Origin of the sequence: Nocardioides sp. SYSU D00065 (genome assembly GCF_017916425.1) — a bacterium.
Lineage (GTDB): Bacteria > Actinomycetota > Actinomycetes > Propionibacteriales > Nocardioidaceae > Nocardioides.
Genome location: NZ_JAFMSX010000004.1, coordinates 106,739 through 222,081 on the forward strand (window position 1 = coordinate 106,739; position 115,343 = coordinate 222,081).

Genomic DNA, 115,343 nt, shown 5'->3' on the forward strand with positions numbered 1-115,343 from the left:
CGTCGACCGTGTCGAGCACGTCGTGCCCGTCGAGGTCGTCGCCCTCGGCGTCCTCGGCGTCGCCCAGAGCCTCGCGGACCACCGAGAACGCGAGACCGGCGGAGTAGCCCTTGCGGGCCAGCAGCCCGGCGAGCCGCCGGGTGGCGACCTGGCGGTCGAGACCGCTCATCGAGCGCAGCTTCTTGTCGACCAGCGCGCGGGCGGCCACCCGCTCGTCGGCGTCGTCGATCTGCTCCAGCGCGGCGGCCGTCGCCTCGTCGTCCACGCCCTTGCGGCGCAGCTCCTGCGCCAACGCGCGCGGCGCCAGCCCGCGGCTGCGGTGCCGACTCTCGACCCACTGCTGGGCATAGGCCGCGTCATCGATCAGACCGACCTCGGTGAACCGGTCGAGCAGCTCGGTCGCGACGTCCTGGGGCACGTCGCGCTTGGCCAGCTTGTCCGCGAGCTCCTTGCGGGTGCGCGCCTGACCGGTGAGCGAGTCGAGCAGGATCGTGCGTCCCACGCCCTCGGGATCCGCCTCGACCGCGGCCGCAGCGGCTGCCGCGGCGGCGGCCTTCGCCTCCGCGCGCTCGGCCGGGGTGCGCGTACGCCCCCGCCCTCGCCCCCGTCGACGGCTCCCGTCCCTGCCGCGGACCGGAGCCGGGTCGGCGGCCGGGTCGGCGGCCGGCGCGGGCGGGCTCTGACCCACCCACGCCTGCACGCCGAGGGAGACGTCGCCGACCCAGTCCGGTGCCGGGCGGGACTCAGAAGTCATTGACCCCGATGGGCTCGTCGCTCAGGTCGTCGGCCGGCTTGTCGACGGCCGGGATGACGCCCAGCTTCTCCAGGATCAGCTTCTCGATCTCGTTGGCCAGGTCGGGGTTGTCCCGCAGGAAGTTGCGCGAGTTCTCCTTGCCCTGGCCGAGCTGGTCGCCCTCGTAGGTGTACCAGGCGCCGGCCTTGCGGATGATGCCCGCCTCGACGCCGACGTCGATCAGCCCGCCCTCGCGGCTGATGCCCTTGCCGTACATGATGTCGAACTCGGCCTGCTTGAACGGCGGCGCGACCTTGTTCTTCACGACCTTGACGCGGGTGCGGTTGCCGACCATGTCGGTGCCGTCCTTGAGCGTCTCGATGCGCCGCACGTCGAGGCGCACCGAGGAGTAGAACTTCAGCGCGCGACCACCGGTCGTGGTCTCGGGCGAGCCGAACATCACCCCGATCTTCTCGCGCAGCTGGTTGATGAAGATGGCGGTCGTGCCGGAGTTGTTGAGGGCACCGGTCATCTTGCGCAGCGCCTGGCTCATCAGGCGGGCCTGCAGACCGACGTGGCTGTCGCCCATCTCGCCCTCGATCTCCGCGCGAGGCACCAGGGCCGCCACGGAGTCGATGACGATGAGGGACAGCGCGCCCGAGCGGATCAGCATGTCGGCGATCTCGAGCGCCTGCTCCCCGGAGTCGGGCTGGGACACGAGGAGTGCGTCGGTGTCGACGCCGAGGGCCTTGGCGTAGTCGGGGTCGAGCGCGTGCTCGGCGTCGATGAAGGCGACGATGCCACCGGCCGCCTGGGCGTTGGCGACCGCGTGGAGCGCGACCGTCGTCTTTCCGGAGGACTCCGGACCGTAGACCTCCACGACCCGCCCGCGCGGCAGACCGCCCAGGCCGAGAGCGACGTCGAGGGCGATCGACCCCGTGGGGATCACCTCGAGCGGGGCACGCGTCTCGTCGCCCAGTCGCATGACCGAGCCCTTGCCGAACTGCTTCTCCACCTGTGCGAGCGCGGCGTCGAGGGCCTTCTCGCGGTCTGCACCAGCCATGGCTGTGTCCCGTTCTCTCGTCGTGTCGTGTGCGGTACGTCTGCGACGCTAGAGCGAGCCACCGACAGTCCCTGATCAGGACGGTCGAACGCTGTGGACAACCTCGCCCCTCGTCGTACCTGTGGAGGAACAGTAGCCCGAACACGTGTTCGACAGGCAGGTCCGGTGCGGCGTGTCGCGCGGCGCGTTCACGACGGGTCGCGCGTGAGCCGGCCGGCCACCACCACGGCGGCCGCCAGCAGCGCCGCGAACATGGCGAGCGCCGGATAGCCCAGGACGTCGACGATGAACCCCGCCAGGGCTCCTCCGCCCGCGGCGGTGAGCGCCATCGCCATGTCGGAGGTGCCCTGCACGTCGGTGCGCGCCGCGATGGGGGTCCGGTCGGCGATGACCGTCGACGCGGCGACCGTCGCGCACGACCAGCCCACCCCGAGCAGGAACAGGCCGGCGAAGATCTGCCACGACGACCCCTCCGGAGACACCCCGCACAGGGCGAGCGACCCCAGCAGCACCGCTCCCCCGGCGACCAGCACGCTCGCGCGGCCGTAGCGGTCGGCCGCCCAGCCGACCAGCGGCGAGAACGCGAACATGCCGAGCACGTGGATGGAGATCACGAACCCGATGACCTCCAGGTGCGCCCCGCCGTGCTCCATGTGCAGCGGAGTCATGATCATCACGGTCACCATCGCCGCGTGCGCGCAGGCCATCGCCACCACTGCCGCGCCGACGGCCGGCACGTCTCGTACGACCGCGACGAAGCGGCCCCACGACCGGCGGCCAGACTCCGCTCCTGCCGCGGCGGTGAGACCGGCGGTCCGCTGCGCGAGCAGCAGCGGGTCCGGTCGCAGCCGGAGCCACACCCAGCCGGCTGCGAGGACGAGCACGACCGCCCCGATGGCGAAGCCGCCGGTGAGCTCGGGGATGTCGAGCGATCGGGCCACCACGCCGCCGACACCGGTGAGGTTGGGCCCGGCGACCGCGCCGATGGTGGTGGCCCACACGACGACCGACAGCGCCCGCGCACGGTGCTGCTCGGTGGCCAGGTCGGTCGCGGCGTAGCGCGAGCCGCTGTTGACCGCGGAGGTCGCTCCCAGGAGCACCGCACCGGCCAGCAGGGCGAGCATCGAGTCGACGACCCCGGCGAGGACCGCGAGGAGGGCCCCGGCCGCGCCGAGCAGGTAGCCGGCGGCAAGCCCGACCCGGCGACCGCGCCGGCGCATCAACCGCGCCAGCCCGTACGCGGCAGCCGCGGTGCCGAGGACTTGGAAGGTCTGCGCCAGCCCGGCCATCGTCTCGCTGCCGGAGATGTCGCGGGCGAGCAGCGAGGCGGTCGCAATGCCGATGGTCACGCCGACGGCGCCGACCGCCTGGCTCACCACGAGCGTCCGTACGGTGCGGCGCTGCACCGCCTCGACGTCGAGCGACTCCTCGGTGCCGGTCCTCACCGCTCGCTGTCCGGCAGCTCGAGGTGGCGGCGTACGGCCGCCCACACCTGCTTGGGCGGCACCCCCGCGTCGAGCGCCTCCAGCGTCGTGCGTCCGTCGAGGTCGCGCACCACGGTGAGCTCGGCCCAGGTCCGTGAGTAGGCGCGGCCCAGCGCCGCGTCGAGCCGTGCCCAGAACTCGGTGTGCCTCATGACCCCAGCGAACCACGGACCGCCGACAGCTCGAGCCACGTCTCGTCGGCCTTGCCCACGATCCCGGAGCGCATCGCGACGTCGGTCCAGCCCGTGTCCGACATCGCTGCGCGAAGCGCAGCCTCGCGCCAGTACGTGAAGTGGCGTGGGGAGGTGACCGAGCCGTGCGTCGACCAGCCCTCGCCGTCGCCCTCCTTGAACGACGCCCGCAGCACGCCGCCTGCCCGAGTGACCGCGGCGAGCCGGGCCAGCACAGTCGGCAGGTCAGGACGCGAGACGTGCAGCAGCGAGGCGTTCGCCCACACGGCGTCGTAGAGGCCGTCGGGTGCGGCGAGGTCGTCGACGAGCGGGTCGAGCAGGTCGCAGTCGTGGCCCTGCTCACGGAGCAGGTCGACGAACCCGGGGGTGACGTCGGTGCGCCGCACGCGCAGGCCGCGCTCCTCCATCGCCAGCGCGTCGCGGCCGCCTGCCGAGCCGATCTCGAGCACCGTCGCGCCGCGACCCACCACGGCCGCCAGCTCGTCGAGGCGCGCCCCTACGGCGGGAGGCACGCGTGCCGTCGCCGCGGCGTACGCCGCGGCGTCGCGGTCGTAGGCCCGGACGGTGTGGTTCACGACCGGACCCAGTCCGACCCCACGTCATGGAGGTGGTGCACGACGTCGTGGAGGTGGTAGCTGCCGAGCGTCTCGACGGTGAACCCGTCACCGTTGGACCGCACCCCGCGGCGCCCCTTCGTCTCCTCGGTGACACCGGCGTAGACGCCCGCGACCGTCTCGGCCGCGGCGACGAGCTCGGTCGCGACGACCGCCGGGTCCTGGCTGCCGTAGTCGTGCTCCACCGCGGTGGCGTCCTGGTCCCAGTTGGGGAACGTCGGCTCGTCCTCCTCCAGCATCAGTCGTGCCCGCTCGGCGAAGATCGTGTGTACGTCGCGGACGTGGCAGGCGTACTCCAGCGCCGACCACACCGCCGGCTCGGGTCGCTCGGCCGCGTCCCCGCGAGTCAGCACCATGGACCATGCCGCCGCGGTGTCCCGCATCAGCTCAGGCAGGTCGGCCAGCTGCTGCGCCGACGGGTCGAAGCCGCACTCCAGGCAGGGGCGCTCGATGACCCAGGTCCAGTCCTTGGTGTCGGTCTCGATGCTCATGCCCGTCATCCAACCAGTCCTGCCACCGGGGACAATGTGCGGAATGGACATCCGTCGCGCACTTCCCGCCGACCTCGACGCGGTCGCGCGGATCTACGCGCGCGAGGCACGCGAGGGGCACGCGACCTTCGACGTGGAGGCCCGGCCCATGACTCTGTGGCGCGAGCGCCTCGACGCGTCGGGCGCCGGCGACCACTTCCTCGTGGCCGAGCACGAGGGTGCCGTGATCGGCTACGCCACCTCGTCTCCGTTTCGGCCCAAGCCCGCCTACCGACACACCCGGGAGAGCACCGTCTACGTCGCCCCGGGCCACCAGGGGCTCGGCGCCGGTCGCGCCCTGTACGACGCGCTCCTGACGGCGCTCGCCGCCGACGGCATCCATCTGGTCGTGGCCGCCGTCGCGCTCCCCAATCCCGCGAGCCTCGCGCTGCACCGCGCGTGCGGGTTCGAGGAGGTCGGCGTCATGCGCGAGGTCGGCCGCAAGCTCGACCGGTGGATCGACATCGCCTGGCTTCAACGGGTGCTGGACTGACGCGACGCTGGGCGGTGCCGACGTGACATCATTCAGCAGCACGACGCGGCGAGCACGTTCGGTCGTGAAGGACCGATTCGGCGTTCATCGAGTCACGACACTTCAGAGCCCGGAGCCGCCACAGCGAGCAACCGGCGCAACGATCCACGACCGCGAAACGTCGTACAGGTGTGCGCCCTGTCTCCGCCGCTGTGATCGGGGCGCTCCTGTGCGCCGTCAGCGCCGGTTGCAGCACGGGGACGTCCGACGCGCTGTCGCATCATGTCGGCACCTACGAGGCGACTGGCGAGGGTGGTGACGGAGCGTTGCTCGAGGGGACCGTCCGGCTGGCCGACGGCTGCTTCTTGGTCGAATCAACCACCAGCGAGCGCTTCCTCGTCTACTTCCCGGGGAACGAGGTCGGGTGGAGCGACAAGGGGCTTCGGTATGCCGGCACCACGTACGGCGCAGGCGACAGCATCGTCCTCGGCGGCGGCGCCTCCAGCGGCTCGTGGCCGGTTCCTTCGGCCTGCCGGGAGCGCTTCGAGGCTCTGCCTCAGTGGATTGTCGCTCAATCCGGGTAGCCGGCTGAGCCAAGGGCCCCGACCACGAACGCGTGCCCGAGCGGGGCCACCTAGCCCATGGGCGTCTGGTCCGCGGATGCGCTGGACCTCCGGTTCTTTCCGACACGAGTCAAGGGCATCAGCGAATGGAGCGACTGCCTGCTCAGGTGAAGGCTGCCCGGGGCCGCCGTAGGAGGGACAGCGATTGGCGGGGATTCCTGCACGCGAGGCGCCTGGGGCAGGTTGCGCATCATCGGCTCGGCGAAGCCTGCACGCGCGGGTCAAGATCTGCGCGATACGCGCGGGTGTCGCGATGAGCAGGTGAAGGCTTCCCATCGGGCGGGACAGACGGTCGACGCCCGAGGCATCCGGCCGCCGTCAGCGCTCCCCTAGAACGCGCTGGCAGGCGTCGTCGACGTACCGGTCGCGACCGGGAGATCGGCACGTCGGCTCCACTGGGACCACGACCCGCGGTACAAGCGACCCTGCCCCAGGCCAGCGTGCTCGAGGGCCAAGAGGTTGTGGCAGGCCGTGACGCCGGACCCGCAGCTCGAGATGACATCCGTTGCGTCGACGATCCCGGCGCTCAGGAAGGAAGCCTTGATGCGGTCGACCGGGAGCAAGCGCCCGTCGCCGTCCAGGTGGCTCCGGCAGGGGACGTTGACGGCGCCCGGGATGTGGCCGGGTCTGGGGTCGACCGGGTCGGCTTGACCGTCGAACCGTGCCGGATCACGTGCGTCGACGACCGCGACGGAGGGTTCCCGGCTCGCGACGTCCTGGAGATCCGCGACGCGCTCAGCGGGCCAGCGAGCGGCGGTGAAGGCCGCTCGTGGTCGCCGAACGGGTCCAACTTCGAGGCCGACATCGGCCGCGGCCAGTCCTCCGTCGAGTACGGCCGCGCGGTGCCCGGTCACGCGGAGCATCCAGACGAGCCGGGCGGCAATGACGCCACCGGCGTCGTCGTAGGCAACGACGACGTCGTCGTCCCCGATGCCCAGTTGGGCCATCCCCTCCGCGAACACCGAGTGGTCGGGCAACGGGTTGCGGCCGGCCTCGTCGCTCGAGGGGCCGGCGACCCACGAGTCGAGGTCGACGAATACCGCACCGGGTAAGTGGCCGGCGAGATACGCCGCGTGACCCGAACGGCCGTCGAGGTACCAGCGCGTGTCGGCCAGCACCACCTGAGGGTGCGCGCGGACCCACGACCACGGGACGAATGGAGCTATCACGCGTGTGAGCCTAGTTTCGGGAGTGCACACGGACGCTCGCGCCCACCGGTTGAACGTCGTCAGGGATGGGTCGTTGACTGCGAGTCACTCGGATTGGGATCTCCCGCACAGCCTCATCGTTCCGCCGTGGTCCGGACACCTGCATCTGCCGCGATCAGCCCATCCGCTCATGCCGATGTCCGGATGGTTCCGTCGGAGCGCCACTCGACGTAGCGTGCCCCCATGGATGGTCGGATGCGTGCCCTTGCTGTGACATCCGCGGCCGAGGCGGCATGCCTGGTCTACGGCGCGCTGGTGGCTTTCACGACGGCGTCTCCCCGGAGCGGTCATGACCTGCTCCTTGGCGCCGTCCTACTCGGTGTCGCGACGCCCCTGGCGTGGTACTCGGCGACTGCCTTCGCCAGCAAGAAGCCTCAATCCAACGCTCCCGCCGGGCGAATCTTGGTGCCCAACGCGGTGTTGCTGGTCCTCTGTTTCACCGGGCTGCTGCCCGACTCCGACGGAAGTGGCCTGTGGCCAGCGTTGACCGCTGTGCTCGCTGCGACCATTGCGGCGGTCGCTCTCTGGTGGGGCAGAGACCGAGCGAGCAACGGCGTCGCGGCCTGATCAAGGTTGCGCCCATCTGAACGACCGCATCTGCCGCGATCAGCGATGCTCCAGTGACGTCCCGAGCCTCGAAGCGGCGCTTTCAATCCTCGCGATACGACCGTCGGGCCGTTCGGATGAAGCCGAGGACGCCGACCGTCACAACGAAGAAGCCCAATCCAGCGACTCCGACGGCTCACACCGAGGTGGTGTCGGTCAGCACCACCGACATCGCAACCCCGAGAAGCGCAATGATCGCGGGTATCCAGAAGAGCCAGTCGCGGGACCGATCGTCATCGATCCAAAGAACTGTTCATGAATACAAATTGGCCGAACGTTGACGGCATCGCCACGTGCTTTGATAGCGGTCGTTGACGTTCGCTGCGCGGTCGAGCAACCGAATCTGCCGTGATCAGCGCGCATATCCGCCGAGTTCGAGAACTCACCGACGAGGGCTGCCTCACTCGGCCCGCGACTGAGACGGCGTTGCGAAATGTGCTGGTTCGACAGCGCCGGGCGGTCGTGGGGCTCCTCCTTTGCTAGCGGCGTGCGTCTGCCCGGTTCACCGTGGTCATGGCTCGGACGTCACGATCGAGGACGTTAGTTGCATGTCGGCGCCGGAGGTAGTCGGATGCACGCTGAAGGACGGCTGGGACGTCTCGGTCCCGCTCGACGTCGCCAGGACTGACGCCGGTGGTGCGTTTCATGACGGCGGGGGCCCGGAATGTCTGCCGCCCACGGGGCGCGGCTCGGTGGGTCCCATCCGAATCGCTCGGACCACGGTGGAGGTCGAGGACACCAGCTGGCGGCCGGTCGTGTGGGTCGGGTGCTGAGGCGATGGCGACCAACGCTGGCGCCCGGCTCTCGGGGTCGCGCGCGGCCCGTCGTCACCCCACGCCGGATGGGCGCCTCACGTGAGGAGCAGCGCGTCGAGGCGACGACGTACGACGAGCAAGCCGGCGACACCCATCGCCACGAGGTAGACCACCGAGACGGCCGACTCCCACGTGACGACACCCGTGGTGAGCTCACGGCAGAGCACCACGCCGCGGTAGAGCGGTGTCGCCTCGACGACCCAGCGCAGCACCCCGTCACCGAAGACCTCGACGGGGAAGAACGTTGCCGAGAACAGGAACAACGGCATCTGGGCCAGCGTGATCTTGTCGAAGTCCTGCCAGCTCTTCATCCACGTGGTGACCGCCATGCACACCGCCGAGAACGCGAAGGCGATGAGGACGGTCGCCGGCAACGCCAGCAGCGCCCACCAGGAGTCGGTGAGCCCCATCACCGCCATCACGACGAGGAAGGCGGCGGAGTAGACCGACCCGCGCATCAGCCCCCACGTGATCTCCCCACGGGCGATGTCGCCGGTCGACAGCGGCGTGGCGAGCATCTGGTCGTAGAGCTTCTCGTACTTGAGCTTGAAGAACACGTTGTACGTCGAGTCGAGCAGCGCTCCGTTGAAGGCGGAGGTGGCGAGCATGGCGGGCGCGACGAACTCGGCGTAGGGGATGGCCTCGCCGTGGAACTCGAAGGTGTCGATGAGCTGGCCGACGCCGATGCCGATCGAGAAGAGGTAGAAGACCGGCTCCAGGAAGCCGGTGATGAAGAGCTTCCAGGCGCCGCGGTAGACGACGTAGTTGCGCAGCACCAGCACCTTGGTCGCCGCGGCCGGCGTGAGCGGCGCCGGGATGGTCTGGATCAGCGCCACGTCACATCTCCAGCCGCTTGTCGAGGTTGTGGACCGCGAGCAGCCAGCCGACGACCGTGAGGACCGCCAGCACGACGACGTGCAGCGCGGCCAGCGCCCAGTCGACCTGGCCGACGCACAGCATCCGCGACAGGGACACGCCGTGCCAGAGCGGGGTCAGGCGCGCCAACCATTCCAGCACCGGGCCGAGGTTGCCGATCGGGAAGAACGCGCCGGAGAACAGCGTCAGCGGGATCACGCCGAGCCGGAACAGCAGCCCGAACCCCTCCTCCGACCTCAGCCGGGCGCTGTAGGCGAAGACCAGTGTTGCGAAGGCGAAGCCGACGAGCAGCTGCGCGAGCCAGGCCAGGACCGGCCCCCACCAGGTGGCGAAGACCCCGAACGGGGCGAGCACGAGCATGAACACCGCGCAGGACGCCGCGACGCGGAACATCACGAAGGCGATGAACGCGTTGACCAGGTCGCGCACCGCCAGCGGCGTGGCGAGCTGGGCGTAGAACGTCTTGTGCCACTTGATGGCGCCCATGACCGGGTACGTCGACTCGCTGACCGCGATCGTCATCGCGTGGGAGGCGACCAGGCCGGGCACCACGAAGGCGAGGTAGGAGGTGGCGCCCTCGAGCCGGTCGGGGTCGCCCTCGATGAAGCCGCCGAGCAGCACGCCCATGGCGACGACGTAGAGCAGCGGGGTGAGGAAGCTGCTCACCAATCCCCCGCGCCAGGTGCGCTTGAGGACGGTCAGCCAGTAGTCGTACTGGCGTGCCATGCCCTCCCAGGCCGAGAGCGTGCCGGCGGGCCGCGGCGTTCGGGCAGCGCGCGTCGAGGTCGCCATCAGTCCGCCAGGCTCCGGCCGGTGAGGCGCAGGAACACGTCCTCGAGCGTGGAGCGGCGCACGAGGGTCGCGACCGGCTGCAGGCCGCGCTCGATCACCGCGGTGACGACGTCCTCGCCGTGGTCGCTGTAGACGAGCAGACGGTCGGGCAGCACCTCGACCCGCTCGCCGAGGTCCTCGACCTTCGCGGCCAGCGCCTCGTGCTCACCGACGCCGAAGCGCAGCTCGGCGACCTCGCGGGTGGAGTGGGCGTCGATCAGCTCGCGCGGCGACCCCTCGGCGGCGATCACGCCCTTGTCCATCACCACGAGCCGGTCGCACAGCTGCTCGGCCTCGTCCATGTAGTGGGTGGTGATGACCAGGGTGACGCCCGCCTGCTTGAGCCGGAAGAGCTGGTCCCACAGCACGTGGCGCGCCTGCGGGTCGAGGCCGGTCGTGGGCTCGTCGAGGAGCAGCAGGTCGGGCCGGTTGATGAGGCTGCGCGCGATCGTCAGCCGCCGCTTCATGCCGCCGGAGAGGTCCTCGACCTTGGCTTTGGCCTTGTCGGTGATCTGCGCGAACTCGAGCAGCTCCTCGGCCCGCTGGCGGCACGTGGCCCGGTCGATGCCGAAGTAGCGGCCGTAGATGTAGAGGTTGTCGAAGACGTTGAGCTCGTTGTCGAGGGTGTCCTCCTGCGGGCAGACGCCGAGGCGCCCGCGGATGGCGGGCCCGTCGGTGGCCGGGTCCATGCCCAGGATGCGCAGCTCTCCGCCGCTCACCGGGCTCACCGCCGCGATCATGCGCATCGTGCTCGACTTGCCGGCGCCGTTGGGACCGAGGAAGCCGAACGCCTCGCCCTTGCGCACGTCGACGTCGATGCCCTTGACGGCCTCGAAGTCGCCGAACGACTTGCGAAGTCCCCGCGCCGAGATCATGGATTCCCTCACGTTCGTCGACCCTAGATGAGGACGGGGACGGCAGGAAGCGACGACAGCCCGGGTGTCGAGCCGGTTACGGACGCGACGTCAGGCGTGCCCGGTGGTGGTGTCCGCGTCGCGCCCAGCACCCCCGAGCAGCGCCCTGGTCAGCTCCGCTCCGTCGTCCTGCAGCTGGGCGGTGGCTGCAGCGAGGTCGTCGTCGCCGGGCTCGCGATCCTGCATCGCGGCGATCAGCACGGCTCGCCGCACCAGCTCCTTGGCGTACGACGCTGTGGTGCCCGGGCTGGCGCTCGCCGCCCGCGCCACGGCGGCGGCGCCGAACCCGATCCCGGTCGCGTAGAGGGCGATGAGCTCCCGGCGCGCCGCCTCGTCCGGCAGGGGGATCTCGACGGCGAGGTCGACGCGCCCGGGTCGCTGGGCCAGCGCCTTCTCGAGCGCCTGCGCACGGTTGGTCGTCAGCAGGAAGACGACGTCAGCGTCGGCGTCGAGCCCGTCCATGACGTCCAGGAGCGTGAAGAGCAGGGGTGACGCACCGCCCCCGAAGGGTCCGTGGTCGCGGTCCTCGGCGATGAGGTCACAGTCCTCCAGCACGACGATGGCGGGCTGGTGGGCGCGGGCGACCTGGGCTGCCTGCGCGACGAACGCCATCTGCGTCCCGCTCAGCAGGACCACGGTGGTGTCCGGCACCGCGCCGATCAGGTGTCGCACCGTGTGTGTCTTGCCGGTGCCGGGCGGACCGTAGAGGAGCACGCCCCGCTTGAGGTGCTGGCCGCGACGCCGCAGCTCCTCGCGGTGCTCTGCCATCCCGACGACGTGTGCGCGCACGCGGTCGAGGGTGCCGGGCGGCAAGATGACGCGCTCGGCCGGCAGGTCGGGGCGGCGTACGAAGGTGATGCCGCTCAGCGAGTGCTCGTAGGCGTTGCCGCTGAACGAGATCACCTGTCCGCGCACCACGCTGGAGGACAGCGACAGCTCACGCACCTCCGACAGGAGTGCGGCCGCGGACTCGGGCGTCGTGGCGAGGACCTCGAGCCGCGCCGCCGAGTGGTACTGCGCGTTGGCGGCACGCTGCAGCACAGCGACCGGCGATCCCCGGTGGGTGAACACGTGCAGGCCGAACGCGACGGTCGCCCGCTCGGTGTCCGGTCCGGTGGCCAGGTTGAGCCGGTCCACCTGTCCCAGGCGGAAGCGCCCCCACCCGGCCTGGGCCATGAGGTCGCTCAACGAGGCATGGTGGCGCTGGTCGCCACCGCCGATGCCGAGCAGGCGGTGCGCGGGGTCGCGGGAGGCGACCTTCTCCAGTGCGATGTCGACGTCGACGCTGCGGTGGGACTCGACCTCCTCCTGCACCACGGGAAGCTCGTCGGCTGGCTGGCCGAAGTGCTCGTCCAGCACCGGGAGCATCGGCGTACCGCGCTGATCCGCCGGCTCCTCCCTCGCCAGCTGTTGCAGCAGCTTGACCAGCGCAGCGCGCAGCTCGGCCTGACTTTCCCCCGTGTCGGTCATGCCCGGAGCCTAGGGCGACGCACCGACGGCCGTCTCGCCCGGCGGTAACGATTCGAGACAACGGTGCGTCATGTGAGACTCTGATGTCTCACAACTCGCGAGGAGTGCCGATGAACAGCCGAGACGATGTGCTGGCCGCAGCCCTGCGGGTGCTCAACCGCGACCCAGCCGCTTCGATGGCGGTGATCGCGTCGGCCGCGGGGATCAGCCGGGCGACCGTCCACCGCTACTTCGACTCTCGTGAGGCACTGCTGGTCGAGCTCGGCACCCGGTCCCTCGACCGGTGGGAACAGCGGCTGGACACGCTCGACGTCGAGTCGGTCGCGGCGTCGGCCGACCCCGCCCTCATCCTCGAGACGCTGGAGGTCCTCATCCTGGGCTACGTCGACGACGGCGACGACTTCGGGTTCGCGCTGACCGACCAGGTCATCCTCGCCAACGCCGCACTCGAGCGCAGGACGCAGCGTCTCGCTGACCGGGAGACCGCCCTCCTCCGCGCAGCGCAGGAGGCGGGCGTGCTGCGGGCCGACCTTCCACCGAGCTGGTTCGGGCACGCGATCTACGGTTTGCTGGTCGCTGCCCGCGAGGCGCTCCGGGTGGGCGACGTGGCCCGGCGCGACGCCGGCCGCCTCGTGCTGTCCACGCTGCAGCAGGGGGTGACGGCATGACCGACCTCCAGGCACGAGACCGGGCGACGGCCGCGGACCCGCGCCGCTGGTGGGCGCTCGTCGTCCTGGCTGCCAGCCTCCTGGTGGTCGTCATGGACATGACGATCCTCAACGTCGCCCTTCCGGAGATGGTGGTGGACCTCGAGCTGGGCTCGGTCTCCCAGCTGTGGGTGGTGGACGCGTACGCCCTCGCGCTCGCCGGCTTACTGGTGCCCGTGACCGCGCTGGGTGACCGATGGGGTCGCAAGCGGATGCTCATCGCGGGATACGCCGCCTTCGCAGCCGGATCCCTCGCCATCCTGTGGGCCGACAGCGCGACGGCCGTCGTCGCGATCCGCGCGCTGCTCGGCGTCGGCGGCGCGATGGTGATGCCCTCGACGCTGTCCCTCATCCGATCGGTGTTCGCCGACCCGCGCGAGCGCACGCTGGCGCTGAGCATCTGGGGAGCCACCGCCGCGCTCGGCTCCGCCGTCGGCCCGGTCGTCGGAGGCGCCCTGCTCGAGCGGTTCAGCTGGCACGCCGCGTTCCTGGTCAACGTCCCGCTGATGGTGGTCGCGATCGGCGCCGCGGCGTGGCTGCTGAGGGAGAACCGGTCCCCGCGTCCCGGTCGCATCGACGCCATGGGCGTCGTGCTATCGGCCGGCGGCCTCACGGCGTTCGTGTACGCCGCCAAGCAGCTCGGCAAGCACGGCCCCACCCTGCCGACCGTCGTCCTGCTGCTCGTGGGCGTCGCCGCCCTGGTCGCCTTCACCCGCACCGCCCTCGCGTCCGAGCGCCCGATGCTCGACGTCCGCGTTTTCGCCAAGCCCGTGCTGCGTGCCGGCGTCGTCGCCGCGCTGGCGAGCTCCGCAGCGATGGCCGCGGTCCTCTTCGTCGGCAGCCAGTGGCTGCAGCTCGTCCAGGGCTGGGCTCCGCTGGAGGCAGGGCTGGCGCTGCTCCCGCTGGCGCTCGGCGCACTGGTGGCCTCGCCCTTCGCGCCGGCCCTCGCGTCCCGCACGAGCCCGCGCACAGTCCTCTCGGGGGGCCTGCTGGTGCTGGCAGCGGGTCTGGCGCTGCTCGCCGTGGTGCCGGCGACGTACCCCTGGATGGCCCTCGCCTTCACCGTCGTCGGGCTGGGCACGTCGGCGCTCGGCCTCGGCTCCGCCCTGATCATGGGCGCCGCCACCGACGACCAGGCGGGCTCGGCGGCTGCCGTCGAGGAGATCACCTACGAGCTCGGCGCGGTCGTGGGCATCACCTTCCTCGGAAGCCTCGTGGGCGCGGTCTACCGCGCGGGCCTGCCTAACGGCCCCGCGCCGGCGGTCCGCGAGTCGGTCGCCGGGGCGGTCGGCACGGCGTGGTTCGCGGAGGCGGCCGATGCCTTCGTCACCGCGTTCGCCGTGCTCGGCGCGGTGGGTGCCCTGCTCACGGCGGTGGCGGCGTACGTCGTGTGGCGCCTGGTCCCCGCCGACCTCACGATCGACGACGCTCAGCACTGAGCGGGGGGCGCTGTCGGACCCTCCTGACAGACTGCAGGCATGACCGCCCTCGACCGCTTCAGCGCACCCACGCGCGCGTGGTTCGAGGCGTCGTTCGCCCGCCCGACCCCGGCCCAGGAGGGCGCGTGGGAGGCCATCGCCGCCCGCAAGCACGCCCTCGTCGTGGCCCCCACCGGCAGCGGCAAGACGCTCAGCGCGTTCCTCCACGCCATCGACCGCCTGCTGAGCAGCGAGCGGCCAGACGACAAGTCACGGCGCACCCGCGTCCTTTACATCTCTCCGCTGAAGGCGCTCGGCGTGGACGTCGAGCGCAACCTCCGCGCCCCGCTGACCGGCATCCGAAACACCGCCGAGCGGCTCGAGGCGACGGTCCCCGAGGTCACCGTCGGGCTGCGGTCGGGCGACACCAGCCCCGCGGACCGTCGCAAGCTCGGCACCACGCCGCCCGACATCCTGATCACCACCCCCGAGTCGCTGTTCCTGATGCTCACCAGCCAGGCGCGAGAGACGCTGCGCGGCGTCGACACGGTGATCATCGACGAGGTGCACGCGGTGGCCGGCACCAAGCGCGGCGCTCACCTCGGTCTCAGCCTCGAGCGCCTCGACGCCCTCCTCGACGAGCCGGCGCAGCGCATCGGCCTGAGCGCGACCGTCCGTCCGCTCGAGGAGGTGGCGCGCTTCCTCGGGGGCACCCAGCCCGTCGAGATCGTCTCGCCGCCCAGCACCAAGGAGTGGGACCTGCGGGTGGTGGTGCCGGTCGAGGACATGACGATGCCCGAGGAGTACGACGAGGAGTCGGGCGACCCGGGCCGGTCGACGAGCATCTGGCCCCACGTCGAGGAGCACGTCGTCGACCTCGTCGAGCAGCACCGCTCCACCATCGTCTTCGCCAACTCCCGCCGACTGGCCGAGCGGCTCACCGCCCGGCTCAACGAGATCGCCGCGGAGCGGGCCGAGCGAGCGGCCGTCGCGGCGGACGGTGCCGAGGGTCCCGCTCCACGACCGGCCGACGGCGGGAGCAGGACGCCGGCGCAGGTCATGGCCCAGTCCGGGCAGAGCTCCGGTGCCGACACCATCATCGCCAAGGCCCACCACGGCTCGGTCTCGAAGGAGCAGCGGGCGATCATCGAGGACGACCTCAAGCGCGGCCGCCTTCCCTGCGTCGTGGCCACCAGCAGCCTCGAGCTCGGCATCGACATGGGCTCGGTCGACCTCGTCATCCAGATCGAGTCCCCGCCCAGCGTGGCGAGCGCTCTCCAGCGGGTGGGCCGCGCCGGTCACCAGGTCGGTGAGACCAGCCGCGGCGTGCTGTTCCCCAAGCACCGCGGCGACCTCGCCCAGACCGCCGTCGCGGTCGCCCGGATGCGCAGCGGCGCCATCGAGAAGATGTCGGTGCCGGCCAACCCGCTCGACGTCCTGGCCCAGCAGGTCGTCGCCGCGCTCGCGATGGACGAGTGGCAGGTCGACGAGCTGTTCGCGCTCGTCGTGCGCGCCGCGTCGTACTCCCAGCTGCCCCGGTCGGCCTTCGACGCCACCCTCGACCTGCTGAGTGGCCGCTATCCCAGCGACGAGTTCGCCGAGCTCCGTCCCCGCATCGTGTGGGACCGCGTCACCGGCACGCTGAGCGGGCGCCCCGGCGCCCAGCGCCTCGCCGTGACCAGCGGCGGCACCATCCCCGACCGCGGCCTCTTCGGCGTCTTCCTGGTGGGGGAGAAGGCGAGCCGCGTCGGCGAGCTCGACGAGGAGATGGTCTACGAGTCGCGCGTCGGCGACATCTTCGCCCTCGGCGCCACCAGCTGGCGCATCGAGGACATCACCCACGACCGCGTGCTCGTCACGCCGGCTCCGGGCATCCCCGGGCGACTGCCGTTCTGGAAGGGCGACGCCCTCGGCCGGCCCGCCGAGCTGGGCGCGGCCGTCGGCGCGTTCACCCGCGAGGTGGCCGCCATGGGCGAGGCCAAGGCGATCGCCGGCGTCCGTGAGCGCGGCCTCGACGCCAACGCGGCGACCAATCTCGTCACCTACCTCGCCGAGCAGCGCGAGGCGACCCAGGTCGTCCCCAGCGACGTCCAGATCGTGGTGGAGCGGTTCCGTGACGAGCTCGGCGACTGGCGCCTGGTCGTCCACTCCCCCTACGGCACGCCCGTCCACGCTCCGTGGGCCCTCGCGATCAACGCGCGGCTGCGCGAGCGCTTCGACGTCGACGGCCAGGCCGTGGCCTCCGACGACGGCATCGTGATCCGCATCCCCGACACCGACGCGGAGCCGCCGACCGGCGAGATCATCGTCTTCGAGCCCGAGGAGATCGACCAGCTCGTCACGCAGGAGGTGGGCGGGTCGGCCCTGTTCGCGAGCCGCTTCCGCGAGTGCGCCGCCCGTGCCCTGCTGCTGCCGCGCCGCGACCCCGGCCGACGCAGCCCGCTGTGGCAGCAGCGCCAGCGCAGCGCCCAGCTGCTCGAGGTCGCCTCGAAGTATCCCTCCTTCCCGATCGTGCTCGAGGCGGTGCGCGAGTGCCTCCAGGACGTCTACGACCTCCCGGCGCTGGTCGCGCTGCTCGGCCGCGTCCAGCGTCGCGAGATCACGGTCGTCGACGTGGCGACCACCTCGCCCAGCCCGTTCGCGCGCAGCCTGCTGTTCGGCTACGTCGCTCAGTTCGTCTACGAGGGCGACTCACCCATCGCCGAGCGGCGCGCGGCCGCGCTGTCCCTTGACCAGGGCCTGCTCGCCGAGCTGCTCGGTCGCGCCGAGCTGCGCGAGCTGCTCGACCCGGAGGTGCTCGCCGAGGTCGAGGCGGAGCTCCAGTGGCTCGCGCCCGACCGCCGCGCCCGCGACGCCGAGGCGGTCGCCGACCTGCTGCGCCTGGTCGGCCCCCTCTCTCCCGCCGAGATCCGGGACCGCGCGGTCGAGGGAGCCGACGTCGACGGCTGGCTGGCGTCGCTGGCCGACGTACGCCGCGTGGTCGAGGTCCGGATGGCCGGCGAGGACCGTTGGACGGCCATCGAGGACATCGGCCGGCTCCGCGACGGCCTCGGCGTGCCGGTGCCGGTCGGGACCCCCGACGCGTTCCTCGAGCTCCCCGAGGACCCTCTCGGCGACCTCGTCTCCCGCTACGCCCGCAGCCACGGCCCGTTCACCACCGCGGAGGTCGCCGCCCGGCTCGGGCTCGGCGAGGCGGTGGCACGCCAGACCCTCCAGCGGCTGGCCCACCGGGGCCGGGTGCTCGAGGGCGAGTTCCGCCCCTCCGGCGCCGGCTCGGAGTGGTGCGACGCCGAGGTGCTGCGCAAACTGCGCCGCCGCTCGCTGGCGCGGCTGCGGCAGGAGATCGAGCCGGTCGGCCAGGACGCCGTCGCCCGCTTCCTTCCCGCCTGGCAGCGCGTCGGCGGTGCCCTGCGCGGACTCGACGGCGTGATCGCCGCAATCGACCAGCTCGCCGGCTGCCCGGTCCCCGCGAGCGCGCTCGAGCCACTGGTGCTCGCAGGCCGGGTCCGTGACTACGAGCCCGCCATGCTCGACGAGCTGACGGCCTCCGGGGAGGTGATCTGGGCGGGACACTCGCCACTGCCCGGCAGCGACGGCTGGGTCAGCCTCCACCTCGCCGACCAGGCTCACCTCACGCTGCCCGAGCTCGAGGGCGACGAGCCGACCGGCGTCCAGCGCGCCGTGCTCGACGCCCTCGACCCGGGTGGAGCGTGGTTCTTCCGCCAGCTCGCCGACCGCGTCGGCTCCACGAGCGACGCCGAGCTCAGCGCCGCACTCTGGGAGCTGGTGTGGCGCGGGCTCGTCACCAACGACACGCTCGCCCCCCTCCGCGCGCTGGTGCGCAGCGGCACGCCGTCGCACCGCGCCCGCCGTACGCCGCCGCGGCTGGGCCGCGCGGGCGGTGGCCGGATGCCGGTGCGCACCGGACCCCCGGAGACCGCCGGCCGCTGGGCGCTGCTCCCGGCTCGCGACGAGGACCCCACCCGGCGCGCGCATGCGCGAGCCGAGCACCTGCTCGAGCGCCACGGGGTGGTGACCCGCGGCGCCGTGATGAGCGAGCGGGTCGCCGGCGGGTTCGCCGGGGTCTACAAGGTGCTCAGCGCCTTCGAGGACACCGGCCGCTGCCGACGCGGCTACTTCATCGAGGGACTGGGCGCCGCGCAGTTCGGCAGTGCCGGCGCGATCGACCGGCTGCGCACGTTCGCCGAGCCCGCCGGCTCCCAGGCGGGCGGCAAGCCGGCCGTGGTCGCCCTGGCCGCGACCGACCCGGCCAACGTCTTCGGCGCCGCCCTCCCCTGGCCCGAAGCCGACGAGGAGCGCTCGGGACACCGGCCCGGGCGCAAGGCCGGCGCGCTGGTGGTCACCGTCGACGGCGCCCTGACCGTCTACGTCGAGCGCGGTGGACGCACGCTGCTGACGTGGAGCGACGACGAGGACGTGCTGACCCCGGCGATGGCGGCGCTGGCCGACGCAGCCCGGCGCGGCGCCCTGGGGCGCCTCACCGTCGAGAAGGCCGACGGCCAGGCGTTGATCGGCGGCGGTGGCGACACCCCCATCCGGCAGGCGCTGTCCGCGGCCGGGTTCGTGGCGACGCCCAAGGGGCTGAGGCTGCGTGCCTGAGGGCGACACCGTCTACCGAGCCGCGGCCAGGCTCGACGGTGCGTTGAGCGGACAGCGGCTCACGCTCACCGACTTCCGGGTGCCCGCCTTCGCCACGGTCGACCTCAGCGGCGGCACCGTCGTACGGTCCTTCTCGCGCGGCAAGCACATCCTGACCCGCATCGAGCACGAGCAGGCCTGGACCCTGCACACGCACCTCAAGATGGAGGGCTCCTGGCACGTCTACCGCGAGCGCGAGCGGTGGCGCCGCCCCGACGTCCAGGTGCGCATCGTCCTGGGCGTCGCCGGTCGCCGGGCGGTGGGGTTCCAGCTCGGCGTCGTCGAGCTCGTGCCGCGCCAGGCGGAGGCCGAGCTGGTGGCGCACCTGGGTCCCGACCTGCTCGGCCCGGACTGGGACGAGGAGCGGGCTCTGGCCAACCTCCGCGCTCAGCCGCAGCGCCCGATCGGGCAGGCCCTGCTCGACCAGCGCAACCTCGCCGGGATCGGCAACATGTACATGGCCGAGCTGTGCTTTATCATGGGGGTCCACCCCGCGACCGCGGTCGCCGACGTCGCCCAGCTGGCCCGCCTCGTGCGGCGCGGCAAGCAGATGCTCGAGGTCAACAAGGAGCGGGCGGTGCAGTCGACCACCGGCAACCTGCGCGAGCGCGAGCGGATGTGGGTCTACCGCCGAGACCGGTCGCCCTGCCGGCGCTGCGGCACGCCGATCGCGGTGACGATGCTGGGCGAGGCCGGCCGCGAGCGGGCGGCGTACTGGTGTCCGAGCTGCCAGCCGGTGTAGGGGCGGGGTTCAGGCGGCGGAGGCGACCACGTCGCCGGCCGGACGGGCTGCCGTGATCGGCGTGCTCGCGAGCTGCGCCATCTCCTCGATGGCCACGGCGTCGGCGACGTCCCGCAGCACGTCGGACAGCGGCAGGTCCATCGCCTGGCACAGCGACGCCAGGAGCTCCGAGGACGCCTCCTTCTGCCCGCGCTCGATCTCGGAGATGTAACCCAGGCTCACCCGCGCCTCGGCCGACAGCTCCCGCAGGGTCATCCCCCGCTGCATCCGCGCACCGCGCAGCACGTCACCGAGCAGTCGTCGGAAGAGCACCATGCGCGAGTCCTTGCTCTGGTCGAGTGGAGGTCGTCTGCTGCAACGCTACCCGAGGCGGGGTTCTTCCCAAGCCAGGATCCCGTCCAGCAGCGTCAGCACGGCGTCGCACGCGGCTTCCCGGACGGCCTGACGGTCCCCAGCGAGGGCGAGCAGCCGGGTCTCGACGTGGCCCGGGCCGGCCACCGCGACCCAGACCGTGCCGACCGGCCGGCCCTCCTGCTCGCCCGGCCCGGCCACCCCCGTCGTGGCCAGCGCCCAGTCCGCAGAGATCCGGGCACGAGCGCCCTGGGCCATCGCGACCGCACACTCCTCGGAGATCACGCCGTGTCGCTGGACCAGCTCCGCCGAGACGTCCAGCACCGAGACCTTCACCCGCGTCGCGTAGGACACCACGCCTCCCGCGAAGCTGCGCGAGGCCCCGGGCACGTCGGTCAGGCCGGCGGCCAGCAGTCCGCCGGTCAGCGACTCGGCGGTCGCGAGCGTCTGGCCGCGGCGCGCGAGAACGTCGAGCACCCGCGCCGCCACCACCCGGCCGGCCTCTGTGGTCACGTCGGCGAGACTAGCCCCATGGCTCTCCCCATCGAGGACTACGCCCTCATCGGTGACCGCGGCAGCGCCGCCCTCGTCGGGAAGGACGGGTCGATCGACTGGCTGTGCCTGCCCCGCTTCGACTCCCCCGCCTGCTTCGCGGCACTGCTCGGCACCGAGGAGCACGGCCGGTGGCTGCTCGCGCCCGCCGGCGACGTGGTGTCGACGACCCGGCGGTACGTCGACGGCACCGCGCTGCTCGAGACGACGTTCACCACCGCCGAGGGCGAGGTGGTGCTGCTCGACGTGATGCCGACCGGCGACGGCCGCGCCGACGTCGTACGCCGCCTGCGGTGCACGAGCGGCCGGGTGCGGATCCGGCACGACTGGGTCGTGCGCACGGACTACGGGAAGGTGCGGCCGTGGGTGAGCCGCGAGCGGGCGCACGGCAACGAGGTGGTCGTCGCGGTCGCCGGCCCCGACAAGTTCGTGCTGCGCGGCCCGCGCCTGCCGCACGGCCACGAGGGCCACCACACCGACGAGTTCGAGCTGGCCGCCGGCGACGAGGTCACCTTCTCGACCACCTGGGTCCACTCGTGGCGGGAGGTCCCCGAGCCGCTGGGTTTCGGCCAGCGGATCGAGGAGACGACGGCACAGCAGCGCGAGTGGTCGGGACGCGCGCCCGATGCGGTGCCCCACGCGGACCTGGTGCGGCGCAGCCTGCTGACGCTGATGCTGATGACGCACGCCGAGACCGGCGGCATCGTCGCAGCCCCGACGACGTCGCTGCCCGAGCACTTCGGCGGGGAGCGCAACTGGGACTACCGCTTCTGCTGGCTGCGCGACGCAGCTCTCACCCTCGAGTCCCTGCTGGGCGCCGGCTACGACGCCGAGGCCCTGCAGTGGCGCGGCTGGCTGCTGCGCGCCGTCGCCGGGGACCCAGCGGACCTGCAGATCATGTACACCGTCGACGGCGGTCGCCAGCTCCCCGAGCGGGAGCTGCCCCACCTGCCCGGCTACGCCGAGAGCCGCCCGGTCCGCATCGGCAACGGCGCGGTCTCGCAGCGGCAGAACGACGTCCTGGGCGAGGTGATGATCGCCCTGGAGCTGGCGCGCCAAGCCGGCCTCCACGAGACGACGAACTCCTGGGCGCTGCAGCGCGCCCTCGTGGAGGAGCTCGGCGAGCACTGGGACGAGCCGGACAACGGCCTGTGGGAGATCCGCGGACCTCAGCGTCACTTCACCCACTCGCGGGTCATGGTGTGGGTGGCCTTCGACCGAGGGGTGCGCGCGATCGAGGACCACGGGCTCGACGGACCGCTCGAGCGCTGGCGCGAGCTGCGCGACCGGGTGCGCGCGGAGATCCTCGACAAGGGCTTCGACGCAGCGCGCGGCACGTTCACCCAGCACTACGACACCCGCGAGGTGGACGCATCGCTGCTGACGATCCCACTGGTGGGGTTCCTGCCCGGCGACGACCCGCGCGTGCTCGGCACGATCGACGCGGTCGTGGAGGACCTGATGCGCGACGGCCTGCTGCTGCGCTACCGCACGCAGACCGGTGTGGACGGCCTCGCCGGCGACGAGCACCCGTTCCTGGCCTGCTCGTTCTGGCTGGTGTCCGCCCTCGCCGCCGCCGGCCGCCGAGCGGAGGCGGAGGCGCTGATGGACCGCCTGTGCGCGCTCGCCAACGACGTCGGACTGCTGGCGGAGGAGTACGACGCCGCGCACGGCCGGATGGCCGGCAACTTCCCCCAGGCGTTCAGCCACCTCGCCCTCGTGCAAGCGGCCCTCGCCCTGCGGTGAGCAGGACGAGGGCCGCGAGCGGGAGGCAGGTCAGCGCTTGATCTTGAGCTTGACCACCATCGTGTCCCGCGCAACCGCGTCGTCGCCGAGGTAGCGCACGGTCACCTTCTTGGTTCCCGGACGGTTGAAGGCGGGCAGCACGACCTTCGCGCGGCCCTTCTTCACCTTGAACCGGTGCACCTCGTCCGAGCCCTTGACCCGGACCTTGATCCAGCCCGTGGCCTGGTGGCCGGCAGCCTTCACCTTGACCGTGAACCGGACCTTCTCACCGGCCTTCTGCTGGATGCCGACCGCCTTCAGCGTCGGCTCCGCCTTCTCCGGCTCGGGAGCAGGCGTGGGCGTCGGGTTCGGCGTCGGGTTCGGGGTCGGGTTCGGCGTCGGGTTCGGGTTCGGGTTGGGGTCAGGGTCCGGCGTGGTCGTCCCGGCCCGCACGGGCAGCGTGACCCGCGTACCCGACGGAGCAGCCACGAGCTCCACCGTGGCGCCGGTGGGTGCCCCGGCCGGGACCGTCAGGTCGACCTGCGCCACCCCCGCGGTCACAGGGAAGGTCCCGATCGCCGTACGGGTGCCGCCGGTGACCAGCGTCGCCGTGACGGTGGTGTTGGCGGGGCTGCCGAGCGAGGTGAGGTCGAGCGTCGTGCCCGTGATGGGCGCCGGGCCGCCGTTGGGGACGCCCAGCTGGAACGACGCAGCCTGGCCGGCGACCAGCTCGGTCGGGAGGTCCTCGGTGAACACCTGCTGGCGGGCGAAGTCCGGCTTCAGGCCGGGGTTGGCCGCCAGGTAGTCGCGGAACGCCTGGATGTCCAGCAGCCCGGTGTCGACGTAGGTGCCCTTGGTGAAGGCGCGGAAGTTGTCGCTGCCCTGGGCGAGGAACGACAGGGTAGAGACGGTGTACGTCCGGGCCGGGTCGAGCACCTCGCCGTTGATGCGGACCGAGGTGATGCGCTGCCCGGCCGGCCGGGAGTCGTCCGCGGTCACCTCGACGTTGTCCGACAGCCCGAGCTGCAGGTACGGGCGGCTGGGGACCGTGCCGTCGGCGTTGGTCTGCCACTGCTGCTCGAGGACCTCCTTGAGGTCGGCGCCCTTGAGCTGGACCAGCGCAAGCGTGTTGTTGAAGGTGAGGACGGCGTTGGCCTCGGCGAAGGTCACGACCCCGTCGGTGTTCTTCGGGTTGCTGGTCGTGTCGCCCTTGTAGAGCAGCTCGGCGCGGAGCCCGCCGGGGTTGGTGAGGCCGAGGTCGGGCTGCGCGAACTTCGTGGCGGCGTCGCGCAGCGCGTTGGCCACCGCGTCGCCGAGCGTCGACTCGGCGGCCCGGTCGTCGCGGGCACCGTTGTTGTGGGCGGTGGTGATGTCGGCGGCGATGGTGCCGACCGGCTCGTTGCCCACGCGGGCCGCCTCGGCCAGCGCGGCGTCGGTGATCCGCTTGACCTCCGCCACCCGTGGGAAGGACAGGTCCTCGGTCGCGGCACGCTTGACGTTGGCCTGCTGGTACGACTGCACGTCGCCAGTGACCGGGTCGACGGTCAGCTCGACCTGCCCCACGAACTCGCCGTAGCTGCCGGTCTGCAGGATCGGGCGGGTCCGATTTGCGTCACCGGGGACCGGGGCGTCCCACGCGTACTGCTTGTGCGTGTGGCCGGTGAAGATCACGTCGACGTCGACCGAGGTGTCGGTGACGATGTCGGCGAACACCTTGCCCTCGGCGACCTCCTCCTCGAGGGTGGAGCCGTCGGGCACACCGGCGCCCGCGCCCTCGTGGTACTCGGCCACGATCACGTCGGCCTCGCCGTTGGCGGCGTTGCCGTCGCTCAGCTGCTCGGCCACTCGGTTGACCGCCTCGACGGGATCACCGAACTCGATGGTGGCGACTCCCCCGGCGGAGACCAGGGCGGGCGTCTCCTCGGTGACGGCTCCGATCACGGCGACGTCGACGCCGCCGACGGTGAACAGGGCGTACTCGTCGAGCGCGGGCGTGGTGGTGCCCTTCTCGTAGACGTTGGCGCCGAGGTAGTCCCAGTCGGCGGCCGGCTCGACGCGGTCGGTGAGGTCAGCGAGGCCCTGGTCGAACTCGTGGTTGCCCACGGCCGAGGCCTGCAGGCCGAGCGCGTTCAGCACATCGATCGTCGGCTGGTCCTTCGCGAGGGACGAGGCGAACAGCGAGGCACCGATGTTGTCGCCGGCGGAGAGGAACAGCGTGTTCGGGTTCTGCGCGCGCAGCTGCTCCACCGTGGTGGCGAACGTGGTGGTGTTCGCGTCGATGCGACCGTGGAAGTCGTTGATGTTCAGCAGCTGGATGTCGACGGGCGCGGTGACCTCGCCGGTGTCGAGACCGACGACGGCCGGGTTGTGGTCGGAGGCCGCGAACGGGCCGTCGGAGTAGAGGTCCGTGCCGACGTAGTTGTGGCGCGAGTACTGGTAGAAGACCGACTCGTTGGCGTTGGCCTCCCAGATGTCGACGCCCGTCACCATCTCGGCGGCGGCGGGGCTGGCGAGCACGTGGTCGAGCGAGCCCGACTTGCCCTGGAAGCTGTACGACCTGGCGTCGGGGTCGACGGTCGAGGCGAGCACCTCGTAGTCGGCGTCGTTGAGGATCTGGATCGGGTCCTCCATCGTGTAGGCGTTGAAGTCACCGGTGAGGAAGATCCGATCGGTGCCTCGGGCCTGGCCGAAGGACTCGGCGAACTGGGCGAGGGCCGCTGCCTGCAGCTCACGCCGGTCGTTGGCGTTGCCCTGTCCGTCGGGGTCCGGCGTGCCGGAGCCCTTGGACTTGAAGTGGTTCACGATCACCGCGAACGCGTCGGCGTCGGGTGCGCCCTTGGCCTTGAACGCCTGCGCGAAGGGCTCGCGGGCGTCGCTGAACGCGGCTGAACCGATCAGGATCTGCGCGGCGCCCACGGTCTCGACCGTGGCGGGGTTGTAGATGATCCCGTTGCGGATGACGTCCTCCTCGCTGGCCGGCGGCAGCGCGGCCGGGGACGGGACGTACGTCCAGCGGGCGGTGGGACCGCCGGCCTTCGCGTTCAGCGCCGCGACGAGCGCACCGACGGCCTCGTCGCGGTCACCTCCGTCGACCACGCGGGAGTTCTCGATCTCCTCCAGGGAGACGATGTCGGCGTCCATCGTGTCGATCGCGTTGACGATCTTGGCCTGCTGCCGCTCGAAGTCGGCCCGGTCCCAGGCGCCGCGCGGGTCGCAGCCGCCGCTGACGGCGACCGGGTCGCCGGTGCGGTCCTTGTAGGACTGGCAGCCGCTCGTCTGGGAGCCGAGGGTGGTGAAGTAGTTGAGCACGTTGAAGGTCGCCAGCTTGACGTCGCCGCCGACCTCGGCGGGCGCCGCGGGCCGGTTCTGCTCGAACGTGACCAGCCCGGTGGGGCGTCCGGTGACGACGCCGGCGGGCTGGAGCTTCCAGCCGAACCGGTAGTCGAGCACGACCGGGGCGTCGAAGGTGACGCCGGCACCGACGCGGACGTAGTGGTCCTTCGTCAGGTAGGGCACCGGCTCGTTCTGCGCGGAGGCGTCGTTCGAGGTGTTCCAGTACGTCTTGCTGGAGCCGTCGTCGAGCACGACTCGGCGGGCGTTGTTGTACGCCGTGAGGTCGGCGATCGCCTCGGTGTCCTGGGCGTCCACGAGGTCGGTCGGCGTGTAGAGCGGCACGTCGGAGTTGGCGGCGATGCCGATCTCACCGAAGAAGTTGTTCGACGTCGACGGGAAGGCCGAGAAGTCGTACACGTCGGTGACGGTGAAGTCGCCGGTCGGGGCGAACGCCTCGCCCTCGCTCTTCTCGAGCGCCGCGTCGAGCTGGGCGCCGGTCGGGCAGTTGCCGAGCTCGCAGTCGGTGCCCGGGACGACCGTCTTCGGCACCACGGTGCCGAGGGAGGTGGTGAGCACCTCGATGCTGCTGGAGGTGACCTGCGTCTGGCTGCCGAACTCGCCGGCCGTTCCGGTCACCTTCACCGACGCGCCGCGGACCACGCCGGCCGGGAAGCCGCCCGGGGCGTAGACGAAGATGCCGTCCGAGGCGTCCGGGGTGGTGTCGGGCCCCGGGGTCTGGATGTAGAAGCCGTTGTAGCCGCCGGTCGGGTACGCCGCGGTGACGACACCCTGCGTCGTGACGACCTGGTTGGCGTACGCCGTGGTGGCTCCGGTGCCCTGCACCTGGGCGATCGTGAGCTCCTGACCGGGCTGGGGCTCCTCGGGCTCCTCCGGCTCCTCCGGCCCCGAGCCGGACGTCGAGTTCTGCGGCGCCGGCGCGCCGACCGTGAAGTCCACCGAGTTGTCGTCGGTGTCCGTGCGCGCGGCGTCGCGGCTCGCCGAGGTGCTGTTGGTCAGGGCCGACGCCGCCGTGCCCTCGCGACGCGTCGCAGTGCCGAAGCCCACGAGGTCGACGACGACCGAACCGCGCCGCAGCTCGACCGAGCCGTTGCTGGCGCTCATGTTCAGGGTCCCGGTCAGGTCGGGGGTCGGCAGGGCGGGCGCGGCGGTGTTGGCCCCGGCCGCCTGCTGGACGAGGAAGTGGCCCTTGGCGGGGATCGACCCGGTCAGCGCGGTCGTACCGCCGGTGTTGCCGTTCGCGGCGAAGTACTCCACGGTGTGGCCGGTCAGGCTGATCGCGCTGTCCGTCGGGTTGTAGAGCTCGATGAAGTCGTTGCGGTACGGCGCACCGGAGTTGCCGCCGCCGCCGAAGACCTCGCTGACGACGAGGCCCGTGCCGGCCGGGTCGGCCGAGGCCGGCGCGAAGGAGCCCGCGGCCAGCGCCAGCGAGCCGGCGAGGAGGGAGATCCCTGTGACGGCAGCTACCGGCCGGCGTAGGGACGAGGGACGAGAAGGCATGGAGAGAAGACCCCCAGGTTGAGTGGACTGTCCCGAGACGGCCCCCGTCGGGGGCCAGGGTCAGTCAGTCGTCTCCACGTGTCCCATGCATGAACTCCGTCTGTCGTCGCGTCGACCCCGGCGCGGCGTGACGTCCACAAACTCCGACGGTGCGCTGTGGACGCCGAGAGGCCCGGTCATCGCGGACGATGACCGGGCCTCCGGTCGTGCTGGCCGAGAGCGGTGCACTCGGCCGTGCGGTCGTGCTGGTGCAGCTCAGCTCACCTGCGGCGCACCTTGATCTCGACGACCTTGCGCACCCGCTCGAGTGCGTCGGTGCCGTTGAAGGTGACCTTGGCGTTGTAGGTGCGCGCCTTGCGGAACGCGCGCAGCTTCACCTTGGCGACACCGTCCTTGACCTTCGCGCGGTAGGTCTTGCCGGACACCCGGACCTTGACCCACCCGTTGACATCGGCCACGTGGGCGGCCTTGACCTTGACGCGCAGGCGCACCTTGGTCTTGCCGACCTTCGCCTTGCCGGCCTTCGGGAACGCGCGCACGCTCACCCGCGGCTCGCCCTTGACCACGGCGCGCGCGATGGTGGTGCCGCTGGGCTGCGCCACGATCTGCAGCTCCTTGCCGGCGCGGACAGTGAACGCCACGTCGCTCTTGCCGGCCACGACCCGGGTGCTCCCGAAGACCTTCTTCGACCCGTCGGGACGCACCTTGACCAGGTCGAGCTTGGTGTTGGCGGGGATGCCGAGCGAGGTGATGTCGAGCTTGTCGAAGCTGATCTTGGCCTTCTCGCCGGCGACGTAGCTGCTCTTCAGCCCGGTCGCGAACACCTGGCGCTTCACCGCGGAGGGGGACTTCACCTGGCCGTTGCGGAAGAAGGAGTCGATCCACAGGTCGCGGTCCACGGCGCCCGTGTCGATCGCCTTGCCCTCCCGGAACGCGGTGAAGTTGTCGCCGCCCTGGGCGAGGAAGCTGAAGGTCGACACGGTGTAGGTCTTGGCCGGCTCGACCAGCTGGCCATCGACGGTGATCGACACGACCCTGTCACCCAGCGGGCGGGTCGCGTCGAGGACGGCCTGCACGTTCTTCGAGACACCGAGGTGCAGGAACGGGTTGCTCGAGGTCGACGGCTGCCACTGTTGCTCGAAGATCTTCTTCAGCGTCGCGCCGGTCACGTCGACGTAGCTGACGTTGTTGACGAACGGCAGGACCGCGTTGGCCTCCTCGAACGTCACCACGCCGTCGGCGTTCTCCGGGCTGGTGCTGAGGTCGCCCTTGTGGAGCAGGTCGGCCCGGAGCCCGCCCGGGTTGGTGATGCCGATGGTCGGGGTCTTCGCGACGGCGGGGATCTTGACGTCGCGAAGGGCGTCGGCCACGAGGTTGCCGATGGTCGACTCCGCCTTGCGGTCCTCCTGGACCCCGGCCGCGACCGGGTCGGAGTCGGCTCGCGTGATGTCCGCCGAGATGGTGCCGACGGCGCGGTCGCCGACGACGTTCGCGGCAGCGAGCGCGGCGGTGACGATCGAGTCGACGGCGGCCACCCGCGGCAGGGTCGTGTCGGCCGCGCCCGCCCGCGGGACGAGGGTCGCGCTGACCGAACCGACGGTGTTGGCGTCGGTGTCGATGGTCATCGACACCTTGCCGAGGGCGGCTCCGTAGGGGTCGGTCTGCACGACCGGACGCGAGCCGCTGTAGGCGTAGGGCTGGTGGGTGTGCCCGTTGTAGATCACGTCCACGGCGGCGGCCGTGTCCTGCGTGAGGTGGCGGAACACCGCGGACGCCGCCTCCTGCTGGGCCTGGGTGGCGGCGCTCTGCGCCTGCGGGGCGCCCTCGTGGTAGTTGGCGATCGTGGCGTCGCAGTCGACGCCGGCCGACTGCAGCCGCGCCACCTCCTGGTTGACCGCGGTCACCGGGTCGGTGAACTGGAGGCCGGTGATGCCGCCGGGCGAGACCAGCGACGGCGTCTCCTGGGTCACGGCCCCGATGACGCACACGTTCGCTGCGCCGAGCGCCACCTGCGTCGAGGCGGGCAGGACCGGGTTGCCGGCCGCGTCGAGCACGTTGGCGCCGAGGTAGGGGAAGCTCGCCTGCGGATACGCAGTCCCGTCGGGGGCGGTGGAACCGCCGTCGACGACGTGCGACTTGAACCAGGGCCACCCCTTGTCGAACTCGTGGTTGCCCACGACGCTCACGTCGAGGTCCAGAGCGTTGAGGACGTCGATGGTCGGCTTGTCGTCGTTGAACGCCGACGCGAAGAGCGAGGCACCGATGTTGTCACCGGCCGAGAGCACCATCGTGCTCGCGTCCCGGTTCTGCTCGATGGTGGTGGCCCACTTCGTGGTGTTGTTGTCGATGCGGCCGTGGAAGTCGTTGAAGTTCAAGATCGTGACGGGGACGGCTGCGGCGGTCGCCGGAGCGGCGGTCGCCACGATCGCGAGGGGTGCTGCGAGCAGCCCCGTCAGCGTGGTCGCAAGGGTGAGCCTGCGACCGGTTCGTGATGCTGGCACGAGTGGGCCTTTCCTTGAATGGCGTGAATCGGGTCACCTTAACCCGGCTCGGGTGGACGTTCGGTGGTCCTCCTCCCGGCACGGCGAGGAGGGCCGAGACGGCCCGGCTGACCGGCTGGCCGGCCGGGCCGAATCGTGGGGATCGGTGCGGCGCGTGGGCGCCGGGTCAGCGCCGGCGCACCTTGATGGTGGTGCGGAGCCTGTCGCCCTTGGTCCTCGAGTCGCCGGCGTAGGCGACGGCGACCTTGCGGACGCCCGGCTTCTTGAACGGCCTCACCTTGATGGCCGCCTTGCCCGCGCGGAGCGTGGCCCGATAGGTCTTCTTGCCGATCGTCACAGTCACCTTGCCGCGAGGGGTGACCCCCTTCGCCGACACCGTCACCCTGACCGTTGCTCGCCTGCCGGTGACGACCGGCGTCGGCTTGACCTTCGCCCGGACCGTCGACACGGCCTTCGTGACCCGGACCCGCACCGTGCCGGTCGCCGCCTTGTGGGCGGCGTCGCCCGAGTAGGCGAGGGTCAGCGCGTGGGTGCCGACCGGCAGCGACCGCTTGGGGAGCCGCACGGTGCCGCGGCCCGACGCGAGCCTGGCCGTACCGAGCACGGTCGAGCCCCGCGACACCGTGACGGTGCCGGACGCGGTCTCCGGGGCCACCCGGACCGAGATGCGGGCCTTGGAGCCGTACGCGACCGAGCGGGCCGTGCCGCTCACGGATGCCGCGATCGGAGCGACCGGCGTGGTTTGCCGCAGACCGAGGATCACCGGGTCGTGGTCGGAGGACCGGTAGGGACCCGGGGCGTGGAAGTCGGTCGCGTGGTAGTTCCACCGGCTGTACTCCAGGGCGAGGGACTCGCCCGCGTTGATGTTCCAGATGTCCGTGCCGGTGCTCCTCTTCAGCGCGGGACCGTTCACCAGGATGTGGTCGAGCGAGCCGGAGAGGCCGGAGAACGAGTACGAGAACTCGCCGTTGTCGAAGTGACGCTCGACGTTGGTGAAGCCGGCGTCGTAGAGGACCCGCAGCGGGTCCTCCATGGTGTAGGAGTTGAAGTCGCCGCCGAGGACGACGGACTGCACACCGGTCTCGGCCTGCAGGCCCGCGACCCAGTCGCGCAGGGCGGTCGCCTGGAGTACGCGGGAGCCGGTGGACGCGCCCTGCCCGTCACCGGTGTCGGCGTCGCCGGGTTGCGGACCGGCAGAGCCCTTGGACTTGAAGTGGTTGACGACGAACAGGAACGGCTCGCCGCCCGCGTCGGCCCTGAACACCTGCCCGAGCGGCTCGCGGGCGTTGTCGAAGGCCTCGCCGGCGTCGCTCAGGGTGCCGAGCGCACGGGACTGGCCCACGCGGTCGACGCTGGCGGGCTTGTAGATGATGGCGCTGGTGATGACGTCCATCCCACCGTCGGGCAGCTCGGTCGAGGACGGGTTGGCCGCCCACGTGCCGGCACCCGCGTCGGCGTTGAGTGCCGCCACGAGGCTGTCGGTGGCCTCGTCGGGCGTCTCGCCGAGGGTCCGCGAGTTCTCGATCTCCATGAGGCCGACGACGTCGGCATCGAGCCGGTTGATCGCGGACACGATCTTGGACTGCTGGCGCTGGAAGTCCTGCGGGTCCCACGCGCCGCGCTGCTCGCAGCCTCCGTTGACCGTGGCGCCGTCGCCGGCCCGGTCCCGGAACGGGGTGCAGCCGCCGTCGCCGACGTTGTCGTCGTCGGCGTCGCCCAGGGTGGTGAAGTAGTTGAGCACGTTGAACGAGGCGACCTTGAGGTCGGCAGTGCCGGTCTCGTTGATGAGGGCCTCGTCGGGCGCGGCGGTGCGGGTGTCCTCGAAGGTGGCCGGACTGTTCGCGTTGTCGGGACCCGTCACGGTCGCCAGCGGCTGGAACCGGTAGGTCGGCGCGCTCGGCGATCCGCCCTGGGTGAAGATCACGTCGTCGACGAACGTGGCTCGTGCGCCGACGCGCACGGGCTGCGTGGTGGAGACGTAGGGCGGCGTGAGGTGGCCGTTGAGCAGGCAGCCGGACGGCTGCGGGCTGCACTGGGCGGTGTTGCCGGTGAGGAGGAAGTTGGTCGACGCCCCGTCGTCCAGGACGATGGAACGGGCGGCGTTGTCGGCCTCCACGGCGCTGGCCGCGGCCGGGCCGGGCAGCTCGACCTCGGTGCGCTGGATGAGCGGCCTGTCGCCCGCTGCCAGCCCGACCTCACCGAAGTTGTTGGTCGAGAAGGTGTTGGTGACGGTGAAGGCGCCCGTCGGGCGGTAGCGCATCCCCTCGAGGGACTCCTTCTCGGCGGCGGTCCGCGGCCACGTCGCCGTGGTCGTCGTGACCACCGGCGGGACGTCCTGGTCCACGACGGTGATGTCGGCGGGCTGCGCCTGCACCTGCGTGGCGCCGGCGAACTCGGTGACCTGCCCGCGCACCTCGACGTACGAGCCCGGGGACGCGGTGACGGTGCCACTGGCCTGGCGCACGAAGAGGCCGTCGGAGGCGGTGTGGGTCGCGAGGTCGATGTCGGCCGCGCCGGAGCCCGGCGTCTGGATGTTGAAGCCGAAGAAACCGCCCTGGGGGTAGACGGACGTGACGATGCCGCGGGTGGTGACCGTGGTGCCGACGAGGGGCGACGTGGGGCCGGTGCCCTGGACCTCGTCGATCGCCAGCACTCCGGCGGGGTTGACCACGATGTCGAACGTGGTGCTGCCCTGGGCGTCGTCCGCGTCGGTGGCGGTGACCGTCACCTCGTGGACACCGGGGGTCGTCGGCGTGCCGGTGATCTCGCCAGTGTTCTCGCCGGTGGTCGAGGTGGTGGTCGCGATCGAGAGCCCGGCGGGCAGACCGGTGGCTGTCCACTCGTAGGGGCTGGTGCCACCGGTGGCGGTGACCGTGACGGGGGTGACGGGCAGCCCGACGGTCGCGGTCTGGTCGGGCACGGTCGCGACGCGGGGCCCGGACGGTGTCGCGGTGCCGGAGCCCTGCGGCGTGGGCGTGCCTTCGGCGAAGTCGTCGGCGTTGTCGTCGGTGTCGGCGCCTGTCGAGCTGCGTGCCGCAGAGGTCGTGCTGGTGAGGGCGACGCCGGTGTTGGCCGTCTCGAACGAGGTCGGCGTCGTGCCGTAGCCGACCATGTCGACCAGGTTCGACGGCGGTGGGGTCGCAGCGTCCGCCGCGAGGTCGCCGACCGCGGTGATGGCCGTGGTGTCGTCGGCCAGCAGGACGGCGCCGTTGCTCCCGGACATCAGGATGGTCCCGGTCGCGTCCGGGGTGGGCAGGGGCTCGCCCACAGCGGCCTGCGACGCCTGCTGGACGAGGTAGTGGCCGCCCGCCGGGACCGATCCCGAGAGGGGGGTCAGCTGCGCCGAGGTGCCGGTGGCACTGCGGTACTGCACGGACCAGCCGTCGACGCTGATCGGCGACGAGGTCGGGTTGTGGAGCTCGACGAAGTCGTGCGTGAACGAGGCACCGCCATTGCCGCCGGCGCCGTAGACCTCGCTGATGACGAGGTCGGTGCCTGCTGGATCGGCAGCTGCTGCGAGGGGGGTGAGTCCGGCCGTCAGGAGGGCCAGGCCCGCTCCTGCCGCGAGGTGGCGCGGCGAGGGAAGCGCGGGTGTGCGCATGTGTGCTCCGAGAGTTCGGGTGGATGTGACCTAGGCATCATCACCCACGCCACCGACAACGCACACTCGCGCCACGGCTAGGCCGCTCGGGTCCCCCGCTGCCGGCGTACCTCGCGGACGAACTCCCAGCCGGACCACAGCGTCATCGCCACGGCCCCGGCCAGCAGCGCCTGGCCGAGGTAGAACAGCACCTCGCCGGTGGGGCCGGGCCAGAAGTCGAAGGCCCCGCCGTGCGCGTCGCCGTGCGGCAGCGGCCAGATCAGTCCGGACAGGGCGACCGCCTGCAGGACCGTCTTGATCTTGCCGCTCTGCGCCGCCGGGATCACCACCGACTTCAGGACCGAGAGCCGCAAGAGGGTCACGCTCCACTCGCGCAGCAGGACGACGATCGTCACCCACCACCAGATGTCGCCGACGATCGAGAGGCCGATGAAGGCCATGCCCGTGATCGCCTTGTCGGCGATGGGGTCGGCGATCTTGCCGAAGTCGGTGACCAGCCCGTGCTTGCGGGCCAGGTCGCCGTCGACCTTGTCGGTGATCATGGCCACCGCGAAGATCGCGAAGGCCACCCATCGCCACGTCGCCGAGTCTCCTCCGTCGTGCAGCAGCGCCCACCCGAAGAAGGGCACCATCGCGATGCGGAGGGTGGTAAGGACGTTGGCGATGTTGAGGTTCGACACCTCGCGCTGCTGGGTCGTCATCGGCCGTCTCCGTTCACTCGCGCGACCAGGTCCACCCCGTCGGTACCCACCACGGTGGCGCTCAGCACGTCGCCGACCCGCGCGGTGCCGGCGCCGGTGAGCGAGGTCGTCCCGTCCACCTCGGGTCCCTGGTGCGCAGCCCGGCCCTCGACGACGTCCCCGTCGACGTGCTCCACGAGGACCACGACCTCCTCGCCGATCCGCTCCTCGGCGCGCTGGGCGTTGAGCTCCTCGACGAGGGCGGTGACGTGCTCGGTGCGGGCGCGGATCTCGTCCTCGTCCAGCTTGAGGTCGTCGGCGAACGAGGCGGCCTCGGTGCCGTCCTCGTCGGAGTAGCCGAACACGCCGGTGACGTCCATCCGCGCCGCGACGAGGAAGTCGCACAGGACCTGCAGGTCCTCCTCGGTCTCGCCGGGGAAGCCGACGATGACGTTGGACCGTACGCCGGCGAGTGGGGCGAGCGACCGGATCCGGTCGAGCAGCCCGAGGAAGGACTCGGGGTCGCCGAAGCGGCGCATCCGGCGCAGCACCGGCCCGCTCGCGTGCTGGAAGGACAGGTCGAAGTAGGGCACCACGCCGGGCGTGTCCGCGATCGCCTCGATGAGGCCCGGCCGGGTCTCGGCGGGCTGGAGGTAGGAGACGCGCACGCGCTCGACGCCGTCGATCCCCGCCAGCTCGGGCAGCAGCGTCTCGAGCAGACGCAGGTCGCCGAGGTCCTTGCCGTACGACGTGGAGTTCTCGCTGACGAGGAAGAGCTCCTTGACGCCCTGCGCGGCGAGCCACTGACCCTCCTGCAGCACGTCGCTGGGACGGCGGCTGACGAAGGAGCCGCGGAAGCTGGGGATGGCGCAGAACGAGCAGCGCCGGTCGCAGCCGCTGGCCAGCTTGAGCGGTGCCATCGGTCCGGAGTCGAGGCGACGGCGTACGGCGCGGGGACCCGTCACGGGCGCTCCGGCGCCGATGTCGCTCAGGTCGGCCTGGTGGCCGGGCACCGAGATGGTCGAGGCGTCGCGCTCGAGCGGCGAGATCGGCAGCAGCCGGCGCCGGTCGGACGGCGTGTGGGGGTGGTGGGTCTCCCCCGCCACGATCGCGCGCAGTCGCGCGGCGATGTCGGGGTAGTCGTCGAAGCCGAGCACCGCGTCGGCCTCGGGCAGTGACTCCGCGAGGTCCTTGCCGTACCTCTCGGCCAGGCAGCCGACGGCCACGACGGCCTGCGCCCGCCCACCGTGCCCCGCCGACGCCTTGAGGTCCGCCGCCTCGAGCAGGGTGTCGACGGAGTCCTTCTTGGCGGCCTCGACGAAGCCGCACGTGTTGACCACGACGGTGTCGGCGTCCTCCGGGTCCTCGACGAGCACGAAGCCGCCGGACTCCAGCCGGCCGGCCAGCTCCTCGGAGTCGACCTCGTTGCGGGCGCACCCGAGGGTCACGACCGCGACGTTCAACGGGGTCGGGGCAAGCTCTGTGTCAGTCGTCATCGCACGGTGAGTATGCCCGTTGTGACCGCGGCGAGCAGCACCACCGCAGCGGTGAGGCGGCTCACCCGACCGAGCGGCGAGTGATCGGGCTCCCCGACCGCCGATCGGGGGGCAGGCGCGACCAGCCGCTCCGCGGGCTCAGTCGGCGACGAACGTGCCCTGACCGGCGACGCCCGGCTCGCCCACCGGCTTCGCCTCACCGCCGGCGAGGGACACCGTCACGGCGCCGTCCGTGGACGTCACCCGCACCGGAGGCGAGGCTTGCAGCTCGTGCGTCTGGCCGACCGCCAGGTTGCCCTTGAACGCGATCTCCCCGGCGCCGTCGCGCACGACGACCTGGGCACCGCCCGAGGCGGCCGTGACGACGACCGGGACGGGGTCGGCGAGCGGCGCGTTGCCCGCGCCCTGCGGCCCGCCGGAGCCGTTGAGCACCGGGGTCGTCCCGCGCAGCTCGGGCGGCGTGTCCATCACCAGCCGGGCGATCGACCAGGCGAGCACCAGCGCCATCACGACGGCGACGAGCACCGACCAGTTCGGGCCGCCGCGCGTGCCGCGGATCGAGCCGTTGACGCCCGTCGCGAGCTCGGCCTCGAACACCCGGCGCGGGTTGATCGGCGCGTGGGCGTAGCGCTCGTCGTAGGAGGCGAGCAGCGGCGTCACGTCGATGCCGAGCACACGGGCGAGGGTGCGCAGGTGGCCGCGAGCGTAGAAGTCGCCGCCGCAGGGCTCGAAGTCGTCGACCTCCACCGCCTCGATCACGTGCGGCCGGATGCGGGTGCGCTCGGCCAGCTGGTCGACCGTCAGGCCCAGGCGCGTACGCGCCGCGGCCAGCTCGGGACCGATGACCGGGTCCTCCGCCGGCTCGACCTCGAAGTCGTCGATGACCAGCGGCTCGACCGGCTCGCCGGGACGCGCGATCGCGCGGACCCGGTCGCCCCACGACTGGGTCTCCTCGACCAGGCTGACCCGGCCGGGGCGGCGCAGCTCGCGGCCTTCCAGCTCGTCCTCGTCGAGGTCGACGACCTCGCGCCGGACCTCCGAGCGCCGGGCGATCCCCGTATCGCGCAGCGCTGCCGGGGTGGGGCTGGCGACCACGGGCACGTCGAGAGCCGCAGCCTCGGAGTCCTCGGAGTCCTCGGAGTCCTCGGTGTTCGCGTCGGCGACGTCCGTCCCGACGACGTGCGTGTCGTCGACGTCCGTGGCCTCGGCGTGCTCGATGTCGGGCTCGGCGGCCTCCGGGCCAGCGGAGCCCTCGAGCACGACGACCTGGTCGGCATCGTGGGCGACCCGCTCGAGCGCGGCGGTCAGGTCGCCGTCGGCGCCCACCACCCGGGTCGACAGGCCCAGCGGCACCGCGAACGGCGCGCCGTGCAGCATGCGGGACACCCGGGCGTGCCGCCTGCCCGCGCGGGTCAGCTCCGACTCGACCAGCTCGAGGTTGTGCGGCACCACGACTAGCCGGCCGTCGCGCAGGGCGCCCCGTCGCGGGGTGTGCTCGACGTGGCGCACCGCGCTCCACGGCAGGCCCCGCCACGTGCGGCCCAAGCGGATCCGGATGCCCTGCGCGTCGGCGACCAGCAGCGGCGTTCGCGCGTCGACGAGGCCGGCGAGCCAGTAGGCGCCGAGCAGCCCCATGACCGCCACGAACGCCCAGTCGAGCGCCGAGCCGCCCTGGGTCGCGCGCGCGAGGTAGGCGATGGCGACCGCAGACGCGGTGAGCCCGACCCCTGCGGCGACGGCAGCGCTGCGGCGTACCTCCAGCGCGTGGGGCGCGACGCCCAGGACGTCGGCGCGTCCTGACTCGGTGTCGTGGTGGCTCTCGGTCTCGTGCACTGCTGCGGCGCCCATCAGGCTCCCCCCTCCAACGTGGCGATCACGGAATCGAGCTCGTCGGGCTTGACCAGCACGTCTCGGGCCTTTGAGCCCTCGCTGGGCCCGACGACCCCGCGGCTCTCCATGATGTCCATGAGCCGCCCCGCCTTGGCGAAGCCGACCCGCAGCTTGCGCTGCAACATCGACGTGGACCCGAACTGGGTGGAGACGACCAGCTCGATGGCCTGCACCACGAGCTCCATGTCGTCACCGATGTCGTCGTCGAGGTCGCGCTTGGACTCCTTGGGAGCGGTGACGTCCTCGACGTAGGTGGGCTCGAGCTGGCTCTTGCAGTGGGCGACCACCTGGTGGATCTCCGCCTCGGTCACCCAGGAGCCCTGGACGCGCACCGGCTTGGAGGCGCCCATCGGCAGGAAGAGACCGTCACCCTGACCGACGAGCTTCTCCGCTCCGGGCTGGTCGAGGATGACCCGGCTGTCGCCCAGCGAGCTCGTGGCGAAGGCCAGGCGCGAGGGGACGTTGGCCTTGATGAGACCGGTGACGACGTCCACCGAGGGGCGCTGCGTGGCGAGCACCAGGTGGATGCCGGCCGCGCGCGCCAGCTGCGTGATACGGACGACCGAGTCCTCGACGTCGCGCGGCGCGACCATCATCAGGTCGGCGAGCTCGTCGACGATGACCAGCAGGTAGGGGTAGGGCGTGAGGGTGCGCTCGCTGCCCGCGGGAACCTCGACCTTCCCGGCCCGAACGGCCTTGTTGAAGTCGTCGATGTGACGGAACCCGAAGTTGGCCAGGTCGTCGTAGCGCATGTCCATCTCGCGCACGACCCACGCCAGCGCCTCGGCGGCCTTCTTGGGGTTCGTGATGATCGGCGTGATGAGGTGCGGGACGCCCTCGTAGGCGTTGAGCTCGACGCGCTTGGGGTCGACCATGATCATCCGCACCTCGTCGGGCGTGGCCCGCATGAGGATCGAGGTGATCAGCGAGTTGATGAAGCTCGACTTCCCCGAACCGGTGGCGCCGGCGACCAGCAGGTGCGGCATCTTCGCCATGTTGGCGACGACGAACCCACCCTCGACGTCCTTGCCGAGCCCCGCGACCATCGGGTGCGGGTCCGAGCGGGCGGTGCCCGAGCGCAGCACGTCGCCGAGGGAGACGATCTCCTTGTCGGTGTTCGGGATCTCGATGCCGATGGCCGACTTGCCGGGGATCGGGCTGAGGATCCGTACGTCGGCCGAGGCGACCGCGTAGGCGATGTTTTTCGACAGCGCGGTGACCTTCTCGACCTTCACCGCGGGGCCGAGCTCGACCTCGTAGCGGGTGACCGTCGGACCGCGGGTGTAACCGGTGACGGTGGCGTCGATGCCGAACTCCTCCATCACCTGCATCAGTCGTTCGACCACGGCGTCGCTCGCCTTGGAGCGCGCCTTGTGCGGCGAGCCGGGCTTGAGCGAGGAGTTGTCGGGCAGCGAGTAGGTGATGTCGCCGGACAGCGCGAGCTGCTCCACCCGAGCCGGGAGCGGGGTGTGCGGCGGCGGCTCGAGGGCGCCGGCGTCGGGGTCCTTGGCGGAGGCACCGGCCGCCGCCGGAGACGCGCCGTCGGCGGGCGCCACCTCGGTGGGGGCGTCGGCGAACAGGTCGATCCCGTAGTCCTCGAACGGCTCGGCGGCGGCAGCGGCGTCCTTCTTGCGACGACGCTTCGTCAGCTCGCGGTCCGCCAGGACGGGGCTGTCGTAGGCGGGATCGCCCATCTCCGGGTCGATCTCGTCGTCGAGCATCGAGCGACGTCGGGTGCGCACCGGCTTGGTGGGCTCGTCGTCCGCGGCGGCGCCGTCGACGGGAGTGCGGCCCAGCGCCTTGTCGCGCAGCGCGGCGAGCTTCACGGGCACCTGGTAGACCGGCGTCGCGGTGATGATGAGGACGCCGAACACCGTCAGCAGCGCCAGCAGGGGCACCACGACGTACGACGTCTGCATGAGGTCGAGCAGCAGGCTCGAGGTCACGTAGCCGACCGCTCCCCCGGCCTCCTGCAGGTTGGTGGCGTCGCCGAGCACCGGCTGCGGGTTGCCGTTGGCGATGTGCACGATGCCGAGCAGCCCGAGGGCGAACGCGGCCCAGCCGATGACCTGGCGCCCGGCGGGACCGTTGCGCTCGGGGTCGCGCAGGGTGCGCCAGCCGGCGTAGACGAGGAACAGCGGGACCAGCCAACCGACCTTGCCGACGGCTCCGGCGGTCATCGAGCGCGCGAACTCCATCACCCCACCCGGCAGCTGCCACCACACCGCCGCGGCGACGACCGTGGCGAGGCCGAACAGGAACAGGCCGACCCCGTCGCGGCGGTGGTCGGGGTCGAGGTCGCGGGCCGACTGACCGATGGAGCGGGCGACGGCCCCCAGCGCGTGCGCGATGCCGAGCCAGACGGCGGCGACCCCGCGGCCGACGGCGCCGAACAGGCGCGAGACCGGTCCCGGGCCGTTGCGCACCGCACGGGGTGCGGGCCGCGAGGCTGGCGGGCGTCGGGACGCGCTCGAGCCGCTCCGGCCCTTCGCCGTGCCGGCGCGAGGTGCGGGACGCTTGCTGGTACTCCGTGATCGGGTGCTCGAACCCTTGGACCTGCTCTTGGTGCTGGACGTGCTCGAGCTCCGCGACCCCGGCGGGGAAGACGTACGGGTCGCCATGCTCCGACCCTACGGCCACGTCACACCAGCCACAGGGATCACACGGGTGCGTGTCGCCGCCGACGGGGCCGCGCGGCGGCTTCACCCACTAGGGCGCAAATGGCGCATTTGGTCTTCCTGACCGACCGGACAGGTGCCTATGGTGACCCGGATCACCCGACCGTTCGGAGCCGGGTGATGACCGATCTGGAGGAAAACGTGAAGCTCCTCAACAAGGGGCTTGCACTCGCGGTCGTGGGAGCAGGCATCGCCGTGCTGCCCACGCTCGGAACGCAAGCAACAGCGGCCCCCCAGGCCGAACCGTCGCTGCTCGCGCAGCTCCGCGACCAGGCCCAGGGCTCGGTCGCCATCAGCAGGGAAGCCGCCACCGGCAAGGCGGGCTTCGTCCGCACGAACGGCGACCTGCTGCCCGGCGAATCGGCTGACGACGCCTCGAGCGCCGGCGCCAAGGCCGATGCCTACCTCGACGAGTACGCCGCCGTCCTCGGCGCGCGCCCCGACGAGCTCGACAAGGTGCGCGTCGAGTCCGGACCGTTCGGGTGGACGGTCACCTACACCCAGTCCTACGAGGGCGTCCCGGTGTTCGGTTCGGGCATCAAGGCCAACCTGGACAAGCAGGGCGACCTCACGTCGGTCACCGGCTACGCCGCCCCCGGCCTGTCGCTGAGCACGACTCCGCGCCACAGCGCGGCCCAGGCCGAGGACACGGCCGTCGCGATCGTCGCTGAGGCGCCGCCGACCGGCGAGGCCGACCAGGAGGCCGACACCGCGGGCCTGCGCGCCGAGGGTGCGAAGCTGGTCGTCTACCGCAAGGGCTCGGTCAAGGGCGAGCCCGGCGAGGCCGTGCTGGCCTGGCAGGTCGACGTCACCAACGTCACCGAGGACAGCGGGACCATCCACGACGTGCTGTTCCTCGACGCGACCAGCCTCAAGCCGGTCAACCGCTACTCCCGCATCCACGAGGCGCGTGACCGTCGGCTCTACACCGTCACCGACGACGGTGGCACACCCGACGACGTCAGCGACGACACGCTGGCCCCGGTGTGGCGTGAGGGCCAGCCGCTGCCCGGCTCGCTCGACCAGGACCAGCTCAACATGGTTGCCTCGGCCGGCGAGATCTACAACCTCTACAAGAACATGTTCGGCCGTGACTCCTACGACGGCGAGGGTGGGCCCATGATCATGGTCCACAACCGCGCCGACCGGTGCCCCAACGCGTCGTGGAACGGGCAGTACACCAGCTTCTGCCCCGGCGTCTACGACGACGACACGGTGGGCCACGAGTGGAGCCACGCCTACACCGAGTACACCTCGGGCCTGATCTACCAGTGGCAGTCCGGTGCGCTCAACGAGTCGATGTCCGACGTGTTCGGCGAGACCCAGGACATCCTCAACGGTCGTGAGGACGAGGGCGAGGGCGACCTGAACGTGCGTCGCACCGACGGCCTGTGCTCGCGCTACACCCGCGGCCAGATCGGGGCGACGATCACCGCCCCGGCGCAGGTGGCCGGCGAGTGCGAGTGGGCGGTGCCCTTCCAGCACGGCCCCGTCTTCGACAAGGCAGGCGTCACCGCCGAGGTGGTTGCCGGCACCGACGCAGTCGAGGTCGAGGACGATGAGCCCGTCGGCACGGCGACCGACGGCTGCTCGGAGCTGACCAATCCCGAGGCCGTCGCCGGCAAGTGGGTCTACGTCGACCGCGGTTACTGCATCCTCAACGACAAGGTGCAGCACGCCGTCGACGCCGGGGCGACCGGCATCGTCGTGGGCAACGTCACCAACGGCGCACCGGCCGCTGCGGGAGGCGACTTCCCGATTTACGGCCTCATGGTCGACGCCGCAGCCGCCCAGCGGATCAAGTCGGTGGGCGCGGTGACGATGACCGTGCGTGACATCGACGAAGCGGCCAAGGACGACAACTCGCGCTGGGTGCTCAGCGAGAAGTCCTCGGCCTTCGGCGGCGCCATCCGCGACATGTGGACGCCCACCTGCTACGGCGACCCGGGCAAGGTCTCGGACGCCGAGTACAAGTGCAGCACTGATGACGCCGGCGGAGTGCACAGCAACTCCGGCGTGCCCAACCACGCCTACGCACTCGCCGTGGACGGCGGCACGTACAACGGCCAGACGATGACCGGCATGGGGCTGGACAAGGCCTCCAACATCTGGTGGCGCACGCAGTCGGCCTACCTCACGCCGACCTCGGACTTCACCGACCTGGCCGACGGCCTCGAGGCCTCGTGCGTCGACCTGACCGGCAAGCCGATCAACGCGGTCAGCCTCGCCGACAACGACGTCCGCCCGGCAGCGCCCGTGACCGCGGCCGACTGCGCCGAGCTGGCGAAGGTCATCGCCGCCACCGAGCTGCGCTCCGAGCCCGTGCAGTGCGAGTTCCAGCCGCTCCTCGACCCGCGGGCACCGTCGCTGTGCGGCGAGGGCTCCGCCAGCGAGGTCGCCTGGAGCGAGGACTTCGAGGACGGGCTCGCAGGCTGGACGCCGAGCAGCGAGGTCGTCTACGAGGGCGGGCTCTCCGCGCCGTGGACGTCCGCGACAGCGGACGGTCGCCCCGGCAAGGTGGCCTTCGGGCCGGCTCCCCCCCAGGGCCAGTGCTCCGGCACCGCCGGAGACTTCTCCAGCCGGGACTCCATCGCCAGCCCGGTCATCGAGGTCGGCGACATGCTGAGCCCCAAGGTGGCCTTCGACCACTCGGTCTCGACCGAGCTGGACTACGACGGCGGCAACCTCAAGGTCAGCATCAACGGCGGCGCGTTCAAGACGGTCCCGGCGGAGGCGTACCTGTACAACGCGCCGACCGAGCTCGCGACCGCAACCGCGGGCAACACCAACCCGATGGCCGGCGAGGACGCCTTCACCGGCTCCGACGGCGGCACGCTCGAGTCGGGCTGGGGCACCTCGGTCGTGGACCTCACGGCCATGGGCCTGGAGTCCGGGGACACCTTGCAGCTCCGCTTCGACATCGGTCGCGACGGCTGCGGCGGCGTCATCGGCTGGTCGGTCGACAACGTCAAGCTGGTCGACTGCAAGCTGCCGACCAAGCTGACCGCGGTCCGCAGGCCCGACCCGTCGACGTACGGCACCGCCTCCGCGGTCGACGTCACGGTGAGCCGCGACGGCAGCACCGGCTCCGCGCCCACCGGCACGGTCAAGGTCACCGACGCCTCGGGCAAGGTGTGGGGCAGCGGCGAGCTGGACGCCGACGGCAAGACCACTGTGGCCCTTCCGGCAGACCTGCCGGTGGGTACCCACAAGCTGACCGCGACCTACTCGGGCAGCCGTACGCAGGGCCGGTCGTCGGCGACGTTCACGGCCACGGTGCTGGCTGCGGGCGCGGCCGACTCCCGGACCAGGGCCAAGGTCAAGCCCGCTCGTCCCGAGCGCGGCGAGGACTTCAAGGTCGTCGTCAAGGTCAAGGCCGAGGGCGAGAAGGCCACCGGCAAGGTGGTCGTCAGGATCGACGGCAAGAAGGTCGCGACCAAGAAGGTGAAGAAGGGTCGCGTCGTGCTCACGGTCCGCAAGGACTACTCCGTCGGCAAGCACAAGCTGGTCGCCGTCTACAAGGGCTCCAAGACGGTGGACAGCAGCAGGGACAAGCTGACGTTCCGGGTCGTGCGCTGATCCCGGGCACCGGCTGAGCAGCAACACCGAGGGCCCCGGCGGATCCGTCCGCCGGGGCCCTCGCGCGACTCAGGCGGTCGCCTCCCGCGGTGTGCGCAACGGCAGGGTGAACCGGAAGGTGCTCCCCCGCCCCAGCTCGGAGGTCACCGAGAGCGAGCCGCCGTGGGACTCCGCGATGCGCTGGGCGATCGGCAGCCCGAGGCCCGTGCCCGGGACCGAGAGGGCGTTGGGGTTGGTGGAGCGGTGGAACGCCGAGAACACGTGCCCCTGGTCGGCTGCCGAGATGCCGAGCCCGGTGTCGGTCACGTCGACGCTGACCTCGTCACCGGTCAGCGCCATCGACACCGTGACCGAGCCGTCCTCCGGGGTGTACTTCACGGCGTTGTCCACCATGTTGTCGATGACGCGGGCCAGCTCCTCGGGGTCGCCGAACACCACGACCGGCTCGGAACCGCAGTCCTCGAACCTCAGCCGGACGCCGGACTGCTTGGCCCGGATGCTCAGCAGGTCGACGCTGGCCTCGCACAGCTCGGCCAGGTCCACCGCCCGGCGCACCGTCTCGCGCCGACCCTGGATGCGGGAGTAGTGCAGGAGGTTGGCGACCAGGTTCCCCAGCCGCTGGGCGTTGCGGATGATCGCGTCGACCGAGCTCAGGTCGGGATGCCGGTCGGCGATCAGCTCGGCGTGGCCCAGGATCGCCGTCAGCGGCGTCTTGAGCTCGTGCGAGATGGTCGCGATGAGCTCGCTGCGGTAGCGCGCGAGCTCGCGCAGCTCCTGCACCAGGCGCTGCTCGGTCTCGAGCACGCGCGACGCCCGGACGGTCTGGCCGAGCAGCCGCCCCACCTCGAGGACGGCGTCGGCCTCGGCCGGCGTGGTGGCACGCACCTGGCGTGCGAAGCACAGGACGAGGTAGCCCACGAGGTCGTCCTGGGAGAGGAGGGGGCACACGATCACCCGGTCGGCCCGCAGCTCACGCATCAGCTGCTGCAGCCGCGCGGCACTGTGGGGCAGCCGAGCCGAGCCGGGGTCGTCGACGCCGAGCTCGATGAGGCCCGAGACGCCCTCCAGCGCCACCAGCTCCTCGCGCAGCTCCGGCAGGTCGTGCTCAGGGACGTACGCCAGTGGCGCGCCGACCGCGACCTGGCTGCCCTGCGCGTCGCTGGGGAAGGTCCGCACCCACGCCTGCACGGTGCCCAGCGAGTCGGCGACGGCACGCACCGCGGTCTCGAGTGCCTCCGGGAGGCTGTGCCGGGTCCCGGCGCCCGCGACGGTCGTGAGCATCCGGTCGAGCCGGGCGCGGTCGGTGAGCCGGTCGCGCTCGCGAGCGTTGGACAGCGCCACGCCGGCCTGCACGGCGAACATCTCGAGCAGCTCGCGATCGGCCTCGCCGGGCACGCGGCCGTCGGCGGGCAGGTCGACGGCCATGTTGCCGAGCAGCTCACCACCCGCGGAGTAGAGCGGCGCGTAGAGCGCGTGCTCGGGGTGCCAGGCGTCGGGATCGCGCGGAGCCTCGATCTCGGGGATCCACGCGGCCCGCAGCCGCTCCGGCGACATCCGGCCGGCCGGCACGAAGCGGAGGATGCCCCACTTGTCGGCCTCGCGGAACTCGTCGAGGATCTGGTCGGCCGGCGTGCGGCGGTGCAGGATCTGCGCGACCACGTCCGGCGGGCCGGCGACGTTGGTCATCACGAGCATGTCGCCCTCGAGACGGGCGATGGCCGCGACGCCGTAGCCCAGGACGTCGACGACGCCGTTGGCGATCTCCTCGAGGATCACCTCGGTGTCGGTGGAGGAGTTGACGCGCCGCATCAGCTCGGCCAGCCGGCTCAGCGCGCCGTGGTTGCGCGGCATCTCCACCTCCCAGCCGGACCCACCGATCGCACGGGTCCCTGCCGGGACTCTAGGGCCGTCAGGCCTCGATCACCACCGGGATGATCATCGGGCGGCGGCGGTGCGCACGATTGACCCAGCGGCCCACTACACGACGTACGGTCTGCTGCAGCTGGTGGGAGTCGGTGACCCCCTCCTGCACGGCCGCGGCGATCGCGTCGACGATGGGCTGGCGGATCTCGTCGAAGGTCGTCTCGTCCTCGGCGAAGCCGCGGGCGTGGATCTCGGGGCCGGAGACGACCTTGCCGGTCACCGAGTCGACGACCACGATCACCGACAGGAAGCCCTCCTCGCCCAGGATGCGGCGGTCCTTCATCGACGACTCGCTGATGTCGCCGATCGTGGAGCCGTCGACGAAGACGTAGCCGACCTCCACCTTGCCCACGACCGAGGCGACACCGTCCATGAGGTCGACGACCACGCCGTCCTCGGCGAGGACGACGTTCTCCACACCGGTCGCGCGGGCCAGGGCGGCGTTGGCGCGCATGTGCCGGATCTCGCCGTGGACGGGCATCACGTTGCGCGGCTTGACGATGTTGTAGCAGTAGAGGAGCTCGCCAGCGCTCGCGTGGCCGGAGACGTGCACGAGGGCGTTGCCCTTGTGCACGACGTTGGCGCCCCAGCGGGACAGGCCGTTGATCACCCGGAACACGGCGTTCTCGTTGCCCGGGATGAGCGAGCTGGCGAGGACGACGGTGTCGCCCTCCTCGATGTGCACGAAGTGGTGGTTGCGCTGGGCGATCCGGCTGAGCGCCGACAGCGGCTCGCCCTGCGAGCCGGTCGAGATCAGCACCTGCTTCTCCGGGGGCAGGTCGGCGAGCTCCTTGGCCTCCACCATGACCCCCGGCGGGACGGTGAGGTAGCCCAGCTCCTGGGCGATCGCCATGTTGCGCACCATCGAGCGCCCGACGTAGCCGACCTTGCGGCCGTGAGCCACTGCGGCGTCGAGCACCTGCTGGACGCGGTGCACGTGGGAGGCGAAGCAGGCGACGATGATGCGCTGCTCGCTCTTGGCGAACACCCGCTCGAGCACCGGGGAGATGTCCCGCTCCGAGGTCGTGAAGCCGGGCACCTCGGCGTTGGTGGAGTCGGTGAGGAACAGGTCGACGCCCTCGTCGCCGAGGCGGGCGAACTCGTTGAGGTCGGTGATGCGTCCGTCCAGCGGGAGCTGGTCCATCTTGAAGTCGCCGGTGTGCAGGACGACTCCCGCGCCGGTGCGGATCACGACGGCCAGGGCATCGGGGATCGAGTGGTTCACCGCGACGAACTCGAGCACGAAGGGCCCGAAGGTGATCGTCTGCCCCTCGGCGACCTCGTAGTGCACGGTCTCCTTGAGCCGGTGCTCGCGCAGCTTGGAGCCGAGGAGTGCGAGGGTCAGCTTGCTGCCCACCAGTGGGATGTCGCCGCGCTCGCGCAGGAGGTACGGCGTCGCGCCGATGTGGTCCTCGTGGCCGTGGGTCAGCACGAGGGCCTCGACGGCGTCGAGGCGGTCGCGGATCGGCTGGAAGTCGGGGAGGATCAGGTCGACGCCGGGGTGGTGGTCCTCGGGGAACAGCACGCCGCAGTCGACGAGCAGCAGCCGGCCGTCGTACTCGAACGCCGTCATGTTGCGACCCACCTCGCCGAGACCGCCGAGCGGGATGACTCGCAGGCCTCCGGCCGGGAGGGGGGCGGGCGCGCTCAGGTCGGGGTGGGGATGGCTCAAGGTTTCCTCGGTTCGTCTGGGGTGGTCTTCACAGGAGGCCGGCGGCGACCAGGCCGACGCGCAGCGCCGTGACCTCGTCGTCGTCCAGGGCGACCAGCGGGCCGCGGACGCGGCGGTTGTCGAGCACACCGAGCAGCTCCAAGGCTGCCTTGGCGGTGGTTGCTCCGTAGTTGGGGACGCCCATCACGGCGTCGAACGCGGGCTGCAGCGCGGTGTGGATCCGCAGTGCCTCGGCGTGGTCGCCGCGCGCCCAGGCGTCGATCATCGACGCCAGTTGGTCGCCGGCTGCGTGGGCGACCACGGAGACCAGGCCCACGCCGCCGTAGGCGAGGTAGCCGAGGGTGGCCACGTCGTCACCGGAGTAGACGGAGTAGCCCAGCTCGACCAGCTGTGCGGTGCGCGGCAGCAGCCCGCTGGCGTCCTTGACCGACACCACGTGCTCGTAGCGCCGCATGGCCTCGTAGGTCTCGAGCTCGATCAGGCTGGCGGTGCGACCCGGCACGTCGTAGAGCATCACCGGCAGCTCGGTCGCCTCGGCGACGCTGCTGAAGTGGTGGCGCAGGCCCACCTGGCCGGGCTTGTTGTAGTAGGGGCTGACCAGGAGCACGCCGTCGACGCCGATCTTCTCGGCCTGGCGGGCGAGCTCGACGGAGTGCGCGGTCGCGTTGGTGCCCACACCCGCGATGACCGTCGCGCGGTCGCCGACCGCGTCCTGCACCGCCCGGAGCAGCTCGCCGTCCTCGGCGACGGAGGTGGTCGGGCTCTCCCCCGTGGTGCCGCTGACCACGACGCCGTCGTTGCCGTGGTCGACCAGGTGAGCGGCGATCCTCGCCGTGCCGTCGAGGTCGACGCTGCCGTCCTCGTGGAAGGCGGTGGCCATCGCGGTGAGGAGGCGGCCGAACGGGACGTTGGAGCTCATGGTCGAAGGTTATCGCCCCCGTCCGGGCCTGCCGTCGCCGCCGACCCGCTGCGACTCCCCATACTGGCGCCATGGCGTACGACGAGGTGCTGGCGCAGCGGATCCACGACCTGCTCGACGGGGAGCCGGGACTCACCTCGCGCCGGATGTTCGGCGGCCTCGGCTTCATGCTCGACGGACAGATGGCACTCGCTGCCGGCAGCGCGGGGTCGCTCATGGTGCGCGCCGACCCCGCTCAGGCCGAGCAGTGGGTGGACGGCGTCGGCGTGCGGCCGATGGAGATGCGCGGTCGCCCGATGGCCGGCTGGCTGCTGGTCGCCTCGGAGGTCCTGGCCGACGACGACGCGCTGCGGGTCTGGGTCGAACGTGGTGTCGCCCACGTGCGCACCCTGCCCCCGAAGCAGGGCTGACGACCGCCTGGACCGAGCGGACCCGGGGCGCTAGCTAGCGCACGACGATGCGGAACTGCCGGCGGACCGAGGTGTCCTCGCCGGACAGGATGCCGGCGAACCTGCTGGCGGAGCGCCTGGCGACCTTGCCCGTGATCACGATGCGATCCTCGGCCACCCGCCACCTGAGGCCGGTCGGCAGGCGCCAGTCGACCCGCGCCTCGAGGACGGGGCCGGTGAAGCGGATGACGGCGTGGTACCGGACGCCGACCCGCGCCTTCGGCAGCCGCGTCGTGAGGAACTCGATCGGTTCGGCCGCAGGTGCCTGGTCGTCCGTGTCCGCAGCCGTGGTGGCGGTCGGTGCTCCGACGGTGGGGATGGCGATCGGCGTCGGCGTCGACATGGGCGGCGGAGGCGTGGGGGTGGGCGTCGGGGTGGGCGTCGGGGTGGGCGGCACCGGTTCGGTCGCCGTTGAGGTGGTGAGGGCGATCGTGTAGGCACCGATCGACCCGTAGTCGCTGTAGCGCCCCGCCTCGCGCGGGTCGCCGTGACCGACGCCGTCGACGACCGCGGTGAAGCCCGACGCCGTCGTGGGCAGGTCGGCCGTCCAGGTGGCGGCCATCGACTCGTCCGTGGCGATGTCGGCGACAGGGTCGACCGTGGCGACCTTGTGGCCCGCCGAGGTGTAGACGGTGAGCTGCGCGTCGATGTTCGACGCGCTCGCGGGGCCCGCCACGGTGAGCGTGGTGGGCCCGCTCGCCGTGAAGCCGAACGCGTCGACGTCGGTGCGCGAGGTGATGGTGCCCGCGATCGGGACACCTGCGGTGAGCCGGGTGGCCCGCGACCCCGCGTTGCCGTGGTCGTCGGCCAGGACGGGAGCGCTCCTGGCGATGATCGCGACGTCGTCCTCGGTGTTGTCGGCGTCCGCGTACTCACCGCTCGACCAGTGCGAGGCGCGTCGGTTGTAGGACGCACCCATGATCGGACCCCAGCCCTTGGCGCCCGGGGAGTAGGCCACCTGACCGCTGCCGTCGTGGCTGAGCCCCAGGGTGTGGCCGACCTCGTGGCTGATGACCTGGCCGACGTTGTAGCCGCCCGTGCCCGAGCCGTGGGTGAAGATCCAGGCGGGCTGGTGGTCGGTGGCGTTGGGCCGGCCGAAGACGCCGACGTAGGCGACGCCGCCGCAGTCGCAGTCGGACCCGACGGAGTTGGTGGGAGTGATGACGACGGGCATGCCGTACGTCGGATCGGCAGCGCTCGTGCGCGTCAGGGCCGAGGCGGCCGGCTGGCGGGTGGTCACGTTGACGTCGAAGGCGGCGAAGTCCTCGGCGACGACCTGCCAGGCGAGGTGGATCTGCGCGCGCTCGGTCGCAGTGAACGTCGCGAGGTCGGCGTCGATGGAGTAGGCCGGGGAGACGATCTGCGCGCCGTCGTCCCACTTCGTGCCGGAGTAGGTCGCCCCGTCGAAGTCGAGGTAGATGGTGCGGGGCGACGACGGCTTGGAGGACAGGTCGAAGACGTCGTCGGGCACCGGCCCGGAAGCGACGTCCGCGTCCTCCTGCAGGCGGGCGGGGAGCGCCTCGTCGACGACGAAGACCTGACCGCACGGGTCGAGCCACGAGGTCTCGTCCTCGGCGAGGTGCGCCAGCTCTTCGCGGTCCAGGTCGTTGTGCTGCTGCACCGCGGCAGCGCTGACCTCCTCGTCGAGGGCGGCGTCGAGGCGGACCGGGTCCGTCAGGCCGGTCGCGAGGCAGCCGAGGCCCGCTGCGGGCGTCGGACGCGCCTCCGCAGCGGCGGTGGAGACCAGCGCGGCGACGCCGACCGCAGCGACCAGGAGGGCGCGTACGACCAGCGCGGGGCGCGTTGACCGGACAGGCACGGCGGACGTCCTTGCGACTGGTTCGAGGGGTCCCGGAGCGGACCGGACCTATTGGTACCGACCGGTCGTCCACCTCACGGGAACATCCCGGTATCGCCGGGTCAGCCGTCGGTAAAGGCCGCCCGGAGCGCAGGCAGCACGTGGATCTCCAGCATCGGGGCCAGGTCGTCGGGGTGGTCGCGCAACGGCGTCCACCGGACCTCGGCGATCTCCCCGGAGGCCACCGGCTCGCCGTCGGACTCGACCCGGAACACCGTGGAGTGCAGCGTGTGACCGGGCTCGTTGGCGGCCGCGGAGAGGAACTCGCCCAGCAGCGTCGCGGACTCGACCCGCAGGCCGACCTCCTCGTACGTCTCACGCAGCGCCGCCTCGAGCGCCGACTCCCCCGGCTCGAGCTTGCCGCCGACGAGCATGAACCGCGTGGTGCCCTGCTTGCGGACGGTCAGCACGTGCCCGTCGCGCACCAGCGCCACGGCCGCGACGACGATGTGCCGGTCGCCCGGGTCGCCGCTCGGATCCATGCTCGGAGCCTGTCACGTCGCAGCGGACAGCACGCAGCCACCCTGACCGGGGCTTACCCGGCGGGTGGCTGCGTGGCGCTGCTCGCTGGTCCGTCAGCCGCCTCTCGGCGGGTGGCCGCTCGTAGCGGCTAGGGGTGAGGCCCGGGGGCTTGATGCGGAACCAGCTGTCCGTTGCAACGGACGCCGGGTCGCGATCATTCCCGGTCTCACCCTTTCCTCAAGCCTTCTCGCAGGCGATGCCGTCCTTGTCGCGGTCCAGGCTGGCGTTGGCGCGGATCGCGGTGTTGTAGAGGGCCGTGTTGCGGCGGAAGTTCGTGACCGGCGTGCCCGACGTCTTGTCACGTGCGTTGGCGCGGCCCACACCGTGCGGCAGCCGCTTGTTGACGACCGTGCAGTTCTGCCACTGCGCCGGTACGGCCGCCTCGGCCGGGATCGACAGCACCCAGGCAGGTGCGGCGATGGTCATGCAGGCGATGGCGCCCAGGATCTTCCTACGCATCGGACGTAGCCCCCTCTCGTCGAGGACGCCAGCATGCGTTGGGGCCAACCCTCCTGTCCTGGAAACGCAGCACTTCGCGCTCCGATCACCCCGCGGCGCACCTCAGCTGGTGGACCGGCGACAGGTCCGGTTCAGCCGAGCGCCCGGCGTACGGCGTCGAGCGCGTCGTCGTCGGAGAGCCCGAGCGAGCGAGCCGTGGCGACGTACGACGCGGCGGCCGCGCGCAGCGACCGCGTCACACCGCTGCCGGCCACGAAGGTCCCCGCACGACCTCGCGTCTCGACGATCCCGCGAGCCTCGAGCTCCTTGTAGGCGCGCGCGACGGTGTTGGCGGCGAGGTCGAGCGACGACGCCAGGGCGCGCACCGGCGGCAGCCGGTGTCCAGGCGCCAGCACGCCGCTCTCGACCTGCGCCTGGATCCCGTCGCGCACCTGCTCGAAGGGCGGCACGCCGGAGGAGGCGTCCAGGGGGATGTCCACCGAGAGGGTCACGCCGCGGCGCCCGCCCGCTCGAGCCAGACGAACTCGCAGCCCTCTGCCGCCTCGCGGCGCACCTCTACCCACTCGTCGACGGCGTACTCCGGGTAGTAGGCGTCGCCGGGCGGATCCAGGTCGACCTCGGTGAGCACCTGGTGGGTCGCGTACGGCAGCGCGAGCGCGTAGATCTCGCCGCCCCCGGCGACCATCACGTCGCCGGGCAGCTCGGCAGCCAGCGCAAAGGCGTCCTCGAGCGAGTGCGCGACCCGTACGTCGTCGAAGCCGGGGTCGAACGACTCCTCGCGCGTCACCACGACCGTGGCGCGGCCCGGGAGCGGGCGGCCGATCGAGTCCCAGGTGCGCCGCCCCATGACGAGGGTGTGCCCGAGGGTCTCCCGCTTGAAGTGGGCGAAGTCGTGGGGAAGGTGCCACGGGATCCGCCCGCCGTCGCCGATGACGCGGTTGCGGGCGTGGGCCGCGACCAGCACGACCCGCTGGTCGGGGCGCAGCGCGCTCATACGGCGATGGGCGCCTTGATGCCCGGATGCGGGTCGTAGCCCTCGACCGCGATGTCCTCGAGGTCGAAGGCGTCCAGCGAGGTGATCTCCGGGTTGAGCACCAGCCGCGGCAGCGGACGCGGCTCGCGCGAGAGCTGGAGACGGGCCTGGTCGACGTGGTTGAGGTAGAGGTGGGCGTCACCCATGGTGTGCACGAAGTCCCCCACCTCGAGACCGGTGACCTGCGCGACCATGTGGGTGAGCAAGGCGTAGGAGGCGATGTTGAACGGCACTCCGAGGAAGGTGTCGGCCGAGCGCTGGTAGAGCTGGCAGGACAACTTGCCGTCGGCGACGTAGAACTGGAACAGGGTGTGGCACGGCGGCAGGGCCATGTCGTCGACGTCGGCGACGTTCCAGGCCGAGACGATGTGACGGCGCGAGTCGGGATTGGTGCGGATGCCCTCGACGAGGCGGGCGATCTGGTCGACGTGCCGGCCGTCGGGCGTCGGCCACGAGCGCCACTGGTAGCCGTAGACCGGTCCGAGGTCGCCCTGGTCGTCGGCCCACTCGTCCCAGATCGTGATGCCGCGGTCCTGCAGCCACTTCACGTTGGTGTCGCCGCGCAGGAACCACAGCAGCTCGCCGAAGACCGAGCGGGTGTGCACCTTCTTGGTGGTGACCAGCGGGAAGCCCTCGGTGAGGTCGAAGCGCATCTGGTGGCCGAAGACGCTCAGCGTGCCGGTGCCGGTGCGGTCGGACTTCTCCACTCCCTCGTCGAGGATCCGCTGGAGCAGGTCGAGGTAGGCGCGCACGCGACGACTCTACGACCTCGGGACGCGTGCCTCGACCGACACGCAGCCGACGTCGAAGGCGAACCGGTCGCCGTCGCGCCACGGCGCGTCGAGCTTGTCGTACGCCGCCCGCAGGGACTCCTGCACCTCGGGCGACTGCGCCCGCCAGACGACGCCGAACGAGCCGATCGAGGTCAGGCCCGCCCAGAGGTCGTCGGGGGGCACGCGCCACCGCCACGCGTGCGTACCTGCTCGGGTGATCGCCAGTCCGGCCGCGGCGAGCAGGTCCGCCAGTCCGTCGACGGACCGGTCGAAGTCGCGGTCCTCGGGCAGTCTCGGCACCGGCGGCCGGGCGGCGCCGACGGCGTCGAGCAGCTGGTTCCACATGACGGTCTGCGGCGGCGGCGTGCTCGACCAGATGGTCGCCCGCACCACGCCGCCCGGCGCCGCCACCCGCGCCAGCTCGCGGGCCCCGGCACGCGGGTCGTCGACGTGGTTGAGCACGAAGGACGCCGTCACCGCGTCGAAGCCGTCGTCGGCGTGGGGCAGGTCCGGCAGGCCGGCCACCGCCACGTCCGCCCCGAGTCGCGAGGCGGCCAGCGCCGCCATCTCGGGGTCGGGATCGACGCCGACCGCGTCGTGCCCGCGTGCGCGTGCGGCAGACACCAGCTCCCCGGTGCCGCACCCCACGTCGAGCAGCCGCCCAGCGGTCGGCAGGCCGTCGAGCAGCGCCGGGACGGCGCCTGCGCAGAGCCCCGCGAAGCTCCTCGCGTACGTCTGCGCCACGCCCGTCCACAGTTCCTCGGCCACGGGGCGGGACCCTACCGACGGCCGAGCGTGCTCAGGCGGTGAGCGGCATGGGTCCGTAGACCCGACGGTCGTGCTCGAAGAGGGTCACGGCCGCGACCCCGTGCTCGGCGAGCTCGGGCCAGATCTCCCCGACCCACGACTCCGCGTCGCCCTGCGTGCCGAACCGCTGGTCGGCGTAGCCCGCGACCTCGAGCGCCTCGCCCGATGCGTCCTCGAGCCGCCACCACCAGGGACGCTCGGCGGCCGAGGGCTGCCGGAAGGTCGGCGGCTGTCCCGGCAGCACGTCAGGACTCCTTCACCGAGGTGTCGACGAACGGCGGCTTGACCAGCTGGAAGATTTCCCGCCGGCCTCGGATGTCCACGCCGACCTGCGCGTCCTCGGCGACCATCACCGGGATCAGCGCGAGGCCGATGCCCTTCTTCAGGGTCGGCGAGAACGTGCCCGAGGTGATGTCGGCCAGGGGCACGTCCGGCGTGAGCGTGACGGACATGCCGGGCCGCGGGATGCCGCGGCCCACGGCGACGAGCCCGCGGAGCCGACGCGCCGGTCCGTCCTCACGCACCTGCATGACCGCCTCGCGGCCCCAGAAGGACTCCTTCTTCCAGCCCACCGCCCACGAGAGGCCCGCCTCGACGGGATTGGTCCGGAGGCTGATGTCCTGACCGTGCAGCGGGTAGCCCATCTCGGTGCGGAGCGTGTCGCGAGCACCGAGGCCGCACGCGGTGATGCCCCACTCGGCACCGGCCGCCATCAGGTCGTCCCACAGCCGGCCGGCCGCCTCGTTGTCGACGACCAGCTCATAGCCGCGCTCGCCGGTGTAGCCGGTGCGGCAGACCACGACGCCGAGGCCGTCGCCGTACTCCGCCTCCACGAACGACATGTACGCGTGTCCCACCGGCAGGCCGACCCGCGCGAGCACCTCGTCGGACCGCGGACCCTGGACGGCCAGCACGGCGCGGTCCTCGTGCTGGTTGACGACCTGCACGCCGTCCGGGGCCGCCGCCTGCAGCCGGGACACCACCTCGGCGGTGTTGGCCGCGTTGGGGATCAGCAGCACGTGCTCGTCGTCGTGCCAGTAGGCGATGAGGTCGTCGACGATGCCGCCGGACTCGTCGAGGCAGAGGGTGTACTGCGCCTTGCCGGGCTCGATCTTGGCCAGGTCGTTGGACAGCGTCGCGTTGACGAACTCGGCGGCGCCGGGACCCGAGACGATCGCCTTGCCGAGGTGGCTCACGTCGAAGACGCCGACGGCCTCACGGACCGCCGTGTGCTCCTTGACGACGCCGGTCGGATACTCCAGCGGCATCGACCAGCCACCGAACTCGGCGAGCTTGGCACCGAGCGCCTCGTGACGGTCGTGGAGGGGCGACTGCTTGAGCGTGGCGGCCATGCGGCGAAACCTACCCCAGCGGCCACCGGCCGGCGCCTCGCCTAACATGCCGAGGTGACCACGTACTCGCTGCGCAGCGCCAGTCCCGCCAAGACCAAGGTCGACGCCGTCGTGGTGGGAGTGGTCGCCGACAAGGCCGGTCCCCGGCTGTGCGAGGCGGCACAGGACGTCAGCGGGGCCTACGGCCGCCGCCTGGGCGCCTTCTTGTCGACGATGGGGGTGACCGGCAAGGCCGGCGAGGCGGTCCGCACGCCCAGTCCGGACGGGGTGAGCGCGCCGCTCGTCGTCTTCGTGGGCCTCGGCGACGACGAGACCGACGCGGTCGCCGTACGCCGCGCCGCCGGCGTCGCCGCGCGCAACGTCAGCAACGCCGCGTCCGTCGCCCTCGCCCTGCCGAGCGGGACTCCCGAGCTCGTCGCGGCCGTCGTCGAGGGCCACCGGCTCGGCGGCTACACGTTCACCGCCTACAAGTCCACCAAGAGCGAGTCCACCGACGCCAACGACGTCGTGGTCCTGACCTCGCTCGCCCGCCGCCCGGAGGCGGCGGCCGCGCTGGAGCGCGCCGAGGTGCTGGCCGACGCCGTCGCCCTGTGCCGCGACTGGGTCAACACCCCGCCCCGGGACTGCACTCCCCCGCTGCTGGCCGAGCTCGTCACCGCCACGCACAAGGAGGTCACCAAGGGCCGCGGAGCGCCCAAGGTGAAGCTCGAGATCTTCGACCACGAGCAGCTGGCCGAGATGGGCTGCGGCGGCATCCTCAGCGTCGGCGACTCCTCCGCCGCTCCCTCGCGGCTGGTCAAGCTCACCTGGGCGCCGAAGAACGCGGTCACCCACCTGGCCCTGGTCGGCAAGGGCGTGACCTTCGACTCCGGCGGCCTCACCATCAAGCCGTCGTCGAGCATGCTCAACATGAAGAGCGACATGGCCGGTGCGGCCAGCGTCGTCACCGCGACCCTCGCGATCGCCCGCCTCGGCCTGCCGATCAAGGTCACCGCGTTCGCGCCGATGGCCGAGAACATGGTCTCGGCCACCTCCACCCGACCCGGCGACGTCATCACGATGCGCAACGGCACCACCGTCGAGATCGCCAACACCGACGCCGAGGGTCGGATGCTGCTCGGCGACGCCCTGTCCCTGGCCGTGGAGGAGCAGCCCGACGTCGTCGTGGACATCGCCACCCTGACCGGCCACATGCAGCTCGCCCTGGGCGACAAGGTCGGCGCCGTGATGGGCACCGACGACCAGGTGTCCGCCGTCCTCGCGGCCGGCAGCGCGGCCGGCGAGCAGCACTGGGCGATGCCGATCCCCGAGGAGATGTCAGAGCGGATCACCAGCTCCAAGGTCGCCGACCTGCTCCAGCACGACTGGGTGCGGTGGGGCGGTGGCCTCTACGCCGCGGCGTTCCTCCGCGAGTTCACCGGCGGCCTGCCGTGGGCGCACCTCGACATCGCCGGCAAGGAGATGAACACCGGCGGGCCCTACGGCCACGTCCCGTCGGGGGCGACCGGCTTCGGGGTCACCACGCTCGTGCACCTCGCGCGGTCGCTGGCCGGCGAGGTGTAGCAGTCAGGGCCGGCAGTCAGGGCGGGGCGCGAGCCGCTCCAGGACGCCGTTCAGAGGCTGCCGCTGGCCTTGCGGCGCCGGTTGTAGTCCCGCATCCGCTGCGGGACGCCGACCACCGCGGCGTCGTACGACGGCACGCGGTGGTGGTTGGCGAAGTCGTGCGCCCACTTCACGCTGGGCACCCGCCGACGGGTCCACTCGCCGTCGTGGGCGACCAGCAGGAGCGTCACGTCGCTGACCGCGGTGCGCGGCTCGACGAAGCCCTCGACCCCCTGGCGGGTGCTCACGAAGCTCTCGAGGTGACGCACGTCCTCGCCGTCGGCGGCACGCACTCGGGTGGAACCGGTGCGCGCGGCATCCTGCGCCGGACGACTGGTGCGCCCCGAGCGCCGGAAACGATCGAACAGACCCATGGCGGACATTGTGCCGGGCCACTCCTCGCCGCGCGGCACATCCGGCCGATCCGGCTGACCGCGACCCGGTGTGGACAGCGGTGCGGGGAGTGCAAAGATGGTCGCGCCCGGAATGCTGGAAGCGATGTGGAGGGAAGTCTGTGGCGGACGGTGAGTTCGACGTCCTCGTCCTCGGAGCAGGATCAGGCGGCTACGCCTGTGCTCTGCGTGCGGCCCAGCTCGGCCTGAGCGTCGCGCTGGTCGAGAAGGAGAAGGTCGGCGGCACCTGCCTGCACGTCGGCTGCATCCCGACCAAGGCCCTCCTCCACGCCGCCGAGGTGGCCGACTCGGCCCGCGACGCCGCCCGGTTCGGCGTCAGCGCGAGCCTCGAGGGCATCGACATGGCGGGCGTCAACGCCTACAAGGACAAGGTCGTCGAGCGGCTCTTCAAGGGGCTCACGGGTCTCGTCAAGTCGCGCGGCATCACGGTCATCCAGGGCACCGGCACCCTCACCGGCCCGCGCGAGGTCACCGTCGACGGCACCGCGTACACCGCCCGGCACGTCGTCCTGGCCTCCGGCTCCTACAGCAAGACGCTCCCCGGCCTCGACGTCGACGGCGAGCGCATCCTCACCTCCGAGCACGCGCTGCGGCTCGAGCGGGTGCCCGCCTCGGTGGTCGTGCTCGGCGGCGGCGTCATCGGCTGCGAGTTCGCCAGCGTGTGGAGGTCCTTCGGCGCCGAGGTCACGATCGTCGAGGCACTTCCTCGGCTCGTCGCCGCCGAGGACGAGGCCGCGTCCAAGGCGCTCGAGCGCGCGTTCCGCAAGCGGGGGGTCAAGGCCCTCACCGGCACGCCCTTCCAGAGCGTCAAGACCACCGACACCGGTGTCGCGGTGATCGTGGAGGGCGGCGACGTCCTCGAGGCCGAGGTGCTGCTCGTCGCGGTCGGGCGCGGGCCGGCGACCGACGGCCTCGGCTACGCCGAGCAGGGCGTCGCGATGGAGCGCGGGTTCGTGCTCACCGACGAGCGCTGCCGCACCAACGTCGAGGGCGTCTACGCCGTCGGCGACATCGTCCCCGGGCTGCAGCTGGCCCACCGCGGGTTCCAGCAGGGCATCTTCGTGGCCGAGGACATCGCCGGCCTCGACCCGCGGCCGGTGGACGACGCCGGGATCCCCCGTGTCACGTACTCCCACCCCGAGATCGCCTCGGTGGGGCTCGACGAGGCCAAGGCCCGCGAGCTGCACGGCGACGCCGTCACCACGGTCACCTACGACCTCGGCGGCAACGGCAAGAGCCAGATCCTGCAGACCCAGGGCTTCGTCAAGCTCGTCGGCCTCACCGACGGCCCCGTGCTCGGCGTCCACATGGTGGGCGATCGCGTCGGCGAGCTCATCGGCGAGGCGCAGCTGATCTACAACTGGGAGGCGTACGCCGACGACGTCGCGCCGCTCGTGCACGCCCACCCCACCCAGAACGAAGCGCTCGGCGAGGCCCACCTGGCCCTGGCCGGCAAGCCGCTCCACGCGCACTCCTGATCCACGTCACTCCACACCCCACACGCGAGCGAAGGAACCACATGGCCTCCGAAGTCACCCTCCCCGCACTCGGCGAGTCCGTCACCGAGGGCACCGTCACGCGCTGGCTCAAGCAGGTCGGCGACACCGTCGCCGTCGACGAGCCGCTGCTGGAGGTCTCCACCGACAAGGTCGACACCGAGATCCCCTCGCCCGTCGCCGGCACCCTGCTGGAGATCAAGGTCAACGAGGACGACACCGTCGAGGTCGGCGCGGTCCTGGCCGTGGTGGGCGAGGAGGGCGAGTCCGCTGGTGACGCGTCCGGGTCGGCCGAGCCCGAGGCTCAGCCGCAGGACGAGCAGCAGTCGGAGAAGAAGGCCGAGCAGGAGGAGCAGGTCGCCGAGGAGACCGGCGAGCTGCCTCCGGGCGACTCGACCCCCGAGTCGGAGAAGGCCGACGCCCCTGCGCAGCAGGAGCCGGCCGCCGAGGAGGCCGCCAGCGGCGGGTCCGGCGGCGGGTCCGGCACGCCGGTGACCCTCCCCGCGCTCGGCGAGTCGGTCACCGAGGGCACCGTGACGCGCTGGCTCAAGCAGGTGGGCGACGAGGTCGCGGTGGACGAGCCGCTGCTGGAGGTCTCCACGGACAAGGTCGACACCGAGATCCCCTCGCCGGTCGCCGGCACCCTGCTGGAGATCAAGGCCAACGAGGACGAGACCGTCGAGGTCGGCGCCGAGCTGGCGATCATCGGGTCGGGCGACTCCGCCCCGTCGCAGCCGCAGGCCCCCGAGGCGCAGCCCAAGGACGAGGAGCAGGCGCAGAAGAAGGCCGAGCAGGAGGAGCAGGTCGTCGAGGAGACCGGCAGCCTCCCGCCGGGCGACGAGACGCCGGAGTCGGCCAAGCAGGACTCCCCCGCCGCGCAGGGCGACCAGCAGGGCGGCCAGCAGGGCCAGCAGCAGGCCGAGCCGCGCGCGCTGGGCGAGGCGCCGTACGCCCCGACCGCCCAGGGCGAGCCGGAGCCGCAGCGCACCGACGCCGCCGCCCAGGCCCCGGCCCCCGCCGCGGCTGAGGGTGGCCGCGACCAGACGGCGTACGTCACGCCGCTCGTGCGCAAGATGGCCGAGCAGCACGGTGTGGACCTCGGCTCGGTGCAGGGCACCGGTGTCGGCGGCCGCATCCGCAAGCAGGACGTCCTCGACGCCGCGCAGGCCCAGCAGCAGGCACAGCAGCAGGCACAGCAGCAGGCACAGCAGCCCGCCGCCCCGGCAGCGGCACCGGCCGCGGCAGGCGCCGCCCCGGCAGCCGCCGCTCCGTCGTCGGCCTCGCCGTCGCCGCTGCGCGGCACCACCGAGCCGCTCTCGCGACTGCGCAAGGTGATCGCCACGCGCATGACCGAGTCGCTGCAGGAGGCCGCCCAGCTGACCCAGGTCACGGAGGTCGACGTCACGGTCATCGCGCGGATGCGGGAGGCGGCTAAGGCCGACTTCCTGGCACGCGAGGGCGTCAAGCTGACCTACCTGCCGTTCTTCGCCAAGGCGGCGATCGACGCGCTCAAGGTGCACCCCAAGCTCAACGCGGCCATCGACACCGACAAGGGCGAGGTGACCTACTTCGACCGCGAGAACATCGCGTTCGCGGTGGACACCGAGAAGGGCCTGCTGACGCCGGTCGTGAAGGAGGCGGGTGACCTCTCGATCGCCGGCCTGGCGAAGAAGATCGCCGACGTCGCCGGTCGCACCCGCACCAACAAGATCACGCCCGACGAGCTGTCCGGCGGCACCTTCACCATCACCAACCTCGGCAGCTTCGGGGCCCTGTTCGACACCCCGATCATCAACAAGCCGCAGGTGGCCATCCTCGGTCCGGGTGCCGTGGTGAAGCGCCCGGTCGTGATCGACGACCCCAACCTGGGCGAGACGATCGCGGTGCGGCACATGGTCTACCTGTCGCTGACCTACGACCACCGGCTGGTCGACGGCGCCGACGCGGGCCGCTTCCTCCAGGAGGTCAAGAAGCGCCTCGAGTCGGGCCAGTTCGAGATCTGAGTCCCGTCCCACGACGCCCCGTCCGCCACGTGCGGGCGGGGCGTCGTCGTACGCGGACGAGGGGAGCGTCACCCGAAAACCTGGAGCGCGATGTCGGTGACAGCACGTAACGTCTGGTGCTTGTGACGGTGACCGAGACGAAGACCCCGACGGCACCGCCCACCACGACCGCCGCAGGCGCGCTGGCCGCCGGTCGCGCCCCCGTGGACTGGCGACGGGTGCGCCGTCCGCTGACCTACCTCTGCTTCACCCTGTCCCTGCTGGGTGCCGTCGCGGCCTCGCTGGGCTCGATGGTCGCCGGCCGGCTCGCCGAGGACGCCACCGGGACGCTGCTGGCGCTGCTGGCGCTGTGCGTCGTCGGGGGCGCCGTCATCGACACCGTGGCCAAGACCATGTGGGCCACCGTCTGCGACCGGGCCGAGGGCCAGCTGCGCTCCGACCTCCTCGACGCCGCCATGGCCCAGCCGCTGTCCGAGCTCTCCGAGCAGGCGGTGGGCGAGGTGCTCGACCGCATCGACGACGACACGTGGGAGGTGGGCCAGCTCATGCGCTGGGGCGTGTGGCAGGCCGCGCGCACGCTGCTGGCGTCCGGTCCGCTGTGGGTGGTCGCGTCGCTCACCTGGTGGCCCGCCGCTTTCCTGTTCCCACTCACCGCGCTCGCCACGTTCCTGTTCATCCGCCGGCTGCTGCCGCAGGTCGCGCTCAAGAAGGTCGTCGAGGAAGCGGCCTGGACCGACCACGCCGCCTCCACGGAGGAGGGCGTGGCCGCGCGCGACGACCTCCGCACGTCGCTGGGCCAGGCCCACGTGCTGCGCCGCAACGCCCACCTGGCGTCGGTGGTGCACCGCACCCTCGACGCCGTGCTGGCGGTCGAGGTGCGCATCACCCGCCGCAGCGGCGGGCTGCTGCACGGCGCCCTGGCCGCGGTGGGCGTCGGCGGGGTCGCGCTCGTCCTCGCCGGCGACCTGTCCACCGCGCGGCTGGTCACCCTGTTCCTGGTCACCACGATGTTCGTGGGCGGCGTCGACATGCTCGCCCGCCACCTGCCCGACCTGCAGGAGGGCTTCGGCGCAGTCCTGCGGCTGCGCGCGATGCTGGCCTCGCCGGCCGAGCCGACCGGCGGCCTCTCGGTGCCCGAAGGTCCGCTCGACGTGGAGTTCCGCCACCTCGCCTTCGACTACGGCACGGGCACGTTCGCGCTGCGCGACGTCGACCTGCTGCTGAGCGCCGGGCACACGTGCGCCCTCGTCGGGCGCACCGGCTCCGGCAAGTCGACGCTGGCCTCGCTCCTGTCGCGGGCCGTCGAGCCGCCACGCGGCTCGGTGTTCCTCGGCGGCGTCGACGTGCGCGACCTCGACCTGCAGCAGCTGCGCGCGGCCGTCGGTGTCGTCACGCAGCGCACCGAGGTGCTGGCCGGCACGCTCGCCGAGAACATCACCCTGTTCGACGACGTGCCGCGCAGCACCGTCGAGGCGGCCGTCGCCGAGCTCGGCCTGACCGACTGGGTGGCCGGGCTGCCCGAGGGCCTCGACACCGTGCTAGGCCCTGGCGGCACGAGCCTGTCGGCCGGTGAGGAGCAGCTGGTCGCCTTCGCACGCCTGCTCGTGCGCGACGTCAGCGTGGTCGTCCTTGACGAGGCCACCGCGCGCATGGACCCGGTGACCGAGGCGCGCGTGGTCCGCGCCGCCGACCGGCTCATCTCCGGACGCACGGGGATCCTGGTCGCCCACCGCCTCTCCACGACCGAGCGCGCCGAGCAGGTCGCGGTGCTGGAGTCGGGCCGGGTCGTCCAGCAGGGCCCGCGGGCCCGTCTCGCCGCCGAGCCGGGGCCCTTCCGCGAGCTGCTCGAGGCCGCCGCCCACGAGGCCGTCGTGGAGGAGCACCACCACGACGACACGGTCATCGGGTCCGTGCGGCGCAGCACCACTCCCCCGCCGCGGCCCGAGCTGGCGCCGACGCCGAGCCTGGCCCGGGCCGTCCTCCACACGATCAGCATCCAGCCCCAGTGGGGGTTGCTGGGCGCTCTGCTGTTCCTGGCCGCGTCCCTGACCGGGGCGTTCGGCGCCGTCACCGGCTGGGTCTGGGGCCACATCGTCACCGAGCTGCAGGAAGGCCAGCGTCCCGGACTCCTGGTCCTGGCCCTGGTTGCCTCCCTCGTCGTCGCGCCGTTCCTGCTGTCGCAGGCCTTCCGCACCTACCCGCACTGGTGGGTCGAGGTCCGGCTGCGGGTGCGTGCGGCGGTGCTGCACGGCCAGACCTCCCAGCGCCGGCTGGTCCGCACCCCGCCCGGGGAGGTCGTCGCCCGCACGATGGACGCCGACCGGCTGGCCCGCTACACCGACCGCTGGGTCGACTTCGTCAACGGCCTGCTCGTGGCCCTGATCACCGCTCTCATCGCGCAGACCTGGGTCGCCGGCGCGGTCCTGCTGACCGTCATGGTCGTCTCGGCGCTGGCCTCGACGCTCGGGCGCCGCGTGGCCGGTCGGTCCGCGGCCGCCGCCTCGACGGCGCGCGCCCGGTTCGGGCAGTCCCTGGTGTCCGCGCTGGAGTCGGTGCGCACGGTCAAGCTGGCCGCCGCCACGCCCCAGGTGCACCAGCACCTGCGCGACGTCGACGGCGGGCGGGTCGACGCCGCCGTGCGTGAGCACCGCGTGCAGGCCCTGCTCGACGGGGTGCCCATCGTGATGGTCCAGTGCGGCGTCGTCGCCGCTTGGGCCGGGCTGCTCACCGGACACTGGGAGCTGGCCACGGCGCTACTGATCGCCAACGCCGTGAGCGGGTTCGACTGGTTCGGCCGGGTGGCCGGCTCGGTGGTCACGGAGGCACCGGGCGTCCGCGCCTGGATGAACGCCACCAGCGAGCTCGCGGGCGGCGGCGACCTGATGGACCTTCCGCCGGGCGTCGACCTCGTCCGTGGCACCGGCCCCACGCCCGCCGCCGGCGAGCGCGAGCCGCTGCGCACGCTCACCGTCCGCGACCTGTCCGCGGTGCACGACGACGGCACCCTGGGCGTCCAGGGCGTCGACCTCGAGGTGCGCGCCGGGGAGCTCGTGCTGCTGCTGGGCCAGGTCGGCTCGGGCAAGTCCAGCCTGCTGAGCGCGCTCGCCGGCCTGGTCTCGACCACCGGCGAGATCCGCTGGAACGACCGCGTCGTCAGCGATCCCCAGACCACGCTGCGACCCGGCCGCGTCGCTCACGTCGCACAGGTGCCGCGGGTCCTGTCGGGCACCTTCACCGGCAACGTCGCGCTCGACCACCCCGACCGCGCGGTGCTGCCCGCGCTCGAGGCGGCACGGATGGGGCGCGACGTGGCCGAGGCCGGCGGCCCGGACTCCCTCGTCGGGCACCGCGGCGTACGCCTGTCCGGCGGCCAGGTGCAGCGCCTGGCCCTGGCCCGCGCGCTGGCGACCGAGTCCGACGTGCTGCTCGCCGACGACGTGTCCTCGGCGCTCGACGCGACCACCGAGATCGAGCTCTGGAAGGCGCTCCGCGCCCGCGGAGCGGCCGTCGTCGGCGCCACCAGCAAGACCGCCGCGCTGGCGCAGGCGGACCGCGTCGTGGTGCTCGACTCCGGCCGGGTCGTCGACGAGGGCCCGTGGCGCGACCTCGCGACCCGGTGGGCGCACCTGGCCGGCTGACCGCCCTTCGCAGGGCGCTCAGGCTGCTTGGCGCGCATGGTTGGGTGGTGGCATGCGCGTCGTCATCGCCGGAGCGTCGGGCTTCCTCGGCACCCACCTGTCCGAGCACCTGCGGGTGCACGGGCACCAGGTGACCGCCCTCGTCCGGCGCGAGCCGACCTCACCGCACGAGTCGCGCTGGGACCCCGGAGCAGGCACCCTCGACGCCGCGGTCGTCGCCCGGGCCGACGCCGTGGTGAACCTGGCCGGAGCGAGCATCGCCGGCAACCCGCACTCGCGCCGCTGGACCACCGAGGTGCTGGAGTCGCGGGTTGCCACCACCCGGCTGCTGGCCACCACCATCGCCGCCAGCGAGCGTCCGCCCGCCTTCCTGGCCGGCAACGGCATCGGCTGGTACGGCGACCACGGCGACGCGGTGGTCACCGAGGACTCCGCCAGCCTGGGCGACGCCTTCCTCACCCGGGTCACCCGCCAGTGGGCTGCAGCGACCGACGCGGCCCGCGAGGCCGGCGCGCGCGTCTGCGTGCTGCGCACCGCACCGGTCATGGATCGCACCTCTCCCCCGCTCAAGCAGCTGCGCCTGCTCTTCAAGGCCGGCGGCGGCGCCAGGCTGGGGTCGGGACGGCAGTACATGCCGATGGTGTCGCTGCGCGACTGGGTCGGCGCGGTGAGCTACCTCCTGGAGTCGCGCGACGTCTCCGGCGCGTTCAACCTGTGCTGCCCCCGCACCCCGACCAACGCCGAGTTCACCCAGGCCCTCGCCGCGGCGGTGCACCGCAAGGCCTTCCTCGCCGTGCCCGCCGCCTTCATGCGAGCCGCGGCCGGCGACCTGGCCCCCGAGCTGCTCGGATCGGTCAACGCCCGCCCGGCAGCGCTGGAGCGCGCCGGCTACGACTTCGAGGACGAGGACGTGCGCGAGGTCCTCGCCGCCGCGCTCGCCTGATCGCGCGCCTCCAAGACTTGCCACCCGTCGCCCGCGCGCACCAGCACGACCCGGCGCGTGGACGCCCGGTCGGCCGGCAGCGCCACCGGGGCCGGCCCGCCGACCGCGCGTCCCCCGACCACCCGGTCGGTGACCACCAGCACCAGGCGCGCCGCCGAGCGCTCGACGACCCGCAGCGCCAGCAGCTGCGTGGTGAGCCCCTGCACGGTGAGCCCGCGCCGGCGGTACCGCTCGAGCAGGCGCACGTCGGCGGCACCCGTCCTCGAGCCGTCGGCGTACAGCTCGCGCAGCGCGGCGGCGTCACCCGCCGCCCACGCGGCCGCACGTCGCGCGTCCCACGCCGCGAGGACCGCCGCGGGTCCCGAGGCGCTCGGGCGCGACTGCGCCGCCGGCGGCCGCGCGGGCGCTTCCTGGCGCGGGACGCTCGGGTCCGCTCCCGCGAGCGCGACCACGAGGGTCGCCGCCACGCAGGCACAGGCGGCCGCGGTGAGGGCGGGCAGCAGGCGTCGCGGGTCCACCTCGCCACCTTCGCCGATCCGCGCCGACCGTGTCGGTGCTCATCCACAGCCCGGCCGCGCGAGGCGGGGGCGTAGGCTCGCGCCATGCCGCTGGACTTCGAGGTCGCCGGTCTGGGCGACGACGCCGTCGACTACTCCGCCGCCTGGGACCTGCAGCGCCGGGTGCACGAGGACGTGGCCGCCCGAGCGCGACCCGACACCGTGCTGCTGCTCGAGCACCCGCCCGTCTTCACCGCCGGCAAGCGCACCGACCCGCACGAGCGGCCGCTGGACCCCGGCGGCGCCGCCGTCATCGACGTCGACCGCGGCGGCAAGATCACCTTCCACGGCCCCGGCCAGCTCGTCGGCTACCCCATCGTGACGCTGCCCGAGCACGTCAAGGTCGTCGACTACGTGCGCCGGCTCGAGGAGGCGCTGATCGCGGTCTGCGCCGACCAAGGGGTGCCCACCGCCCGCGTGCCCGGGCGCAGCGGCGTCTGGCTGCGCGCCGACGAGCGGGGACCGGAGCGCAAGATCGCCGCGATCGGCATCCGCGTCAGCCGCGGCGTCACCATGCACGGCTTCGCCCTCAACTGCGACGTCGACCTGGGCTGGTACGACCGGTTCGTGCCGTGCGGGATCGCCGACGCCGGGGTCACCTCGCTGTCGCAGGAGCTCGACCGGCCCGTCACCATCGGCGACGTGCTGCCGAGCGTGCGCCGGCACCTGTCGACGTACCTCGGCTGGCAGCCCTACGTCCCCACCCCGGACTACGAGCCGCGCCCCGAGCCCGGCCGCGGTCCGCGCATCGAGCTCGTCCGACCGTGAGTTGGGAGCGTCTGACCACCGTCGTAGAGTGAGGCGTGTGACGACCGCTCCCGCCCCCGAAGGACGCAAGCTGCTCCGACTGGAGATCCGCAACGCGGAGACCCCGATCGAACGCAAGCCGGAGTGGATCAAGACCCGGGCGAAGATGGGACCGGAGTACACGTCCCTGCAGAGCCTCGTGAAGTCCGAGGGCCTCCACACGGTCTGCCAGGAGGCGGGCTGCCCCAACATCTACGAGTGCTGGGAGGACCGGGAGGCCACGTTCCTCATCGGCGGCGACCAGTGCACCCGCCGCTGCGACTTCTGCCAGATCGACACCGGCAAGCCGCAGGCCCTCGACCGCGACGAGCCGCGCCGGGTCGCGGAGTCGGTGCAGAAGATGCAGCTCAAGTACGCCACCATCACCGGCGTCGCCCGCGACGACCTCCCCGACGGCGGCGCGTGGCTGTACGCCGAGACGGTGCGCGCCATCCACGAGCTCAACCCGGGCACCGGCGTGGAGAACCTCATCCCCGACTTCAACGGCAAGCCCGACCTGCTGGCCGAGGTCTTCGAGTCGCGTCCGGAGGTCCTGGCGCACAACGTGGAGACCGTGCCGCGGATCTTCAAGCGCATCCGCCCGGCCTTCCGCTACGACCGCTCGCTCGACGTGATCACCCAGGCGCGCGACTTCGGCCTGGTCACCAAGTCCAACCTCATCCTCGGCATGGGCGAGACGCGCGAGGAGGTCAGCCAGGCGCTGCGCGACCTGCACGAGGCCGGCTGCGAGCTGATCACCATCACCCAGTATCTCCGCCCCTCGCCGCGCCACCACCCCGTGGAGCGCTGGGTCAAGCCCGAGGAGTTCGTCGAGCTCAAGGCCGAGGCCGACGAGATCGGCTTCGCGGGCGCCCTGTCCGGGCCGCTGGTCCGCTCGTCCTACCGCGCCGGCCGGCTGTACGGTCAGGCGATGGACGCCCGCGCCGCCGCGGCCGTCTGAGTCCTCCCGCTTCGTTCCACCACGCCACCTGACCGGACAAGGCACCGACATGTCGACCCCCGCCTCCACGCCCTCCTCGCGCCGTGGGCAGATCATGCAGACCTACGAGATGGCCAAGCGCAGCGACCCGCGCCTGGGCTGGATCATCGTGGGCACGTTCCTCGTCGGGGCCGCACTCGGCTTCGGCGTCATGTGGGTGCTGCCGGGCGACGGCCTCGTCGGCTGGATCATGGCGGTCGTCGGCGCGCTGCTGATCGGCATGCTGTTCGCGCTGCTGGTCTTCGGCCGCCGCGCCCAGAAGGCGGCGTACACCCAGATGGAGGGCCAGCCGGCCGCCGCCGCCGGCGCGCTGCAGATGCTGCGCCGCGGCTGGAAGGTCGACCCGGTCGTCGGCTTCACCAAGCAGCAGGACGTGGTGCACCGCGTCGTCGGCCCGCCCGGCATCGTCCTGGTCGGTGAGGGGACCAGCGCGACCCGCGTGAAGCAGCTGCTCGTCACCGAGCGCCGCAAGCACGAGCGCGTCGCCTACGGGGTGCCGATCCACGAGGTCGTGTGCGGTCGTGGCGAGGGCGAGGTGCCGCTGCCGCAGCTGGTGCGCCACGTGCAGAAGCTCGGCCGCTCGGTCAAGCCCGCCGAGATGACCGACATCCTGCAGCGCCTCAAGGCCCTCGACGCCCAGCGCGGCAAGCTGCCGCTGCCCAAGGGGCCGATCCCGACCTCCATGAAGGGGATGCGCTCGCAGCAGCGCGGCCGCTGAGCGGGCCTGCCGGCGTCGCCCTCAGAGGGTGACGGTCCGCGTCCCCGCAGCGAGGTCGTGGAGTCCCCGGCCGCCGAAGGTGAGCAGCGGCGGGACGAGCAGGCCGACCAGGACCTGTCGCAGCAGCGCCTGCAGCAGCGACACCGGCCGCGGGCTGCCGTCGTAGCGGACGACGCGCAACCGAGTGGCGAGCTTGCCGAACGAGCCGCCGGCGACGGCCGTGAACAAGGCCGACTCGACGACGAAGAGGCCGAGCGTGCCGAGACCGTTGGGGTTGCCCGCGACGACGCCGGTCGCGACAAGCCCCTCCACAACGGCCAGGCACGTCACCCAGTCCACGAACAGGGCCAGGATGCGCCGCGCCCAGGTGGGCTCGCGGAGCTCGGGTGTTACGGCGTTCGACACGCGGCCAGCCTAGGAGGGGCGCAGATCGTGGCCAGCACTCGGCCACCCGTAACACGCCCGAAACAAACGGGATACGGTCAGGAAACTGCTCGCGCCTAGCGTGGCGGCCACGGTGCAACGAGGCCCCGTTCCGTGACGCTGCAACTCGACGTGCGCTCGCCGCCGTCAAGGAGGAACCCGAATGTTCAACAACTCCGATGAGCTCTTGAAGTTCATCAAGGACGAGGGCGTGGAGATGGTCGACGTCCGCTTCTGCGACCTGCCCGGGGTGATGCAGCACTTCACGGTGCCGGTGTCCTCGTTCGACCAGAGCGTCTTCGACGACGGCCTCGGCTTCGACGGCTCCTCGATCCGCGGCTTCCAGGCCATCAACGAGTCCGACATGTCGCTGTTCCCGGACCCCACGACGGCGTACATCGACCCCTTCCGCCGCTCCAAGACGCTCAACGTCAATTTCTTCATCCACGACCCGATCACCGGCGAGGCCTACAGCCGCGACCCGCGCAACATCGCGCGCAAGGCGCTGGCCTACCTCGACTCCACCGGCATCGCGGACACCGCGTACTTCGCCCCGGAGGCGGAGTTCTACATCTTCGACAACGTCCGCTACAGCACCGGCGTCAACGAGGGCTACTACCACATCGACTCGGTCGAGGGCTGGTGGAACTCCGGCAAGGACGACGGCGACAACAAGGGCTACAAGACGCGCCTCAAGGGCGGCTACTTCCCCGTCGAGCCCTACGACCACTACAGCGACCTGCGCGCGGACATGGTCAAGAACCTGGAGGCCTGCGGTCTCCAGGTCGAGCGCGCGCACCACGAGGTCGGCACCGCCGGCCAGGCGGAGATCAACTACCGCTTCGACACGCTGCTCAAGGCCGCCGACGACGTGATGAAGTTCAAGTACCTCATCAAGAACACCGCGTGGGAGCAGGGCAAGTCGGTCACCTTCATGCCGAAGCCGATCTTCGGCGACAACGGCTCGGGCATGCACGTGCACCAGTCGCTGTGGAAGAACGGCGAGCCGCTGTTCTTCGACGAGACCGGGTACGCCGGCCTGTCCGACACGGCCCGGTGGTACATCGGCGGCATCCTCAAGCACGCGCCCTCGCTGCTGGCCTTCACCAACCCGACGGTGAACTCCTACCACCGCCTGGTGCCGGGCTTCGAGGCTCCGATCTCGCTGGTCTACTCCTCGCGCAACCGCTCCGCGTCGGTCCGCATCCCGATCACGGGCGCGAACCCGAAGGCCAAGCGCGTCGAGACCCGCTTCCCCGACCCGTCGGCGAACCCCTACCTCGCCTTCGCCGCGCTGATGCTGGCCGGCCTGGACGGCGTCCAGAACAAGACGGAGCCCGCCGCCCCGATCGACAAGGACATCTACGAGCTGCCGCCGGACGAGATGGCCGACATCGACCAGGTCCCGACCTCGCTCGGTGCCGTGCTGGACGCGCTGGAGGCCGACCACGAGTACCTCACCGCCGGCGGCGTCTTCACCGACGACCTGATCGAGACCTGGATCCACTTCAAGCGGACCCAGGAGATCGCCCCGGTGCAGCTGCGGCCGCACCCGCACGAGTTCGAGCTGTACTACGACATCTGATCCCGGGTGAGTGACACCCAGCGGCTGAGTGCCAAAAACAACCCCTGACCTGCGAAGACGTCTTCCAACGTCTTCCATTGTCGGGGGTTGTTTTTCGCTCGCGCGTGGCCCGTGTGTGGCCCGGGCAGAGCGCGGGTCACTGTGACCCAGAAGGGTGTCAAGTCCGAACTCAGTCGTCGACGGGTCAGCCGACTACCTTCCACGCCGGGAGCGCACGCCGGCGACGCGGGAGCGCGAACTGTCACCACCGCGCCGCAGGCTGGTCACGGATTCCCGAGTCCGCCGATCATGGATCGAGTTTGCGTGCTCCGCACAAGCCGCGATCAGATTGTCGAAGCGGTACGCACCACCTCGCGCGGCAGCAACCCGTAGCAATGGTGTCAATTCCGAAACGCGTGCACCCCGGTCACACCCATCCACCTGGCAGTGACCGTCCGCGCGGGCGAGAACGCAGTACCGAAGTCGTGTGGTCAGTCGCTTCGCGAGAAATGGCACGCCGACCTGCCAGCATGGTAGTTGGCCCTTTCCGAGGTTGCAGTCCCCGCAAAGCAACTGGAGGTTCCCCAGTTCGTCGGCGCCGCCCAAGGCCAGCGGCTCGATGTGGTCAACATGTGGCTTACTGGCCTGGTCCAGAAAGCGGCCGCATGTCGCGCATCGATCATTCTGCTTGCGTTCGAGATCGATCCGCTCGGCCTCCGTGATGCGCCGCGCGCGCCCAGAGCGCGTCGTTCTGTCCACCTCTTCCGCCGTCGGCGTTCGACCGAGGATGTCGCGGAGGAACTCAGCGACTTGTCGGTCCGACAGCAGGCCGTTCGGCTTCGCTCGGAGGTAGGCCCGCGCCTGTGCCTCGGCCAACTTCTCGGCGAGGAAATCGCCCACCTCATAACCAAGGTCGCGACACGCGAGCGCTAGTCGCTCCATCGTGTCGTTTTTGGCGGTCACTTGCCCCGCGCAGCCTTCATGTCGAGAGCGACGCTCTCCCGAGCCAGGAACCCAGAGAGCGCAGTGATGTCTTGGTTCGTGTTCTGCCTGCCGGAGATGTCCTCCCGCCAGTGCTTCTTCTGGGTTGCTGTCCCCGCGGCGGCTGCGGCGTCTGTCCACACCACCTTCGTGGAGAGCCGGCCCAGGCTCGCAAGCAACTTTGCCTTCGTCTCGTCTGCGCCGAGGTCCTCCCCGTTGGTCAGATAGCCCTGCATCTTCTCCACCAGCACCTGGGTGACTGCGCGGAGCCCCGCTCCATGCATCAACTTGGACTCCGACGGCTTAAGGCCCCAAGCGTCAGGCCACGTATCGCGAACCGCGCGGAACCCGTCAGCCACGATCGCGGACAGGGTCGCCGCATCGCCGGTCAGGTCCTCGGGTAGGCCGCGGCGGAAGGAGGCAACGATCCCGAAGACGCTGTTGTAAACCACTACCGTTCCCGCGGCCTTCGACCCGGGGTACTTCACGATGTCGTAGAACGGCGAGTCGGTGTCGTCAAGCGCCAGGAGTCGCACCACCTCAGCGGTAATCTGCTCGTCCTTGAGATAGCCGGGAGCCTCCTCCATGGAAGCGAGCAGAGCCTTCGAGAAGTCCGTCGAGATCTTGACGGAGTCGTTCGCCACCTGAAAGACACGCTTCGCCTCCTCGTCATTCGCGACCACGGCGCTCACGCCGAGATCGATGAACGCGAGGTCCTCGACGCCAATCAAACTCAGGGCCGCCGTCCGTTGCTGACCGTCCACCAGCAAGACGGACTTCTCCTCGTCGAATGCCGCCCGACGCCACGGGAACGACATCTCCACGATCCTTGACCGCTGAACGACCGCCCCGTTGTCGCGCACAACTTCCTGAAACTCCTCGAGTGGACGAATCACCACAAACGAATTGGGCGTGTCGTCGCCAACTTCCTCGAGTACATCGAGGATCTGGGTGCTCTCCTCGAGCATGACGAGAAGGACCGGGTTGGGCACGTGAGTTCCGGAGGCAACGCCCTCGCGGATTCGCCCTACGTGCGCCTTGATCTCATCACGTTGCTGCCCAGTGCCAGCTAAGGCATCGAGCCGATCGATACGGGCCAACCCGCGTACCAGTCGTCCCTCGATGGAGAACTGATACCGACTGCTGCCGTTGAGGTCTTCCGATTGCAGTGCGGTCATCGTCAACCGACTGGCACTCGCCTCAGCGCGACGGAAGAGCTTAACGCCGGGAGCATCAAACGGCCGCTGCGTCTTCTCTGAGGCTTCAAGGAAGCTTTCGCCGACCAGGACATCAAGTGCATCGGAGAATGTGTGCGCCTCGGCGCCATCGCCCCACAAGTCCGCGAGATCGTCGGCCGAGAGCAGCGGGTCACCGAACTCAGTGAAGACAGATCGGATGAAGTCACCCGCCGTCAGCGCAGAATCTTCTCGCAGAGTAGCTGCGTAGCCGCGCTCCTCATCGGTCAGGCTGCTCATCAAGAAGTCGCGCATGGCATTCCTCTCGGTCCCTTGCGGGATCGGGTGTATTGGACCTCAGAACCCTAGCGAGTTGCCATCCGACTCGTAGAGATTTCAAGGGCCGACCATGGCTTGCCCCGCCACTGGATCGGTCAAAGCGCCGTGTCCCCCCAAGCGGGCGCCGACCAATCGGACCACCATCAAGCTCGCACAGCGCCAAGGCACCAGTCCCGTCACGGCCGCCACCGCACATCAGCAACAGCGTCGTGGCTGTGGATGCTTTCGAGGTTGCGGACGCTCACCGCGTGGGCGACGCCGCGCTCGCCGCGCGCGTCCCCGTGGGTAAGCGGGCACCAGCTTCCGCGTCGATCTAGTTGTACGTGTGCGAGGAAGATCTCCGGGCGAGTACCCACCGTCGCCCCAGCCAGTAGATCGCCAACGGAAGAGCGGTGGCCCAGAGGACCTTGCCGACGAACTGGCCGCCCACGGTCTCAAGAGTCAACGGGAACCCCGCCAGGGACAAGAAGACGAAGGTGTCGATTGGCGCCGAGACCACATTGGAAACGAGGGCGCCGCTGATAAAGCCCTTGGTGCGCCTGATCGGCTCGTAGACGATCAGGTCAACCAGTTCGGCGCTGACAAACGCGACGGTCGAGGCCACCGCGAGGGCGGGCGACGAGAAAGCCCACGAGATGGCCCCACCGAGTGTGATGGCGGCGATCGCCCAGCCTCGGCCACCGAATCGGTGGACGAAATCGCGCGCCAAGAGTGCAAAGCCAGCGGCGTACGTACCTGCTGTGACAAGCAACCCGAAGCCAACGGACACGAGCCCGAATTGCTCCGTGACGATGTTGGCCAGAACTACGGCCGTGACGTAACCGGCAACAGAGACACCGAGAGCGAGCCCGGATCGCTTTGCTTCGTCCTCTACCAGCGCTTCGCGCTCCAGGTGCGTACTCACTGGTCTCCTCCGCGGTAAGTGCATCCGGAGGTGCAGGTCTCACGCACCCGAACCTCCTTGAGGTTGGGAAGCACTGTCACGAGGCGATCCCAGATCCACTTGGCGAGCACCTCGCTCGTCGGGTTTTCGAGGCCGGCTACATCGTTCAGGTAGTGGTGATCGAGTTGTTCCTCAAGCGGCTTGAAGGCGGCTTTGATGTCCCCAAAATCCTGGACCCACCCGGTCTGCTCCCCCACCGGCCCCGAGACGTGGACGGCAGCGAGGTAGGAGTGGCCGTGCAGTCGAGCACACTTGTGCCCTTTCGGCACGTGTGGCAGTCGATGCGCAGCCTCAAAGGTGAACTCGCGGAAGATCTCAGATTCGTAGCTCACGGGATTCCTAGGTGCTTATGGGTCTGCAGGCTGAGCTGCCAGAGGGGGTGGTCAAGGCAGAACTTCACGGCGAGTTCCGTGTTTGCGACAACGTCTGGGCCATCCATCGGCTGAACGCGAAAGCTCTCGAAATCAAGGTGCTCGAAGGCAGTCGGGTCAACACCTCCCTGAGGCACGACAAACTTGAGCTCGTGGCCCTGTTCAACGACGAGTTGCGATCCGATCTTGGGACTCACGCAGAGCCAGTCGATGCCCGCTGGCGGGGAGATTGTCCCGTTCGTTTCGACTGCAATGTAGAAGCCGAGTTCGTGGAGCGCATCCACGGCCGGCGCATCCAACTGAAGAAGCGGCTCTCCACCGGTGCACACGACCATAGGCCGGCCGCCACCGCCGGCCGGCCACTTGGCCGCGATTGCCGCAGCAAGTTCGTGAGCGTCCGCAAACTTGCCTCCGCCTTCCCCATCAGTCCCGACGAAGTCGGTATCGCAGAACTTGCAGATGGCGCGCGAGCGATCGGCTTCCCTGCCAGTCCACAGGTTGCACGAGCTGAAGCGGCAGAACACGGCCGGGCGACCGGCGTGGGTGCCTTCGCCCTGCAGCGTGTAGAAGATCTCCTTGACCTTGTACGTCACTCAGTCGCCTCCTGATATCGGACTGGGTCAGCGAGGCCCGCGTCCGCGAAACCGCGCAGTCGCAGGAGGCATGAGTCGCAGTGACCACATGCGCGCCCGTCCGCGTCGGGGTCGTAGCACGACAGTGTGAGCGAGTAGTCGACGCCGAGACGCGTCCCGAGTTCGACCGTCTGCGCCTTGGTCAGGTTGATGAGCGGCGTGTGGATCTTGACCGCGTTACCCTCCACGCCCGCTCGAGTCGCCAAGTTCGCCATCTGCTCATATGCCGCGATGTACTCCGGGCGGCAGTCCGGGTAACCCGAGTAGTCCAAGGCGCTGACACCGATGAAGATGTCCGTCGAGCCGATGACCTCGGCGTAGGCGAGCGCGAATGACAGGAACACGGTGTTACGCGCCGGGACGTACGTGATGGGGATCTCGCTGTCCGAGAGTTCGTCGGCCGACCCGTGCTTCGGCACGTCTACGTCGGCGGTGAGCGCGGATCCGCCAAAGACTCGGAGGTCGATGTCACAGACCACATGCCCCGCGGCGCCTGCTCCAGCAGCAACCCGGCGTGCTGACTCAAGTTCAACCACGTGCCGCTGGCCGTAGCGGAAGCTGATCGCATACGGCTCGAAGCCCTGGTCCTTCGCGACGGCCAGGACTGTTGTCGAGTCCAGACCTCCACTGAGCAGCACTACTGCCTTGCGGCCCATTTCTCCACCTCTCCACTACGCGCTGGCCATGTGAGCTCCGAACGCGGAAACTGCAAGGTAGAGTAGCCGCAACCGAACCGCAGTTTCACCATCGAGGGGTCATGTCGCATCGAAAACTGACGATCGTGGTCACGTGCACAGACCGAAAAGCGGTTGCACCGCCCGAGACGCTGAGGGCCAGGACCCTACCCGCCGGCACTGTCGGCGAGAGGGCTGCGGAGTGGCGAGCACGCCTGGAGGCCGAACCGCCGGTCGGCCGCCTGCTCGATCTCTACAAGGGCGAAACCTGGACCCAGGCAAAGCGCCTGGCAGCAACCGCTCGGTCCACGGGCTGGGAGCCCGACGTTTTCGTGGCGTCCGCGGGCCTCGGCTTGCGCTATGCGGAAGACACTGCCCCGAGTTACGCGGCGACCTTTGCTCGACGTCAGTCGGACTCGGTCGCCACGCGGACCAGCGATGCCAGGGTTTGGTGGGATCTCCTCCCTCACGGCAGCGAACCCGCCGTCGGCCGTCCGGCGATCTGGGTTCTCTCCGAGACTTACGCATCAGCCATGTCGCAGCACCTGCAATCGCTCGACCCCGAACTTGCAGTGGTGATCGGCGGAGCGACCGACACACCGGATACTCTGCGCGTGGCCTCCGATCGCAACCTGCGCGCAGCGCTCGGTGGCACCGTATCTAGCTTGAACACCCGGATGGCCATCCGATGGTTGGAGTTGGCCGACGGCCAATCGGTCACTTCCCATGTGGTGCGTCAGACTTGGGCAAACTGGGCTCAGGACGCAAGCCAGGTCGAGCGCTACGACCGCCGTCCTGTCTCGGACGACGCCATCCGCGTTCTGATTCGCGACATGCTCGCTCAGCACCCCCGTTTGTCGAAGTCCGGCGCGCTGAGGGACCTGCGTGCATCCGGCATCGCATGCGAGCAGCGCAGATTCTCCGGACTGTTCGAGGAAGTTTTCACAGCATGAGTGAACTGAAGTGGCTTGAACGGCGAGCGCTGAAGGTGCTCCAGGGCGGAGACATGCCGCTGTACCTGTTCACGCTTGCTGCCGAAGAGATCGACCTAGTTGCCGACGTTGCTCGGATCGGGCGCGATGAGGCTGGGAAGCTGATTGGCTACCAGCGGCCGGAGAAGCAGAAGCACGTGAAGCAGATTCAGGAGTATCTGGACTCGGAAGACCCCTTGTTCCCGAACGGGCTGATCCTTGCATTGCCACCAGAGGTCCGGTGGAAGTCAAGTCGCGGGCCCTCCACGAGCGACGGTCTTGCTGTGTCCGGCACGCTGGAGATTCCGATCGCAGCAGACGTTGACGGTCCGCGTCCTGCCTGGATCGTCGACGGCCAGCAACGCAGCCTGGCGCTCGCGCGAACCAGGAATCGCCGGCTTCCAGTCCCTGTAGCTGGGTTCGTTGCACCGACACTGGAACTGCAGCGCGAGCAGTTCCTACGGGTGAACACTGTGCAACCCCTACCGACCGGGCTGGTCACGGAACTCCTGCCTGAGATTGCTCGGGTGCCGTCGGCTCGCATGGCAACGCGGCAACTCCCATCCGCCCTCGTCGACATGCTGAACCAGGACAGCGAGTCGCCGTTTCAAGGAATCATCCGGCGAGCGTCCACCGCTCCCGACGACAAGAAGTCGACGTTTGTCACCGATACCAGCCTGATCGAAGCAATCCGCGAATCCATCGAGTCGCCCTCTGGCGTCCTCTTCCCCTATCGCAACATCGCCACCGGTACCACCGACACGGAGGGCATCCGGCGCTCGCTAATCGCCTACTGGGGAGCCGTTCACGATGTCTTCCACGACGCATGGGCGAAACCCGCAACTGAAAGTCGCCTGATGCACGGCGTAGGGATCAGAGCGATGGGTCGGCTCATGGACCGGGTCATGACACACGTGCGCGACGACGACCCCAACGCCAGGTCGGCTGCAGCGGCGGAACTCACCCTCATCGTCAGTCATTGCGCTTGGACCGAGGGGTCCTGGGAAGCGCTCGGGCTTGCGTGGAACGACCTGCAGAACACCCCACGTCACATCAGCGCACTTTCGAACTTCCTTGTGCGGACGTACCTCGCGGAACGGACCCAGCGCAAGTGAAGTTCTTCTTTCCCGACAGCCAAGATTTGGTCAGCCCGGCATACGACTTCATGCGCGACGAGTACCCGGCGCACCGCGTCCGTCAGCGCGACGACCGGTACGCGCACGAGGTTCTCGACCATGCGCCCTATCACGGCATCTTGGTCAGCAAGTCCATCGTGGACGGATCCATCAAGGGAGCTGGCAAGTACACCACCGCCCAACGCGCCAGGATGCATCGGATGGGGGTTCACAAGTTCTTCCGGCTCCCACCCGGTGTAGAGGCGTTAGGCGACAACGGCGCGTTCAACTACATCGACGAACCGACTCCCCCGGTCACCCCGGCGCAGACCCTCAGTTTCTACGAAGAGTGCGGATTCGACGCTGGCGTTAGCACCGACCATGTGGTTTTCGGTTTCACCGAAAGCACCGATGGAGAAGACGCTAATCCCGACTGGGAAGACCGACGCAGGCTGACGCTCCGACTCGCCGAAGAGTTCATTTCGCTGTGCCGCGACCGCGCCAGTGAAGTCGAACCTGTGGGCGCGGCCCAAGGATGGAGCCCGGCGACCTACGCTGACAGCGTTCGAGCCCTGCAAGACATGGGCTACCGACGCATCGCTCTCGGAGGCATGGTGCCGCTCAAGACGCGGGAGATCCTTGCCAGCCTGCAAGAGATCGGTGCCGTGCTCAAGGCCGGCACCCATCTGCACCTTCTCGGCATCACACGCGTCGATTCCATGGATGATTTCGCGGCCCTCGGCGTAACCAGCTTCGACAGCACGTCAGCGTTCCGACAGGCCTTCATGGACGACCGCAAGAACTTCCACACCGCTGATCGTGCCTACGTCGCGATTCGCGTACCGCAGGTCGACGGCAACCCGACGCTAAAGCGCGCGATCCTTGCCGGCAACGTCAGTCAGAAGGAAGCGATCATCGCCGAGCGCGAAGCGCTTAAGGCGCTGCGGGTCTACGACGGATCTGTCGCGTCCCGGAGGGCGTGCCTCGACCGACTCGACGAGTATCGAGTCATCTGCGGCACCAAGAAGTCGTACCGCGATGCGTATGAGGAGACACTCACCGCCGCGCCCTGGACCCGCTGCGCCTGCAAGATCTGCCGCGACCACGGGATCGAGATTGCGATCTTCCGTGGGACCGAACGCAACAAGCGTCGCGGGTTCCACAACATGTCCGTGCTAGCCACAAAGATGGCGCAATTGAAGTCTCACAGGAGCACCAATGGCTGACCGCTACGAACTTCGACTGCCCGCCTTGCGCATCAGGCAAGGGACGCAGTTCATCTACACCTTCGGAGTAGATGGCAAGCGGATCCACGACTTCGCGACCGTCAGTCGGGTACATCGAGAAGACATCACCCTGCAGGGCTACCAACGTCCCGAGGTCCTCAGCCACATCAAGGCGATCCGTCGCTACCTAGAGTCCGACGGTGCGATGCTCCCGAACGCCGTGGTCGTCGCCTTCGATGAACGCGTCACCTTCGTTACGAGCGAGTCGGCAAGCACGGTTGATTACGTGAGCGCAGGCGAGCTCGTGATCCCCGTAGACGAATCGCTTCCCGAAGACCAGAAGCCGGCCTGGCTGGTGGACGGCCAGCAGCGCAGTGCGGCCATCCGCGATGCCGACCTTGCAGAGTTCGCGGTAGCCGCTGTTGGTTTCATCGCGCACGGCGAGGCCGAGCAGCGCAGCCAGTTCATCCTCGTCAACAACACCAAACCGCTCCCCAAGGGCCTGATCCACGAACTGCTCCCAGACACCACGGGCCACCTCCCGGCCAGTTACGCACGCAAGCAGTTGCCCGCAGAGGTCTTGACACGCCTCAACTTCGGCAATCGATCGGCGGGCGCACCCTTTGCCGGACGGATCGCAACGCCGACGATGGCTGACGGTTACATCAAGGACAACAGCGTCCTCAAGATGATCGAGAACAGCCTGTACGACGGCGCGCTCTACCAGTACCGCGACCCCGACGACGGCACGGGCGATGTCGACCAGATGGTGCTTCACCTCAACTACTTCTGGACCATCGTCCAGTTGACCTTCCCGGAGGCGTGGGAGCTCTCCCCGGTTAAGTCACGGCTGACGCACGGTGCGGGCATCCAGGCGATGGGCTACGTGATGGACGCGCTCACGGACGGAGTGCCAACGGCCGAACTGGCAGGGATGCATCTCGAGTTGACGCTGCGACGTCTCGGTGAGGTCTGCGCGTGGACAAGCGGTTCGTGGGAGTTCGGCGGGGACCAGCCCAGGCGGTGGAACGGCATTCAGAACACCCCGAACGACATCAAACTCCTTACCAGCCACCTGCTCCGCGCGCTGCGCTAAGGCTCCAGAACTTCCTCGAGTGCGCGGAGAAAGCCACTGACGCCTCGTTGGCGGGGAAGCACCTGACGGTCCTTCGGCCGCACGGCGTCGATTGCCCCCGTCGCCTGATGGGCGGCGTGCCACGTGTCGACGACCAGTTCGTCCGCTCGCTCGGCGAGTGATCGAAGCGCTTGGGTCGCGACCGTGTCGCTGTTTCCGCGTACCTCCCGCGGCTGGCAGAGCTTCCTCAGACGGCTCTCCAGTGCAGCAGCGGCCCTGGGCAGCAGGGAGTAGACGCCAATGAGTTTTCCGTCGAGGGCTGCCCACACGTCTCGCTCCTCGCTGGGAGGCTCAACATCGAGCGCCGGCAGGCCCAGGTCCGCAGCAAGCCCCTCCACCTCAATGCGCTCGCGGAAACTCAAGCGTCCAACGTGCTGTCGAGCGCTGTTGATGATCGTGGCTGCCGACGCCGTTCGCTTCGCGTCATCTGGACACGGCGAGTCTGCGAGACCTTCCAACACGCTGACGCACCACGTAATCGCCTTGGGGGAAGCGATCCGCACCCAGATTTCGGTCGTCAGGGTCAGGATGTCGCCGTACTCCGAGGCCGTTGGTCCCACGTCAAGCCACGCGGCGAACAGGTCCAGGTACGCCAGACGCACCATCTCACTGAAGTTCTCCTGGGCCGACAACAGCACGAGCACGGCCTGACAGAAGTCGTTCGTGGAGCCCGCTGCCAGGGAGCGGGCGGTCTCCTTACAGAGGAGGTCGGTTGATGCCCGAAGTTGATCAGCGTTGACTCCGTCCGACGCTTCGAGCAGTGCGTCGCAGAGTTCGGCAACTTTCCCCGCCTCCAGGCTCGCAACTGGAGCCCAGGAATCGGCACTGTTGCGAGCAACGGCACCGGCGTCCGACCAGCGCGTGTCGGCAGCAAGCCGTGACGCCCACTCGACCCAGCCTGGACAGGCGTCGTCAACCAACTGCTGGAGTTCTGCGAAGTCCCTGCGCCCGTGTCGGCTGAGCGCGAGCTCGCCGCGGTCGACGAGTTCGCCGACAAGCGCGAGCACGGTTGGCGCCGACGTGGAGATTCCAGAGTCGAGGACGGCCTGCAGAGCCAGTTCAGCATGCTCGGCCGATGGCTGCTCGACGAAGTGCGCTGTCACGTCAGCGTGGCGACCATCGCGAAATGCGGCGGCGACTGGGTCCACGGCTTCTGAAGCCGGAGGCTCATCAGGGCCAACGGCGGCTATCTCGCCGCCCTCGACTTCCGGGGCGGCGACCAGACCTTCCAGGCGGTGCCGTTCCTCCGCGTCACCTGCGCTATCCAGGAGTTCCTGCAGCCAGTCAGTGTCGCTGTCTGCTTCTGCAGCAAGCGAGCACACTGCGCGGCCCTCCGGAGTCGACGGCAGGCGCACCGACCGCAGCAACGGACCGAACTCATCAAGTACTCCGCGCGCCGCGAAGGCTGCCTTCGCGCTTTGGTACTCGGGTCCGGCGAGTTCCGCCCACCAGATCATCCGAATCAATGTCTCCGAGATGGCACGCGGCCTGCGAGCCTGGAGCAGAGCGCCGATATGCGGCATCGCTCGCATGTCCGCCCAACGGCCGAAGGCAGCGAAGTACTCGATGCGTAGGTATCGAAGGTTTTCAGCGCTGACGCGTCCGTCAAGCGCGATCCGATCTATCAGTTGTCGCGCCGTAACGTCATCTCGCGCAAGGAGTGCCAATCGAAAGTCTCGTAGCAGGTCGGCACTTGTGGGATTGATATGCAATGCGACCGCCTCCCTGCCGACAACGGAGGCAACCAAGTCCTCGAGCCGGCTCAGGAGTCGCTCGGCTGCCGGCGGTCCTTGGTCAGTCCGACGGATGTAGGAGGCGCGTGTCAGACCGGTTGCCTGCCAATTGGACGGCAACTCGCCCCGCAGTCGAGCTTCAGGAACAGTCTCCAGCGAGGCGACGGCTGGACCGAGAAATGCGAACACTACTTCTCGGCCTCGTCGCTGGCCCTCGCTGCTGTCGCTGAAGAGGTGGAAGCCCGACGCCCAAGGAACCACAATCCAGTCGTTCGATGCCGGACGGAAGGCCTTGACCTGGGCGTCAACCAGACCCTCAACTCGATCAGTGAAGGCGCCGAAGCGACCAAGGTCGCCGACCAGTTCGCCAATGGCCTCGTCGACTCTCACAACACTCCCCCGAACCGATCGAAGGCATCCATGCGGGCCTGTGCGACGTACGCGGAATCGGTCCGGAGGTCGATGAACTCTTCTCGGACCTGGATGCCGTTGAAGGTGATGTTCATGCTGCCGGCAAGGGCAAAGTCGTCGCCCGTGAGCGCCTTGGTGTGGAGTTGATTGGACGTGTCGACTGCGATGGCGACCCTGTCGCTGACCCTGAAGTCGTCAGACAGCAGGCGAAGTCGCTCGAGAAAGCGAGTGTTGTGGGGATCTGTCGTCGTCCCGATGACGACGTGCGCACCGGCGCCGGCAAGTGCCACGAGAATCTCGGCCAACCGGACCTTCCGCTTGCCATAACGAGCCAGCACATCGAAGTTCCCAGCCGAGTTGTCGAGGAGTTCGACATCCGACACCCACGGCGAGACCAGCCAAAGACACTTGCTTGGGCAAGCAAGTTCGGCGCTGAACAGGCCAGCCAACAGATCCGCCGCTTCGGTCGCGCTAGCGCCTTGCGACTTGCGGATCACGCGATTCACCACGACTCCCGGAGCATGAGTCGCGCCTCGACTGCCGGGCCACGATCGTGAACGCCCAGCACCTCCGGATAGCACCACAGCGGTCCCACTTCCACGGGGACCGTATGCAGGTCGATCAGTGCCGTTCGTAGGACTCGTTTATGGGCTGCAGGCACGCGGACGAGCAGTTCGCCGTGAGTACGCAGGCGCGCATGGGCGCCGGCTCTGATCTCAGAGTTCCAATCCTCCATCTCAAGGGTCTCGACCGGCGAGTGCCAGTGCTCCCGCAGTAGCTCAATCGAGCCGTCCAGGTGGTCCGAGTACGGATTGAACGCGCGTCGTGAACGTGCTGCCCGCCCCCATGGCCACAAGACGTTTGCTACGGCTCGCGCACGGCGGGCTTCCTCGGGTGTGTCAAGGTGCAGGAACGAGTCAGCTTCGGTACGCCGACACAGCAACGCTGCCAGGGTCCGAGGCTCAACCGCGAGCCCGCTGCGATCCTCCGCAGCGTCGCGTGCGAGCAGCCACTCGCGCAGTTCCAAGAGGAAGTCTGCGTCCGCCCCTGGCCCCGCGAGTCGAGTGGAGAGGGCGACTCGCGCCGGATGTTCGAGCACGAGGCCGGCGTCGGTGATCGCCGCATCCAGAGCGGTTGTGGCCTGGCGAACGGCGTCGTGACCTTCCGCCCATGCCCCTGCCAATCCTGCGACGGCCGCACGAACGTTCGGAGCGTCGGAGTCGATGACGGACCGAAGTTGCTCGTCAAGAAGTTCGACGTCAGTCACCCGGAGTGCGTCCGCAACGGCCATTGGCAACCGTTCCGGCTCCTCGATCAATCCGAGCGTAAGCGCCTCAATCTGTCCGGTCCCGCCGGGCGATTGCTCCGAAATGTAGAAGCCGCCGTCCTCCTCCGGGTCGAGATCAACCAGAAGGTCGTCGGCATCGACTCCACCGCTTGATCCGGCGAGCGCATCGAGCAGGACGTGGGCGGTAGCGAGGGTGAAGCGGCGCTGACTCCAGGCCATCCATTCCTCTGAACGCTCCGCCGACCGGGAAGCATGGAGATGGTCTCGAAGCACGTCGGTGATCGCCGCGTCGTCGAGCCAGATTGACAAGGTGCCCGGGTTTATAGGGTCGAGAACCCCGATTGTCGTCGCGGCTTCCCGCAACTCGGAGGCAAAGAGTCGACTGTCCGGCTCCCCGGCCTGCCACTCCCAACCTGCAGCCACAACCTCCGTTGCGTCGGCGAGACTGGTGCGGTCGAACTCGGTCAGCCCTTCGGGAAAACCTCCGTCCGACGCGATCAACTCACGCATCCATTCTGTTCGTTCGACTGGCGTGGGCGGCCCCTCCATGCGTGGAAGTCGGACCCGGCACCGCAGCGCATCGGCGTGAATCTCGACGCCAACCGCCGTCCCTCCCGATGGATCCGCCCCGGCGGAGTCGAACCGAATGCGCCTCGGCGAGGCCTGCCCGTTCATCCATAGGACCCCGTGCCCGGATTCTGCGAAGCGAACCACACGCACGCCGCCGCCCTGACTGTGCAGGTGGGCCGTCGCCTCAACGAAGAAGCTCCCCACCGCACCGGTGAGCGGCAAGTGGGTGCCGACTCCGAGCGGAGTGGCATGGAAGATCCAGTCTGCACGCATGGACGATGCGTCACTGATAGCAAGGTCGACCGGGTCCAACGAAACGCGACTCGGCGCGAAGACCCTAGTGGTACGCCCGTTGACGACGACGTCATCCAGTGGGACGCCACCGAAAGTCTCGACATCAACAAGGTGCGAACCATCAGTGGCCAAGGTCGACGGCAGCGCTACCCAGTGCCGCTTGTTCGTCGCCCAGACGCCGAAGTGGCGCGACACGTTGCCCGGCAGGAACTCGCGAATAGCCCGCAACGCCGGAAGGTGCTCGACGACTACCTCTCCCCTCGCCCACGGCACTTGGAACTCGACGTCGGGCACGAGCAGGTCGTCGAACAAGTTCCCTGGCACGAAGTCACGAAGCGGCGTGCGCGTACGAACCCCAGCATCGTCGGAGGCAGGACGCTCGCTCGCCCATTGGTCCCTGAGGCGTCGCCGGAGTGTAGGAACAACAACCGCAAGAAGCGGCCGCGGTGACTCCCAGAGAATCTTGTCCAGAGTCACGTCTGCAACGGGACCATTGCCGAGCGATAAGCCTCGTCGCAGGTGGCGGATGAGAGCACCTCGCTCCGGACCATCCCGCAGCAGAGCGTCGAGAAGGCTAGCCAAGCGAGCTTGACGTTCCTCCGTTCTCGAGAGCCACCTTGGGTCCCTTGCGAGCATGTCCGCCGGCCCGGCGCTGTCACCCCATGTCGAGTCGCGCCGATAGTTCAGGCGTTCAGCCAACCAGTCCAGGAGGCTATAGACGGCTTGGATGCGCTGAACGTAGAGGTTCTCGAGCGGTAGGGATCGCGGGGGTACAACAGGACTAAAGAGCGCGTCGTACGCATCCCATGCCTCCCGATCACGACCCCAGTCGCTGAGGACGACCACCGTCCACGGCCGCGTTGCGGCGTTTCGCCCGGCGCGTCCCTTTCGTTGGAGGAACTGCGCGACATCGTGGGGGGCCTTGTGCTGCAGAACGGCGCCCACACGATCGTCGTCGAAGCCAACCTCGAGGCTGGCAGTAGCAACCACGACCTCCGCGTCCGCTGCAACACCACTGTCCTGAGAGCTCGTGCGGCCAACGTGCTTCTGCACGTCACCGTCGATCTCGTGACCGAGTAGCTCGGGGAGCCACCAATACTGGCCGTCATGGTCACGCAACGACACGTCTTCCCGCCTGCCAGCCGGTAGCGCACTCTGCGCCGACGAGCGGAGGTGCGCGAGCGTCAACGGGCTCGCGATCTGGCTTGCCCTCCCCGGCCAAGCCCACCCCTCGGCGTCGAGCAGGTCCCAGTAAAGGCGATTGGTCGTATCGAGTTTGTCAGTGAAGGCGAACAAGCGGCTACCGAAGATCCCGTTGGAGTCGACCGGCGGGTTGAACGGATTGCCCACCATGGGGTCCAACGTCCGCGACAGGACCATCGCGGTTTGAATGGTGGTCGACAAGGTTCCCGTGCTGCCATGTGGGTTGTGCCGGAGAGCCACCAAGTACTCGGCGCCAGACTCCTCCAGTTCCGAGGCCTCCGGTTCGACCACGGTGACCCGCCCTGCATCCAGATCGACGAGCCGAGCGAAGAATCCCTCGGCGTCCGCGAGGGTTGCCGATAGCCCAGCCCACAACGGGTCATAACCGAGCGCCTTGCGGAGACGTCGGAAGAGGTATGCGTTCTGAGCCCCAGTTGTCCCTTCGTACGTATGAACCTCGTCGAGCAGTACGGCGCGGAGGCCGTTCTGGGTGACCCCGAAAGCGCGGAGATTTCCTGGGGACGAGAGTTGACGGTTCAGCGATTCCGTCGTGCTGAGCATGACTCGAGGCGGATTGGCACGAACTGAGTCACGAGTAAGTCGCAGGAGGGAGCCTGGGACCTCCGTCCCGCATCCCGTGCAACGCAGCAACTCGACGTCTGCGCGGAGCTCGTTGTTGGGCCAGACGAGGACGCCGTTCTCGCAGTCGTCATTGGGGCATTGGAGGAACGGACAGACGAACCCGTCGGACACTCTGCGCCATGAGTCCGCCTGGCCCTCACGTACCAGCCTTGCCGACGACGGAGTCGAGCCGAACCAGGTACCGAGGGTGATTGGAGTCGCGATTCGGCCCGTTCCCTGTAGACGCAATGCGAATGCGACCAGGGCTCGCAACTGGTCCTTTAGTAGTTCGTTTCGCGGGTACAGGGCGAGCGCAAGGACGCCCTGCGGCCGAGTGTGGTTGTCGCAGATCCACGCGAGCATCGGCATGTAGAAGGCAAGGGTCTTGCCACTACCCGTACCGGCGGTGACTACAACGCCTGCGGCGTCAGTTGTCGCGAGCGCCGCAAGCACATGACGGGTCGACCGCTCTTGGAAGGCGGAAAGATGAGTGGGGGCCAGGGTCTGGAGCGCCGCGTTGCCTGCCTTGCCGAGCGAACCACCGACCGCCGCCATGAACTGCTTGGCCGCAATGTCTCGTCGTGGGCGACGCCGAGGTCGCTGGATGAAGCGATAGTCGAGGACAAGCGGTCGCCCGGACAGGATCGCCTCGGTCCGAAACGCCTGCCGCAGTGTCGCAAGAAGACGAACCGTTTCGGCGCTCCGCGATCGATACTTACCTGTCGGGGCCTCGACGATGAGGCCGAGGTCGACCATCTCGTCAAGAAGTTGTTCACCGTCGCCGTGGGCGGCGAGCAGTTCGATGAGTTCCTCTCGGCGCCAGTCGGCGCCCACCGCTCCCCATGCGAGGAGTTCGCCCTCACGGAGTTCGACGGCGGTGAGGGCCATCTGAAGTTGATCAGTCATGAGCACCCACCGGCGGTCCAGCGACAATCCTGAACCTGCCGAGCGCGCCATGCGAGCGCAACCAGTCGAGGACATCCGAGGTCAGGTTCTCGATAGATGCGCCTCCACGGGCGACAGCGGACAGGAAGAGCCGGACGCTTTCCGGTTGAAGAGAGTCCTCCAGTTGCTGGAGCGCCGTGCGAGCAGTGGTCAGTAGCGCAACGGACGCCGCCGACGGCAGCGAACCCTGAGTCCGAGCAAGATCAGCCAAAGCGTTACGCAGGCTCTCCGAGAGGCCGGAAATGCCTTCGACCTCGGACAACGTCTCAGACAGGCTCAGGAGGTCGGAAACATCACCGAGCTGCTGCGAGGCATGCGCGCCCCACCGCGCCTTAACCGCTGCGTCAACGTCACCTCGGAACCGCTCGAGACCCTTCATGGCACGAGCAAGCGGGCGCTCGCCCAAAGTCACCCCGGCCTCGGCGAGGTCCTGAACAAGATCAGGATTCGGGGATCGTCCCTCCCAACCCAGAGGTCGGACAACGGCCATAGCCTCAGCTAACCGGCGAAACTCCGCCGTGAGTTGCGACAGGTCGGCCCTCGCGTCGTCCAGGATCGCGAACTGTCGCTGGGCTTCATCCGCGTCCTTTGCAAGCGCAACGGCTTCCCCAGCAGCATCGATCCAGGAGACCCGGGACCCACTCAACGTAGTCACTTCCCCTCCCGACCGAACGACTTGGCAAGGTCCGCGACCTCACCTAGTTGCTTCGTGACCTCAGCGCGCAAAGTCGCCACGTCGCCGGCGTGGCCACCACCGCGCTCGGACTCCCGCTTGGTCTCGTCCATGGCACGCTTTACGAATCCGAGTGCCTGTCCGACACTTTCGAGCTCACGTATCGCGCGCTGGTTTTTCAGTACATCGCCAAGGTCATCACCGACCGTACCCAGGGACTCCAGATCGGGCGCGGCCGCGAGAGCGTCCACGGCGGAGCGGAAGTCCGCCCAACTACTTGCCTCTGCTGGCCGGAAGAAGCCGGCGTCTCTGGCCACGACGCCAACCTCTTCGGCAGCCCTCGCGACCTCGGCGGGCGTGTGACCCTCGAGGAGGCTCTCGACGAAGGCTTTCGCCGCCCGAGCTGAAGCGGCCGTGTCAGCGGAAACTGCACTCATCGCGGACAGCAACTTCTGGGCGCCCTGGGCAAGAACAGGATCAGCCTTCGCGGACACGACTTCACTCAGCGCCGCCTCCGGGACCGCGAGGAAAGACGCGATCGCCGCATCAAGTTCACGAGGGTCGACCAGCTGCGGCTGACCGCTCTCACCCTGTCGAACCGCTGCGAACTCCCCGACGTACTCGGCGACACGCAAGGTCGAAAGGATCTCCGCAGCGGCCTGGTCCGCAGAAAGCCACGCTTCACTTGGTCGCGGCCGCTGTTCGCCGACAGCGTTGACCACCGAGGAGGACGTCGCCAACACCGCATGACTACCACCGGCGGCGGCCAGCGCAACGGCACGCAGACCCACAGCTTGGCGCGCGAGCCGAACGCCTCCGGTGCTTTCGATGAACTGGGTCTTCACGTCTCGAGCCCACTGGTCGAGCCGGCACTCGAGTTCGACCATCAATTGTCCAGGATCGAAACCCTCGGGCCAAAGCCACTTGGCCCGATGAGGATCAAAGTGACCGTGATCCCGGAACCAACGGGCAGCGGCCATCACGCGCATGTCGGCGTCGTTGCGACCGAGTTCGATTCGGACAGCGTCTGATGCGGCGGCCACACGGCCACGTGCTCCCTCGATTGCGAACGACGTGACGCCGAACAGCCGATCCAGCATCTCCTTGCCCCGGCCACGGTGGACATGGATGAGCGACTCGTCCAACTGAAGGCGATCGACCGTGAGTTCGCGCAAAATGGTTCTGTAGAGGTTGACGTCGTCCTCCGGCAGGTCGTCCCCGACCTGCCACTGGAACAGTGGAAGCAGCGGGTTCGCGAGTTCCTCCTCCGCGGGTGGCGTAGGAGGAGGCGGAGGCGGAACGTCGACGGCCGGCCCCGAGGTTCCGAGCTTGAAGGCCTCGGCTATGCCCTTGGCCACCTGCGCCTCGTCACCCCAGATGACCAACGCGCGGTAGGTGCGTTCTGGGTCGGAGGAGGGGTTCCCGTCGAGAAGCGCCTGCTTCGCCTTACGAACTTGGAAGTCGAACTGCTGGCGTGTGCGGTCGTGGGGGTAGTCCCCAGCGCCGATGTGCTGATCTGCCTCCATGAGGTTGGTTGAAATGCACTCGTCGAGGACGTCACGCGGCGTCGGCGCTTCCCCTAGCCGAGCGACAGCTCGACGCAGCGCTGACGAGTTGTAGGGATACAGTCCGACGCTGCCAAGATCCTCGATCTCAACCGTTCCGAAGGCTGCATGACAGGTATCCCGCACGCGACAGGGTTGGCCCTCTTCCCGGGTGTCGCAAGCGTTGGACATCCAGGTCGATCCGACTCGATCGCGGGCACCGGCCCGGAGCTTCTGTGTCTCGTCTCTGCCGACGCGTACCAGGTTCAGGTAGCGGCCGACAAAGCTGGCAGCGTCGCTGAGCGCCGACCCCCCTACCCGGAACTCGTGCTCGACACGAGTTCGCACTGTCCGCTCCATACGAGCGTAGGCGCCGTCGGTCACGGCAAAGACCACACGCAGGGGCGCCAAGTCGTCGCCGGGCTGTGTCACAAACTGGTCATACAGTTCGCCGTCGACGAGGCCGAACTGGGCAAGATCTTCGAAGACAAGTATGAGGTCCTGCCCGGCGGACCGTAGGGCTTTGCGTGACTCGCGAAACAGCGAGTCCAGAGTCTCACCGCCATCCGTGCGAAGGCCCATCGTTATAGGAAGGGCGTTCCTCAACGCCTCGTCCAGCAACTCGATGGCATCGTCCGGTTCTCGAGAGATGATCTGCCACAAGTCGGAGAGTTCTCGGCGGCCGGCCAGTGCGGATCGAATTCCCCTCGCCTTCAGTGGAAGGTCATCGCGCGTGAAAATCTGGTCACTGTCGTCCCGCCGGGAGGTCTCGTCAAAATAGGACCGGACCAACTGGGCCAGACGTCCATCCGGACGGAGAAGTGCTTCCTTGAAGGCCGGAATCTCGAGCAGTTCAGCCAGTCCATCGGTCCGGCCGCCTGTCTCGTTGTCCTTCAGACCCAACATGCTGTTGCGGTCCTCACGAGCCTCGGCCTCGGCTTGGGTTTCACCGTCGAAGGGAGGGCGGTCCTCGAGTCGCCAATTGAGGGCGATCTTCATTTCGCCGACGAGTCGTTCCTGAAGTTCTCCGGGGCGGACGTTGGAAATCGCAGCATCCACCCGGCTCATCAGTTCGTCACCCTGGACACCTGGCAGGCCTTCGATGATTCGCCGCAGCAATTCACGAAGCGTCTGAACCGCCCGTGGCACGTACAGGACGCGGAATCGCGGATCGTCATCGGGCAGATGTGAGTGCACCCAACGGACCACATGGCTCTTGCCGCTGCCTGAGCCGCCCGTGACGGCAACCAGTGTGTTGCGTTCCAGGTCACCGACGCGGCTCGTGAGCGCGTCGAGGACTTGGGCCTCGCCCGCGAGCGCCGAGCCAATCTCGGCCCCCTTCGGGTGGTCGAGTTCAACCGGAGTGTGGGCGGCGAGGAAGACCGCGTCGGCATCGCTCGCGAGCGCGCCGATATCGGAGAAGACAGTGCGTGCGACGCCTTCGGCGGACCAGCAACGGAATCCCTCAAACGACGCGTCAGACATCTGCACCCCTCAGAACTGTGATACAGCCAATCTGCCTTGCGGACGAAGCCAGCCCGACCGTCACGACGTCAGAGGCGTCGTCAGAAGCCTCAAGTTTGAGAGCGCCCAGGCTCTCCAACTTGCGAAGACCCAACATCAGTCCGGGCGGCAATTCTGACCAATCAGGCCCGCCTGTCGGCAGCGCGGACAGGAGCGTTGCCGAGCCGAGGATCGGCAAGCGGTCCTGCAGACGACTCAGCCACTCCTTTGCGCTGCCGTACGCCGGCATCGACGTCAACTGGTCTGCGATCGCAGTCGTGGCATCAGGAATCAGCACCTTGGCGCTACCAGTATCCGCACGCCTCGCGAGTCCGAGCGCAACGGCCCACCGCTGAAACGGTCGCCACTGCTCGCTACGGTCGACGGCACCAAGCGTGCCAGACCGGACGAGTGGCTCAGTCGGCGCGTTCCACGTCGTTGGGATCGGCTTGAGCGGATCCTGTTGAAGGAACCACGTCAGCGCGACAACAAGGTCGGGACTCTTCCGCCCCAACTCGACTTCCTCCACTCCGTGCGCAGCGATGCGTCGCAGGAGTTCCCCCCGGAACGTTGACCATCGATCACCATCGCCAGCGACGACGCCACAAAGGTCGGGGGTCAGTCGCCACCTCCCGGACGCTTGGTCACGCTCGAGGATCCGCACTCCCTGTCCGACGGCCAGCGAAGCAGACAGCACCGGGCCCGAGTCGTCAGATCCAGCCCCTCGCGGCTTGAGCATCTGGAGGGATTCCCTCAGCGACTCCTCTGTGCGTCCCTCAGGGAAGTCACTTAGGTATCGGGCGATGACGAAGAGGCCCAAGGCGCTCGCCGTCGCATGTCCGCGGAAGAAGTCCATCTCAACTCCTGGGCAGTAGTTCGAGCGCCGTCGCAGCGGGGAGGGAAGGAATGTCCTTCCCTACCGAACGGCCGCCTATCTTCTGCGCCTCGGGCATGAGCAGTATGTCAACAAGAACTCTGCCGCACTGGTCCTTGCGCACGGCCTCCCGTCGAGCGAGCCATCGACGCGATACGTGTTGCCCAGGCGCGAAGTAAGAGAAGCTCGAGATTGGGGACAGGTCTACTGGCGACAGTGGCAACGCGTCTGTGAACACCTCGGCGGATGATCGCCTCCCGGCGGACGACGACAGCCCGGCAACGTGGCCAACGCCAAGTTGCATCAGGCCTGCGGCCAAGCTCGCAACGACGGCGTCATCCTCGTCCTCATAGGTGAGCACCGCGCATCCGTTCTGTCCGCGGCAGGAAGCGGCGAACCTCTCCAGTTCACTAAGGTCTGGCGTTTCCACGGCCCAGGCCTGCACCGGCGCGGGTGCCGGGTCGTCGAACACTGGGAGACCTAGGTAACGGCACGCCGGGCATCGTCCGCAGTCGCCAATAGGTTGCATGAACTCCAACCGACTTCCCCATTGGCGTACGAGTTCCTCGCTGGGCGCGTAGGCCTCCGAGATCCCACGGCATGCACCCAACTTCAGGCGCGACACGTCGCGGATGCGAGCCAAAGAATCGGCCGAGTGAGACATCTCGTCCAGTTGCCACGGACGCCAAACGTCGTCCCAGAACGCTGGCGTGCCGAGCCGCGCCGCAATGCGACTTACGGCCGTCCAGTCGGATATCTCGACGTCTTCCTTGTTGACCAGCTCGCGGATGTCCTCGACATCAAACTGTTCACGTTTCAGTTCGCCCAACTCGATTAGCCCCTGAACAACCTGAGCGTTCCAGCGGCGGTTGAAATCGCCCCTGCCCACAGAGCCACGGGCGCCTTCGAGGTCAAGGAATGTACGCCCGTTGAGATCCTTTCGATGATTCCAGAGATCCTCCCAACGCTTCCTGGCGGTCTCAGGAGACAGAACCTTGACGCCGAGGCTGTCTGCCTCGGCGTCATCCCCAGGAGCAGCCAACAGGTAGGCCGCACACGCGAATCCATCGCGGCCGCCTCGACCCAACTCCTGGTACCAACGATCGACCGTCTCCGGCAGGCAAGCATGCACGACTGCGCGAATGTGCGGGTAGTCGATGCCAAGGCCGAAAGCTGACGTGGCGACAACAAGGTCGATACCACCTGCCGTCCCGGGGTTGGCACGAATGCCCTGCAGAATCTGGGCCCGCTCCGCGGCCGAACTTCGCCCGGTCACGACGGCCACTCGCCCGTATCCCTCGTCACGGAGTCGATTTGCCCATTGCTCGGCTGCGTCGGGCTTGGTCACATAGAGGACCGCTGGGCGTGCGCAGTGGGCGAGGGTGTCGAGCACCCGGTCGACACGCTCGTCAGGACCCGCCGCATGCGAAATCCAGATGTCAGGCTCGCCGCGCAACGCATTCGCCACCACGGGACTACACGCCTCGGTGCCGCCGAATAGATTGATGAGGTCGGTCATCTCGGCGTTTCCGAGCGTCGCGCTGAGAAGCAGGGTCACGACTCTCTGGTGACCTCGCCGCTCGGCGAGATTCATGAGGTCGCGTCGAAGGTCGGCGAGCGTTCTGAACTCCGGCCGGAAGAACCGTCCCCATTGGGTAACAAGGTGGGCTTCGTCAATAACAAACCCTTGCAGGCGTCCGATCGCGGCGGCGTCCTGCAGGGTCTGTCGAAGAGCGCGGGTCATCGATTCGGGTGAGGTCACCAGAAGAGGTTGCTGCCCGTTAGCGATCCTGGTCTTGATGGCCTGCCGAGTCATCTCGTCTGTGCTCGCAGTCCACGCGAAGTGCAGCGACTCGGGCTTCACGCGTCTGTTGCGGCGCGCAAAGTGATCCCGAAACCGACGTTCGAAGTCGTAGGCGAGCGCAACCGTCGGAACAACGATAACGGTGAGACCTGTCTTGGCCCTGTCCGACAAACACAGCGCGATCTCTGTCTTTCCTGACCCCGTCGGCAGCATCGCGATCACCGTCGACCCCTGCGGCGCGGACACTACTGCTCGGCACGCCGCGCGCTGCCCTGGGGTGCGGTAGGTGTCAAAGTCGGTGCTCGCCTTGAAGAACGGATCGGCCTGCAGAGGTTCGGTGTGGAAGCGATCGCCCTCTGCGGTGCCGGCCAGGGCTGCTGCGTCCGGCGTGCCGCCGTCTGGCTCGAGCCAGTCAGGTGTCCAAGGAGTCGCTGCCCACATGCCATCCGGGCGACGACGAATCCCAACGAGTTCCGCGGTCGTCGTCAGTGTGCCCGTGAACTCGTCGCACAGTTCGATCGGCACCTCGCGTGAGTCCCGCAGTGACCACCGGCGCAGGAGTTGACGCAAAAGCACGGCGCAATCGAGTTCCGTCGCGCCTGGGTCACTGAGGCAGTTGACGATCCGCGAATGAAGATCGTCGCTAACCGCAGGCACCTCCTCGCCGGTCCGCAGGTACTCGATCAACCTCTGTTCTTCGCCCATCAGAAGTTGTCCTCCGGCCAGAGGACGCACGCCCCACTGGCGACCATGCGGATTGACGGGTTCTCAATGCCGCAAGCAAGGGCCCCGGCCGCCGTACGCTCAATGCTGAGTTCCTCATATGCAGCCTTACGCTCAGCCCCACTTGGAAGCCGCAACGCTCGCGCCTCAAGAATGGCCATGCGGCGTCCCGTCTCCTGCTCAGCAGATTCGAGAGCCTTTTGCACGGCCGTCGCGAGGCGGTCGGATCCGCGGACCTCCCCCCAGGCGACACCCGCACTCTCGCGACACAGTTGGGTCCACGTCGGCAGTTCTTCAAGCACTGGTGCCCAGATCTTCCCTCGCAGTACCTCGTCGCGCCGAGCGTCGTACGGAAGATCCAACACTGAGTCCTGAAGCGATTGCGGCGCCAAACCGGAGGCGTCACTCCATACCTGGATGCGCAGTGGCTGAAGGTGAGACTCCCCGCGGCGGGTGAGCCTTCGGCGCGCGGCGGCGTCAACCGGTGCGAAGTCGCCCGCGTCGAATTCGACGAGAAACTCGCAGTGAAGCCAAAGGGCCGGGGCGGCGAGACCTGGCACCGGCCGGACGATGGCAGACGCGCGGCCGCGCTCGTCGGACACTAGGTAGTCTTGGAGCCAATCAACGAGGGGGTCGCCGATTCGAAACGGTGAGACGCCCGAATGCTCGAGAGCGGCATCGCGGTCCAACGCCTTCGGCTTCAGCAGCCTTTCTAGCTCAGCGGACTCGTAATTCGACAAGCCAATTGAACGCCCACCGCCGAAGCGGAGCACTCCGCCGGATGACTCCGTCGGACGAAGCGCTAGCGAACCCGTCCCGCTCGTTAGTCGTCGGAGGGCCGACCGCAGACCGTGGAGGTCACGCTCGTAGTCGAGGAGGTCCCCGAAGGGTTCGTCTGCGAAGACCGTCGCTGCCTCGACCGACTCCAACTCCTCGAGCAGGTCGATGTTGTCCCGCTCATCCTCCAGTTCATCGCGCAGGTCGGCAACGTCAACCCGGAGCGCATCGCTGCCCAACTTGAGCAGGTTCTCGAGCACATCGCCCAGGACGCGCGACAGGAGTCGTTGCACCGTCGAGACCGAACTGTCGAGTACACCCACTCCACTACTCAGAAGGTCGATGTGAGCTGAAACCCACTCACTTGAAGGTTCGGTCAGTACGACGATCTCGGCGGGTTCGGGGCGCACGGCGTACCGGTCGAGCCGTCCGATGCGCTGATCGAGGCGGTTGACGTCGAGCGGCAGATCGAGATTGATGAGGACTTCGGCTTCCTGAAGGTTCCGTCCTTCCTCCATTGTGGTGTCGGCAAGCAGCAAGCCGCCGCCGTAGTCGCCAAGGAAGTCAGTGACGGCCTCGTCGCGCTCCTCGGGAGACATGGATCGATAATGGTGGTGGATCTCGGCGTCGTAGTCGTTCGTGAACACCTCATCGAACTGGTCGAGCAAGTGCGGAAAACTCGAGGCCACGATGACTCGTTGACCGGCATTGACTCGCTCCCAAGCGATGTCAACGGCGACGCGGGTGCGTTGCCCCAACCCGGCCATCTCGAGGCGGGCCGCGGTCATTTCAAAGAGCGCTCTGTCATCGGGCGATTGGGGGCGGCGCAAGTAGTCGCGCAGCGCGCTGGGGCCTGCCAACCCATGGAGCACTGCCATCGCGAACATAGCGCCAGCGCCCGAATCACTCAGGCGTAGGCGGTAGGTCTCCAAGAACTCGTCGACAACCTGGCGGGCTGGGTCGTCGACCTCGACAAAGGTTGGCACCCGGCCGGCGACAGCGTAGGCATCGGTAAGTTCGCTGGTGCGGCGGTGCCGGATCATGCGCCGGCTAATCCGGTAGATCTCGCGGACGTAGTCCGCCAACTCACCCCACACCGGAGCTTGCGGGTCGTCCGAGGCGCGGCAGGCAGCAGTCAGCCTCTGAACGTTTTCATCGTCCGGAAAGTCGGTCTCGACGCTGCCAAGCACCATCGTTTTCTGGCGAAGACTCGCCCTGCGTGTGGCCAGCACCTGAACGTCTCCCGCGCTGCGCTCGCGTTCGTCGAGCCTTGCGCGGAACGAATTGGTGGAGGTGCCAGCAAATGCCACCGGGTCGACCAATGCCAGCAGTCGCCTGAAGGTTTCGGCGTCGCCACGCATCGGCGTGGCGGACAACGCCAGAAGCCCGTCGACCTGCTGCAACTCCTTCTCCAGCGTTGAGCCCACGGCGACGTGCCTGAAGATGTGGTGGGCCTCGTCTAGCACTACTAGGTCGTAGTCGGTTAGGCCGCCCCGACTACGGATCGCGACGGCCTGGATGGAGCCGTGCGGCACGACGGTAAGTTGCGGCCCGTGGAGCGCCTCCCCCAGCCCAAGGCGATCCCTCAATTCCGAGATCCATTGGCCCTGCAGCGTGTCTGGGCAGAGAACTAGGACGCGCGCATGCGGGTCGTCAATGAGCAATTGGCGAATGACGATTCCGGCTTCGATTGTCTTGCCGAGTCCCACCTCGTCCGCCAGCAAGTAGCGCATGACCGGATCGGCGAGGATCCTCGCGGCCGTGTCGACCTGATGCTGGAAGAGGTGAATCGGAGCTGAGATCGCGGCCGTGAGACCGCGCGCAACGCGCCGCTGCTGCACCAACTCGGACAGCAAAGCCGATCGGGCGTCGTAGAACTGCGGCGTCTCCGCGAGGCCGTGGGCGATCGCTTCCGCGGGATTGTGCAGCGGCTGCGCCCAACGAATAGTGAACTGGTCTTGGTAGAGGAGCAGGCTCTGGGCGTGGCCGACCAACGAGACGTGATAGCGGCCGGCCGATGCGGCCGCGTCGATGACGCCGGCATGCCAGCCGTACGGCTTACCGCGCACCCACACACGGGTGCCGACCGGGATTGGCTTGTCGATGACGTGATCACGCGCAACGCGGATCTCGTGCTCAGCAACCTCAGGAACATCGACGAAGGCCAGGACCAACTGGCCGTCACTCACACCCTTGCAGTAGCCCAGCCCCAACTCCGGTCGAGACGTGGCGCGCAGCCATCTGCCGACGAAGTGGGAAGCAGGCATCATTGGCCCGCCACTCATTCGTTCGACCCCTGCGAGACTCCTCTAGTGCGGGCATCCCAGGCATCACAAGTTGTCCCCCGACCCATGCCAGTAGGTTAACGATCTGGGCCGACACTTGGTGGACTTTGACTCCATGACCCGTGGTCGATGCCTGCCCGCGCGCTCCGGACCTGAGGGATCAGTGCTCAGGATCTAGCTGTGATGCCCAGGCATGACAGCTAGTAGGTCCTCGGCAGCCCCGACCTCCCGCGGCTCATGCTGCGGATCGCGCACCTGCCCGAGGTGATGGCCACCAGGACCACGAGCTTGATTGAGTCCCACGCAAGGACGAGAACAGCAAGGTTCAACCACCCCGGGGCGCCCTCGGCGACAGCGACGGCAACAGCGTGCATCGTCAAGACGACGAGCCCAACGGCGCCGGCCAGCGCAACGATCGTCCGCCAGCGTGGCTCATGAGCGCGCACTCGACGCACGAGCAGATTCGATGGTGCGTAGAACTGAAGGTAGCGGTGCGCCGCCCCAACGGCGACGACGACTGGCAAGGCGAGCAGAATGAGCACGAGCGCCTCCGGTGGGTCGGTCCCCCTCGATACGCCGTGCAGTTGCCGATCGCCAACGGCCACGGGGTGAACGGTGGAAGAGCAGTGCTCACGGCCGTCTATGGCGGCGAAATGGCGACGAGGTGCACAGCCGATGCAACCGCATGGGGTTCGAACGCGTCCGCTGCTAGGACCGTGCGTACGGCTGCGAGCACGCGCTGACGATCTGCACGCTGGGCGTCGTTGTCGGCGCCGCCCCGACGAGCAGGTTGGACGCGATCTTGTAACGATCGCGGTACACCGCGACCGTCGTCGCCGCGTCGAGCCAGGCATCGTCAAAGCCCGCGCCGACTGAACGCGGTTCGAGTCGCCGGACCCAGGGCCTGCGGCTCGCGACCGCTTCTTCGGCAAGTGCGCGTGCCCGCGACTCGATCAGTTCCTTCCGTTGGTCGATCGCCTGCCGGTCCTCGGCAGACATCGGGCCGAGCGGCTCGGGGATCAGGCCGGCGATGAGTCGCGGACGGAGACGGCAACCACGCGGCGGGGTCGCTGCGAGTTTGTCGACCTGGTAGCGGAGAACAGCGGCGATGTCGTCGGCGTCGTCGAGACCGTGCCGCCCGATGACCCGCGGCAGAAGACGTTCGAGATCGTGGTGGTACGCCTCGGCGCGTCGTAGTGCCGCCGTGAGCGGGCCGAAGGCCGTCGACTCGACGACCGCGGCGTGCTGCTCGGTAGTCAGCCCGGAGCGGCTGAGGAGGTCGACGAAGCGGTCGTGCTGAGCGTCGGCGGCGATCGTCTCGAGTTCGGCCGCGAGCCGGTCGATGCCGCCGTGCAGTTCGCACTCACCCTCGATGGTCTGCGTCGCTGATAGGTCGGCGCCGCTGTGCTGGAGGACGCCGTACAGAACTGTCCTGGCCGTCACGTCATCCGTCTCCGGCGTGGAGTGGCTGTCGTCGGGCTGGTCGAGGGCGACGTACGCGATGTTCGACTCGCGGCCGCGGGTCATCGAGACGTAGAGATTCTCTCGGGTCGTGGATGCGGTCACGACGATGTGCGCCGTATCGACGGTGACGCCCTGCGCGCGATGCGCGGTGACCGCGTAGCCGAGGTAGACGTGCTCGGCGACGTACTCCGGCGGCAGGACCGTTCGCCCACCGCGGGCGTCGAGGCGCTTGACCAGGACTGAACCGTCACGCCGAATGTCGGTGACTAGCCAGCGGTCGCCGTTCTTCACCCACCCGCCGCGCATCGTCCGGATCCGGCGGTCGTTCTGGCGCGTGATCACAACGTCGCCCACCGAGGCTCGACAGCCGTCGAGCAGGTCGACCTCGCGGTGGTCGACCGCACCATCCAGGAGCAGCCGCTCGGCCCGGGCGCGTTCGTTGAGCGCGCGGACGTCCCGCGCCGACTCCGTCACGAGGATGCTCGCGCGTCCAGCCCCGCAATCAGCGCGCCAGGCGACGTACGCGGCGTCAACCATCTCGTCGGTGAGACCCTCGCGGATCCGCTTGTGGCGGCCGTACGTCGAGATGACCTGGACGTCACCGCGGCTCAGCGCGAGCGAGGCCTCCTTCTCCCATTCGTTGGCGAACCGGTGGATCTCATTCAGCGCCGGTGCGTCCGCACGCCGGCCGACGAGGAGCGCGAAGGCTCCGCCGGCGTCGACGGACTGGAGTTGGTGGGGGTCGCCGACGAGCAGGATCTTGGCGCCCGCGCCTGCGGCGATCCCCGTGAGCCGATCGAGCGTCACCGTGTCGGCCAGAGTCGCCTCGTCGACGATCACCAGCTGACCGCGCCGCAGCTCGGTGCGGCCGCGGTCGTACTCGTGGAGCCTCTTCGAGGTGTTCTCGCATGCGACACCGAGGTCGTCGGCCAGCGCCTGGGCCGCCGCGGCGGGCGGGGCCAGCCCCACCACGCTCCCCCGCCCCTTCTCCTGGATCCAGGCCGCGCGGAGCGCTCTCATCGTGGTGGTCTTGCCGGCCCCAGCCACGCTGGACGTGTCGTCAGGCGCGTCCACAACAACGGTTGCGAGTGGTGCGTCGGCGACGGCTCCGGCGACGTCGACTGCGGCACGAAGGTCACCGCCGACGTGTCGCGCAGCTTAAGGATGTGGACCTGTCAGGGGCCTCATCGGCGTACCGCCGGTCAGCTCCGAGCGGCCGAGGCGTTGCGCCGCACCGCCTCCTCGAACCGAACCGCGACGCCGTTGTAGAGCTCCGCCCGGCCGGGGTGCGGCTCGTGCCGTTCCTCGACCCGGTGGGCTTCCTCGGCGGCGGCGAAGCCGTCCCACGCGCCGACGCCCACCAGCGCGAGGGTTGCCGCGCCCAAGGCAGCGGCCTGCTGGTTCACGGTGGTGCGCACGACCGGCACGTCGAAGATGTCGGCGTACATCTGGTTCCAGCCCGGATGCCGCGAACCCCCTCCCGACAGCAGCACCTCCTCCGGAGGATCAACGTGCTCGGCTAGGAGATCCAGGCCGCGTCGCAGCGAGAGGGCCACGCCCTCCATCGCGGCGCGCACCACGTGCGCTCGGGTGTGCATCAGGTCCAGGCCGGTCAGTCCGCCCCGCACCGAGCCACCCCCCTCCAGCGGCGTGCCGCCGCTGAGCATCGGCAAGAAGAGCAGTCCGTCGGCGCCGGGCGGTGCGAGGCAGCCCTCAGTGAGGAGGTCGCTGACATCGGAGTCTGGGGCGAGCACATCGCGCAGCCAGGTGATGGTCGTCCCAGTGCTGAACGTCGAGAGGGCGCTGATGAAGAGCCCCGGGACCACGTGAGCGAAGACGAAGGGCCTGCTCGCGGCGTCGAGCACCGGCTTCTCCCCCGTCGACGTGATCCAGCTGGACGAGCCGAGTGACGCGTAGACCCGTCCAGTGCGCGTGCCCCGCGACCCGAGCGCCATACAGGCGTTGTCCACGCCCCCAGCGACGACGGGAACGCCCGGAGGGAGGCCCAACGCGTCACCGGCCTCGCCGGTCAGGACTCCGACCCGGTCCGTGGCCTCGCGCACCGGCGGGAGCAGCCGAAAGTCCAGTCCAGCGCTGACCATCAGCTCCTCGTCGTAGGTGCGGGCGTGCAGGTTGTAGACGCCACTGCCGGAGGCGTAGGAGTGGTCGGTGGCCAGCTGGCCCGTCAAGCGGAGGTTGATCCAGTCCTTGGACCCGAGCAACCACCGGGTGGCCGCCCAGCGCTCGGGCTCGTGGCGCTGGAACCACATGGCCTTGAAAGCCGGGTACATCTCCGGCGCGAACCCGTTGCCGGTCGTCTCGTACCACTTCTGCGGGTCCACCCGCGTGAAGAACTCGGCAGCCTCGACGTGCGCGCGGGTGTCCGACCAGATGGGCGTCGTGTCTCCCACCACCTCGCGACTGGCGTCGAGCAGCACCGCGCCCAGGCTGTGTCCGGACACCGACACCGCCGCAACGGCGCCCCGCGCCGTCGGGAGCTCGGCCAGCAGGGTCCGGACCGAGGTGACGACGGCGTCCCACCAGTCCTGAGGCCGCTGCTCGTTCCAGCCGGGCCTGGGGTGGGTGGTGGCATAGTCGACCACCGCCTGGGCCACGCACGCACCTGCGGTGTTCCACAGCGACGACTTGCAGCCGCCGGTGCCCAGGTCGAGCGCGAGGACGAGCGTGCCCGGCTGCTCAGGCACGCGAGGCCTCCCCAGCAACGGAGGGGTCCTGGGCAGCCTCCGCTGCGAGCTCGGCGGCCACAGCGGCGTTCATGCCGAAGCGGGTCACCCCGAGAGCGACCATCGCCCGCACCGTCGCGAGGTCACGCACGCCCCCCGCGGCCTTCAGCTCGGCGGCACCGGCAACGGCCTGCGCCATCACCTCCACGTGGTGCACCGAGGTGGGCACCCCGGACCACCCGGTGCCGGACTTGACCCACGGGACTCCCGCCTCGACGGCAGCGCGACAGCCCAGCCGGATCTGGTCGTCGTCGAGGTGACCGACCTCCAAGATGGCGCGCAACGGGAGTCGCCCAGCCACCAGCGCCACGATCTGCGCCAGCTCGTCACGGACGAAGTCGACCTCCCCCGAGCGCAGCCGCCCGACGTTGACGACCACATCGAGCTCCTGCACCCCGGCGTCGAGCAGCGAGCGGGCCTCGAACACCTTCGTCGCGGTGGCATTGCCGCCAGCTGGGAACCCGACTGGGGCGCCCACCAGCGTGGTGGACCCGGCCAACAGCTCGCGCATCACCGGCACCCAGTGCGGAAGCACGTGCGCGCTGACGAAGCCGCGCTCCGTGGCGACCTCGGCGAGCGCGGCGAGATCGGCGCGGGTGTGGAAGGCCTGCACACAGCTGATGTCGACGTGCTGCGGCAGCTGGCGGATGTCGACAGTGGTGGGCTCAGGCACGGTATCCCTCATGGTCGGTGTTGGCGCGGGTGGTCCAGCCATCGCCGGAGCTCACGACGAGGTTCTTCATGCCGCCGGCGTCGTGGATCAGGCCGTAGTCCTGTCCCGCGTCGGCAGGGTAGATGAACATCGTGACGAACCGCGTGCTGCCCACATTGACGCTGCGGTGCACCCAGTGTCCCGGGACGTAGACCGTGTCGCCCACCGACATCTCGATCGCCTCGCTCCGTCCGTCCACGGTCTCGAGCAGCATGACTCCCTGCCCGGCGAGGCAGGTGTAGACCTCGGATCGGTCGGCACGGGCGTGCAGGTGGCCGCGGGTCATGAAGAACTCGTCGCCGACCCTGCCCGGCTCCAGGACGCTGATGCCGGTGATCAGCCCGCCTGGTCCGTCCTCGGTCTCGCTGGCCTCGACCCAGTAGACGGGTGCGCCGTCGTCTGCTGCCAGGAGGCGGTCGTACGCGGCTGCGTCGCGGTAGATCCCATTGAGGTCGGCGAGGTGCTTCTCGTAGCGACCGTTGGAGCCGGACAGCCTGCCGGCCACGGGGTCGGCGGTCAGCTTGACGGGGGGCACCGGGGCGCCGGGGGGTGTGGTCACGAATTGCTCCTGCTCTGGTTGCTGTCGAGGTGGCGCGCCAGGAGGCGCGCGGGGTTGTGCACGAGGGCGGTGGTGACGAGGTCGCCGCGGCCCTCCGCGACGAGACGGGGTACGACGCGCGCGCCGAGATAGGCCAGACCCGGCATGCCTCCGTATGCGGTGTAGCGGCTGCGACGCGCGACATCGCCTCCGAGGAGGATGCGGTCGGCTCCCCCGAGGTCGGCCACCTCGCCGATCAGGCCTATCAGGGTGGAGTCCGGCCAGGTTCGGGTGCGGGCGAACCCGTCGTAGCCGAGGTATGCCCCCGCCGCGGCGAGCTCGCGATGCAGCCCAGGGTCGGGGTTGCGATCCACGTGGGCCAGCACGACAGCGTCGGGGGCCACCCCGTGACCGGCCAGCACGTCGAGAACCTCGAAGGGCGCGCTTCCGTGCTCGAGGTGCACCATCACGGGGGCGTTCGTGCGGGCGTGCGCGAGCCCGACCGCATGCAGCACCCGGTGCTCGAACTGCGTGATGCTCCAGTAGCCGATGCCCGCCTTGAGCATCCCTGCTCGCACCGAGCGGCCGTCGGGACCGGACGCGCCGTCCGGCGCGCCTGGTCCGTCGAGACGGGGCATCCCGGAGGTGATGTCACGCACGAACAGCGCGGCGAGCCGATCGACGCCGAGGCTGGTCAGCCAGTGTCCAGCCGGGTAGTGCGCCTCGCGGTGGGCGCCCGTGGTGGCGATCACCGTGAGGCCGGTCGAGGCGCTGATGCGTGCCAGAGCCGCGGGCTGCCGGCCCAGACCGGTGGGGGTCGCGTCGACCATGGCCGAGAAGCCAGAGTCCCGTAGGGCGAGCGCCTCCCGCCCGCTGGCACTCTCGTCATCGAGCTCGTCGCCCGGAAGCAGCGGCGAGACCTGGAACAGGTGCTCGTGGTAGTCGACGCGACCCAGGGCATCGGCGTCGAGGTCTCCCAGCACTGTGCGGACCAGCATCATCGGCCTCGGCCGGCGAGTGCCGACAGGTTGTCGAGCACCTCCGGGGTCATCGGCACCTGGAAGACGTCAGCGATCACCTGAGTCCAGCCATGGATGAAGTAGCGCCATCCGTCGATGACCTCCAGATCCCGCACGTCACGCTGGGCCTCCGCCTGGTGCAGCAGCTCGAGGGAGCCGCGGTAGTTGAACTCCCAGACCACACCCCGGCGGGGGAAGAGTGCGTCCGGACCCAGCGGCGAGCCCGGCAGGTCCTTGCCCATGCCGGTGGCATTCACCACCAGGCTGCGCTCCGGCAGCGCCCTGAGCAGCGCGTCCACCTCGTCCGGTCCTCGCGTGAGCACGTAGCGGATCCGCGCGGTGTCCAGGCCTCCGCGCTCATGCAGCGCGCGGTGGTGTCGCAGGCTCTTCTCGTCGATCGCCGTGCAGATGATCTGCTCCGGCAGGTCCTGACGCGTGCCGAGCGTGTACGTCAGCGCACATCCGGCACCGCCCGAGCCGAGCACCAGCGCTGCGCCGCCGGTAGCGAAGTGGTCCGGTGCCAGGAACTCCTCGAGCGCCAGCCGCACGGTGACGGGGTCCTTCGCCGCTCCGACCAAGCGCCCGTCGCGCTTGGCGATCGAGGACACCTCCCCGAAGGTCGTCGCCAGCGCATCGAGCTCGTCGAACAGGTCACGACAGTGGTCGTACACGGCGATCTTGTGCGTGGTGACAAGCGCGCCGTGGTGCTGGGGGTCCTTCGCGATGCCCGAGACGAGATCGTGGTAGACGGCACCCGGAGAGCCGGGGAGCACGTCGTGCCCGACCAGCCGCGTGGTCGGCAGCCCCAGGGCGACCGCCCACCGAGGGAAGACCTCCATGATCGAGGATGAGCCGGTCGTGACGCCGACGAAACCCATGTAGGAACCGTCGTCCCGGGCGCTCACGCTGCCGCCCGAGCCGCGTCGTACGCTGCCGCGAAGCGCCGTGCCTGCGCCTCGATCTCGTCCCACCGCCCGGCCACCATGGCATCCAGAGGACACAGCTCGCCTCCGGCGCCGACGGCGACCGCGCCCGCGTCGAGCCACTGGGCGACGTTGCCCGCATTGACGCCACCGGTCGGCATCATCGCCACGTCGGGGAACGGAGCGCGTAGCGCCTTGAGGTAGGATGGCCCGCCCACGGAGGCGGGAAAGACCTTGACGACGTGGGCTCCCAGCCGCGCGGCGGTCATCACCTCGCTGGGGGTGAGCGCGCCGAGGCAGACGGCGGCCCCGGTCGCGATCATCGCGGAAGCCAGGCTCTCGTCCGTGCCGGGACAGACGAGGAACTGTGCCCCGGCCTCCGCGGCTTCCTGCGCCTGGACCTCGCTGCGGACCGTGCCCGCGCCGAGCACGACGGCGTCGCCGTAACGGCGCGCGACCTCCCGGATGGCGGCCGGCGCGTCGGGTGTGCTGAAGGTGATCTCGATGCCGGTCACCCCGCCCGCGACGAGCGCGTCGACGGCAGAGACGGCCACGCCCGCGGAAGGGGCGCGCAGCACGGCGACGACACCGGCGTCGCGCATTCTGTTGACGGTGGTGGATGAGTTCATCAGGGAAGGCCTGTCTTGTTCGGTGGCGCGACGACCACATGAGGGAGTTCGACGTCCTGCACCCAGGCGAGAACCGCGTCGACGACTCCGCGCGTCATCGCGTCGACGGCCTCGACGGTCTGGGCTGCGGCGTGGGGGGTGAAGACGGTGCGGTCGGTCAGGGACGGGTCCAGCAGCGGCGACGCGCTGCCCCCGGACTCGGTGGCGAGGGTGTCGGCTGCGAAGGCTCGCACCCGTCCCTCGGTCAGTGCAGCGGCCATGGCTGCCTCGTCGACGAGGCGCGCACGGGCGGTGTTGACCACGATCGGACGGCGCCGGACGGCTGCCAACCAGGCAGCGTCCACGACGACGTCGTCTCCTGGAGCGTGCAGCGAGACCGCGTCGCAGCGTTCGGCAAGCTCCCACAATGCCGCGGGCTCCATCCCGGCGGCACGCAGAGACACGGGATCCACCCACGGGTCGTGCGCCAGGACGGTGGCTCCCAGCCGCATCAGCCGCTCGGCGAACCCGCGCCCGATCCGCCCGGCGCCGACGATGCCGACGCACAGGGAGGAGATCTCTCGGGTGCGGTCGACCCGCCAGTCGCCGCTGCGGACCCGCCGGTCGCCCTGCGCCACGCTCCGCAGGGCGGCGAGCAGGAGCCCGAGCGCGTGGTCGGCGACAGCCGCGCTGTTGGCACCCGGGGTGTTGGTGACTGCGACCCCGTGCGTGCGGGCCGCTTCCAGATCGACAGCGTCGACGCCCACGCCGTAGCGAGCCACGAGACGCAGTAGGGGCGCCGCGTCCAGGTGGGCCGCGGTGACCGGCCCGGTGCCGGCGATCCACGCCTCGACCTCAGCAAGCTCGGGGCCGAGCCGGGCGAGGTCGTGGTCGGGGCTCCCGGTGAGGATCCGGACGCCAGCCTGCTCGAGGGCTGCCCGGCCGTCCCAGTCGCCCGACGAGAACGACCGGCTGGTGACCAGCACGGTCGTACGGGCGCTCACGAGACGCTCCGGTGCTCGGTCATCGCCGGCGCCCGGTCCCCGACGACGAGGACCTTGACCTGATCCGCGGCACCGACCGCAGCGAAGGCGCGTGCCGCCTCATGCAGGGGAAAGCGGCCGGTGACGAGGTCCTCTGCGGAGACGAGCCCGGCGGCGACGTGCGCAATCGCGGCTTCGAAGTCGGCGCGCGTGTAAGTGATCGCCCCCTGCAGCCGGACCTCGTACTCCTGCAGTCGCGGCAGGTCAACCTCGACCGGCCTCCGGGCACCGCCGACGACGACGACCGTGCCGCCCTTGAGCGCCATCGTGATCGATGCCGCGACGGTGGCCGCCCCGGCGACGCAGTCGAAGACCACGTCCGCGCTCTCTCCGAGCGCGTCGCGGGCGGCCGTGGCCACGTCGCCGTCGGCGTCCAGCACCGCGTCGGCGCCGAGACGCACCGCGAGGCTCCGCTTGGGAGCAAGCGGGTCGACCACGACGACCTGTCGCGGGCCGTGGCTACGCGCCACGGCGAGCGTCAGTAGCCCGATGGTGCCAGCTCCGACGACCACTACGCTGCGCCCGGCCAGTGGGCCGGCCAGTCGTACGGCGTGGCAGGCAGTGGCCAGCGGCTCGATCAGCGCTGCGTCCAGGTCTGACACCGACGCGGGCACGCGGTGCAGGCGGTCGACGGGCACCACGAACTGGTCGGCCATGCCGCCCTCCGTGAAGCCGCAGCCGAAGAAGTCGAGTCGCTCGCACACGTTCTCCCGCCCGCCACGGCAGGTCTTGCAGTCGCCGCAGGGCAGTGTCGGCTCCACCACCACCCGATCGCCGGGGCGGAGAACGCCGTTGTCGGGGTCGATCTCGTCGACGACCCCCACCACCTCGTGGCCCGGGTGGTAGGGCGGGGCGAAGAAGGCATGGGTGCCACGCACGCCGGCCGTGTCGGAGCCGCAGACGCCGGCCACGAGGAGACTGACCGATGCCTCGCCGCTGCTGCGCGGCGCGCGCGGCGCGTCGACGACGTCTATGGCGCCGGGGGCGGTGACGACCACGCGTCGTCGGGTGGGAGCGGCCATGTCCTTCTCTTTCTCGGTGGGTCGGTGGGTGCTGGCTGACCGGGGGCCCGGTGTGTCTCCCGGGCCCCCGGGAGGTCACTCGCCGGGAAGGTTCTCGTTGGACAGGTCGCACTCCTCGACCGACGTGCAGGCGTCGAGGTTGTCGTCCACGAGGTCGGGCAGCGTCTCGACGAAGGCGTCGGACTCGGTCATCACGTGCTTCATGTAGGCGTCGACGTTCTCCTTCGTCACCTCGCGCATCGTGTACGGGTACTCAGGCATCACGTCCTCGCCCTCGAGCAGGCGCAGGGTCACCGCGAGGCCGGTGGCGAGCTCGACGCGCCCGTGCTGGAGCATCGTGCCGACGAAGTCGCCGTCCTTGACGGCCTGGAGACCGTCAGCCACGCCGTCGACGCCGGTGATCGGGATCGACTCGCCGGCCTCGGTCATGGCCTGGAGCGCCCCGAGCCCCGGGTCGTCGCCGCAGGAGGCGACGCCGTCGATCTGGTCGAAGGCGGTCAGCCAGTTCTTCATCCGGGCGGCGCCTTCGGGACGGCCGTTGTTCGCGGCCTCACCCTTGGCGATCACCTCGATGTCGGGGTACTCCGCGAAGACCTTCTCCATGCCGGCGGTGCGCGCCAGCTCGTAGGAGCTGCCCAGCACGCACTGCAGGATCACGACATCTCCCTTGCCCCCGAGGTGCTCGGCGAGCATGCGGGCGTTGCCGGCCCCGGCAGCCTCGTCGTCGGGCACGACGGAGGAGGCCAGCAGGTCGGTCTCCTTGATCGTGGTGTTGACCGCGACTACCGGGATGTCGGCTGCCTGCGCCTGCGCGAGCTGCGGGGAGAGCGAGTCGTACTGGACCGGCACGATGATGATCGCGTCGACACCCGCGGTGATCATCTGCTCGACCTGGTTGGCCTGGGTGTTCACGTCGCCGTCGGCGGAGTTCCAGAGCAGGTCGATGCCGCGGGCGTCGGCGTACGCCTCCATCCCTTCACGACCCTGGTTGATGAAGTTGCCCTCGCCGTAGACGGTGACACCCACGCGGTACCCGCCGTCGGAGCTCTCGGAGCCGCTCGCCCCGCAGGCTGCGGCGCCGAGGAGGAGACCAGATGCGGCGATTGCGGCCGCTAGTCGCTGGGTTTTGGGCATGACGATTCCTTTCGAGAACCTTCGGAGGAGTGAGAGGGGTGAGCAGACTGGGCGGCGCTCGAGGGCGCCGCGGAATCAGGGCAGCTTGCGCGTGACGAAGACGTCGATGGCCACGGCCATCGCGATCAGCGCGCCGACGATGACGTCCTGCCAGTAGGAGGGGACGAGGAGGATGTCCAAGCCGTTGTTGAGCATCTGGATCAGCAGCAGGCCGACCGCGGTGCCCCACATGGTGCCGCGGCCGCCCATCAGGCTCGCTCCCCCAATCACCACCGCGGCGATGGCGTCGAGCTCGTAGCCCGATCCCAGCGTCGGTGCCCCGCTCTGGACCCGCGAGGACAGCAGCACGCCGGAGAGCCCCGCCAGCAGGCCGGAGATGGCGTAGACGCTGAAGAGGACGCTTCGCACGTTGATCCCCGCGATCTGCGCGGCCACCCGGTTGCCGCCGACCGCATAGATGCGGGTGCCGTACGTCGTGCGCCGGATGATGATCGTGAGCACCACGAAGCCGGCGATCGCGAACCACACCGGGAGCTGGAAGCCCAACCACTTGGTGTTGGCCAGGTCGCCGTAGCTCGACGGCAGACCCGTGATGGGCGCACCGTCGCCGACGGCGTACGCCAGACCTGAGGCCGCCGTCAGGGTGGCCAAGGTGGCGACGAACGGCGGCACGTTGAGCATCGCGACCAGAAGCCCGTTGACCGATCCGACAGCGAGTCCGACCACCAGGGCGACCGCGACGGCCGTGGCCGCCGAAGAGCCGTTGTCCATGATCATCCAGGAGGCCGACATCGCACTGAGCGCGATGGTGGAGCCGACCGAGAGGTCGATGCCGCCGGTGAGGATCACGAGCGTCTGGCCGAACGCGATCAGCGCGAACGGCGCCGCGGCGATGAGGATCGTCTGCAGGTTCGCCGTGGTCCCGAAGCGGGCGTTCTCGGAGTAGAAGTACAGCGCCGAGAGCAGCACGATCACCACCATCGAGTTGCGCACCAGGAACGCCTTCAGGTGTGCGCTGCGCGGCACCCGGGCCTCCCCGGGCGCGGGGGTCACCGGTTGCTCGTCGATCACGGCCGTGTTCATGCGAAGCTCCTCGTAGTCATGCCGGAGGCGAGGCGGAAGATGTGGTCCTGGACATCGGGATGGCGCAGCGCGGCGCCGCTGAGCTCGCCGGCGATCTGCCCGTCGCGCACGACGAGGACCCGGTGCGCCAGCCCGAGGACCTCTGTCATGTCGGAGGAGGCCATCAGCACCGCCATCCCCCGCGAGGCGAGCTCAGTGATCGCGCGGTATATCTCGCCGCGAGCGCCCACGTCGACACCTCGGGTGGGCTCGTCGAGCAGCAGGACCTTGACGTCGCCGGTGAGCCACTTGCCCAGGACGACCTTCTGCTGGTTGCCGCCCGAGAGGTTGCGCACGGCGGGGTTGTCGCTGGCTGAGCGGAGCCGGACAGTGCTCATCGCGTCATGGGCGGCGCCCCGAGCCTTGCGCCGGTGGAGCCAGCCCAGCGTGGAGAACGTCGCAAGATGGGGAAGGACGACGTTCTCGACGACGCTCATGCCCAGCACGACGCCGCCGACCTTGCGGTCCTCGGGCACGAGTGCCATGCCGCGGGCGATGGCGGCCTTGGGACCGGACCCGCGCACGTCGTGACCAGCCACGGTGACGGTGCCGCTCGCGGGCCGTCGGACACCCATCAGAGCCTCGAGCAGCTCGGTGCGCCCGGCACCCACGAGGCCGGCCAGCGCGACGATCTCGCCAGGGCGGGCCTCGAGGTCGACGGGGGGCTCGTCCTTGTCCAGGCGCAGTCCGGTGACGCGGAGCACCGGCTCGTCCTGGGGCGTGCCGCGCTCGGGGAAGAGCTCGCCGAGCTCGCGTCCGATCATCGCCGAGACGATCCCGTCGTCGGTGATGTCGTCGAGCGCCTCATCACGGGTCAGCACCCCGTCACGCAGCACCACCACCCGGTCGGCGAGGGCCCGGATCTCGGCCATCTTGTGCGTCGTGTAGACCATCGCGACACCTTTCTGCTTGAGGCGTTCGACGACGTCGTAGAGCCGCTCGACCTCACGCTCGGAGATCGCCGACGTGGGCTCGTCCAGCAACAGCACCTTGCTGCCGGAGGAGGAGTTCTTGACGATCTCGACGATCTGCTGCAGCGCGACGCTCAGACGTCGCATCGGGATGCCGGGGTCGATGTCGACCCCGAACTCCTCCAGCAGTCCGCGGGCCCGCGAGCGCATCGACCGCCGGTCGAGCGTGCCGACACGCGACGTGAGCTCGCGACCGAGGAAGATGTTCTCGTAGACGGTCATGTCCAGCACCGGCGCCAGCTCCTGCGGCACGATCGCCACTCCGGCGGCGTGCGCGGCGCGCACCGACGTGGGGCGGGCGCCCCCTTCGACCTCGACGTAGCCGCCGTCGGCGCGGAGCTGTCCGGCGATGATCTTGATCAGCGTCGACTTCCCGGCACCATTCTCCCCAGCGAGGGCGGTCACCTCCCCGCGACGCAGGCCCAGGGAGACCCCGCGCAGAACCGGGACGCCACCGAAGGACTTGGTCAGGTCGCGGACGTCGACCACGACGTGTGGTCTGGCCGGCGCCGTGGCGCTCGTCACCATGCGAGGTAGCCGCCGTCGACGGGAACGACGGCGCCGGTCATGTAGGACGCGGCGTCGGTGGCCAGGAACCCGATCACGGAGGCCACCTCCTCGACCCGGGCCAGGCGGCCCATCGGGGTCATCGCGGTCCAGCGCTCGCGCCAGTCCGGGGGAAGGCCCCCGAGCAGATCGGTGTCCACGAATCCGGGGGCGACGGCGTTCACGCGCACGCCTGCTCCGGCGAGCTCGACGGCGAGGCAGCGGACGATCAGGTGAACGGCACCCTTGGACGCGTTGTAGGCGGTCTGTGCCTGAGGTGTGTTGGCGATCTCCCCGCTGATCGAGCCGACCGCGACGATGGTACTGCCCGGAGCCATCCGCTTGGCCGCCTCACGCGCACACCAGAACGTGCCGTTGGTGTTGACGTCGAGCACCCGTTGCCAGTCGTCGGGAGCGACCTCGAGGGACGAGCCGTGCAGGGCCACGCCCGCCGAGGTGACCAGCACGTCCAGGGAGCCTGAGCCGGTCAGGACGACGTCGAAGGCCGCGGACACCGCGTCGACGTCAGTGACGTCCACCTGCATGAACTCGGCTTCGACCCCACCGGCTGCCAGCGACTCGACCGCCTCGGCCCCGGCCTGCTCGCGAACGTCCCAGATCACGCACCGCGCCCCCAGGGACGCCAGCTCGCGCGTCACAGCGAGTCCGATCCCCTGAGCTCCACCGGTGATCACGGCGGTCCTACCTCGAAGCGTCAGATTCGCGAGCACGGCTACCTCCACGGCGTCGAACGAATGGGTGGGTGGGCGAGGACGAACGTGACGACTGCCCGTGTCGACCATCACACAGGTTGTACGTACAGGATGTCAACAGGACTGGCGGAACTTTGCCAATCCGATCGCCACCCTAGGCGTACAACGGGCGCGCCACCGTGGATCTCTTGTGATCGTGCGCGGACAACCGGGCTGGACACGAAAGCCTGTTAGGTTCTCATGACATGGGAACAGGTATTGATCGCACGTCTCCGTTGCCGTTCTACTACCAACTGAAGGAACTCCTCGCAGCGGAGATCCGGCACAGCGCCCTGCCGGCGGGGTCCCGCCTGCCAGGAGACCGGGAGCTCTGCGAGACGTACGGCCTGTCGCGAACCGTCGTGCGCCAAGCGCTCTCCGAGCTGGAGCTCGAGGGGCTCATCGAGCGGATCAAGGGCCGTGGCACCTTCGTCGCCTCGCCGAAGACAGCAGAGGGACTCGTGCAGTCGCTCACCGGCCTCTACGAGGACGTGGCGGCGCGTGGCGGTCACCTGCGCAGCGTCGTCCACCGGCTCGACCTGGTTCCGGCCAGCGACCCGATCAGCCGCGACCTGGACCTGGCGCCTGGCACCCCCGTCATCGCGATCGAGCGCCTGCGACTCGTCGACGACAAGCCGTGGGTCTACACGATCACCCACCTCCCCTACGATCTTGCGCCGGGCCTGCTCAACGAGGACCTCTCCGAGCAGTCGCTCTACCGGCTGCTCGAGGACGAGTACCAGGTCCGGCTCGCCCGAGGCCGTCGCTCCGTCGAAGCCAGCACCGCCAACCTGCACCTCTCCGAGGAGCTCGGGATCCCGGTGGGTGCCCCAGTACTGGTGCTCCGCAGCATCAGCGTGGACGAGCGGGATCGGCCCGTGGAGACCTTCGTGGCCTTCCACCGTGGCGACAGCAGCCGCTTCGAGGTCGAGCTGGGACGCTCGGGGGCCGAACCGGTGCGTCCATTGATGCGGCTCACGCGCGGATCCACGGTGCCGACCACCTGAATGGACGCCGTGCCAGGACCCTCGAGTCCGCATGTGCACAACGATGAGCAGCCCGAGCCGCGGCGTGGCGGCGTACCTCGACATGTACCGCATGCGGTGACGTGCATCGAGCCGCCCGCAAGCGGAACCTAGAACGGATCGACCCGCAACTCGCGGGCTGGTACGCGCGTCACACATCTACGGCCTGCAGACGGAGGCCGGCGTGGGCCCGGCCGCCGCCTTCCCGTCAAGAACGAGGTGTCCGTCCCGCACCAGGATCGGACGCAAGTCCTCCTCTCCCCCGCGACTCGACTTAGAGAGGTAGCGCCACAAGCAACGCTCTGCCCGGTGTCGTCCTCGCAACCTCGTCGATTCGCTCAACGCTCGCAGTGGTGGCCGGCTTAGGCGCGGGTGACCGGAGTCCCGGCGTACCACGCCGATAGGGCCTCGAATCCCGCTTCGAGCCCGACGGTCGGGGCCCACCGCAGCAGCTCGCGGGTACGGCGCTGGTCGAACCAGTGCGCCGTCGTCAGCTGCTCGGCGAGGAAGCGGGTGATCGGCGGGACGGATGTACGCCCCGTGACCGCCCAGACCCGGTCGGCGACCGTGCCGGCAGCCACGGCCAGGGGCACCGGGACGTCCCGGCGCGGAGGAGGCACGCCGGCTGCCCGGCACACCCGGTCGAGGATCTCGGCGACCGGTCGGGGCTCTCCCCCGCTCACGACGAGCGCCTCGCCGTGGGCGCCCGGTCCGCAGGCGTCGACCGCGGCCACGAGCGCGGCGGCGGCGTCGTCGACGTACGTGGTGTCGATCAGCGCGGTGCCGCCGCCGATCAGCGGCAGGCGCCCGCTGCGCGCGCGGGACACGAGCCGGGCGACCAGCTGGGTGTCGCCGGGGCCCCAGACGAGGTGCGGCCGCACGGCCAGCACCGCGAGGTCGGGCCCGTCGGCGGCCAGGGCGAGCACCTCGGCGGCCGCCTTGCTGCGCGAGTAGTGTCCGCGGGCGTGCTCCGGGTCGGCCGGCTGCGCCCCGTCGCCGACGATCGGCCGGCCGGTGTGCGCCACCGACGGCGACGACACCTGCACGAACCGGCCCACGCCGGCTGCCCGGGCCGCGGAGACGAGGGTGGCGGTGCCGGTCACGTTGGCGCGCTCGTACGCCTCGCGCGGCCCGACGACGTCCACCTTGGCCGCGAGGTGGAGGACGGCGTCCTGGCCCCGGACGGCGCGGGCGACCGGCTCGTGGTCGGCGACGTCGCCGAGCACCTCGCGGCAGTCCATCCCCGCGCTGCGGCGCTGCATCACCGTGACGTCGTCGCCGCGCTCGAGGAGCAGCCCGGCGGCGGTGCGTCCCAGGAGCCCGGAGGCGCCGGTGACCAGGACCTTCATGCGCTCACGCGCCTCCGCGACCGGCCAGCGCACGGCCGGCCTGCCGCGCCACCTCGAGGCGGTCGACCTTGGAGGCGTGGCGGATGTCGAGAGGCAGCCGGTCGCTGCGCAGCACCGCCGCCAGCGGGGTGCCGGCGGCTGCGCGCACGGCCTCGGCGAGGTCGTGCGGGGCCACCCCGAGGTCCATCGCGCCCCGACCACCGGCGCGCGAGCGGTCCGGGGCGTCCGCAGGGACGACGACGGCCACCACGACCTGCGCGCCCTCGGGCCCGACCCCGACGACGGCCGCGGCGGCCACCTCCTCGAGCGACTCCAGCCGCTGCTCGATGGCCACCGGCGTGACCAGGGCGTCGGCCGTGCTGATGACGTGCACCGCGCGGCCCTCCACCCACAGCCGGCCCTCGTCGTCGAGGTGCCCGACGTCGCCGGTGGCGTGCCAGCCGGCGTGGCGGCTGGCGGTGCGCTCGGTCCCCCACAGCGAGTCGTAGCGGTCCTTGACGTGCGCGGCGCGGACGCAGATCTCGCCCGTGACGCCCGGCGTGCCGACCAGCGCGGTGGCGCTGTCGGGGTGGCCGAGCGGCTCCACGGCGACCTCGACGCCCGGCAGCGGCCGGCCGACGCAGACGCCCTCGCCCGCACCGGCCTTCGTGATCTCGTCGAAAGAGACGTCGGTGACGGGGAGCACCTCGGTCATGCCGTACGGCGTGTGGAGGCTCGCGTTCGGCAGCACGTCCGCCACGGCGCCGAGGAGAGCGGCGGGTACGGGCGCCCCGGCCGACATCAGCAGTCGG

Annotated in this window: 87 protein-coding genes (2 of these 87 running past the window's edge); 23 read left to right on the top strand and 64 right to left on the bottom strand. The window is 69.9% G+C overall.

The window, feature by feature from the left end; all coding sequences use genetic code 11:
- The 6 genes from J3P41_RS16145 to J3P41_RS16170 form a co-directional block, all read right to left on the bottom strand.
- Positions 1 to 754, bottom strand: partial view of a regulatory protein RecX gene (locus tag J3P41_RS16145; RefSeq protein WP_210651417.1) — the 5' portion only. Its footprint begins 5 nt before the window's first position; the window shows 754 of its 759 coding nt (coding positions 1–754); its start codon is at positions 752 to 754; its stop codon lies off the left edge, out of view.
- The gene (recA, locus tag J3P41_RS16150) at positions 744 to 1,796 is read right to left on the bottom strand and encodes a recombinase RecA (RefSeq protein WP_210651421.1); all 1,053 of its coding nucleotides are present in this window, start codon (positions 1,794 to 1,796) and stop codon (positions 744 to 746) included. The genes J3P41_RS16145 and recA overlap by 11 nt, the downstream gene beginning before the upstream one ends.
- Positions 1,797 to 1,984: 188 nt before the next feature.
- Positions 1,985 to 3,241: an MFS transporter gene (locus J3P41_RS19365; protein WP_210651422.1), complete on the bottom strand. Its 1,257-nt coding sequence runs from the start codon at positions 3,239 to 3,241 to the stop codon at positions 1,985 to 1,987.
- Positions 3,238 to 3,432 carry a DUF3046 domain-containing protein gene (locus J3P41_RS16160; protein ID WP_210651424.1) on the bottom strand — a complete coding sequence of 65 codons (195 nt, stop codon included), beginning with the start codon at positions 3,430 to 3,432 and terminating at the stop codon, positions 3,238 to 3,240. The genes J3P41_RS19365 and J3P41_RS16160 overlap by 4 nt, the downstream gene beginning before the upstream one ends.
- Positions 3,429 to 4,046 (bottom strand): bifunctional 2-polyprenyl-6-hydroxyphenol methylase/3-demethylubiquinol 3-O-methyltransferase UbiG, encoded by a 618-nt coding sequence (locus J3P41_RS16165; protein WP_210651426.1) that lies wholly within the window; start codon positions 4,044 to 4,046, stop codon positions 3,429 to 3,431. Before J3P41_RS16165 ends, J3P41_RS16160 begins: the two co-directional genes overlap by 4 nt.
- Positions 4,043 to 4,576 (bottom strand): DinB family protein, encoded by a 534-nt coding sequence (locus J3P41_RS16170; protein ID WP_210651427.1) that lies wholly within the window; start codon positions 4,574 to 4,576, stop codon positions 4,043 to 4,045. Before J3P41_RS16170 ends, J3P41_RS16165 begins: the two co-directional genes overlap by 4 nt.
- A 43-nt stretch (positions 4,577 to 4,619) precedes the next feature.
- On the opposite strand from J3P41_RS16170, the gene J3P41_RS16175 reads away from it, so the two are divergent.
- Together J3P41_RS16175 and J3P41_RS16180 are read left to right on the top strand one after the other, a co-directional pair.
- On the top strand, positions 4,620 to 5,108 hold the full coding sequence (locus J3P41_RS16175; protein WP_246862347.1) for a GNAT family N-acetyltransferase: 489 nt from the start codon (positions 4,620 to 4,622) through the stop codon (positions 5,106 to 5,108).
- Between the two features lie 191 nt (positions 5,109 to 5,299).
- Positions 5,300 to 5,671 (top strand): hypothetical protein, encoded by a 372-nt coding sequence (locus J3P41_RS16180; protein WP_210651429.1) that lies wholly within the window; start codon positions 5,300 to 5,302, stop codon positions 5,669 to 5,671.
- 368 nt (positions 5,672 to 6,039) lie between these two features.
- Here J3P41_RS16180 and J3P41_RS16185 read toward each other — a convergent pair whose 3' ends face one another.
- The 5 genes from J3P41_RS16185 to J3P41_RS16205 form a co-directional block, all read right to left on the bottom strand.
- Positions 6,040 to 6,831, bottom strand: coding sequence for a sulfurtransferase (locus J3P41_RS16185; RefSeq protein WP_210651430.1), 792 nt, complete (start codon positions 6,829 to 6,831; stop codon positions 6,040 to 6,042).
- Positions 6,832 to 8,374: 1,543 nt separating this feature from the next.
- The gene (locus J3P41_RS16190; RefSeq protein ID WP_307862036.1) at positions 8,375 to 9,175 is read right to left on the bottom strand and encodes an ABC transporter permease; all 801 of its coding nucleotides are present in this window, start codon (positions 9,173 to 9,175) and stop codon (positions 8,375 to 8,377) included.
- Between the two features lies 1 nt (position 9,176).
- Positions 9,177 to 10,007 (bottom strand): ABC transporter permease, encoded by an 831-nt coding sequence (locus J3P41_RS16195; RefSeq protein WP_210651431.1) that lies wholly within the window; start codon positions 10,005 to 10,007, stop codon positions 9,177 to 9,179.
- A complete protein-coding gene (locus J3P41_RS16200; RefSeq protein ID WP_210651754.1) occupies positions 10,007 to 10,921 on the bottom strand; it encodes an ABC transporter ATP-binding protein in 915 nt (304 codons plus the stop codon). Before J3P41_RS16200 ends, J3P41_RS16195 begins: the two co-directional genes overlap by 1 nt.
- A 90-nt stretch (positions 10,922 to 11,011) precedes the next feature.
- Positions 11,012 to 12,430, bottom strand: coding sequence for an AAA family ATPase (locus J3P41_RS16205; protein ID WP_210651432.1), 1,419 nt, complete (start codon positions 12,428 to 12,430; stop codon positions 11,012 to 11,014).
- Between the two features lie 110 nt (positions 12,431 to 12,540).
- Between J3P41_RS16205 and J3P41_RS16210 the strand changes: the two genes are divergently transcribed.
- From J3P41_RS16210 to J3P41_RS16225, 4 genes are read left to right on the top strand one after another with little or no spacing between them, the layout of a single operon-like run.
- Positions 12,541 to 13,098, top strand: a complete 558-nt coding sequence (locus tag J3P41_RS16210) for a TetR/AcrR family transcriptional regulator (protein WP_210651433.1) — start codon at positions 12,541 to 12,543, stop codon at positions 13,096 to 13,098.
- Entirely contained in the window at positions 13,095 to 14,576 is a 1,482-nt protein-coding gene (locus J3P41_RS16215) for an MFS transporter (RefSeq protein ID WP_210651435.1), read from the top strand. The genes J3P41_RS16210 and J3P41_RS16215 overlap by 4 nt, the downstream gene beginning before the upstream one ends.
- 39 nt (positions 14,577 to 14,615) lie before the next feature.
- On the top strand, positions 14,616 to 19,175 hold the full coding sequence (locus tag J3P41_RS16220; RefSeq protein WP_210651437.1) for an ATP-dependent helicase: 4,560 nt from the start codon (positions 14,616 to 14,618) through the stop codon (positions 19,173 to 19,175).
- Positions 19,168 to 19,956, top strand: coding sequence for an Fpg/Nei family DNA glycosylase (locus tag J3P41_RS16225; RefSeq protein ID WP_210651439.1), 789 nt, complete (start codon positions 19,168 to 19,170; stop codon positions 19,954 to 19,956). The genes J3P41_RS16220 and J3P41_RS16225 overlap by 8 nt, the downstream gene beginning before the upstream one ends.
- Before the next feature lie 9 nt (positions 19,957 to 19,965).
- On the opposite strand, the gene J3P41_RS16230 is transcribed toward J3P41_RS16225, so the two are convergent.
- Positions 19,966 to 20,271: a helix-turn-helix domain-containing protein gene (locus tag J3P41_RS16230; RefSeq protein WP_210651440.1), complete on the bottom strand. Its 306-nt coding sequence runs from the start codon at positions 20,269 to 20,271 to the stop codon at positions 19,966 to 19,968.
- Positions 20,272 to 20,316: 45 nt separating this feature from the next.
- On the bottom strand, positions 20,317 to 20,820 hold the full coding sequence (locus J3P41_RS16235) for a CinA family protein (protein WP_307862037.1): 504 nt from the start codon (positions 20,818 to 20,820) through the stop codon (positions 20,317 to 20,319).
- An 18-nt stretch (positions 20,821 to 20,838) separates the two neighbouring features.
- Here J3P41_RS16235 and J3P41_RS16240 point away from each other — a divergent pair, with 18 nt between their 5' ends.
- A complete protein-coding gene (locus tag J3P41_RS16240) occupies positions 20,839 to 22,605 on the top strand; it encodes a glycoside hydrolase family 15 protein (protein ID WP_210651441.1) in 1,767 nt (588 codons plus the stop codon).
- A gap of 30 nt (positions 22,606 to 22,635) precedes the next feature.
- Here the strand turns inward: J3P41_RS16240 and J3P41_RS16245 are convergent, their stop codons facing one another.
- From J3P41_RS16245 to J3P41_RS16275, 7 genes are all read right to left on the bottom strand, one after another.
- Entirely contained in the window at positions 22,636 to 27,435 is a 4,800-nt protein-coding gene (locus tag J3P41_RS16245) for an ExeM/NucH family extracellular endonuclease (protein ID WP_210651444.1), read from the bottom strand.
- 260 nt (positions 27,436 to 27,695) lie between these two features.
- Entirely contained in the window at positions 27,696 to 29,936 is a 2,241-nt protein-coding gene (locus J3P41_RS16250) for a bifunctional UDP-sugar hydrolase/5'-nucleotidase (RefSeq protein WP_210651445.1), read from the bottom strand.
- A gap of 166 nt (positions 29,937 to 30,102) precedes the next feature.
- On the bottom strand, positions 30,103 to 33,537 hold the full coding sequence (locus tag J3P41_RS16255) for an ExeM/NucH family extracellular endonuclease (protein ID WP_210651448.1): 3,435 nt from the start codon (positions 33,535 to 33,537) through the stop codon (positions 30,103 to 30,105).
- A gap of 77 nt (positions 33,538 to 33,614) precedes the next feature.
- Positions 33,615 to 34,238, bottom strand: coding sequence for a CDP-diacylglycerol--glycerol-3-phosphate 3-phosphatidyltransferase (pgsA, locus tag J3P41_RS16260; RefSeq protein ID WP_210651449.1), 624 nt, complete (start codon positions 34,236 to 34,238; stop codon positions 33,615 to 33,617).
- Positions 34,235 to 35,680 carry a 30S ribosomal protein S12 methylthiotransferase RimO gene (gene rimO, locus J3P41_RS16265; RefSeq protein WP_210651758.1) on the bottom strand — a complete coding sequence of 482 codons (1,446 nt, stop codon included), beginning with the start codon at positions 35,678 to 35,680 and terminating at the stop codon, positions 34,235 to 34,237. Before rimO ends, pgsA begins: the two co-directional genes overlap by 4 nt.
- 171 nt (positions 35,681 to 35,851) lie before the next feature.
- Positions 35,852 to 37,561: a helix-turn-helix domain-containing protein gene (locus tag J3P41_RS16270; RefSeq protein WP_210651454.1), complete on the bottom strand. Its 1,710-nt coding sequence runs from the start codon at positions 37,559 to 37,561 to the stop codon at positions 35,852 to 35,854.
- Positions 37,561 to 40,224 (bottom strand): DNA translocase FtsK, encoded by a 2,664-nt coding sequence (locus tag J3P41_RS16275; protein ID WP_210651455.1) that lies wholly within the window; start codon positions 40,222 to 40,224, stop codon positions 37,561 to 37,563. Before J3P41_RS16275 ends, J3P41_RS16270 begins: the two co-directional genes overlap by 1 nt.
- Positions 40,225 to 40,401: 177 nt before the next feature.
- Here J3P41_RS16275 and J3P41_RS16280 point away from each other — a divergent pair, with 177 nt between their 5' ends.
- Complete coding sequence (locus J3P41_RS16280) at positions 40,402 to 43,860, top strand: M4 family metallopeptidase (protein ID WP_210651457.1); 3,459 nt, start codon at positions 40,402 to 40,404, stop codon at positions 43,858 to 43,860.
- 69 nt (positions 43,861 to 43,929) lie between these two features.
- Here the strand turns inward: J3P41_RS16280 and J3P41_RS16285 are convergent, their stop codons facing one another.
- From J3P41_RS16285 to dapA, 3 genes are read right to left on the bottom strand one after another with little or no spacing between them, the layout of a single operon-like run.
- Positions 43,930 to 45,711 carry an ATP-binding protein gene (locus J3P41_RS16285; RefSeq protein ID WP_210651459.1) on the bottom strand — a complete coding sequence of 594 codons (1,782 nt, stop codon included), beginning with the start codon at positions 45,709 to 45,711 and terminating at the stop codon, positions 43,930 to 43,932.
- 58 nt (positions 45,712 to 45,769) lie between these two features.
- The gene (locus J3P41_RS16290) at positions 45,770 to 47,455 is read right to left on the bottom strand and encodes a ribonuclease J (RefSeq protein WP_210651461.1); all 1,686 of its coding nucleotides are present in this window, start codon (positions 47,453 to 47,455) and stop codon (positions 45,770 to 45,772) included.
- A gap of 28 nt (positions 47,456 to 47,483) precedes the next feature.
- Positions 47,484 to 48,374 (bottom strand): 4-hydroxy-tetrahydrodipicolinate synthase, encoded by an 891-nt coding sequence (dapA, locus tag J3P41_RS16295; RefSeq protein ID WP_210651462.1) that lies wholly within the window; start codon positions 48,372 to 48,374, stop codon positions 47,484 to 47,486.
- A gap of 71 nt (positions 48,375 to 48,445) precedes the next feature.
- On the opposite strand from dapA, the gene J3P41_RS16300 reads away from it, so the two are divergent.
- Complete coding sequence (locus tag J3P41_RS16300; RefSeq protein WP_210651464.1) at positions 48,446 to 48,784, top strand: TfoX/Sxy family protein; 339 nt, start codon at positions 48,446 to 48,448, stop codon at positions 48,782 to 48,784.
- A gap of 34 nt (positions 48,785 to 48,818) precedes the next feature.
- Here the strand turns inward: J3P41_RS16300 and J3P41_RS16305 are convergent, their stop codons facing one another.
- The 9 genes from J3P41_RS16305 to gcvT form a co-directional block, all read right to left on the bottom strand.
- Entirely contained in the window at positions 48,819 to 50,642 is a 1,824-nt protein-coding gene (locus J3P41_RS16305; RefSeq protein WP_210651474.1) for a M12 family metallo-peptidase, read from the bottom strand.
- Positions 50,643 to 50,743: 101 nt separating this feature from the next.
- Complete coding sequence (locus tag J3P41_RS16310; protein ID WP_210651476.1) at positions 50,744 to 51,163, bottom strand: NUDIX domain-containing protein; 420 nt, start codon at positions 51,161 to 51,163, stop codon at positions 50,744 to 50,746.
- 217 nt (positions 51,164 to 51,380) lie between these two features.
- Complete coding sequence (locus tag J3P41_RS16315) at positions 51,381 to 51,662, bottom strand: excalibur calcium-binding domain-containing protein (RefSeq protein ID WP_210651478.1); 282 nt, start codon at positions 51,660 to 51,662, stop codon at positions 51,381 to 51,383.
- A gap of 131 nt (positions 51,663 to 51,793) precedes the next feature.
- A complete protein-coding gene (locus tag J3P41_RS16320; protein ID WP_210651480.1) occupies positions 51,794 to 52,141 on the bottom strand; it encodes a GntR family transcriptional regulator in 348 nt (115 codons plus the stop codon).
- An 8-nt stretch (positions 52,142 to 52,149) separates the two neighbouring features.
- On the bottom strand, positions 52,150 to 52,656 hold the full coding sequence (locus J3P41_RS16325; RefSeq protein WP_210651483.1) for a dihydrofolate reductase: 507 nt from the start codon (positions 52,654 to 52,656) through the stop codon (positions 52,150 to 52,152).
- Entirely contained in the window at positions 52,653 to 53,447 is a 795-nt protein-coding gene (locus J3P41_RS16330; RefSeq protein WP_210651486.1) for a thymidylate synthase, read from the bottom strand. The genes J3P41_RS16325 and J3P41_RS16330 overlap by 4 nt, the downstream gene beginning before the upstream one ends.
- A 9-nt stretch (positions 53,448 to 53,456) precedes the next feature.
- Positions 53,457 to 54,236 carry a bifunctional 2-polyprenyl-6-hydroxyphenol methylase/3-demethylubiquinol 3-O-methyltransferase UbiG gene (locus J3P41_RS16335; RefSeq protein ID WP_210651488.1) on the bottom strand — a complete coding sequence of 260 codons (780 nt, stop codon included), beginning with the start codon at positions 54,234 to 54,236 and terminating at the stop codon, positions 53,457 to 53,459.
- A gap of 31 nt (positions 54,237 to 54,267) precedes the next feature.
- Positions 54,268 to 54,519 carry a hypothetical protein gene (locus tag J3P41_RS16340; RefSeq protein ID WP_307862038.1) on the bottom strand — a complete coding sequence of 84 codons (252 nt, stop codon included), beginning with the start codon at positions 54,517 to 54,519 and terminating at the stop codon, positions 54,268 to 54,270.
- 1 nt (position 54,520) lies between these two features.
- Positions 54,521 to 55,627 (bottom strand): glycine cleavage system aminomethyltransferase GcvT, encoded by a 1,107-nt coding sequence (gene gcvT, locus J3P41_RS16345; RefSeq protein ID WP_210651490.1) that lies wholly within the window; start codon positions 55,625 to 55,627, stop codon positions 54,521 to 54,523.
- 54 nt (positions 55,628 to 55,681) lie between these two features.
- On the opposite strand from gcvT, the gene J3P41_RS16350 reads away from it, so the two are divergent.
- Entirely contained in the window at positions 55,682 to 57,190 is a 1,509-nt protein-coding gene (locus J3P41_RS16350; protein ID WP_210651491.1) for a leucyl aminopeptidase, read from the top strand.
- A 50-nt stretch (positions 57,191 to 57,240) separates the two neighbouring features.
- Here the strand turns inward: J3P41_RS16350 and J3P41_RS16355 are convergent, their stop codons facing one another.
- Positions 57,241 to 57,603 (bottom strand): hypothetical protein, encoded by a 363-nt coding sequence (locus J3P41_RS16355; RefSeq protein ID WP_246862348.1) that lies wholly within the window; start codon positions 57,601 to 57,603, stop codon positions 57,241 to 57,243.
- Positions 57,604 to 57,743: 140 nt separating this feature from the next.
- Between J3P41_RS16355 and lpdA the strand changes: the two genes are divergently transcribed.
- The 4 genes from lpdA to J3P41_RS16375 all read left to right on the top strand — a co-directional run bounded on the left by lpdA (position 57,744) and on the right by J3P41_RS16375 (position 65,722).
- Positions 57,744 to 59,120 carry a dihydrolipoyl dehydrogenase gene (lpdA, locus tag J3P41_RS16360; protein ID WP_210651492.1) on the top strand — a complete coding sequence of 459 codons (1,377 nt, stop codon included), beginning with the start codon at positions 57,744 to 57,746 and terminating at the stop codon, positions 59,118 to 59,120.
- A 41-nt stretch (positions 59,121 to 59,161) separates the two neighbouring features.
- Positions 59,162 to 61,141, top strand: a complete 1,980-nt coding sequence (gene sucB, locus J3P41_RS16365; RefSeq protein WP_210651495.1) for a 2-oxoglutarate dehydrogenase, E2 component, dihydrolipoamide succinyltransferase — start codon at positions 59,162 to 59,164, stop codon at positions 61,139 to 61,141.
- 128 nt (positions 61,142 to 61,269) lie between these two features.
- The gene (locus J3P41_RS16370) at positions 61,270 to 64,779 is read left to right on the top strand and encodes an ABC transporter ATP-binding protein (RefSeq protein WP_210651498.1); all 3,510 of its coding nucleotides are present in this window, start codon (positions 61,270 to 61,272) and stop codon (positions 64,777 to 64,779) included.
- A gap of 52 nt (positions 64,780 to 64,831) precedes the next feature.
- Complete coding sequence (locus tag J3P41_RS16375) at positions 64,832 to 65,722, top strand: TIGR01777 family oxidoreductase (protein WP_210651500.1); 891 nt, start codon at positions 64,832 to 64,834, stop codon at positions 65,720 to 65,722.
- Here J3P41_RS16375 and J3P41_RS16380 read toward each other — a convergent pair.
- Positions 65,668 to 66,240, bottom strand: coding sequence for a hypothetical protein (locus tag J3P41_RS16380; RefSeq protein ID WP_210651501.1), 573 nt, complete (start codon positions 66,238 to 66,240; stop codon positions 65,668 to 65,670). The two genes, J3P41_RS16375 and J3P41_RS16380, sit on opposite strands and share 55 nt — an antisense overlap.
- A gap of 84 nt (positions 66,241 to 66,324) precedes the next feature.
- On the opposite strand from J3P41_RS16380, the gene lipB reads away from it, so the two are divergent.
- Genes lipB through J3P41_RS16395 form a run of 3 tightly spaced genes read left to right on the top strand, consistent with a single transcriptional unit; the run spans position 66,325 to position 68,783 of the window.
- A complete protein-coding gene (lipB, locus tag J3P41_RS16385) occupies positions 66,325 to 67,047 on the top strand; it encodes a lipoyl(octanoyl) transferase LipB (protein ID WP_210651503.1) in 723 nt (240 codons plus the stop codon).
- 37 nt (positions 67,048 to 67,084) lie between these two features.
- The gene (lipA, locus tag J3P41_RS16390; RefSeq protein ID WP_210651505.1) at positions 67,085 to 68,026 is read left to right on the top strand and encodes a lipoyl synthase; all 942 of its coding nucleotides are present in this window, start codon (positions 67,085 to 67,087) and stop codon (positions 68,024 to 68,026) included.
- Between the two features lie 49 nt (positions 68,027 to 68,075).
- Positions 68,076 to 68,783 (top strand): DUF4191 domain-containing protein, encoded by a 708-nt coding sequence (locus tag J3P41_RS16395; RefSeq protein ID WP_210651507.1) that lies wholly within the window; start codon positions 68,076 to 68,078, stop codon positions 68,781 to 68,783.
- Between the two features lie 21 nt (positions 68,784 to 68,804).
- Here the strand turns inward: J3P41_RS16395 and J3P41_RS16400 are convergent, their stop codons facing one another.
- Positions 68,805 to 69,188 carry an RDD family protein gene (locus J3P41_RS16400; protein ID WP_210651508.1) on the bottom strand — a complete coding sequence of 128 codons (384 nt, stop codon included), beginning with the start codon at positions 69,186 to 69,188 and terminating at the stop codon, positions 68,805 to 68,807.
- 181 nt (positions 69,189 to 69,369) lie between these two features.
- Here J3P41_RS16400 and glnA point away from each other — a divergent pair, with 181 nt between their 5' ends.
- Positions 69,370 to 70,791 carry a type I glutamate--ammonia ligase gene (gene glnA, locus J3P41_RS16405; RefSeq protein ID WP_210651509.1) on the top strand — a complete coding sequence of 474 codons (1,422 nt, stop codon included), beginning with the start codon at positions 69,370 to 69,372 and terminating at the stop codon, positions 70,789 to 70,791.
- Positions 70,792 to 70,983: 192 nt separating this feature from the next.
- On the opposite strand, the gene J3P41_RS16410 is transcribed toward glnA, so the two are convergent.
- From J3P41_RS16410 to queC, 6 genes are all read right to left on the bottom strand, one after another.
- Positions 70,984 to 71,733, bottom strand: a complete 750-nt coding sequence (locus J3P41_RS16410; RefSeq protein ID WP_210651511.1) for an HNH endonuclease — start codon at positions 71,731 to 71,733, stop codon at positions 70,984 to 70,986.
- The gene (locus J3P41_RS16415; protein ID WP_210651513.1) at positions 71,730 to 73,241 is read right to left on the bottom strand and encodes a DGQHR domain-containing protein; all 1,512 of its coding nucleotides are present in this window, start codon (positions 73,239 to 73,241) and stop codon (positions 71,730 to 71,732) included. Before J3P41_RS16415 ends, J3P41_RS16410 begins: the two co-directional genes overlap by 4 nt.
- A 337-nt stretch (positions 73,242 to 73,578) precedes the next feature.
- On the bottom strand, positions 73,579 to 74,169 hold the full coding sequence (locus J3P41_RS16420; RefSeq protein WP_210651515.1) for a VUT family protein: 591 nt from the start codon (positions 74,167 to 74,169) through the stop codon (positions 73,579 to 73,581).
- Positions 74,166 to 74,540: a 6-carboxytetrahydropterin synthase QueD gene (gene queD / locus J3P41_RS16425; protein WP_210651522.1), complete on the bottom strand. Its 375-nt coding sequence runs from the start codon at positions 74,538 to 74,540 to the stop codon at positions 74,166 to 74,168. The genes J3P41_RS16420 and queD overlap by 4 nt, the downstream gene beginning before the upstream one ends.
- Positions 74,537 to 75,172, bottom strand: coding sequence for a 7-carboxy-7-deazaguanine synthase (queE, locus tag J3P41_RS16430; protein ID WP_210651523.1), 636 nt, complete (start codon positions 75,170 to 75,172; stop codon positions 74,537 to 74,539). Before queE ends, queD begins: the two co-directional genes overlap by 4 nt.
- Positions 75,169 to 75,867: a 7-cyano-7-deazaguanine synthase QueC gene (queC, locus tag J3P41_RS16435; RefSeq protein ID WP_210651524.1), complete on the bottom strand. Its 699-nt coding sequence runs from the start codon at positions 75,865 to 75,867 to the stop codon at positions 75,169 to 75,171. Before queC ends, queE begins: the two co-directional genes overlap by 4 nt.
- 101 nt (positions 75,868 to 75,968) lie before the next feature.
- Between queC and J3P41_RS16440 the strand changes: the two genes are divergently transcribed.
- Genes J3P41_RS16440 through dbpB (J3P41_RS16455) form a run of 4 tightly spaced genes read left to right on the top strand, consistent with a single transcriptional unit; the run spans position 75,969 to position 80,293 of the window.
- Positions 75,969 to 76,838, top strand: a complete 870-nt coding sequence (locus J3P41_RS16440) for a hypothetical protein (RefSeq protein WP_210651526.1) — start codon at positions 75,969 to 75,971, stop codon at positions 76,836 to 76,838.
- On the top strand, positions 76,835 to 77,971 hold the full coding sequence (gene dbpB, locus J3P41_RS16445; RefSeq protein WP_210651528.1) for a DGQHR domain-containing protein DpdB: 1,137 nt from the start codon (positions 76,835 to 76,837) through the stop codon (positions 77,969 to 77,971). The genes J3P41_RS16440 and dbpB (J3P41_RS16445) overlap by 4 nt, the downstream gene beginning before the upstream one ends.
- Entirely contained in the window at positions 77,968 to 79,197 is a 1,230-nt protein-coding gene (dpdA, locus tag J3P41_RS16450) for a tRNA-guanine transglycosylase DpdA (protein WP_210651529.1), read from the top strand. The genes dbpB (J3P41_RS16445) and dpdA overlap by 4 nt, the downstream gene beginning before the upstream one ends.
- Entirely contained in the window at positions 79,190 to 80,293 is a 1,104-nt protein-coding gene (dbpB, locus tag J3P41_RS16455; protein ID WP_210651533.1) for a DGQHR domain-containing protein DpdB, read from the top strand. Before dpdA ends, dbpB (J3P41_RS16455) begins: the two co-directional genes overlap by 8 nt.
- On the opposite strand, the gene dpdD is transcribed toward dbpB (J3P41_RS16455), so the two are convergent.
- From dpdD to J3P41_RS16560, 21 genes are all read right to left on the bottom strand, one after another.
- The gene (gene dpdD, locus J3P41_RS16460; RefSeq protein WP_210651534.1) at positions 80,290 to 82,455 is read right to left on the bottom strand and encodes a protein DpdD; all 2,166 of its coding nucleotides are present in this window, start codon (positions 82,453 to 82,455) and stop codon (positions 80,290 to 80,292) included. The two genes, dbpB (J3P41_RS16455) and dpdD, sit on opposite strands and share 4 nt — an antisense overlap.
- Positions 82,452 to 82,973, bottom strand: a complete 522-nt coding sequence (gene dpdK / locus J3P41_RS16465) for a phospholipase D-like domain-containing protein DpdK (RefSeq protein WP_210651536.1) — start codon at positions 82,971 to 82,973, stop codon at positions 82,452 to 82,454. The genes dpdD and dpdK overlap by 4 nt, the downstream gene beginning before the upstream one ends.
- A gap of 5 nt (positions 82,974 to 82,978) precedes the next feature.
- Positions 82,979 to 87,340 carry a protein DpdJ gene (gene dpdJ / locus J3P41_RS16470; protein ID WP_210651538.1) on the bottom strand — a complete coding sequence of 1,454 codons (4,362 nt, stop codon included), beginning with the start codon at positions 87,338 to 87,340 and terminating at the stop codon, positions 82,979 to 82,981.
- Between the two features lie 10 nt (positions 87,341 to 87,350).
- Positions 87,351 to 87,776 (bottom strand): hypothetical protein, encoded by a 426-nt coding sequence (locus J3P41_RS16475; protein ID WP_210651540.1) that lies wholly within the window; start codon positions 87,774 to 87,776, stop codon positions 87,351 to 87,353.
- A 272-nt stretch (positions 87,777 to 88,048) separates the two neighbouring features.
- Positions 88,049 to 91,099 carry a hypothetical protein gene (locus J3P41_RS16480; protein WP_210651542.1) on the bottom strand — a complete coding sequence of 1,017 codons (3,051 nt, stop codon included), beginning with the start codon at positions 91,097 to 91,099 and terminating at the stop codon, positions 88,049 to 88,051.
- A complete protein-coding gene (locus tag J3P41_RS16485) occupies positions 91,092 to 91,973 on the bottom strand; it encodes a hypothetical protein (RefSeq protein WP_210651544.1) in 882 nt (293 codons plus the stop codon). Before J3P41_RS16485 ends, J3P41_RS16480 begins: the two co-directional genes overlap by 8 nt.
- Before the next feature lies 1 nt (position 91,974).
- The gene (gene dpdF / locus J3P41_RS16490) at positions 91,975 to 94,500 is read right to left on the bottom strand and encodes a protein DpdF (protein ID WP_210651548.1); all 2,526 of its coding nucleotides are present in this window, start codon (positions 94,498 to 94,500) and stop codon (positions 91,975 to 91,977) included.
- Positions 94,500 to 97,580 carry a protein DpdE gene (dpdE, locus tag J3P41_RS16495; RefSeq protein ID WP_307862039.1) on the bottom strand — a complete coding sequence of 1,027 codons (3,081 nt, stop codon included), beginning with the start codon at positions 97,578 to 97,580 and terminating at the stop codon, positions 94,500 to 94,502. The genes dpdF and dpdE overlap by 1 nt, the downstream gene beginning before the upstream one ends.
- Positions 97,581 to 98,288: 708 nt before the next feature.
- Entirely contained in the window at positions 98,289 to 100,064 is a 1,776-nt protein-coding gene (locus J3P41_RS16500) for an AAA family ATPase (RefSeq protein WP_210651550.1), read from the bottom strand.
- A gap of 182 nt (positions 100,065 to 100,246) precedes the next feature.
- Positions 100,247 to 101,749: an FGGY-family carbohydrate kinase gene (locus J3P41_RS16505; protein WP_210651551.1), complete on the bottom strand. Its 1,503-nt coding sequence runs from the start codon at positions 101,747 to 101,749 to the stop codon at positions 100,247 to 100,249.
- Positions 101,742 to 102,461, bottom strand: coding sequence for a deoxyribose-phosphate aldolase (deoC, locus tag J3P41_RS16510; protein WP_210651552.1), 720 nt, complete (start codon positions 102,459 to 102,461; stop codon positions 101,742 to 101,744). The genes J3P41_RS16505 and deoC overlap by 8 nt, the downstream gene beginning before the upstream one ends.
- The gene (locus tag J3P41_RS16515) at positions 102,454 to 103,059 is read right to left on the bottom strand and encodes a glucose-6-phosphate isomerase family protein (RefSeq protein WP_210651553.1); all 606 of its coding nucleotides are present in this window, start codon (positions 103,057 to 103,059) and stop codon (positions 102,454 to 102,456) included. The genes deoC and J3P41_RS16515 overlap by 8 nt, the downstream gene beginning before the upstream one ends.
- On the bottom strand, positions 103,056 to 104,036 hold the full coding sequence (locus J3P41_RS16520; RefSeq protein ID WP_210651554.1) for a phosphotriesterase: 981 nt from the start codon (positions 104,034 to 104,036) through the stop codon (positions 103,056 to 103,058). The genes J3P41_RS16515 and J3P41_RS16520 overlap by 4 nt, the downstream gene beginning before the upstream one ends.
- Complete coding sequence (locus J3P41_RS16525; protein WP_210651555.1) at positions 104,036 to 104,935, bottom strand: shikimate dehydrogenase; 900 nt, start codon at positions 104,933 to 104,935, stop codon at positions 104,036 to 104,038. Before J3P41_RS16525 ends, J3P41_RS16520 begins: the two co-directional genes overlap by 1 nt.
- Before the next feature lie 23 nt (positions 104,936 to 104,958).
- The gene (locus tag J3P41_RS16530; RefSeq protein ID WP_246862352.1) at positions 104,959 to 105,582 is read right to left on the bottom strand and encodes a bifunctional 4-hydroxy-2-oxoglutarate aldolase/2-dehydro-3-deoxy-phosphogluconate aldolase; all 624 of its coding nucleotides are present in this window, start codon (positions 105,580 to 105,582) and stop codon (positions 104,959 to 104,961) included.
- Between the two features lie 26 nt (positions 105,583 to 105,608).
- Positions 105,609 to 106,592 (bottom strand): NAD(P)-dependent oxidoreductase, encoded by a 984-nt coding sequence (locus J3P41_RS16535; protein WP_210651562.1) that lies wholly within the window; start codon positions 106,590 to 106,592, stop codon positions 105,609 to 105,611.
- Positions 106,589 to 107,653, bottom strand: coding sequence for a zinc-binding dehydrogenase (locus J3P41_RS16540; RefSeq protein ID WP_210651564.1), 1,065 nt, complete (start codon positions 107,651 to 107,653; stop codon positions 106,589 to 106,591). The genes J3P41_RS16535 and J3P41_RS16540 overlap by 4 nt, the downstream gene beginning before the upstream one ends.
- Before the next feature lie 75 nt (positions 107,654 to 107,728).
- Entirely contained in the window at positions 107,729 to 108,679 is a 951-nt protein-coding gene (locus tag J3P41_RS16545; RefSeq protein WP_307862041.1) for a substrate-binding domain-containing protein, read from the bottom strand.
- 183 nt (positions 108,680 to 108,862) lie between these two features.
- Complete coding sequence (locus J3P41_RS16550) at positions 108,863 to 109,870, bottom strand: ABC transporter permease (RefSeq protein ID WP_210651578.1); 1,008 nt, start codon at positions 109,868 to 109,870, stop codon at positions 108,863 to 108,865.
- Complete coding sequence (locus J3P41_RS16555; RefSeq protein WP_210651580.1) at positions 109,867 to 111,408, bottom strand: sugar ABC transporter ATP-binding protein; 1,542 nt, start codon at positions 111,406 to 111,408, stop codon at positions 109,867 to 109,869. Before J3P41_RS16555 ends, J3P41_RS16550 begins: the two co-directional genes overlap by 4 nt.
- Positions 111,402 to 112,229, bottom strand: coding sequence for an SDR family NAD(P)-dependent oxidoreductase (locus J3P41_RS16560; protein ID WP_246862353.1), 828 nt, complete (start codon positions 112,227 to 112,229; stop codon positions 111,402 to 111,404). The genes J3P41_RS16555 and J3P41_RS16560 overlap by 7 nt, the downstream gene beginning before the upstream one ends.
- Before the next feature lie 155 nt (positions 112,230 to 112,384).
- On the opposite strand from J3P41_RS16560, the gene J3P41_RS16565 reads away from it, so the two are divergent.
- On the top strand, positions 112,385 to 113,185 hold the full coding sequence (locus tag J3P41_RS16565; protein WP_210651585.1) for a GntR family transcriptional regulator: 801 nt from the start codon (positions 112,385 to 112,387) through the stop codon (positions 113,183 to 113,185).
- 380 nt (positions 113,186 to 113,565) lie between these two features.
- Here J3P41_RS16565 and J3P41_RS16570 read toward each other — a convergent pair whose 3' ends face one another.
- Positions 113,566 to 114,552 (bottom strand): NAD(P)-dependent oxidoreductase, encoded by a 987-nt coding sequence (locus tag J3P41_RS16570; protein WP_210651587.1) that lies wholly within the window; start codon positions 114,550 to 114,552, stop codon positions 113,566 to 113,568.
- A 4-nt stretch (positions 114,553 to 114,556) separates the two neighbouring features.
- Positions 114,557 to 115,343: the 3' portion of an alpha/beta fold hydrolase gene (locus tag J3P41_RS16575; RefSeq protein WP_307862042.1), read on the bottom strand. Its footprint extends 1,820 nt past the window's final position; 787 of the gene's 2,607 nt are visible here — the last part of the coding sequence; its start codon lies off the right edge, out of view; the stop codon is at positions 114,557 to 114,559.

What these genes read in the sequence shown, in the direction of transcription:
- recA (WP_210651421.1), bottom strand. Translation starts at nt 1,796, where the DNA reads ATGGCTGGTGCAGACCGCGAGAAGGCCCTCGACGCCGCGCTCGCACAG.
- J3P41_RS16160 (WP_210651424.1), bottom strand. Translation starts at nt 3,432, where the DNA reads ATGAGGCACACCGAGTTCTGGGCACGGCTCGACGCGGCGCTGGGCCGC.
- J3P41_RS16170 (WP_210651427.1), bottom strand. Translation starts at nt 4,576, where the DNA reads ATGAGCATCGAGACCGACACCAAGGACTGGACCTGGGTCATCGAGCGC.
- J3P41_RS16175 (WP_246862347.1), top strand. Translation starts at nt 4,620, where the DNA reads ATGGACATCCGTCGCGCACTTCCCGCCGACCTCGACGCGGTCGCGCGG.
- J3P41_RS16195 (WP_210651431.1), bottom strand. Translation starts at nt 10,007, where the DNA reads ATGGCGACCTCGACGCGCGCTGCCCGAACGCCGCGGCCCGCCGGCACG.
- J3P41_RS16200 (WP_210651754.1), bottom strand. Translation starts at nt 10,921, where the DNA reads ATGATCTCGGCGCGGGGACTTCGCAAGTCGTTCGGCGACTTCGAGGCC.
- J3P41_RS16205 (WP_210651432.1), bottom strand. Translation starts at nt 12,430, where the DNA reads ATGACCGACACGGGGGAAAGTCAGGCCGAGCTGCGCGCTGCGCTGGTC.
- J3P41_RS16210 (WP_210651433.1), top strand. Translation starts at nt 12,541, where the DNA reads ATGAACAGCCGAGACGATGTGCTGGCCGCAGCCCTGCGGGTGCTCAAC.
- J3P41_RS16215 (WP_210651435.1), top strand. Translation starts at nt 13,095, where the DNA reads ATGACCGACCTCCAGGCACGAGACCGGGCGACGGCCGCGGACCCGCGC.
- J3P41_RS16220 (WP_210651437.1), top strand. Translation starts at nt 14,616, where the DNA reads ATGACCGCCCTCGACCGCTTCAGCGCACCCACGCGCGCGTGGTTCGAG.
- J3P41_RS16230 (WP_210651440.1), bottom strand. Translation starts at nt 20,271, where the DNA reads ATGGTGCTCTTCCGACGACTGCTCGGTGACGTGCTGCGCGGTGCGCGG.
- J3P41_RS16240 (WP_210651441.1), top strand. Translation starts at nt 20,839, where the DNA reads ATGGCTCTCCCCATCGAGGACTACGCCCTCATCGGTGACCGCGGCAGC.
- J3P41_RS16245 (WP_210651444.1), bottom strand. Translation starts at nt 27,435, where the DNA reads ATGCCTTCTCGTCCCTCGTCCCTACGCCGGCCGGTAGCTGCCGTCACA.
- J3P41_RS16255 (WP_210651448.1), bottom strand. Translation starts at nt 33,537, where the DNA reads ATGCGCACACCCGCGCTTCCCTCGCCGCGCCACCTCGCGGCAGGAGCG.
- pgsA (WP_210651449.1), bottom strand. Translation starts at nt 34,238, where the DNA reads ATGACGACCCAGCAGCGCGAGGTGTCGAACCTCAACATCGCCAACGTC.
- J3P41_RS16270 (WP_210651454.1), bottom strand. Translation starts at nt 37,561, where the DNA reads ATGGGCGCCGCAGCAGTGCACGAGACCGAGAGCCACCACGACACCGAG.
- J3P41_RS16275 (WP_210651455.1), bottom strand. Translation starts at nt 40,224, where the DNA reads ATGGCGACCCGTACGTCTTCCCCGCCGGGGTCGCGGAGCTCGAGCACG.
- J3P41_RS16280 (WP_210651457.1), top strand. Translation starts at nt 40,402, where the DNA reads ATGACCGATCTGGAGGAAAACGTGAAGCTCCTCAACAAGGGGCTTGCA.
- J3P41_RS16285 (WP_210651459.1), bottom strand. Translation starts at nt 45,711, where the DNA reads ATGCCGCGCAACCACGGCGCGCTGAGCCGGCTGGCCGAGCTGATGCGG.
- dapA (WP_210651462.1), bottom strand. Translation starts at nt 48,374, where the DNA reads ATGAGCTCCAACGTCCCGTTCGGCCGCCTCCTCACCGCGATGGCCACC.
- J3P41_RS16300 (WP_210651464.1), top strand. Translation starts at nt 48,446, where the DNA reads ATGGCGTACGACGAGGTGCTGGCGCAGCGGATCCACGACCTGCTCGAC.
- J3P41_RS16310 (WP_210651476.1), bottom strand. Translation starts at nt 51,163, where the DNA reads ATGGATCCGAGCGGCGACCCGGGCGACCGGCACATCGTCGTCGCGGCC.
- J3P41_RS16315 (WP_210651478.1), bottom strand. Translation starts at nt 51,662, where the DNA reads ATGCGTAGGAAGATCCTGGGCGCCATCGCCTGCATGACCATCGCCGCA.
- J3P41_RS16325 (WP_210651483.1), bottom strand. Translation starts at nt 52,656, where the DNA reads ATGAGCGCGCTGCGCCCCGACCAGCGGGTCGTGCTGGTCGCGGCCCAC.
- gcvT (WP_210651490.1), bottom strand. Translation starts at nt 55,627, where the DNA reads ATGGCCGCCACGCTCAAGCAGTCGCCCCTCCACGACCGTCACGAGGCG.
- J3P41_RS16355 (WP_246862348.1), bottom strand. Translation starts at nt 57,603, where the DNA reads ATGGGTCTGTTCGATCGTTTCCGGCGCTCGGGGCGCACCAGTCGTCCG.
- sucB (WP_210651495.1), top strand. Translation starts at nt 59,162, where the DNA reads ATGGCCTCCGAAGTCACCCTCCCCGCACTCGGCGAGTCCGTCACCGAG.
- J3P41_RS16375 (WP_210651500.1), top strand. Translation starts at nt 64,832, where the DNA reads ATGCGCGTCGTCATCGCCGGAGCGTCGGGCTTCCTCGGCACCCACCTG.
- lipB (WP_210651503.1), top strand. Translation starts at nt 66,325, where the DNA reads ATGCCGCTGGACTTCGAGGTCGCCGGTCTGGGCGACGACGCCGTCGAC.
- J3P41_RS16395 (WP_210651507.1), top strand. Translation starts at nt 68,076, where the DNA reads ATGTCGACCCCCGCCTCCACGCCCTCCTCGCGCCGTGGGCAGATCATG.
- glnA (WP_210651509.1), top strand. Translation starts at nt 69,370, where the DNA reads ATGTTCAACAACTCCGATGAGCTCTTGAAGTTCATCAAGGACGAGGGC.
- J3P41_RS16415 (WP_210651513.1), bottom strand. Translation starts at nt 73,241, where the DNA reads ATGCGCGACTTCTTGATGAGCAGCCTGACCGATGAGGAGCGCGGCTAC.
- queC (WP_210651524.1), bottom strand. Translation starts at nt 75,867, where the DNA reads ATGGGCCGCAAGGCAGTAGTGCTGCTCAGTGGAGGTCTGGACTCGACA.
- J3P41_RS16440 (WP_210651526.1), top strand. Translation starts at nt 75,969, where the DNA reads ATGTCGCATCGAAAACTGACGATCGTGGTCACGTGCACAGACCGAAAA.
- dbpB (WP_210651528.1), top strand. Translation starts at nt 76,835, where the DNA reads ATGAGTGAACTGAAGTGGCTTGAACGGCGAGCGCTGAAGGTGCTCCAG.
- dbpB (WP_210651533.1), top strand. Translation starts at nt 79,190, where the DNA reads ATGGCTGACCGCTACGAACTTCGACTGCCCGCCTTGCGCATCAGGCAA.
- dpdJ (WP_210651538.1), bottom strand. Translation starts at nt 87,340, where the DNA reads ATGGCCCTCACCGCCGTCGAACTCCGTGAGGGCGAACTCCTCGCATGG.
- J3P41_RS16475 (WP_210651540.1), bottom strand. Translation starts at nt 87,776, where the DNA reads ATGAAGGGTCTCGAGCGGTTCCGAGGTGACGTTGACGCAGCGGTTAAG.
- J3P41_RS16480 (WP_210651542.1), bottom strand. Translation starts at nt 91,099, where the DNA reads ATGTCTGACGCGTCGTTTGAGGGATTCCGTTGCTGGTCCGCCGAAGGC.
- J3P41_RS16485 (WP_210651544.1), bottom strand. Translation starts at nt 91,973, where the DNA reads ATGGACTTCTTCCGCGGACATGCGACGGCGAGCGCCTTGGGCCTCTTC.
- dpdF (WP_210651548.1), bottom strand. Translation starts at nt 94,500, where the DNA reads ATGGGCGAAGAACAGAGGTTGATCGAGTACCTGCGGACCGGCGAGGAG.
- dpdE (WP_307862039.1), bottom strand. Translation starts at nt 97,580, where the DNA reads ATGAGTGGCGGGCCAATGATGCCTGCTTCCCACTTCGTCGGCAGATGG.
- J3P41_RS16500 (WP_210651550.1), bottom strand. Translation starts at nt 100,064, where the DNA reads ATGAGAGCGCTCCGCGCGGCCTGGATCCAGGAGAAGGGGCGGGGGAGC.
- J3P41_RS16520 (WP_210651554.1), bottom strand. Translation starts at nt 104,036, where the DNA reads ATGCTGGTCCGCACAGTGCTGGGAGACCTCGACGCCGATGCCCTGGGT.
- J3P41_RS16525 (WP_210651555.1), bottom strand. Translation starts at nt 104,935, where the DNA reads ATGGGTTTCGTCGGCGTCACGACCGGCTCATCCTCGATCATGGAGGTC.
- J3P41_RS16530 (WP_246862352.1), bottom strand. Translation starts at nt 105,582, where the DNA reads ATGCGCGACGCCGGTGTCGTCGCCGTGCTGCGCGCCCCTTCCGCGGGC.
- J3P41_RS16540 (WP_210651564.1), bottom strand. Translation starts at nt 107,653, where the DNA reads ATGGCCGCTCCCACCCGACGACGCGTGGTCGTCACCGCCCCCGGCGCC.
- J3P41_RS16550 (WP_210651578.1), bottom strand. Translation starts at nt 109,870, where the DNA reads ATGAACACGGCCGTGATCGACGAGCAACCGGTGACCCCCGCGCCCGGG.
- J3P41_RS16555 (WP_210651580.1), bottom strand. Translation starts at nt 111,408, where the DNA reads ATGGTGACGAGCGCCACGGCGCCGGCCAGACCACACGTCGTGGTCGAC.
- J3P41_RS16560 (WP_246862353.1), bottom strand. Translation starts at nt 112,229, where the DNA reads ATGGTCGACACGGGCAGTCGTCACGTTCGTCCTCGCCCACCCACCCAT.
- J3P41_RS16565 (WP_210651585.1), top strand. Translation starts at nt 112,385, where the DNA reads ATGGGAACAGGTATTGATCGCACGTCTCCGTTGCCGTTCTACTACCAA.
- J3P41_RS16570 (WP_210651587.1), bottom strand. Translation starts at nt 114,552, where the DNA reads ATGAAGGTCCTGGTCACCGGCGCCTCCGGGCTCCTGGGACGCACCGCC.